Here is a 112,292-nt window from a genome sequence, read left to right on the forward strand (position 1 = left end):
TTGGACGTGTGGAACGTCGCGACGATGGGCCCCTGCGCGGCCCAGCAGGTCAGCAGGCCCAGCGACGGGGACGTCGGCTCATGGATGTGGATCACCCGAAGGGGCGCGGGGCCGTGTTCATGTGCGGCTCCACCGCGTGGGCGCGACCAGCCACGACGCCGTCGCAGCCGCACAACCACCCGCACCGCCCCCCGACCGCCCCGCCCCCCAGCACCCCGCCGAACCCACGAACGCACCCCCACCCCACGCACCCCCCGGCCAAACCCCCGGACGGGCCCTTCACTCACGTGGCCCCCGCCAAAACGCCCCCCGCCGCCCCCCGGCCGCAAGATGCGGGCATGGGTATACGCATGCTCCACCGCCGGACGCCCGAGGCGGGCACCCCGGCCCGGGCGGTCACCGCCTCGGCCCCGTTCGCCCCCGCCTCGCCGGTCCAGGCCCTCGCGGCCGACGCAAGCACCGCCCGCATCCCCGCGGACCTGGCCCTCACCGTCCGCAGAGCCGCCAAACGCCTCCGCCGCGAACTCGCCGGCCGAACCGCACCGGCCCGTCGCACCCCCGACTGGCGCGCCTGGGCCGACCTGACCCGCGGCTACCTCGCGCTGCTGATCGCCCTCGTCCCGAGGTCGCGCCCGAGACCCACGATCACCGTCTTCGTCGCGGCCCCCCTCAACGGACGACCGTCCGCCCCCGCGCGGAACCCGGGGCCCCGCCCGGAACCGGGGCCGGACGCCAGGCCCTGACCCCGAGGGCGTACAGCAGCAGCCCCAGCACGAGGCCGGCGCCCGCCCCGAAGCACAGGGTGGGCACCAGGTCCCACGGCCGGGCCGTCGAACCCCAGTACGCCCACCAGTGGCACGCCCGCTGCACGGCAGCGACCAGCGCGCAGCCCCCGACCACCGCAACGGCCCTCCACCGGTCCCGTACGGACAGCACGGGCACCCCGGCCGGCTCCCCGTCGGGCGCCCGCCGCAGCGCCCGTACGACGAACACGGCCAGCACCACCGCCGCCACCGCCGAGCTGCCGTACTGCAACCAGAGGAACCCGGGCAGGCCCGCGCGGTCCCGGGCGAGGGCCGGGACCAGCCGGACGCCCCAGCGGTCGTGGTGCGTGAACGCGTCCCACACGACGTGTGTCAGCGCGCCGAGCACGGCGGAGACGTACCACCACGCCACGGACCCGGCCCGCACGCGCGCGCGTGGCGCCCCGCAGCGCAGCAGCGCGGCCGGCTGGCCCTGCCGTGCCCGGGGTGCCAGCGCCACCACCGGCTCCCGCACCAGCAACCAGAGCCCCACCAGAGCCCACGAGATGAGCGCGTCCACGCTCACGACACCGGCGAACGAGTGGGTGACGAAGCCGAATTCCATCCCGCCGGGCACGACACTCGCGGCGTAGTACGTCATGTCGGGCGCGAAGGAGCCCGCCACGAGCACCGACGCCACCAGCCGGCCCCGCCCGCCGCCGTCGCGCCGGACCGCGGGCAGGACGGCGGCCGCATGGCTGAGAGTGAACGGCAACAGGTCCCCCTGGAACGGTCGTCGAACGGTCGCCGGCCCTGCCCCGGATCCGGCGAGCGGGCCCGGCGAGCGGACCCGGCGAGCGGACCGCCCAGTATGGCCGTCCGCGGCGCCGAACCGCGTCTCATGGGCACCCCCTCGACGGCAGTCGGCACACCCTGGCCGAACATAGGCGGCCAAGAGGTGGATACCGGGCGCGAACGACTGCCCCCGCCAAGCAAGTTGCCGTAGGGTCGCCTGGGTCGTCGCGCCGGGACGCGCGGTGACACACACGTCACATCGCGGAAAAGGCGGAACAGGGGCAACCAGAGCACCGGGTCAACCGTCAGACCAAGGCGAGCACACAGACGGAGAAGGTCGGAACGGACGTTTCCGGACGTCCACGGGAGGGGTTCACTCTATGGCGGCGCATTTCGGCAGGCGGCTGCGCAAAGGAGCGGCGACCACGGCCGTGGCCGCGGCAGCGGTCGCGGCACTGTCCGCGTCCCAGGCTCCGGGAGCGACTGGAGAGGACCACGGCAGACAGGCAGCGGCCGGCGCCGCCACCTCCGCGCCGGACACCGGCGCCGACGGCAACGCCACGGGCGACTCGCCGTACTACACGGACCTGCCGCCGCTGAACAGCCCTGACCCCAGCCCGCCCGCCGCCACCGGCACCCCCGCCTCCCCGGGAGCCACCGAGGCGGGCATACCGGCCACGGTCCTGGACGCCTACAAGAGGGCCGCGACCGAGCTGCGCGGCTCCAAGCCGGGCTGCAACCTGCCCTGGCAGTTGCTGGCCGCCATCGGCAAGGTCGAGTCGGGCCAGGCCCGCGGCGGCCGGGTCGACGCCGACGGCACGACGATCGGCCGCATCCTCGGTCCGCAGCTGGACGGTAACGGCTTCGCGCTCATCAAGGACACCGACCACGGCGAGTACGACGGCAACAGCTCCTACGACCAGGCCGTCGGCCCCATGCAGTTCATCCCCTCCACCTGGCGGTGGGCCGGCCGCGACGGCAACGGCGACGGCAAGAAGGACCCCAACAACGTCTACGACGCCGCCCTCGCAGCCGGCCACTACCTGTGCCGCAACGACTGGGACCTCTCCCGCGAAGCCGACCTGCACAGCGCGATCCTCAGCTACAACGGCTCGCAGGAGTACCTCAACACGGTCCTGACCTGGCTGGAGTACTACCGCAAGGGCACCCGCACCGTCCCCGACGGCACCGGCGGCCTGCCGTCCCACCGCAGCGACACCCCCGCGGGCGACGACCCGCACACCGGCACCGGGAAGACTCCGAAGACCTCACCGCCGTCCACGAAGCCCCCTAAGAAGCACGCCCCGCGCCCGCACAAGCCGGGCGGCGGCACCCACTCGACCGACCCGGCCCCGCCCACTCCGCCCGCCCCGCCGACCCCCCAGACGCCCACCGACACCGTGGACCACCTCCAGGACGCCGGTACGGCCGAACTCGCGGCTACGGCGGGCGAGGCGTTCACCCAGCGGATCAGCACCCGGGCCGAGACCAAGGCGGGCGCGGCCGTCGGCAAGGTCAGGGTCCGGTTCACCATCACCGGTGACACCGACGCCACTTTCACCGGCGGCGAGACCGTGGCCACCGTCACCACCGACGCCAAGGGCGTGGCACTCGCGCCGGCGCTCCAGGCCGGCGAGAAGACCGGCGACTTCAGCGTGCACGCCGCCGTCGTGGGCCGCTCTGTCAAGGGAGTCGACTACACGGCCACCGTCACCGCACGCGTGGCCGACACCCTCGCCCGCACCAGCGACATCCCGCTGACCTGCACCCCCGGCGGCGAGTTCGCCGAACAGGTCCAGCTGAAGGCGACGTACAAGGGTGCGATCGCGCACGACGTGGCGGCCACCGCCACCCTCGTCAAGTCCACCGACGACCCCGCCGCCGAGCCGGTCGAGAACGACAAGGGCCCGTACTTCCAGGTCAAGGACCCCAAGGACGGCAGCACCAAGACCGTACGCACCCTCACCGGCCTCAAGACGGACGACAAGGGCCTGCTCACCCTGCCGAAGCTGTACGCGGACGACACCACCGGCACTTTCCTGCTCCGCGTCACCACCACCGGCGGGGCGACGCTCACCGTCGAACTGACGGTCGCAACCGCCGACGCGGGCACCGATACCGGTACTGGCACGGGTACGGGCACTTCCACCAGCCCGTCGCCGGACCCGACCCCGTCCCAGAAGCCGTAACCAGGCGACGCGGGAACCTCGCACGCGCGGCAGGGCGCCGACCGCTCCGGCGGACGGCGCCCTGCCGCGTTCGTGGGTGCCGTCCAGCGCCCGGCACGTCCTCCCCGTGTCCGAAGTGTTCTCATCTCGGCCGCCCCTTGCTACCGTGCCGGATCTGACGATCCATCAGGAACTGTCAGGAACCGTCCGCCGGGAGGCCGAGATGCGCGCCCTGATCGCCGCCGCGACCGGTCTCGCCCTCGCGTTCGCCCTCGTCCTGACGATCACCGCCCTGGGAGCGCCGACGGGCCGCACGTCCCCCAGGCCGCTGCTGACGACCGTGCCCGCCCACCCCTAGCCGCGCCCGTCCGGGAGGGAGCCCGCCATGCGCCGCACGGCAAGCCTGGTCCTGCTCGCCTGCGCCGTGTTCTGCGCGGCGCTGTCCCCGCTGATGCGCTGGTACGCCTTTCCGCGCCTGGCCAGGATCCCCGCGAACCAGTACCAGGACATGGTCCTGGAGGCCAAGGGGGCGACCCTCCTCGACTACGGCACCATGCGCGCGAAGAAGGTCTCCAAGGTCACCATCGTGCAGACCCTCAAGGGTGACGTGGCGGCCGCGCAGCGGATCGAGCGGACGGCGGGACGGCCGGTCGTCGTCTGGGACTGCCTCTCCTACGTCCAGGGCCCCGACGGCAAGATGGTCTCCAAGGTCCCCGAGCGCTACATCTTCGACGCGCACAGCCAGGACCCCGTCCACGCCACCGGCGAGATGGTCGACGGCGACCCCGTCAGACGGGACGGCATCGAGTTCAAGTGGCCCTTCCTGACCCAGAAGCGCGACTACGAGTACTTCGACGCGCAGACCCGCACCACCAACCCCATCCACTACAAGGGGACGCGCACCTTCCGGGGCCTGAAGGTCTACTACTTCGAACAGACCGTCCCGTGGACCAAGGTGCCCCTCCCGAAGAGCATGCCCGTCAAGGGCATCACCCCGGAGGCGGTGGCCAGGACCGGCACCACCCGCTGGTACACCACCGTCCGCAGGTTCTGGGTCGAACCGGTCACCGGGGCACCCGTCTACGGCGAGGAGCTCCACAAGGAGGAGCTGCGCGGCGGCACCCTGCTCGGCGGACGCGACAGGGTCACCGCGTTCGCGGGGGACGTGAAGATGCGCGAGGACTACACCGAGCACACGGTCGCCCTCGTCAAGCACAACCGCACACTCGTCCTGATGCTCACCTCGTACCTGCCCTGGGGCCTGCTCTCCCTCGGACTGCTGCTCCTCGCCCTCTCCCTCTGGCTGGAGGCACGCGGGCGCCGCCCGGAGGAGCCGGCGCCCACGGAGACTGCGGCGCCCGAACCCGTCAGCGCCTGAGGCGTCACCGGTCCGAGCCCGAGGCGACCGGTCAGCGCCTGAGGCGCGCGTTCGTGTGCCGGGTGGGTTCGGCGCCGGCCGGGTCCTCGGGCCACGGATGCTTCGGATAGCGCCCCCGCAACTCCGCGCGTACGGCCCGGTAGCCGTCCTGCCAGAAGGAGGCGAGGTCGGCGGTCACGGCGGCGGGGCGCCCGGCGGGGGAGAGAAGGTGCACGAGCAGCGGAACACCGGCCACGGCCGGCGTCCGGTCCAGCCCGAACATCTCCTGCAGCTTCACCGCGAGTACGGGCCGCTCCGGGTCCCCGTAGTCGATCCGGATTCTGGACCCACTGGGTACGGCCATCCGCTCGGGCGCCAGCTCGTCCAGCCGGGCCGCCTCCCCGCTCGCCCAGGGCAGCAGCCGCGCCAGCGCCTGCCCGGCGTCGATCCGCGCGAGATCGCTCCGCCGCCGGGCCCGGCTCAGCTCCGGCTCCAGCCATTCGTCCACGCGCGCGTGGAGCGCGCTGTCCGACACGTCGGGCCAGGGCTCCCCGAGGTGCGCCCGCAGGAACGCGATCCGCTGCCGCAGCAGTACGGCGTCCGCCGGCCACCGCAACAACCCGAGCCCTTCCTCCCGCAGCCCGTCCAGCAGCGCGCCCCGCACGAGCTCCGGGTCCGCGTCGCCGAGCGGCCGCACCGCCAGCTCGACGGCCCCCAGCCGCTCGACCCGCCGGGCCACGACGTCCCCCTCGGCCCACCGCACCTCGTCCCGTACGCCCACGAGCGCCGAGGCGGCGTCCCGGGCCACGTCCTCGTCCACGGAGGCCCCGAGCCGCACCCGCCCGTGCGCCGTCCCGGCGCCCCGGCCGGCGACCGCGACGACGATCCAAGGCGACCCCCGCAGCCCCGACCCCTCGCCCACCTCGACCCGGGTCCCGGAGGCCATCAGATACGACCCCCCGTCCCACTTGGCCACCCGCTCGGGAAACGCCAGGGCGACGACCCTTCCGGCGTTCGCCCGCGCGGGAGCGTCATCCGGGATGGGGCTGACGTTCCGTGCCGCGGCCCCGGGCGTGTCGACCAGCGGGTGGGCGAACTCGGCCGCCGCGGACCGCAGCCGCCGTACCTCCGCACGCCACCGGGTGCCGTAGGCATCGTGCCCGCCCCGGGCACGCCGCAGCGCCGCCTCCAGATCGTCGCCGTACTCCCGGGGGACCTCCTCGGACAGCAGGGCCACCACCTCGGCCCCTCCGCCGGACGTATCCAGCAGTGCCCGCCCCAGCCGGGGATGCACCCCCAGCCGGGCCAGCCGCGTCCCCGCCGGCGTGGCGCGGCCGGTGGGCTCCACCGCGCCGACCGCCCGCAGCACCTCCCGGGCAGCGGCCATCGCGCCGGCCGGCGGAGCGTCCAGCAGCGCCAGTCCGGCGGCGTCGGGATCGCCCCAGCAGGCCGCCTGGAGGGCGAACGCCGTCAGATCGGCCACCTTGATCTCCGGCGCGGGGAAGGCCGGCCGGCGCCCGTCCTCGGCCTCCGCCCAGCACCGGTACACCGTGCCCGGCGCCTCACGCCCGGCCCGGCCCGCCCGCTGCCGCCCCGCCGCGCGGGACGCCCGTACCGTCGTCAGTCCGCTCAGCCCGCGCGCGTGGTCCACCCGCGGCTCCCGGGCCAGCCCGGAGTCCACCACCACCCGCACCCCGGGCACCGTCAGGGACGACTCCGCCACCGACGTCGCCAGCACCACCCGGCGCCGCGTCCCCGGTGCCAGCACCGCGTCCTGCACCGCCGCCGGCGCCCGCCCGTGCACCTGGAGCACCTCCACCGCGCCCGGATCCCCGAGATCCCCGAGCTGTGCGGCCACCCGCGCGATCTCCCCCACGCCCGGCAGGAAACACAGCACGTCCCCGGACCGCTCGGCCATCGCCCGCCGGACCACCGACGCCACGTGCGCGAGCAGCGCCGGGTCGACGCGCATTCCGTCCGGCGGCCGCACCGGACGCGTGGGCGGCGCCCAGACCGTCTCGACGGGGTGCGCGGTCCCCGCCGCCTCCACCACCGGCGCTCCGCCGAGCAACCGCGCCCATCCCTGGGCGTCCGTGGTCGCCGACGCGGCCACCAGCCCCAGCTCCGGCCGCAGGGTCTGCCGTACGTCCCACAGGAACGCGGCCGCCGTGTCCGCGTCCAGATGCCGTTCATGGCACTCGTCGAGGACGACCACGTCGACGCCGGGCAGCTCCTGGTCCCGCTGGAGGCGCTGCAGCAGCACGCCGGTCGTCACGACCTCCACGCGCGTGTGCCGCCCCACGACCCGCTCGCCGCGCACGGTGTGGCCGACGCTCCGGCCCGGCTGCTCGCCCAGCAGCCACGCCATCCGCCGCGCGGCGGCCCGGGCGGCGATCCGCCGCGGCTCGGCCACCACCACCCGGCGCGCCGGGCCGCCCCCGACCAGGCCCGCCAGCACCAGGGGGACCAGTGTCGTCTTGCCGGTGCCGGGCGGGGCCACCAGGACGGCGGTGCCGTCCTCCTCCAGGGCCGCGGTCAGGGCGGGCAGCGCGGAGCGCACGGGCAGTGCGTCCAGGGCGTCGTAACGGATCACGCCCCCAGTGTCGTACGACCCGGAAATCAGCCTCTACGCGCGCGTGCGCCGTGCACGAGCCATCACGCGCGCGTGAGGCGTCACGCGCGTGCGCTCAGTCCCGCTCGCAGACGAAGATCGCCGTTCCCGGGATCAGGTGGCCCCGCAGGGGAGACCAGCCGCCCCACTCCGAGGTGTTCCAGGCCGGCCATTCCGGCTCGACCAGGTCCACCAGCCGGAAGCCCGCGGCCACGATGTCCCGGACCCGGTCGCCGAGCGTCCGGTGGTGCTCGACGTACACCGCGCGGCCGGCGTCGTCCTGCTCGACGTACGGGGTCCGGTCGAAGTAGGAGGACGCCACCGCGAGCCCCTCCGGGCCCGGTTCGTCGGGGAAGGCCCAGCGGATCGGGTGCGTCACCGAGAACACGAAGCGCCCGCCCGGCCGCAGCACCCGGCGCACCTCGCGCAGCACCTCCCGCGGTTCCGCGACGAACGGCAGCGCCCCGTACGCCGAGCACGCCAGGTCGAAGGAGCCGTCCGCGAAGGGCAGCGCGGCGGCGTCGGCGCACACCAGGGGAAACGGTCCGCCGATGCGCAGCGCGTGCTGAAGCTGCCGGTGCGAGAGGTCGAGGGCGACCGGACGTGCGCCCAGCGCGGCCAGCCAGCGCGCGCACTGGGCCGCGCCGGCGCCGATCTCCAGGACGTCCTTGCCCTCGAGCTCCTCGGGCGGCCCGAGGAGCTCGGCCTCCACCTCGTCCAGGCCCTCGGGCCCCCACACGAAGCGGTCGTCGCCCAGGAACGTGCCGTGCTCGATCTGGTACTCGTCGGCGTTGCGGTCCCACCAGCCACGGTTGGCCCGCGCGCTCTCCGCGACCCCGGCGTCACGTCGGGTGGCCTCGGGCTCGGGCGCCTCGGGGACGTACGGTTCCGGCTCTTGGATGATCGGCTCCCTCGTCGTACTCTTCCGTCCAACCGACGGGCCGCGGCGCGTGTCACGGAGGGGTTCCGTACGCCTGCACGGCGTGATGGGACGTTTCTTGTGCCGGGTATGCGGCGATCCGCCCCGGGTGTGCGCCTTCGCGCATTGACCCTGCTCGGCTGCCCCCGTATGCTACAAGTTGCGCTGCGGGCCTGCGCACCTCAGACGTAGCAGGCTGCGCTCGCATCTGTTGTATGTCCCCTCGGTTGTCGAGGCGCCGTCACCAGTGTCTGGTGGGGCGCTTCCTAGGCTGTCCGGCTTCTACAGAGCGATACGGGCTCCCGGCGTAGCAGTACCTACGACTTCAATGTCCGTACCGGAGCCCTTTCCCACATGACGAGCAGCACCGAGACCACCGCCACCACCCCGCAGGTTGCGGTCAACGACATCGGTAACGAGGAAGCCTTCCTCGCCGCGATCGACGAGACGATCAAGTACTTCAACGACGGCGACATCGTCGACGGCGTCATCGTGAAGGTCGACCGGGACGAGGTCCTGCTCGACATCGGTTACAAGACCGAAGGTGTCATCCCGAGCCGCGAGCTCTCGATCAAGCACGACGTCGACCCGAACGAGGTCGTCGCCGTCGGTGACGAGATCGAGGCCCTGGTCCTCCAGAAGGAGGACAAGGAAGGCCGCCTGATCCTCTCGAAGAAGCGCGCCCAGTACGAGCGTGCCTGGGGCACCATCGAGAAGATCAAGGAAGAGGACGGCATCGTCACCGGTACCGTCATCGAGGTCGTCAAGGGTGGTCTCATCCTCGACATCGGCCTCCGTGGCTTCCTCCCGGCCTCCCTGGTCGAGATGCGCCGCGTCCGCGACCTCCAGCCGTACGTCGGCAAGGAGCTCGAGGCCAAGATCATCGAGCTGGACAAGAACCGCAACAACGTGGTCCTGTCCCGCCGTGCCTGGCTGGAGCAGACCCAGTCCGAGGTCCGCCAGACCTTCCTCACCACCCTCCAGAAGGGTCAGGTGCGGTCCGGCGTCGTCTCCTCGATCGTCAACTTCGGTGCCTTCGTGGACCTGGGTGGCGTCGACGGTCTGGTCCACGTGTCCGAGCTGTCCTGGAAGCACATCGACCACCCCTCCGAGGTCGTCGAGGTCGGCCAGGAGGTCACGGTCGAGGTCCTCGACGTCGACATGGACCGCGAGCGCGTCTCCCTGTCGCTGAAGGCGACCCAGGAAGACCCGTGGCAGCAGTTCGCCCGCACCCACCAGATCGGCCAGGTCGTGCCCGGCAAGGTCACGAAGCTGGTTCCGTTCGGTGCGTTCGTCCGCGTGGACGAGGGCATCGAGGGTCTGGTCCACATCTCCGAGCTGGCCGAGCGCCACGTGGAGATCCCGGAGCAGGTCGTCCAGGTCAACGACGAGATCTTCGTCAAGGTCATCGACATCGACCTCGAGCGCCGTCGCATCAGCCTCTCGCTGAAGCAGGCCAACGAGGCCTTCGGTGCCGACCCGGCCTCGGTCGAGTTCGACCCGACCCTGTACGGCATGGCCGCGTCCTACGACGACCAGGGCAACTACATCTACCCCGAGGGCTTCGACCCCGAGACCAACGACTGGCTCGAGGGCTACGAGACCCAGCGCGAGACGTGGGAGCACCAGTACGCCGAGGCGCAGACCCGCTTCGAGCAGCACCAGCAGCAGGTCATCAAGTCCCGTGAGGCCGACGCGGCTGCCGCCGCCGAGGGCGGGGACGCCGCGGGTGCCGCTCCGGTCGCGGGTGGCGGTTCGTACTCCTCCGAGGGTGCGGACACCTCCGGTGCGCTGGCCTCGGACGAGGCGCTGGCCGCGCTGCGCGAGAAGCTGGCCGGCGGCCAGAGCTGAGCTCCCCCAGAGGGGGCACCCCCAGCCGCTGAGGCTTAGCCGTTGAGGCTGAGGGGCCGTACCTTTCGGGGTACGGCCCCTCAGTGTTTTGTGTGTGTGGGGGGAGGCGCGTCGCTTGTCGAAGTGCGGGTGCGTTGTGGCTTGTCGCGCAGTTCCCCGCGCCCCTGAGTTGGACCACGGCCCCTTGGTCAGGAAGTCACCGGGATGTTGGTCAGGCCCTTGCCTGCTGTCACCGTGTTGGAGTCGTAGACCGTTGTCTTGCAGGTCGACTTGTAGTTGGTGACGTTGATGGCCAGTCGGGTGTCTCCTGTGGCGCCCGTCAGGTCTGAGCCGTTGTTCCTGAACACCGTGCCGCAGCCCCAGCCGGAGCGTTGGGTGTGGGTCTGGTAGCCGTCGTTCGTGGTGTTCGTGCCGGTGTTGTCCTGGACGAGGACGTCGTTGCCCTTCACGTCGACCCAGGAGTCGTCGTAGTTCGCGTCGGTCAGCCCGCTGCCGTCGAAGACGTTGCCGATGATCTGCGCGCCGCTGGTTCCCTCCTTGATGTCGACGTTCTCGCCGCCGACGTCCGGCCCGATGGTGTTGTCGAGGATCCGCACGTTGTCGCTGCGGTCCGAGAGCGTGTTGGCGGTGCCCACGTAGACGCCCTCGCCCATGCCCCTGCCGTCGTTCCCGGTGTCGTAGATCCTCGAGTTCTCGATCACGCCGTCCGCGCTGGACGTGCGGAAGTGCACCCCCTCCATGTCCAAGTCGTGCACCGTCACGCCGTCGATCACGACCCCCGTGGCCGTGTCGATCACGATGCCCTTCTGGCCGCCGGTCACGGTCAGGCCGCTGACCGTCCAGTAGGAGGCGCCGTCGAGATGCAGGCCGTAGCCGCCGCCCGCGGTGAGTACGGCCCTGGGGGAGCCGGTGAGCGTGATGCGGTCGCCTGACGTGGCCGGCGTCGTCGCCTTGAAGTTGCCGGTGCACGTCCCGTCGGCGAGGTGGATCGTGGCCCCGGGCCGTGCGTCCCCGAGCGCGGCCTTGAGCTGCGCCGCCGTGGAGACCTCGACGGCGGCTGAGGAGAGGGCGGGCGTGGAGGCGGAGGCCGGGCCGGTGTCGGCCAGGAGCAGGCCGCCGGTGGCGGTGGCCACGGCGAGCAGGGAGGTGAGCAGCGGGCGCCGGCGCATGAGGGTGCCTTCCTGTCGTGTTCCTTCATGACTCCGTCATGACTTCACGCGGATGAGCGCATTCATGAACGTGTATTTCAGCCGCGTATGTGAACGCCTTCCTTGTGAAGGTACGGACCAGGTGACGAAGCGTCAAGGCGTGCGGCGCGAGTTGCCTGATCAGAGGCCCGGTCCGGGAATGCCCGCGCTCCAGGGGGCGTTGTCGAGTACGGACACGAGGAGGAGCGGTCACTGTGCTTGATCCGCAGGGTTTGTACACGTGGGAGCCGAAGGGGCTGGCCGTCGTCGACATGGCGCTCGCCCAGGAGTCGGCCGGCCTTGTCATGCTCTACCACTTCGACGGATACATCGACGCGGGGGAAACCGGCGACCAGATCGTCGAGCGGCTCCTCGACGCGCATCCCCACCAGCTCGTGGCCCGCTTCGACCACGACCGGCTCGTGGACTACCGCGCCCGCCGGCCCCTGCTGACCTTCAAGCGGGACCGCTGGACCGAGTACGAGGTGCCTGCGATCGAGGTCCGCATCGTCCAGGACACCACCGGCGCGCCCTTCCTGCTGCTGTCCGGTCCCGAGCCGGACGTGGAGTGGGAGCGCTTCGCGGCAGCAGTGCGGCAGATCGTGGAGCGGCTCGGCGTCCGCCTGTCCGTGAACTTCCACGGCATCCCCATGGGCGTCCCGCACACCCGCCCCGTCGGCCTCACCCCGCACGGCAACCGGACCGACCTCGTCCCCGGTCACCGCAGCCCGTTCGACGAGGCCCAGGTGCCCGGCAGCGCCGAGTCGCTGCTGGAGTACCGCCTGCTGGAGGCGGGGCACGACGTGCTGGGCGTCGCCGCGCACGTTCCGCACTACATCGCCCGCTCGCCGTACCCCGACGCGGCGCTCACCGTCCTGGAGGCCGTCACCGGCGCCACCGGCCTGGTCCTCCCCGGCGTCGCGCACGCGCTGCGCACGGACGCACACCGCACGCAGACGGAGATCGACCGGCAGATCCGGGAGGGCGACGAGGAGCTCACCGCACTCGTCCAGGGCCTGGAGCACCAGTACGACGCGGCGGCGGGCGCCGAGAGCCGCGGCAACATGCTCGCCGAGCCGGTCGACATCCCCTCCGCGGACGAGATCGGCCGCGAGTTCGAACGCTTCCTGGCGGAGCGGGAGGGCGAGGGCTGACCAGCGGCGCCAGAAGGCGCCCCACTCGGCAGCCGGCGGAGCGCCTATGCTTCGGCTCATGCTGAAGGTTGGCCTGACCGGCGGAATCGGCGCCGGCAAGAGCGAGGTGTCCCTGCTGCTGGTCGAGCACGGCGCCGTACTGATCGACGCGGACCGCATCGCGCGTGAGGTCGTCGCTCCCGGCACGCCCGGCCTCGCGGCCGTCGTCGAAGCCTTCGGCACGGGCGTCCTGACCGCCGACGGCAGCCTGGACCGGCCGCGGCTCGGCTCGATCGTCTTCGCCGACCCCGGGAAACTGGCCGTCCTCAACTCGATCGTGCACCCTCTCGTCGGCGCGCGCTCCGGCGAACTGGAGGGCGCCGCCGCCGAGGACGCCGTGGTCGTGCACGACGTCCCGCTGCTCACGGAGAACGGGCTGGCACCGCTGTACGACGTCGTGGTCGTCGTCGACGCGAGCCCCGAGACCCAGCTGGAGCGGCTTGTGCGGCTGCGCGGGATGACCGAGGACGACGCACGCGCGCGTATGGCCGCGCAGGCGACCCGTGAGCAGCGCCTGCGGATCGCGGACATCGTGATCGACAACGACGTACCGCTGGACGCCTTGCACAAGCGCGTCGGCGAGGTCTGGGACTACCTCACGCGCCGGGCAGGCGAGTCCCGGTGACCCGGGCCGGGAGGTCCGGCGCGGAATAGCGGCCCGGTGGTACGGCGTTGAACCAGTGCAGAGAGGGAAGGACTTCGTCGTGCCCGAGACCAGCGGTTCCAGTGGACAGACCCCGGAGACGCATGTCATCGACTACCGCGCCGCCGAGCACCTGCTCAGCGCACGGGACCCGCGGGGAGCCGTGAAGCTGCTCGACGGGGTCATCGCGGCGCATCCGGAGAACACGGCCGCGCGTCTGCTCCGCGCGCGTGCCTTCTTCGCGGCGGCGCAACTGCGACCGGCGGAGCTGGAGTTCACGATCGTTCTGGAGCGCGAGCCGGACAATGCCTTCGCGCATTTCGCGCTCGCCCGCACCTATGAGCGGCAGGGCCGTCCCGACCAGGCCAAACGGCACTTCCGGCTAGCCGCGGCGCTGGACCCGAACCCCGAGTACCTGAAGGCGGCCCGGTTCGACTCCTGACGGCCCGGGACGCCTCACACCCCTGCTTCCCGCAGGTCGACCACGGGTCGGCGCGCGAGCACCGTGGGCGGCCGAGAGAGGTGTCACGGGTGCCCGTGGTGCGGTGGCCGGCCGAACGGCCGCCTGCTCCGGTACGGCCGTCTCGGCCCGTGTCGCAGCTCGCTGTCCACCGGCCGGTACGGCGGGATGTCCGGGCCGGGCTGGTAGTGCGGGCCCTGCCGGCGGTGCCGGACGATCAAGGCCAGGTCGATGGTGGCCACGAGCCACAGCGCCCCGCAGGCGGCCGCCCAGCCGGTGCGTCCGGCGAACGCGAACGCCGCCGTTCCGAAGATCGCCCAGGCGACCCCCCACAGGCTCAGCCAGAACCGCGCCCGCAGTGCGCTGCGCGCGGTCGCCGGTTCACTGCCTGTACGCATCCCGGATCATCACTCCCACTTGCAACGTACTCTTCGACGGGGACGTTCACCAACGACGGCCAGGAGGGGAAACGCGCTGTGCTGCCGGACGCCGACGACCTGCCCGAACTGCTTCTCGATCTCAGTGTGCCGCACGAGCACATCAACGAACTCGACGGGCTGCGGCGCACCCTCGCCGGGGACCCGGGTGCGCTGAGACTCCTCCACGCGTGCGTGACGGAGCTGCTGGAAGAACCGGCGGAGACGGGCCGCACACCCGATCTCGGCGAACTGTTCGCGGCGTCGCCCGCCGCACTGGGCGGTTCCTTCGCCGTCTTCGTCTTCGTCGCCGCCCTCCCGCACACCCTCGCTCTCCATCGGCGACGTGGCATCCCGGCCGAGGTCTCCCGCCGCACCCTGGCGGACCTGGGCCGGAACCTTGCGGTGTATCGCCGAGGGAACGGAGTGATCGGGCTGCACCACAAACGCTGGCTCGTCCGGCACTTCCGCGGCGAGCTGTTCCAGCTGGGGCGGCTGCAGTTCGAGCGGGCGCGGCTCGGACAGCGCAGCTCCGCGGCGATCGCGATGGCCGGCCTGGACGCCGTCCCGGGCATGCCCTGCCTGAACCTCCACATCCCCGACTTCCTCGGCCCGCTGACCCCGTCGGCCTGCGACCGTTCGCTGGACCTGGCCCGGGACTTCTTCGGCCGGCATTTCCCCGAGGAGCGTGTCGAGACCGCGCTGTGCCATTCCTGGCTGCTGGATCCGCAGTTGAAGCGCTATCTGCCGGCCGAGTCCAACATCGTCCGCTTCCAGGAGCGGTTCCGGCCCGCACGGGAGGACGACGAACCCGCCGACACCGAGCCCGTCCGGTTCGTCTTCGGGGATCCGGACCTGCCGGTGGCGGAGCTGCCGCGGCGCACCTCGGTGGAGCGGGCGGTCGGGGACCACTTGCGGGCGGGCGGCCACTGGCACATCGGACACGGATGGTTCCCGCTGGAGTTCGAATAACTCGAACGAGTGAACTGGCCGGGGGCGGGAACGGGCGGGCGGCGCCGGGCCGTTGTTCGGTCGACGGGACGGAATGGCGGGAGCACGAGTCGGGGAGGACAAGCGATGCGTGAGGGATACGAGGGCACGGGACCCGGCGTGATCACCCCGGACGGCTGCGCGGTGGAGCTGTACGAACGGCTCCCGGTGGGCGACGAGCCGGACATCATCGCCGCCGCGGTACCGGCCGGCGCGCACATCCTGGAGCTGGGCAGCGGAGCGGGACGGGTGACCCACCCGCTGCTGGAGCGGGGGTTCACGGTCACCGCCGTGGACGAGTCGGCCGAGATGCTCGCCCGCGTCCGTGGCGCGCGCACCGTATGCGGCCCGATCGAGGAACTGGACCTGGCCGAGAGGTTCGACGTGGTGATGCTCGCGTCCTTCCTCGTCCACGCCGGCGACACCGAGGTGCGCCGGGGGCTGTTGCGCACCTGTGCCCGCCATGTGACGAAGGGCGGCTGCGTCCTCATCCAGCGGGAGGGCGAGGACTACCACACAGACCTGCCGAGAGTGCGCGTCGACCCGAGAGGCTTCACCGTGCGGATCGTCTCGGCGGAGCCCGTCGGCGACGGTGTGAACTCGGTCCGCGCCGAGTACGAGTTCCCGGACGCGTCCTGGACCCAGACGTTCCTGTCGAGACCCCTGACCAAGGACGACTTCGAGGCGGCCCTGGCGGAAGCGGGACTGGAGGTGGACACGTATCTGACACCGGACGGGGTGTGGGTGAGGGCGGTGCCCCGAAATTCCTGAGAGTGGGGGATGGTTCACCGATGAGTTCTCGGGCGTGGCCGGGTCCATCCCTGTGACAGCGAGCGAGACCGCCTCGCACACGTCACACAGCAGACCAGGAGCCTTCCATGTCCGAGACCACCGTCTCCGTCGTTCCCACCGCCCCGTCCGCCGCGAACACTCCCTCCAGCCGGTCGGACCGCGCCGCCCGCTCTGCTGCCGCCGGGACAGGGAGGCGTCGTGCAGGACGCGTCGCGCTCCGCTCCGTGCAGGTGCTGCTGGCGCTGTTCTTCGGTCTGGCGAGCGCGCTGCCCAAGCTGATCGCACACCCCTCGGCCGTCGAGTCCTTCGACCGGATGGGCTGGGGCAGCGTGGGCATGTACACCATCGGCGTCCTCGAACTGGCCGGTGCGGTCGCCCTGTTGGTGCCGGTCCTGCAGTCGGTGGCCGCGACGGCGCTGAGCGCGCTGATGGTGGGCGCGTTCATCGTCCAGCTCACCGTCTTCGACGGGCAGAACGCGGCCACACCACTGGTGCTGATCGTTCCGCTCGCGCTGATCGCCTGGGCCCGGCGCGGTCACAACGCGGCCCTGCCGGCCCTCCTGCGCCGGACGGCAGGCCGGGCGCGACCCGCGCGATCCGCGTGACCTGTGCGATTCGCGTGACCGCACGGGGAGCGCCGGACGATGCCGGCCGGTCGCGGGGGCTCGGCCGGCGTCACGGCGGTGTGCCAGTGGTAGGGGCCGGCCGGGCGCGAGTGCGTACCAGCCGGTCGTAGCGGCACGCGTCGCCAGGCCGCTACGACCGGCTCTCCCCGAGGGCTACCAGCCCGTTCGTACCGGCACGCGTCGTCAGACGGGCCCGGCCGGTCCTCCCCGAGGGCTACCGGCCGGTCCGGCCGCCGCCGCTCTGTCTCCTGGGCCGGCCGGCGCCCCGGGGTTCGCTGGGGCCGCCGGATTCGCCGGGGACACCCGGTCCGGCGGGCCCCCCGAGCCCACGGAGGCGTTCCATCTCGCGGCGGTCCCGCTTGGTGGGGCGGCCGGTGCCGCGGTCGCGCAGGCCGGCGGGGGCAACGGCCTCGCGCGGCGGCGGAGGAGGGGAATTGTCGACGTAGCACTGGACGGCGACCGGGGCGCCGACCCGCTTGCGGATGAGGCGCTTGACGATCACGATCCGTTCCCGGCCCTCGTTCCGGAGCCGCACCTCGTCGCCGACGCGGACCGAGTAGGCGGGCTTCACGCGCTCGCCGTTCACGTGGACGTGTCCACCGCGGCAGGCGGCCGCGCCCAGGGAACGGGTCTTGATCAGGCGTACGGCCCAGATCCAGCTGTCGATCCGCACGGTCTCGCCCTGGGCCGGACCGGCGGCCTCGGCGGCGGCCACCGCGGCGGCGACCTTCGGGTCGACCGTGGGATCGACAGCCCGCTCGCCGCCGGTGCCCTCGGCGCTGCCGCCACCGGCGGCGGCCTGGGCGACGCCCCGGCCCAACGGTCCGCCGGTCCCGGGGTTCACGTTCCCGCCCGCATCCTCCGTAGCCATGGCCACGACCCTAACGCGCCGGGCCGTACCAGTGGGCCGGGCCGGCCGGGCATACGGTGGGCCTATGCACGACGACAGCGGTGGCCTGGCGCGGCTCGACCGACGGGTCGCGGACTGCAGGGCCTGTCCGCGGCTCGTCGCCTGGCGGGAGGAGGTCGCCCGGACAAAGCGGGCCGCGTTCACCGACTGGACCTACTGGGGGCGGCCGGTGCCGGGATTCGGGGCGGCCGATGCCCGGCTGGTGATCATCGGGCTCGCCCCCGCGGCGCACGGCGGGAACCGCACCGGCCGCATGTTCACCGGTGACCGTTCGGGCGACGCGCTCTACCAGGCGCTGTACGACGTGGGGCTCGCCTCGCAGCCCACCTCCGTCAGCGCCGACGACGGCTTGGAACTGCACGGCGTCCGGGTCACCGCACCGGTGCACTGCGCGCCGCCCGCCAACAAGCCGACGCCCGGGGAGCGCGACACCTGCCGCCCGTGGCTGGTCCAGGAACTCAAGCTGCTGCGCCCGACCCTCAAGGCAGCAGTCGTCCTCGGTGCCTTCGGCTGGCAGGCGGCGCTGCCCGCGTTCGCCGAGGCAGGCTGGACGGTGCCCCGGCCCCGGCCCGCGTTCGGACACGGCACCCGAGTCGCCCTCGACGGCCTGGAACTCTTCGGCTGCTTCCACGTCAGCCAGCGCAACACCTTCACCGGCCGCCTGACCACCGAGATGCTGCGCGAGGTGCTGCGCACGGCAGCGGACGCGGCCGGTCTGCCGTAGCCGAACGCCGCGCCCCCAGGCCGCCTCAGGGCCACCACTCGTACCGCACGTCAGGCTCACGCTCCTCGTTGCCGCTGCCGTCCGTGGACGCGAGGGCGACGAAGGCCCCGCCCGCGCCGTTCGGGGGCGAGGTACCGCATCTTGGAAATTCGCACCCCGTGGGATGTCACATCCGCGCACCCCCGTCTCGTCCTCAATGACAGAAGCGAGAGAAGGGAATCGTGAGGATGAAGTCCGTCATCGTGTGCGCCTCCGTGTCGCACGGCAACACGCGCCGAGTCGCCGACAGCATGGCCCGGGTGCTCGACGCCGAGGTCGTCTCCCCGGAACGGGCCGACCCGGGCGAACTGGCCGCCGCGGACCTCGTGGGATTCGGCTCGGGCGTCTTCTACGGCAGGCTGCACCCCAGCCTGACCGAACTGGTCAGGGCACTGCCCGCCGGTACAGGACGGGCGTTCGTGTTCGCCACCAGCGGGCTCCCCGAGCTGCCGCCGGCGCCGTTCACCCGTCCCGTGGTCCGGCTGCTGCGCGCCAAGGGCTTCTCGGTGGACGGCAGTTATACGTGCCGCGCGTTCGACACCTGGGCGCCGTTCAGACTCGTCGGCGGAATCCGCAGGCAACGGCCGAACGCCGGTGACCTGGCCGCCGCGCGGGCCTTCGCCGAACGGCTGCGGGACGGCCAGGGACCGGCGGCCTGATCGACCCTCGCCGGCGGTGTTTGCGCGGCGGACGGGACTGGAATGACAACGTCACTGCGCCCGAGCCGAGTTGGGCTAGTGTGGCTGGCTCAGTCCTCGTACCAGGGCCGGGACAGCGCGGTCCGGGCCGTCACCTCGGGGGAGAAACCATGGATCCCACTCTGCTCACCCTGGCCGGCGAAGCCGGAACAGCGGTCGTCACCCTTGCCGTCACGGAGGCCTGGCAGCAGGCGCGGGACGGCATCGTCACGGTGTGGCGCAGGTACCGCCCGCAAGCCGCGGACGAGGTCGGTGACGAGCTGGAGACCTCGCGCCGCGCCCTCCTCGCCGCCGCGGCCGAAGGCGACGACAACGATGCGGCGGCCGCCGGCCGGCGCATCGCCGACGCCTGGCAGCTGCGCCTCGCGGCCCTGCTCGCCGACCACCCCGGCGCCGCCGACGACCTGCGCACCCTCCTGGCCGCGCTGGACCCGGGACCCGCCCGGCAGAACATCCGGGGCGACGTACGGCTCCAGGCGCGGGCGTCCGGCAGCGCCCGGATCTACCAGTCCATGGGTGACCAGCACATCACCGAACGATGAGCGCTGCGGACGACCCGGGCACGGAGGTCGGGAGACGGTCCGAGCTCTGGGGCAGCGCGTCCGAGGAAGGGCGCGTCTACCAGGCCAGGGGCAGCCAGTTCATCACCAACCTGCACGTGTACGGCTGGGACGACGGCCCCGGCGACTCACTGGCCCGGGCCGTGGCCCGCGGCGACGCCCTGGAGTACATGCAGGGACGCGTCAACCACCTGATCCGCGGGCTCCGTACGACACAGGCCGAGTGGCAGGCCCGTGTCACCGAGCTGGAGGAAAGGGCGGAGCGCGCGCGGACCGAGGGGCGCGAACAGGCCCTCGCCGAGGTGCAGGAGCAACTGCAGGCCGCGGAACTGCGGGTCATCAAGGCTCAGCAGATGATGCGCGAGGCCGTCCAGGAGCGTGAACACACCGAGGCGCTGCTGGCGCAGGCCCAGGAGGAGCTGGCCCGGCGGCGGCGCGCCGAGGAACAGCGGCGGCTGGAGGAGGAACGGGACCGCAACGAGCCGGACGCGGTCGCCGTCCCCGAGGAGGAGCCGTGGGACCCGGCCGGGCCGGCCGAGGAGAACGAGCAGTACGACGAGTTCCTGGAGCGGGTCGAGGCGGAACTCGGCGCCGTGCGCGACGATCTGCGGCTCCTGGGCGAGGGACTGCAGGGTGTCGACGGCGGGCCGGCCGAGAAGGACGTGCTCGCGGGCGAGTGGGTGCGCCGGCCGGTGGAGACAGACGCAACGGCTCCGGCCGGCGAAGGGGCGACGGGGACGGCCGAGCCCGGCACCGGCACGGCGCGCTCCGCTGGGACGGCGGCAGGCGCGGGGCCTTCGGGCACCGGCAAGTCCGACCGGCAGCGGACGCCCAGACCCGGGCCGCCCCGTCCACTGCGGATCGGTGTGGTGTGCGCGATCGTCGTCGCCCTGCAGCCCTGGGTGCCGCTGCTCGTCGTCACGTCGAACCGGGTGGCGTACGCGTCGCACCAGGCCACCTGGCAGAAGGCGGCGTTCACCGTCGTGACGATCCTGCTCGGCGCGGTGCTGCTCCTGGTCACCCTGGGGATCGCGTTCTTCACCGTGGCCCTGTCGCTGGAACGGGACCGCGAGGGCACCCCCGCCTTCTGGGGACTGGGGCTGTGCGTCGCCGTCGCGCTCGCCGGGCTGATCACCGCGTTCTGGTCCCCGCTCGCCTGGCCCGGCCCGGCCGGTGAGTGGGCACACGGGATCGCGGCCCTCGGGGGCCTCGGATAGCCGCCCGGCGGCTCATCTCACGGCAGGTCACCGTTCACCGCCGCTCCGGTGGGAGCACCGTATCGTGGAGTGACACCCTGACGCCCCGGCCACTGTCGTCCGAAGGCAAGGCGAGCGCCACCCCGTTTCCCCGGCCTCGCCCGACCCCCGCCCTCGTACGAACAGGAGTTCCGTGTCGCGGCTCGTCCTGCCTCCCTGGCTCGCTCACGCCCTGCGTGCCCAGCGCGGGCCCGTGTACTGGAGTGCCGTGTCGCGCGGTGCGCTGGCCGTCGGCCCGCTGGCGCTCGCCGGGGTGGCGAGTGGCCGTGTCGCCGCAGGCGTCGTGGCCGCCATCGGCGCGATGCTCGGCGGGGTCAACGACCGGCCCGGCAGCCGGCGGGCATCGGTTCAGAACCTCGGGGTGCCGGGGCTCGCGGGCGCGCTCGGGCTGGCCGTCGGGACGTACGGCGGACAGGGCCTGTCCGCCGTACCGCTGACGCTGCTGCTCACCCTGCTCGGGCTGGTCGCCGGCGCCGTCAGTGCCGTCGGGCCCGTCGCGTCCGCCGCCGGTTCGCAGCTGCTCGTCATGGCCGCCGTCGGCGCGGGCATGCAACTCCCGGAGGCCGCCTGGCAGTCGGCGCTCGCCTTCCTCGCCGGCACCGGCTGGCTGCTGGCGCTGCGCCTGCTGCTGCCCACGCCGGGCTCGCTCGCCGGGGACTTCCGGTTCGACGGGGAACGCGAGGCTGTGGCCGACGTGTACGACGCCGTCGCCGCCCTGCTCGACGCGGTCGGCGGCGACTCCGCCCTGACCCGGCGGGCCGCGCTCACCGCCGCCCTCGACCACGCCCAGGACGCCCTCGCCGGACCCCGGATCCGGCGCTTCGCGAGTTCCGCCGCCGAGCGCAGGCTGCACGCCCAGTTCGCCGCCGCGCTGCCCCTCGCCGAAGCGGCCACCGCGCTGGCCTGGGCCGGGAAGCCCGTCTCCGCGCGGGCGGCGCAAGGGCCCCGGCGGCTCGCGGCCGCCGTGCGCGGCAACACCGGCGCGGGACCGCTGCCCGCGCCGGTCCGGGCCGCCCCCGCACTGCGCGCCCTGGACGACGCCCTGCTGCGGGCCGCCGAGGTGTTCGACCGGGTGGACGAGGGGCAGGGCCTGTACCGCAGGCGCCGTAGCGTGCGGACCGCCGTCCGGGCCGTGTCCGGCCCCGGCGGGCGGGAGTACGGGATGCGGGTCGCCCTCTGCTTCGGCGCCGGCGCGGCCATCGCCCAGGCGCTGCACCACGCCCACTGGGACGGGCACCACCCGCACTGGTACTGGCTGCCCATGACCATCGTCTTCCTGGTCAAGCCCGACCTCGGACCGCTCGCCTCCCGCGTGCTGTCCCGGGCCGCCGGCACCGTGCTGGGCGCGCTGGTGTTCGCCGCCTGTGCCGCGCTGCTGCCCCGTCCGGCCGGACTGATCGTGCTGGTGACGGTCTGCGGGGCGCTCGTCCCGGTCGCCACGCGGCACTTCGCGGCCGTGACCGCCGTCGTCACCGTCCTCGTCCTCGCCCTGATCATGGTGACAGGCGAGCCGCAGGCCTCCGCCGGCCGTATCGGAGAGACCCTGCTGGCCTGTGTGATCGTCCTCGTCGTCGGGCATCTGCCGATGCCGGGGGAGCGCGGCGGAGGGGTGCGGGCCCGGCTCGCCGTGGCCCAGGAAGCCGCGCACGCCTACCTCGTCCACGTCCTCGGCGAGTCCGGTGACCGCGCCGAGCGCTGGGCACTGCGCCGCGAGGCCTACCGCACCCTCGCCGAGGCCCGCACGGCCATCACACTCTCGGCCGCCGAACTGCCCGCCCTCGCCCGGCACACCGAGGGCACGGACGCGGTCGCGGCCGTACTGGAGCGGCTCGTCGACACGACGACCGCCTGCGCCGTCCACCTCGACGTGACCGGCCGGCTCACCCCACGGCACGTCCGGCAACTGCACGAGGCGCTGGCGGAGTTGGAGGCGGGGCGACAGCGGATCGCTGCGCCCGTCCGGTCCGTCGCGCTGTAGGCCGAGGGTGTCGTACGGGTGGGCAGCGGACCTGCTGTCACGATCCGTGCGTGATACGACACGTACAGTCGGCCATTGGGGCCGATCGTGTCCGGTTCGCGTCGCAAAGTGAGCGGAGCTTCACCGTCCGCGCCGACCGGGTGTCGACAATGTCTCAGTACCGCCACTGAGCGAGCCGTTTCCCCTCTCCAGAGCGTTAACTCCTACAGGTACGACGCTTCTGGAGGTGCAGGATGGTGAACGGGCGAACGGTGCTCGAACGCTTTCCCGCCGGCGGCCCGCGCGGCTCCTGGCCCGCTGAGGAGTTCGCTCACGCGCGACGCCTGGAAGGCCTGCCCGCCGAGGTGGTCATGGACCTCGCGACGGACACCTTCCTGGTGATCGTCCGGGGCGCCGCCGAAGCCGTGGAGTGACCTTTGCGAGCCCGGACCGCTGATCACGCGGAGACCGCTCGCGACCAGTCGGGGGTCGTGCCCGTCACCCGGCACAGGGAGAGGTAGAGCGGGATCGGCGGGGTGTAGGGGATCGTGCCTTCGGGGCGATGGATGAGGCGGGCCGTGGCGGGGACGGGCGCGCCGGGCGCGTAGTGGGCCGGGGCCGGCCAGGGCAGGGCGTAGTCGGAGTCCGACGGGACGATCCACCACCAGCGCGCGCCGTCGGCGTACACGCACCCCACGCGCGGCAGTCGTGGCACGACCAGTGGACCGAGGCGGTCGGGTACGGCCACCGCGTCGCAGCCCAGCGGAGCGGTCATGCCCTCGGGGAGCGGCAGCCGCCGCACGGCGTCCGGCGTCTGCTGCCGGCGGCGCAACCGCACCAGCGTGTCCAGCCCGAGCGGCTGACCCGAGCCGAGCCCGTTCACGGCCGCCCCCACCCTCCGTGCTGCTCCCACGGGACTTCGCGCTGCTCTCCGCGTCGCGCGCAGGTGTCTTCGTGCTGCTCCCCGCGCTGCTCCCAGGGGCCCTCGTGCCGGGCCTTCGCGCGCTCCCCCCGCTCCTCCTCGCCCGAGCCGCCGTGCGAGGGGGCCGGCTTGGGGCGGGCGCCCCAGCCCAGGTCGTTGCGCGGCTCGGCGGTTCCCCGGACGGCGTCGGTCTGACGAGCCAGTTCGGCCCAGACCAGCAGCCCGGGTCCGCGCTCCTGCGCACCCCAGGACTCACACACGGCGTCGACGAGGAGCAACCCCCTCCCTTGCTCCTCCTCGGGCCGCTGCGCCGCAGGCCGCGGCTGACCGGGAGCACAGCCCTCGTCGTGCACGGCTATGCGGACCGTGTCGTCGTGGTCGTGCAGCTCGCACACCACCCGGCTGCTCGCGGTGTGCACGATCGCGTTCGTCACCAGCTCGGATATGACGAGCGCCGCGGTGTCACAGGTGTCCGCGCATACCGACCAGCCGGTCAGCCGAGCGCGCGCCAGCCGTCTAGCCTGTGCGGGGGAACCCGGGTGTGCGGCCAACTCGAAGCGGAACCGGCGCTCGGCAGCGCCCCCACCTGGGGTTGCCGCCCTTGCGGCACCGAGACCGGGACGGTCTGCGGCAGCGTCTGTTCCTAAGGGCGCGGACGGAATCACGTTTGCCACTATCTCCCCGCCGTGAACACTTGGCAAGTGTCACTCTGAAAAATGCAGAGTGCGGTGTGACGCGGTAAGGGGGCGTGGCACACTGCTCGCAACAGCATGTTGAGCGGCGCCAGTTGGGATCATCGACGATCAACCGATCCTCGAATGAATCTTCGAATGGCGCCGCAGGGCTGTCAGGATCGATGTGTGGAGGTGGGAGCGTGAGCGAACCGCGGTCCGCGCCGACGGTGGGCCAGGTGGTTCTCGGCCGGCGCCTGCTGGACCTGCGGGAGCGCGCCGGGCTGAAACGGGAGGAAGCCGCACGCATCCTCCGCGTCGCCCCCGCCACCGTCCGCCGCATGGAGATGGCCGAGGTCTCCTTCAAAATCCCCTATCTGCAACTCCTGTTGAAGGCCTACGGCATCCCCGACGACGAGGCCGAACTCTTCGTCCAACTCGCCGACGAGGCCAACAAGCCCGGCTGGTGGCAGCGGTTCCACGACATCCTGCCGGGCTGGTTCTCGATGTACGTCAGCCTGGAGGGCGCGGCCTCCCTCATCCGCTCCTACGAACCGCACTTCGTCCCCGGCCTGTTGCAGACCGAGGACTACGCGCGCGGAGTGCTCAGGTCCGGCGCCGTCGGTCAGACCAGCCCCGAGGACATCGAGCGCCACGTCGCCCTGCGCATGCAGCGCCAGGACCTGCTCACACGGACCGACGCACCCCGGTTCTGGGCGGTGCTGGACGAGACCGTGCTGCGCCGGCCGGTCGGCGGCCCGGAGGTGATGCGCGCCCAGATCGACAAACTGCTCGACGCCACGAGGCTGCCCAACGTGACGCTCCAGATCGCCCCGTTCGCGAGCGGTCCGCACCCGGGGACGTACGGGCCCTTCGTGCTGTTCCGATTCGCCATGTCAGAACTGCCGGACATGGTCTACAGCGAGTACCTGACCGGCGCCGTCTACCTGGACGCGCGCTCCGAGGTGGCGACCCACCTGGAGGTCATGGACCGCATGGCGGCGCAGGCCGCGACGGCACAACGCACGAAGGAGATCCTCCGGGATCTCCGCAAGGAGCTGTGAATGGATCGCATCAATCCCCGCGGTCGCGTCTACAACGGCATGCCCGCACGGGAGTTGGGCACCGAGGGCTGGCACAAACCCTGGAGCGGCGGCAACGGCGGAAACTGCCTGGAGGCGATGAAACTGGCCGACGGCCGGATTGCCGTACGGCAGTCGACCGACCCCGACGGGCCCGCGCTGATCTACACCACCGACGAGATGACCGCGTTCATCGAGGGCGCCAAAGCGGGGGAGGCGGACTTCCTGCTGTCCTGAACCCGTTGACCTCCTGATCTGTTGCTCTGCTGAACATGCCGTGCTTGTGATTGACCATGTGACCTGGTGCTAGACCGTCATCGGGCGGTCGTACGCCGATATCGGGGCCGGCAGCCGTGCACTGCCCGTCAGATAGTGGTCGACGGCCGCCGCCACGGCCCGGCCCTCCGCGATCGCCCAGACGATGAGCGACTGCCCGCGTGCCGCGTCGCCCGCGGCGAACACCCCGGGGACGCCGGTCGTGAAGTCGGCGCCCCGGGCGATCGTGCCGCGCGGCTCCAGCGTGAGGCCGAGCTGGTCGACGAGGCCGTCCGCCCGGTCCGGCCCGGAGAAGCCGAGCGCGAGCAGCACGAGGTCGGCGGGCAGGCTCCGGCCACTGTCCGGAACCGCCCGGCGCCCCGCGTCGACCTCGACCAGGTGCAGCGCCCGCACATGGCCTTCCGCGTCCCCGTCGAAGCGGAGCGTGGAGGCCGCGAACAGCCGCGCGTCCGCGTCCGCCGCCGGCGCAGTCCGCAGATCCCGCGCCTCCTCGTGAGCGGCCGACAACCGGTACAGCTTCGGGTACGTCGGCCACGGTTCCGTGTCCTCGTCCCGCTCCGCACCCGGCTGCGCGTAGATGTCCAGCTGCGTCACGGACGCGGCTCCTTCCCGCACCGCCGTCCCCAGACAGTCCGCGCCCGTGTCCCCACCGCCGACGATGACGACATGCCGGCCGGCCGCGGACAACGGTGAGACCGCCAGGTCCCCCTCGCACACCCGGTCGGCCAACGGCAGATACTCCATCGCCTGATGTACGCCGTCCAGCTCGCGCCCCGGCACCGGGAGTTCCCGCCACGCGGTCGCCCCGATGGCGATCACCACCGCGTCGTAGCGCGTGCGCAGATCCGTCGCCGGGACGTCCCGACCGACCGTCGTCGACGTACGGAACCTCGTCCCCTCGGCCCGCATCTGCTCGATCCGCCGTTCCAGGTGCCGCCGCTCCATCTTGAACGCGGGAATGCCGTACCGCATCAGCCCGCCGATCCGGTCGTGCCGCTCGTACACGGCGACCGTGTGCCCCGCCCGCGTCAGCTGCTGCGCGGCCGCGAGCCCGGTCGGCCCCGAACCGACCACCGCGACCGTCTTCCCGCTGAGCCGCTCGGGCGGCCGCGGGGGCGCGAAGCCTTCCGCCCAGGCCCGGTCGGCGATGGCGCACTCGACGTTCTTGATGGTGACCGCCGGCTGGTTGATCGCCAGCACACACCCCGCCTCGCACGGCGCCGGGCACAACCGGCCGGTGAACTCGGGGAAGTTGTTCGTCGCGTGCAGCCGTTCGCTCGCCGCCCGCCAGTCCTCGCGGGAGACCAGCTCGTTCCACTCGGGGATCAGATTGCCCAGCGGACAGGCGTCGTGGCAGAACGGCACCCCGCAGTCCATACAGCGGTCGGCCTGCTTGCTGACGATGGGCAGCAGCGCCCCGGGGACGTAGATCTCGTCCCAGTCCCGCACCCGCTCCCCGACGGGCCGCCGCGGCCACTCCTCGCGCGGCGTCGTCATGAACCCCTTGGGATCGGCCATGGTCGTCTTCCTCGCGTCCGTACACCAGGGGCCCCCGGTGTACGACGGGCCGTGCGTCCTGCGAGCCGCACTCCTTTCGCCACGATACGTCCGCACCCCTGCCCCCGCCCCCGCAGAGCTACGACCGCCGGTCGCTGCGCGGCGAGGGGCAGCGGGGGGAGGGGGAAGGCGGCTCGGCAGGAGCGGGTCAGGTGAGGGCCAGGACGTAGGAAACGGCGGCCGCCGCTCACCATGACCACGAGCGAACCGAACAGATACAGCGCGCTGCCCACCAGCAGCGCCGCCTTGCCCTCGCCCGGCCACACCACGAACGTCACCACGGCGATCATCACGGACACCACCGCCGTACCGAGGAAGACGCACATGAAAGCCGGCCGCGGGGCGACCAGGTTGACCGAGCTCATCGCGGCGACGCCCTGCGCGGGCGGCAGCCCGGCCAGCCCGCTCATCACCAGCGTCGAGAACGCACAGAACACCCCGGCCATCACCCCGGTCGTCAGCACTCCGGTCACGACCAGCACGAAGTACGGTCCGCCGATCACGCCCCCCACCTCGACCCCGGGCCCCGCGGTCCGGCCGTCCGGCCCGGATCCCCCGTGTCAGCCCACATCCGCCGCCTCCTCCCACTCCCGCACCACGTCCCACACCGCCGCCGCGATCCGCCGCCGCGCCTCATGCCTCTCCACCCCGCTCATCAGCAACTGGTCGTACGGCGTGTCCACATGCCGCACGGACGCCACCACCGCGGAGATCACCGCCTCCCGCGACAGCGCCCGCCCCGCCGCGCTGCGCCCCACCCGTCCACTGCCCCGCACGGACGCGTGAGTCGCGATGGCGACGGCCCGGTCGACCGGGCAGCCCGGCAGCAGCCGCAGGATCTCCGCGGCGAACGCCGCAGCGAACCTCTCGTCCGCCACCGCCCGGCGCCTCGCGTCCCGCGCCCGCCGCCGGCGCCGTGCCTCGGCATCCGCGAGACACCGCGCCTCGGCCCGCGCGAGCGCGGCCTCCTCCACCAGCACGCCCTGCCGTTCGTACCGGCCCTTGCGCCGGTTGAACCGCACCACCACGGCGGACAGCGTGCTCTCCTCCCGCGACCTCCGGGTCAACGCGGTGTCCCCGCGCGGCAGGAACACCAGATGCCCGAGATCCGCGCAGTCGAGGCACCGCGGCGCGCCCTCCCCCAGGAAGAGCAGCGGCAACGGCCCCCGCCGGCATCCGCGGCAACGGGTGTGCCTGAGCGGCCGCACCACCACAAGTCCGCCGAAGGAGCGAGACATCACCGACCCTGCCATACGCGCTTCATTCCCCGCCTGCCTCGCCGCCTCCCGTCCCGCCGCCCTCCTCTCTCCCTGCCCGATCGGCGAGGCATCATGGGCCCTGTGCGACTCGAAGCGATCACCTGGGAGCGGCTCGGTGGACTGCTCGCCGACCGGCTGACCGGCCTGACGCCCGCCGACGGCGGCGAATGGCTGCGCGTCGGCGTCGACGGCGCCCCGGCCGCGCGCCCCCAGGACCTCGCCGAGCGCGTCGGGGAGGCCTTGCGCGTACGGGGGCGGCCCTCGCTCGTCGTCGGCACCCAGGGTTTCCTGCGCCCCGCCTCGCTCCGGCTGGAGCACGGTCGGCGCGACGCGGAGTCGTACTACGGCGGCTGGTTCGACACCGGCGCCCTGTGGCGCGAGGTCTTCGGACCGCTCGACCCGGGAGGCGACGGCCGCGTCCTGCCCGACCTCTGGGACCCGGCCACCGACCGCGCCACCCGCAGCCCCTACGTCCAACTCCCGCCCGGCGGAGTGCTGTTGGTCCACGGCCCCCTCCTGCTGTGCCACTGGTTTCCCTTCGACCTGACCGTCCACCTCCTCCTCTCCCCGGGCGCCCTGCGCCGCCGCACGCCCGACGCCGAGCACTGGACGCTCCCCGCCTTCGAGCGCTACGACACCGAGACCGACCCGGCCGGCACGGCCGACGTCCTCGTCCGCGCCGACGACCCCCGCCACCCCGCCTGGAGCGGCTGACCGGAGCCGGCCGTGACACGTGCCGGTCGTGAAGAGTGCCAGCCGTGAAACGTGCCGGCCGTGATCAGCGCCGGTTGTGATCAGAGCCAGCCGTTGCGCCTGAAGCCCCGGTACAGCACCAGGCACGCCCCTGCTATCACGGCTATGACGAGGGGGTAGCCCAACCGCCAGTGCAACTCCGGCATGTGGTCGAAGTTCATGCCGTACACCCCGCACACCATCGTCGGCACGGCGATCACCGCGGCCCAGGCCGTGATCTTCCGCATGTCCTCGTTCTGCGCGACCGTCACCTGCGCCAGATGCGCCTGCAGAATGGAGTTCAGGAGTTCGTCGAACGCGGCGATCTGCTCCTTGGCCCTCATCAGATGGTCGAGGACGTCCCGGAAGTAGGCCTGTATCTCCGGGTCGACCACCTGGATGGGCCGGGTCGCCAGATCCTCCACCGGACGGGCCAGCGGCACCACCGCCCGCTTCAGCTCCAGCAGTTCCCGCTTCATCTGGTAGATGCGCCCCGGGTCCGTCCGCGCACCGCTCTCGGAGAACACCTCCGTCTCGACCTGATCGATGTCGGCCTGCACCGCGTCGGTGACGTGCAGGTAGTCGTCGACGACGTGGTCCGCTATCGCGTGCAGCACCGCCGCCGGCCCCTTCGCGAGCTGCTGCGGGTCCGACTCCAACTCCTCACGCAACGGGCCCAGGGAGCCGTGCCGCCCGTGCCGTACCGTGATGACGAAGTCCGCGCCGGTGAACACCATGATCTCCCCGGTGTCCACCACCTCGCTCGTCGCGGTCAGTTGCTCGTGCTCCACGTAGCAGACGGTCTTGAACACCGCGAACAGCGTCTCGCCGTACCGCTCCAGCTTCGGCCGCTGATGGGCCTCGACCGCGTCCTCCACGGCCAGTGGATGCAGGTCGAACAGCTCGGCGACGCCCGCGAACTCACCGTCCGTCGGCTCGTGCAGTCCCAGCCAGACGAAGCCCTCGCCGCTCTTGCGCACCATGCGGACCGCGTCCACCAGGTCCGCGCAGCCTGGGACCCGCCGGCCGTCCTGGTACATCACGCAGTTCACCACGGAGGAGCCCAGCGGCGACCGGGCGGGATGGCTCAGGTCCACGCGCGGCCGCCGCCGGGCCAGCCGCGCCACCTTGCGCAGGCCGCCGACCCTGCTCAGCCCGGTGACCTTGCGCAGATTCCCCGCCATCGACATCTCTGTCTCCCCTGGATCTCCTCGTGTGCATCCCCTCGCACCACGCTTCCGCGTCGTGGACCGCCAGTGTGCCAGCCAGGGCCGATCCGCGTGCGGACCTGTGGGAACAGGAGATTCCGCTTTGTTCCCGCCTGTGGACACAGAGCCGACCGGCCGGGTGCGCGGAGCACTGAGATGATTCCGCCATGACGCCATCCGACGGCTATCTCCTCGACAACCAGCACGCCGAGGCCGCAGAACGCTTCGACGCCTTCGCCCACCTCTTCGACCCCACGACCTTCAGGCACATCGAAGGCCTGGGCGCGATGGCCGGCCGGCGTTGCTGGGAGGTCGGGGCCGGCGGCACTTCCGTGGTGTCCTGGCTCGCCCAGCGGGTCGGACCCACCGGGCAGGTCGTCGCCACCGACATCGACACCTCACGGCTCGCTGCCGCCGCCCGGCCGCCGGTCGAGGTGCGCGTCCACGACGTGAGCGCCGAGGAACCGCCGGGGGAGGGGTTCGACCTGGTGCACGCCCGGCTCGTCCTCGTCCATGTGCCGGACCGGGAAAAGGCCCTGGGGTCCATGATCGAGGCACTCAGGCCCGGCGGCTGGCTGCTCGTCGAGGATGCCGACCCGGCTCTGCAGCCGCTGACCTGCCCCGACGAGTACGGGCCCGAGCAGCGGCTCGCCAACCGGCTGCGGCAGGGCTTCCGCAGCCTGCTCGCCGAGCGCGGCGCCGACCTGGCCTACGGCCGCAGGCTCCCGCGACTGCTGCGCGAGGCGGGGCTGCGCGAGGTCCACGCCGACGCCTACTTCCCCATGACCTCGCCCGCCTGCACCGCCCTGGAGTCCGCCACCGTCCGGCAGATCCGCGACCGGCTGGTGGCCGCCGGACTGGCCACCGACCAGGAGATCGACCAGCACCTGGCCAACGTCGAGTCCGGCGCCATGGACCTGACCACCGCGCCGATGATCTCCGCGTGGGGGCGCAAAGCCTGAGCCGACCCGCGAGGAAGACCTGCTGAACCGACCGGCCGAACCGACCGGCTGGGCGACGGGACGGGACGACCGGTCGGGGCGCACCCACGTCGTCGCGCGCCCGAGTTCCCGCCCCCTTGGCGTCAGTTCGCGCCCGCATGCGGCGGTCTGCCGCCCACCCGTTCCACCGCCCGTGCCCCCGCCCGGCAGCCGCGTGCCGCCGCCTCCTCCGGGTGCGCTCCCGCGACGAGCGCGGCGAGGAACGCCCCGGTGAAGGCGTCCCCCGCGCCCGTCGAGTCACGGGCGGTCGCCGGCGGCGCCGGGACCCGTGCGAGCACGCTCCCGGCCCGCGCCACCAGGGCTCCCCGCACACCCGACTTGGCCACGACCAGGGGGAACAGACGGCTCAGCTCGGCCGCCGCGTCCGCCGGATCGGACAGCCCCGTCAGCAGGCACGCCTCGTCCCGGCTCGGCATCAGCACGTCCAGTCCCTTTGCGAACGCCAGGAAACGGTCGACCTCCAGCTCGGCGAGGAACCCGGCCGACGCCGGATCCATGCTGACCGGAACCCCACGCGCGCGTGCCGCCGCGAGCGCCACCGCCGCCAGAGCCCGGCTCGGTTCCGAGAACAGCAGGTAGCCCGACAGATGCAGCCGGGCGACGCCGTCGAGCATCGCGTCCGACCAGTCGTCCGGTTCGAGCCGCAGGGACGCACCGCTGTCCGTGAGGAACGTGCGCTCGGCCGCCGCGCCCCCGTCGACCAGACAGATCACGGTGCCGGTCGCCGCCCGCGGGTCGACCACCAGACGGGGGCGCACCCCGGCCGTGACCAGCTCCCGCTCGTGCCATGCCGCCGAGTCCGCGCCGACCCGCCCCAGCAGGCGTACGTCCGCGCAGCCGGTGTGGGCGGCCCAGCAGGCCACGTTCGCACCGGCCCCGCCCGGCAGCAGCCGGATCGCGGCGACCGTGTCCGTACCGGTCGCGAGCGGCCCCCGGTGGCGGGCCACGACATCGGTGACGACGTCGCCGACGACCAGCAGCGCACCGTTCCGCCCCGCCGTCACACCTTCGTCCACGTCGCGGCGATCCGTGCGGCCAGCCGTACATTGCCGCGCACCGCCGCGAGGTTGGCGCTCAGCGAGGCCCCGTCGGTGTGCCGCACCAGGTAGTCCAGCAGGAACGGCGTGACCGCCTGGCCGGTGATGCCCGCCTCCGCGCAGGCGTTCAGCGCGTCGGCGAGGACGCGCGCGTGGAGACCCGGATCGAGTTGCTCCGCCTCCGGAACGGGATTGGCGACGATCAGCGCCGAATGGGGGGCGCGGAGCGCCTCCTGGGCCCGCATGACATCGGCGACCTGCTCAGGGCTGCTCAGCGTCCAGTCGACCGGGTGACCGGAGTCGGCGAGGTAGAACCCGGGGAACCGGTCCGTGCCGTACCCGGCGACCGACACCCCCAGCGTTTCCAGGCGTTGCAGGGTCGCCGGCACGTCCAGGATCGACTTCACCCCCGCGCACACCACAGTGATCCGGGTGCGCGCCAGCAGGCGCAGATCGGCGGACTCGTCCTGCGTCACCGTCCACTCCCGGTGCACACCGCCCAGTCCGCCGGTCGCGAACACCCGCAGGCCCGCCAGCGCCGCGAGCCGCGCGGTCGCCGACACCGTCGTCGCTCCGCTCGCCCCGGTCGCCATCGCCAGGGGCAGGTCCCGGTGCCCCAGCTTGCGGATGCCGTCCTCGTTCGCGACCCGCTCCAACTGCTCCTTGTCCAGGCCCACATGGGGATGCCCGTCCAGCACGGCGATGGTCGCGGGTACGGCGCCCTCCTGCCGTACCGACTCCTCCAGCTGCAGAGCCACTTGCAGGTTGCGCGGCCGGGGCAGCCCGTGCGCGATGATCGTGGACTCCAGGGCCACCACCGGCCGCCGTGCGCCCAGGGCCTCCCGGACCTCTTCCGACACCATCAGCACCACGCACCGCCTCCTGTCCGTTGGTCCTTCCTCATCTCTGGCGGGCTCGGCACCGGTGTAAACGTGGGCCGCGGACTCCGGCGGGCGCAGGGGAGGTGTACGGGCGTCAGGGGAACGGCCGCCGCAGCGGTACGCCGCCGGGACGCACGGTTGCGGTGCGCCGGGGATGCCGCCAGCCTGGGCCGCATGACGAACTACCGCACCCGCCTCGACCACATCGTCCTGTGGGTGACCGATCCGGTCGCCGCTGCCGGGTTCTACGAGCGGACGCTCGGCCTGGAGCCCCTGCGCGTCGCCGAGTTCACGGAGGGAAAGGTGACGTTCCCCTCCGTGCGGGTCAACGAGGAGACAATCCTCGACCTCGCCCCGCGCACCGTCGCGGAGCGCATGAACATGCTGCCCGGCGCGGCCGACAGCGCCGGCCACCCCGTCAACCACGTCTGCCTGGCCCTGCCGGCCGGGGACTTCGATGCCCTGCGCGCCCGCCTCGACGAGCACGGTGTCCCCATGAGCGACATCGGCCACGACTCCTACGGGGCCCGGGGGAACGCCGACCGCAGCTTCTACTTCCGGGATCCCGACGGCAACATCGTCGAAGCCCGGCACTACGCGTAGCGGCCCCCGCCCCGAGGGGGCGACCGTCAGAACAGCGGCTCGGGCAGCACGCCCTCAAGGGCGAGCAGCTTCCGCTTGGTCTCCAGCCCGCCTCCGAACCCTCCGATACCGCCGTCGCTCTCCACCACCCGGTGGCACGGCACCACCACCGGCAGCGGATTGGCGCCCATGGCCGCGCCCACCGCCTGAGCACCGCCCGGCTGCCCGACCCGGCCGGCCAGATCGCCGTAGCCCACCACCGTGCCGTACGGCACCCCGGAGGCCAGTTCGCGCAGCACCTGCCGGTTGAAGCCGGAGATCAGCGACCAGTCCAGCGGCAGGTCGAAAGCGTGGCGCTCACCCGCGAGGTACTCCTCGACCTGGCGTGTGGCCTCGGCCAGCAGCGGCGAACCGGGATCCTCGACGGGCTCGCCGCCCAGCCGGGCCGCCAGCCGCTCCAGGGTGCGGTCGCGCACCCGGTCCGTCGCGTGGAAGACGACGTTGACCAGCCCGTCACGGGTCGCCACCAGCATCAGGGGACCGATGCCGGTGGCCACCACGGCCCACACCACCCGCTGCTCTTCCTGCCCATCCGTGTCCATGCGCCCACGGTACGGCCCACCACTGACAACGCCGTCCGCCCGGCCCCTTCGGCCCGCTCAGTGCGCGGCGTTCAGCGCCGCACACACCACGTCGGGCTTGTTGGTGATCACGCCGTCCACGCCGTACGCGGCGACCTTCGACGCGGTGGCCGCGTCGTTCACCGTCCAGGCGAACACGCCGAGCGGCCTGCCGTGCGGTCCGTCGAGTGCGTGCACCGTCGAGACGTAGGCGCCGGTGAGTTTCCCGTACGAGGGATTGATCAGATCGGTGAATTCCGCGTAGCCCTGCAGTTGGCCCACGGAGGGCCGGCCGAGGTAGGCGGTGGTGACCTTGGGCTCCAGCTGGTGGACGGTACGGATGCTGTCCGCGCTGAAGCTCTGCACGATCAGACGCCCGCGGTGGCGCCCGTCCAGCCAGCCCTCGTTGTCGAGGAGCTTCATGGTCTGCTTCTCGATGCCCGGGTACAGCTCCGGGTTCTTGATCTCCAGGAGCAGTTTCTCGTGGTTGTGCTCGACCCGGCGCATGTACTGCGCGAGCGTCGGCACGCGCGTGCCCGTGTAGGCGGGGGAGAACCAGCTGCCCGCGTCCAGCCGGGCGATCTCGGCGGCGGTGAAGTCCTTCACCTTCCAGGGGGCCCGGCCGGGGAAGACCTGCTCGACGTTCGTGGTGCGCTTCAGGCTGTCGTCGTGGATGACGACCAGGCTGCCGTCCTTGGTGCGCTGGACGTCGTTCTCCACCCAGTGGAAGCCCAGCGCGGCCGCCTTGTCGATCGAGGCCAGGGTGTTCTCCGGAGCGTACGCGGAGGCCCCGCGGTGGGCGATCACCGTCGGTTCGCCGGTATCGCCGGCCCGGGCGTCCGAGGTCGGGCTCATCAGGGCTGCCGTCCCCAGGACCGCGGTGGCCGTGACGGCAACTGCGCGCGCGTGCATGCGTCCTCCTCACGTCGGCGAACACGGACAGCTTCAGACTGACAGCAGAGCGTCAGTGCCGCCTGGGCGCAGGAGGTCCACAGAGGGCATACGGATGACCAGGAGTGCACACCGGTGCCGCACAACTGGGGCAAGGCCGTGTTTCTTTGCCGGAAAATCGTTCGACCATTCCGGCTCGGGTCATACTCTCAGCGTCAACCCTGGCCGCGGGGGCGGTCCGGGCAGGGGGCACGTTTTCTGGCATTCCGGGATGTAAAAGGCGGAAAGGCAGCCGCGCATGCAAGGCACGGTCGACGGATTCAGCTACGGGGCCGTCACGCCGCTGGTGGCCTACCTGATGGCCTGCCTCGGGGGCGCTCTCGGCCTGCGCTGTACCACCCGGTCCTTGCTGGTCAGGCACTCCCGCCGGCCCGCCTGGCTGGCCCTCGGCTCGGCCGCCATCGGTTCCGGCATATGGACCATGCACTTCGTCGCCATGATGGGCTTCACCATCGACGAGGCACCCATCCATTACGACAAGCCGATCACCTATGCGAGCCTCGGCCTCGCCATCGTCATGGTCGGCGTCGGGATCTTCATCGTCGGCTACCGGGGCGCCACCGGGACCGCGCTGTTCACCGGCGGCACAATCACCGGTCTGGGCGTCGCCTCGATGCACTACCTCGGCATGGCCGGCATGCAGTTCGACGGGCGGTTCACCTACAACACCATCACCGTCGCCGTCTCCGTCGTCATCGCGGTCGTCGCCGCCACCGCCGCCCTCTGGGCGGCCGGTCAGGTCAGAGGCTTCCTGTGGAGCGTGGGAGCGAGCCTGGTGATGGGGCTCGCCGTGAGCGGCATGCACTACACCGGCATGGCCGCGCTCACCGTCCACCTGCACGGCACCTCCGACGCCGGCACGGGCGCGTCGGCGGCCTCCGCACTCGCCCCGATGCTGATCGGCCCGCTCACCTTCCTGCTCATCGCGGGCATCGTGGTCATGTTCGACCCTCACATGGTCGCGGGCCGGCCCGACTGGACCCCGGTCGAACGCAAACCCGGCGTCCCGGCCGCCGCCGTCGCCTCCCACCTGGGCCGCCGCCAACCGCTCCGCCCCGCCCGCCTCCCCTCCCGCGGGCCCGGCCACCACAGCCCGCGCACCCCGCAGAACCGCTGATCAGGCCCCGTTGTCAGTGCGGGGTCGTACGGTGGAACCCATGCGGCCCGTTTCCCACATCGAACGCACGGTGGCGCCCTTCGAGGTCGTCAGCCCCTACCAGCCCAGCGGCGACCAGCCGACCGCCATCGCCGACCTGGCCCAGCGCATCCAGGCCGGGGAGAAGGACGTCGTCCTGCTCGGCGCCACCGGCACCGGCAAGTCCGCCACCACGGCGTGGATGATCGAGAAGCTCCAGCGCCCCACGCTCGTCATGGCGCCGAACAAGACCCTGGCCGCCCAGCTGGCCAACGAGTTCCGCGAGCTCCTCCCGAACAACGCGGTCGAATACTTCGTCTCGTACTACGACTACTACCAGCCCGAGGCCTACGTACCGCAGTCGGACACCTACATCGAGAAGGACTCCTCGATCAACGAGGAGGTCGAACGCCTGCGCCACTCCGCCACCAACTCGCTGCTCACCCGGCGCGACGTCATCGTGGTCGCCTCGGTGTCCTGCATCTACGGCCTCGGCACGCCGCAGGAGTACGTCGACCGCATGGTCCCCCTCCGCGTAGGCGACGAGATCGACCGGGACCAACTGCTGCGCCGCTTCGTCGAGATCCAGTACACGCGCAACGACCTGGCGTTCGCCCGCGGCACCTTCCGGGTCCGCGGCGACACCATCGAGATCTTCCCGGTCTACGAGGAGCTGGCCGTCCGCATCGAGATGTTCGGCGACGAGATCGAGGCGCTGTCCACGCTGCACCCGGTCACCGGCGAGATCATCAGCGACGACCAGCAGCTGTACGTGTTCCCCGCCTCCCACTACGTCGCGGGCCCCGAACGCATGGAGCGGGCCGTCAACGACATCGAGAAGGAGCTGGGGGAGCGCCTGGCCGAGCTGGAGAAGCAGGGCAAGCTCCTGGAGGCCCAGCGCCTGCGGATGCGCACGACGTACGACATCGAGATGCTCCGCCAGATCGGCACCTGCTCCGGCGTGGAGAACTACTCGATGCACTTCGACGGCCGCCTGCCCGGCTCCCCGCCCAACACCCTGCTGGACTACTTCCCGGACGACTTCCTGCTCGTCATCGACGAGTCCCATGTCACCGTCCCGCAGATCGGCGCCATGTACGAGGGCGACGCCTCCCGCAAGCGCACCCTCGTCGACCACGGATTCCGGCTGCCCTCCGCCCTCGACAACAGGCCCCTGAAGTGGGAGGAGTTCCAGGAGCGCATCGGACAGACCGTCTACCTGTCGGCGACTCCGGGGACGTACGAGCTGTCCCGCGGGGACGGCGTCGTGGAGCAGATCATCCGCCCGACCGGACTCGTCGACCCGGAGGTCGTCGTCAAGCCCACCGAGGGCCAGATCGACGACCTGGTGCACGAGATCCGCACCCGCACCGACAAGGACGAGCGCGTCCTGGTCACCACGCTCACCAAGAAGATGGCCGAGGACCTCACCGACTACTTCCTGGAGCTGGGCATCCAGGTGCGCTACCTCCACAGCGACGTCGACACCCTGCGCCGCGTCGAGCTGCTGCGCGAACTGCGCGCCGGCGAGTTCGACGTCCTGGTGGGCATCAACCTCCTGCGGGAGGGCCTCGACCTGCCCGAGGTGTCCCTGGTGGCGATCCTGGATGCGGACAAGGAAGGCTTCCTGCGGTCGGGTACCTCCCTGATCCAGACCATCGGCCGTGCGGCCCGGAACGTCTCCGGTCAGGTCCACATGTACGCCGACAAGATCACCCCGGCGATGGAGAAGGCCATCGACGAGACCAACCGCCGGCGGGAGAAGCAGGTCGCGTACAACAAGGCCAACGGCATCGACCCGCAGCCGCTCCGCAAGAAGATCAACGACATCGTCGCCCAGATCGCCCGTGAGCAGGTCGACACCGAACAACTGCTCGGCTCCGGCTATCGCAACCTGAAGGACGGCAAGGGCGCCAAGGCACCCGTTCCGTCGCTCGGCGACAAGGCGGCCAAGGGCGCGAAGGCCGGCCAGACCGCCAAGTCCGCGAAGGGCAGGGCCACAGTGCCTACGGACCGCCCCGCGGCCGAACTCTCCGAACAGATCGAGGAGATGACCGAACGCATGCGTGCCGCCGCCGCGGAACTGCAGTTCGAGATCGCTGCACGGCTGCGTGACGAGGTCTCCGAGATGAAGAAGGAACTGCGGCAGATGCGGGAGGCGGGCCTGGCCTGACCGGCCCTGCCGGACCGGGCCCCGGCCGGCCTGCCGAGTGTTGCAACACCGCCACAAAGCACATGCCGGGGTTCGGCACTGTCAGTGCCCCTGCGTAGGGTTCTGGACAACCGCGCACGCGCGGTAACAGGGGAACACCGAGAAGGGAATTCAGCCGTGACCGTCAACTTGACCAAGGGTCAGGCCATCAGCCTGGAGAAGAAGGACGGGGGCACCCTGACCGCGGTCCGGATGGGGCTCGGCTGGCAGGCGGCCAAGCGGCGTGGCCTGTTCGGCTCGCGCACGCGCGAGATCGACCTGGACGCCTCGGCGGTGCTCTTCGCCGACAAGCAGCCGGTCGACGTGGTGTTCTTCCGCCACCTGGTGAGCGACGACGGCTCCGTGCGGCACACCGGCGACAACCTCGTCGGCGGCGTCGGCCAGGGAGGTGACGACGAGGCCATCCTCGTCGACCTCCAGCGCGTCCCGGTCCACGTCGACCAGATCGTGTTCACGGTGAACTCGTTCACCGGCCAGACGTTCCAGGAGGTGGAGAACGCGTTCTGCCGCCTCGTCGACGAGACCAACGGCCAGGAACTCGCCCGGTACACCCTCGCGGGAGGCGGCCAGTACACCGCCCAGATCATGGCCAAGGTGCACCGCGCCGGTGCGGGCTGGACGATGACCGCCCTGGGTACCGCGGCCAACGGACGCACCTTCCAGGATCTGATGCCGGCGATCCAGCCGCACCTGTAGGACAAGCCGCCCGCGCACAGGGCGGCCCGGTGACGACACCATGACGCAGGGGGGCGACGGCGATGACCGCCGAACTGGTGCGGGGGCAGAACCATCCGCTGACCCAGCTCCGGCTGGAGATCCGGATATCGGCCGGAGCACCGGTCCTCGCGGGGGCCACGCTCGGCGACGAGAACGGCGTCGTGCACGGCGCCGAGTGGGTGGCCCACCCCGGCGCCCCCGCCCTGCCCGGCATCGAGGTCTCCCGGCAGGCAGCCGCCGAACACCGGCTGGCCGTCGACCTGGCCGCTCTGCCCGAGTCCGTGCACCGGGTCACCGTGCTGCTCGCCCTGCCGGACCAGGCGGGCGGCCCCTTCCGCTTCGGTGCCGTCGCCGCCCCCTGCGCGACCGTCACCGACCTCGACGGCACCGGTATCGCCCGCTTCGCCCTCACCGGTCTGGACGCCGAGTCGGCTGTCGTCGCTCTGGAGCTCTACCGCAGACAGGGCGCCTGGAAGGTACGGGCAGTGGGGCAGGGCTACGCCGGCGGCCTGACCGCGCTCCTCACCGACCAAGGCCTGCCCCGGGCCGGTGAACTCGCGGCAGTCGTCCAGGACGCGGTGGACCTGGGCCTCTCCCGCGCAATACCCGCACAGTCCTCGGCACCGCTCCAGGACACGGTTCCACCTAACGCGGCGGACCGTCTCCGGGGCGGGGCGCAGCTCGCGGACGGCGCGCCGCAGCCGGGCCCGGCGCAGCACGGGGGCGGCACGCTGCCGCAGCATCACGACGGGCTGGCACAGCCTCACGACGGCCTGCCGCCGCAGAGCACAGTGCCGCTCCAGGACGGTGTGCCCTCCCAAGGCCCGCCGCCCGCGCCGGGCGGCGGGGGGCCCGTCGACTACACCCACCCCCGCCGCGGTCAGCCAAGTGCCCCGCCCCCGCCGCATGCAGCCCCGCCACCGGCGGCCCCGGCGCCGGCGGAACCCGGCGGGCAGGCGGCGCGGCCCGTCGCGGGGGACGCGACCGGCTGGTCGATGGACGAGCGGCTGTACAACCAGGTGTGGGGCATGTTCGAGGATCTGGCCCGCACCACGGCCGCCTACCGGAGCGCCGTGGACTTCGCCGACTCCCGGATGGAGAAGGAACTCGACCAGGCCCTCGCCGACCCGCGAAACCGGCTCGGCGGGGCGGGGAACGCCGCGCGCGAGGCGGCCCACGCCCGGCGTTCACAACTTGTCGATCAGGCGCGGGCAGTGCTCGACCGGGACCTCGCCCAGCTCACCGCCGAGGCGGAGGTCGTCGAGCCCGCTCTTCCCCCCGCGTACGCGCGCTGGGACAACCCCGTCTGGCACGCCTACCGTGTGCCCGACGAGCAGCCGATGGCCCTGCGGCTGGGCGATCTGCACCTGCCCGAGAGTGCCCCGCTGCGCATTCCGATGCTGGTGAGACTGCCATTGGAGCGGGGTCTGTGGATCGACTGCGGTCCCGCGACGGCGCCCGACGGGACCTTCCTGGACACGGACGAGGTGCCATCGCTCGCACTGCGGACGGCAGTGGCCCTCGCGGCCCGGCTGCTCGCCGTTCACCCGGCGGGGGAGCTCGCCGTCGAGGTCATCGACCCGGCGGGTGCGGCTGCCCGGGCCCTCGAACCCCTGACGCGGTCCGGGGCACCGGTGACGCCCCCGGCCGCGGGCGCGGCAGGTGTCACAGACGTCCTGGAGCGGCTCACGCGCCGCGTCGACCTGGTGCAGATGGCGGTTCGTGGCGGCGCGGCCGAGTCCCTGCCTCCCTACCTGGACACGGCCCGGCAGTTGCTGATCGTCAACGACTTCCCGCACGGCTTCGACGACCGTGCCGTGACCCGGCTGCGCTACCTCGTCGACGAGGGGCCGGCCGTCGGGGTGCACCTGCTGATGGTGGCGGACCGCGAGGACGCCGCTGCCTACGGTCCCTTGCTCGACCCGCTGTGGCGTTCGCTCATGCGACTGACGCCCGTTCCCGACGACCATCTCGCCGACCCTTGGATCGGTCACGCCTGGACGTACGAACCCTCGCTCGTCCCGCCGGGCAGCGGGATCCTCACGCAGGTGCTCGGAGAGGTCGCCGCGGCGTACGTCAAAGGCAAGTAAAGGTGTACTGACCTGCTGCTTTGCGTTTTTCTTTACTCCGTCACTTTACCTTTCTTTGGTGATTGCGATACTCTTTCCGTACGGAGGGGAGTACTCCCTGACTGCGGCGCACCCGTCAGTACGGATCGGTCCGATCCCGGGGCGTCGGCCCATCCCGGGTGGAAGAGACCTCCGGCAGCGATGACGCTGGCTTTGTTTGCCGTGACGTAATGCCGGAGGTGCAGTGAACGTTTCCATGACCCTGTGGGTGCTCACCGTCGTAGGGCTCGCCGCGCTGATCGCGGTGGACTTCTTCATCGGTCGCAAGCCCCACGACGTGTCGATCAAGGAAGCCGGGATCTGGACGGTCGTCTGGATCACCCTGGCCGGCCTCTTCGGCCTCGGCCTGCTCGTCTTCGGCGGCGGGCAGCCGGCCGGTGAGTTCTTCGCCGGGTTCATCACCGAGAAATCGCTGAGCGTCGACAACCTCTTCGTCTTCGTCCTGATCATGGCGAAGTTCGCGGTGCCCTCGCAGTACCAGCAGCGGGTCCTGCTCGTCGGGGTGCTCATAGCCCTGGTCCTGCGAGCCGTCTTCATCGCCGCGGGAGCCGCGATCATCGCCAGCTTCTCCTGGGTCTTCTTCCTCTTCGGTGCCTTCCTGATCTGGACCGCCGTCAAGCTCGTCCAGGAGGCTCGCGCCGACGCGGAGGACGAGGAGTACGAGGAGAACAAGCTACTCAAGGCCGCCGAGCGCAGGTTCGGTGTGGCCGACCGCTACCACGGCACCAAGTTGTGGATCCAGCAGAACGGCAAGCGGGTCATGACGCCGATGCTGGTCGTGATGCTCGCCATCGGCACCACGGACGTCCTGTTCGCGCTGGACTCCATCCCCGCGATCTTCGGCCTCACGCAGGACCCGTACATCGTCTTCACCGCCAACGCCTTCGCCCTGATGGGGCTGCGGCAGCTGTACTTCCTCATCGGCGGTCTGCTCAGGAAGCTGGTCCACCTGTCGTACGGCCTGTCGATCATTCTCGGATTCATCGGCGTGAAGCTCGTGCTGCACGCGCTGCACGAGTCCGGGGTGCACGTGCCCGAGATCAGCATTCCGGTCTCGCTCGGCGTGATCTGCGCGGTCCTGGCGGTCACCACGGTCACCAGCCTGATGGCCTCGCGGAAGCAGGCGGCGGCCGACACGGGCGTCAAGGACCGCGTGGACGCCTGACGGCGGCAAGCCGGCCCCTGGGTCCGGGGCATGACCGCGACGCGGAGAAAGGGGCACGTATCCGAAAGGGACGGAATGCGAAGGAGGGGGCGGTCTGCCACCATCGCCCCATGATCACTCGGCTCAGGTCGCTCACCGGCCAGTGGACGCTCCTCGTGCCGGTGCTCGCAGCCATCCTCCTCCTCTTCACCTGGGGCCGGGAGCTGCCCGGCGCGGTCGTCGCGTTGGTGACCGTGGTCCTCGCGGGATGCGTGCTGGCCGCGGTTCACCACGCCGAGGTGGTCGCCCACCGCGTCGGTGAGCCCTTCGGTTCCCTGGTCCTCGCCATCGCCGTGACGATCATCGAAGTAGCCCTGATCGTCACCCTTATGGCCGACGGCGGCGACAAGAGTTCCACCCTCGCCCGTGACACCGTCTTCGCCGCCGTGATGATCACCTGCAACGGCATCGTCGGGATCTGCCTGCTCGTTGCCTCCCTCCGGCACGGCACGGCGGTGTTCAACCCCGAGGGCACCGGCGCCGCGCTGGCGACCGTGGCGACGCTGGCCACGCTCAGCCTCGTGCTGCCGACCTTCACCACCAGCAAGCCGGGCCCCGAGTTCTCCGCCGTACAACTGACGTTCGCCGCGCTGTCCTCGCTGGTCCTCTACGGCCTCTTCGTGGCGACCCAGACCGTACGGCACCGGGACTACTTCCTGCCGATCACGCGGCAGGGCGACGTGATCAGGGTGGACGACCACGCCGCGGCGCCGTCCGCGCGCACCGCCTGGGCCAGCCTCGGCCTGCTGGGCCTGGCCCTGGTGGGCGTGGTCGGCCTGGCCAAAGGCGTGTCACCCACCATCGAGTCCGGTGTGGCGGCGGCCGGCCTCCACCAGGCCGTCGTCGGCGTGATCATCGCCCTGCTGGTCCTGCTGCCCGAGACGATCGCCGCGCTCCGCTCCGCCCGCCGGGACCGCGTGCAGACCAGCCTCAACCTGGCGCTCGGCTCGGCGATGGCCAGCATCGGCCTGACCATCCCCGCTGTCGCCCTCGCCTCGATCTGGCTGTCGGGCCCGCTGGTCCTCGGTCTGGGGTCCACCCACATGCTGCTGCTCGCGCTCACCGTGGTGGTCAGCTCGCTGACGGTGGTGCCGGGCCGGGCGACGCCTCTGCAGGGTGGCGTTCACCTGGTGCTGTTCGCCGCGTACCTGGAGCTGGCGATCAACCCGTAGCGTGATCAACCCGTAGCGTGATCAACCCGTAGCGCGATCGCCCAGTCGTGCGCTCCGGCGGCCGTGATAGACCGAGTCCGAGCAGCGGTCGTAGTCGTACGGCCACCGACGGACGGAGGAACCGTGCCCCGCACCCTGGCCAACGCCCCGATCATGATCCTCAACGGGCCCAACCTGAACCTGCTCGGCCGGCGCCAGCCCGAGATCTACGGCAGGGACACCCTGGCCGAGGTCGAGGCGATGTGCGCCAAGGCGGCGGCCGCGCACGGCGGCACGGTGGACTTCCGGCAGTCGAACCACGAGGGCGAACTGGTCGACTGGATCCACGAGGCACGGCTCGGCCACTGCGGCATCGTCATCAACCCCGGCGCCTACTCCCACACGTCGATCGCGATCCTGGACGCGCTCAACACCTGCGACGGCCTGCCCGTCCTGGAGGTCCACATCTCCAACATCCACCAGCGGGAGACGTTCCGGCACCACTCGTACGTCTCCCTCCGCGCCGACGGGGTGATCGCGGGGTGCGGAGTGCAGGGATACGTGTTCGGCGTCGAGAGGGTCGCCGCGCTGGCGAGGGCGGCACAGACGGACGCATAGCCCCTGGGCGGCTGCGCCCACCCCGTGGGCTCACCAGCCGCGCGTGTGCCACTCCGGCAGATGCGGCCGCTCCGTGCCCAGCGTCGTGTCGTTGCCGTGCCCGGGATAGACCCAGGTCTCGTCCGGCAGCACGTCGAAGATCTTCGTCTCGACATCGTGGATCAGGGTGGCGAACGCCTTGGTGTTCTTGAAGGTGTTGCCGACCCCGCCCGGGAAGAGGCAGTCCCCGGTGAAGACGTGCGGGTGCCCGTGCGGGTCGTCGTAGACCAGGGCGATGGAGCCGGGTGTGTGCCCGACGATGTGGCGCGCCGTGAGTTCCACGCGCCCCACCTTGATCACATCCCCGTCGTCTACCGGGACGTCGGTGGGGACCGGGATGCCGGCCGCGTCGTCCCGCCCGGCGTACGTACGCGCGCGCGTGGCGGAGACGACCTCGGCGAGCGCCCGCCAGTGGTCCCCGTGCTGGTGGGTGGTGACGACGGACGCGATGCCGTCGTCACCGATCATCCCCAGGAGTGTCCCGGCGTCGTCGGCGGCGTCGATCAGAAGCTGTTCGTCGGTGGCCCGGCACCGCAGCAGATAGGCGTTGTTGTCCATCGGGCCGACCGCGATCTTGGTGATCATCAGGTCCTTCAGCTCGTGCACATCCGCCGGTCCGCCGACCTTGACCTCTCCGCTGTACGTCATGGCGATCAGCCTATAGCCGCCCGGCGGACGGGGCTGTTCGCGCCTGACGGCCGGGCTGTTCACGCGTCACAGCGGAGGCAGCTCCGGAAGAGCGCCGTCCCGCACCGTGAGCCGGGAGCCGTCACGACGCCCTGCCAGCCACCCGAGCAGGTCCGGGGCCGGGCCCTCGACCTCCACGGGCCCGCCCGGGGCGCCTCCGCCGGTGGTCCAGACCCGGCCGGAACCGGACGTCAGGCCCGTCGGGGGGACGTCCTTGTGCCGGTCGAACCGCTGGGTCAGGAAGTCGATCTCCCGCTCGGCGAACTCCGCCGGGAGATCCTCCAGCTCGTAGCCGATGCCGAGGTCCACGTGGTGCAGGTCCACCTCGGCCCACCGCCGGAACGGCACGCGGGCCGCGGAGTCGGTGACACCGTTGCGCAGCTCCACCGTGCGCGTCCAGTCCGCCGGAGCGGCCCCCAGATCTTGGAAGCGGGCCGCGCTCTCGCGCAGGTCGGCGAGCTGGACGTCGAGGGTCCGCGAAGCGCCCTGCTCGATATCGCCGTCGCGTGCTTCCGCGCTCTCGTACATCGGGCGGCCTTCGAGGACGTTCACGAGCGCGTCCGCGTTGCGGGAGAGGTGGGCGAGGACATGCCCGCGCGTCCAGCCCGGAAGCCGTGACGGCTCGGCGAGCGAGGCGTTGTCCAGTTTGGCGACAGCGGTGAGGAGCCGCTCGGTCGCCTCGTGTACACGGTCCAGGTCATGAGCGTGATCAATCATGGACCTGACCCTAGCCCCGCCACACCTTCGGGTGAAGGTGGTGAAGCTTGTCCGCAATTCGAATGCGCGTGCTATACCGTCGAGGGCGGCGTCGGGCATGCTGGATGGCCGGGGATTGTTATGCCTCCCGGAATCCGACCGGCGTTGTCAGTGGCTCCCCCTAGTCTGAAGAAGCACGGGGGCCCCGCCCCTGTCACTTCTCTCAAGAAAGGTGCGGACCGGCGTGGCCGACCGTCTCATCGTCCGTGGCGCGCGCGAGCACAACCTGAAGAACGTCTCGCTCGACCTGCCGCGTGACTCGCTCATCGTCTTCACGGGCCTGTCCGGGTCGGGCAAGTCCTCCCTGGCCTTCGACACGATCTTCGCCGAGGGCCAGCGGCGCTACGTGGAATCGCTGTCCTCGTACGCGCGCCAGTTCCTCGGGCAGATGGACAAGCCGGACGTCGACTTCATCGAGGGTCTCTCCCCGGCGGTCTCCATCGACCAGAAGTCGACCTCGCGCAACCCGCGCTCGACGGTCGGCACCATCACCGAGGTCTACGACTACCTCCGCCTGCTCTTCGCGCGCATCGGCAAGCCGCACTGCCCCGAGTGCGGCCGCCCCATCTCGCGCCAGTCGCCGCAGGCCATCGTCGACAAGGTCCTGGAGCTGCCGGAGGGCAGCCGCTTCCAGGTGCTGTCGCCGCTGGTGCGTGAGCGCAAGGGCGAGTTCGCCGACCTCTTCGCCGACCTGCAGACCAAGGGCTACTCACGCGCGCGCGTGGACGGACAGACGATCCAGCTGTCCGAACCGCCGGCCCTGAAGAAGCAGGAGAAGCACACCATCGAGGTGGTCGTCGACCGCCTGACGGTCAAGGACTCCGCCAAGCGGCGCCTCACCGACTCGGTGGAGACGGCTCTCGGCCTGTCCGGCGGCATGGTCGTCCTCGACTTCGTCGACCTCCCCCAGGACGACCCCGAGCGCGAGCGCATGTACTCGGAGCACCTGTACTGCCCGTACGACGACCTGTCCTTCGAGGAACTGGAGCCGCGCTCCTTCTCCTTCAACTCGCCCTTCGGCGCCTGCCCCGAGTGCACCGGCATCGGCACGCGGATGGAGGTCGACCCGGAACTGATCGTCCCGGACGAGGACAAGAGCCTGGACGAGGGAGCCATCCACCCGTGGTCCCACGGCCACACCAAGGACTACTTCGGGCGTCTCGTCGGCGCCCTCGCGGACGCGCTCGGATTCCGCACGGACATCCCCTTCGCGGGTCTGCCGCAGCGGGCGCGCAAGGCGCTGCTGCACGGCCACAAGACCCAGATCGAGGTGCGGTACCGCAACCGGTACGGCCGCGAGCGGGTGTACACCACGCCGTTCGAGGGTGCCGTGCCCTTCGTGAAGCGGCGGCACAGCGAGGCCGAGAGCGACGCCAGCCGCGAGCGCTTCGAGGGCTACATGCGCGAGGTGCCCTGCCCCTCCTGCGAGGGCACGCGGCTGAAGCCGATCGTCCTCGCGGTCACCGTCATGGGGAGGTCGATCGCCGAGGTCTCCGCGATGTCGATCAGCGACTGCGCGGACTTCCTGGGTGAACTGAAGCTCAACGCCCGCGACAAGAAGATTGCCGAGCGGGTGCTGAAGGAGGTCAACGAGCGGCTCCGGTTCCTGGTCGACGTCGGTCTGGACTACCTGTCGCTGAACCGGGCGGCCGGCACCCTCTCCGGTGGTGAGGCCCAGCGGATCCGCCTGGCGACCCAGATCGGCTCCGGCCTCGTCGGCGTCCTGTACGTGCTCGACGAGCCGTCCATCGGCCTGCACCAGCGGGACAACCACCGGCTGATCGAGACCCTGGTCCGGCTGCGCGACATGGGCAACACGCTCATCGTCGTCGAGCACGACGAGGACACCATCAAGGTCGCCGACTGGATCGTGGACATCGGTCCCGGCGCGGGCGAGCACGGCGGCAAGGTCGTGCACAGCGGATCCTTGAAGGAACTCCTCGCCAACACCGAGTCGGAGACCGGCCGGTACCTCTCCGGACGCAAGGCGATCCCGCTCCCGGACGTGCGACGGCCGCACGACCCGAGCCGCAAGCTCACCGTGCACGGCGCCCGCGAGAACAACCTGCAGGACATCGACGTGTCCTTCCCGCTCGGGGTGTTCACAGCCGTCACCGGCGTCTCCGGATCCGGCAAGTCGACGCTGGTCAACGACATCCTGTACACGCACCTCGCCCGCGAGCTGAACGGCGCGCGAACCGTTCCCGGGCGCCACACGCGCGTGGCGGGCGACGACCTCGTCGACAAGGTCGTCCACGTCGACCAGTCGCCCATCGGCCGCACCCCGCGGTCCAACCCGGCGACGTACACCGGGGTCTTCGACCACGTCCGCAAGCTGTTCGCCGAGACCACCGAGGCGAAGGTCCGCGGCTATCTGCCCGGCCGCTTCTCCTTCAACGTCAAGGGCGGCCGCTGCGAGAACTGCGCCGGTGACGGCACGATCAAGATCGAGATGAACTTCCTCCCGGACGTCTACGTGCCGTGCGAGGTCTGCCACGGCGCCCGCTACAACCGGGAGACCCTGGAGGTCCACTACAAGGGCAAGTCCATCTCCGAGGTCCTGAACATGCCGATCGAAGAGGCCATGCACTTCTTCGAGGCGGTCCCGGCGATCTCCCGTCACCTCAGGACGCTCAACGACGTCGGACTCGGCTACGTCCGGCTCGGCCAGTCCGCGACGACCCTGTCCGGTGGCGAGGCCCAGCGCGTGAAGCTCGCCAGCGAACTGCAGAAGCGTTCCACGGGACGCACGGTGTACGTGCTGGACGAGCCCACCACGGGGCTGCACTTCGAGGACATCAGCAAGCTGCTGACGGTCCTGGCCGGCCTCGTCGACAAGGGCAACACGGTCATCGTCATCGAGCACAACCTCGACGTGATCAAGACGGCCGACTGGGTCGTCGACATGGGTCCGGAAGGCGGTGCCGGCGGCGGTCTGGTGGTCGCCGAGGGCACGCCCGAGGAGGTCGCCGGGGTTCCCGCCAGCCACACCGGCAAGTTCCTGCGCGAGATCCTGGGCGCCGACCGCATCAGCGACGCGCAGCCCGTGAAGGCTCCGCGCTCCGCGTCGGCCGGGAAGACGGCGGCGGCCAAGTCGACGGCGAAGAAGACCGTCACGGCCAAGGCCGACGGTGCGGGCGGTCCGGCGAGGACGGCAGCCAAGAAGGCCGCCCCCGCCACGAAGAAGGCGGCAGCGGCGAAGAAGACGACGCGCGCCCGTAAGGCGTGACGGCGACGCCGGACCTGCCCTGACACTTCATCCATTCGAGTGACGCCTCGCCGGAACCACCGGCGAGGCGTCACTCGTTCTCCGATCAGCCACCCCGGCTCCGCCGTCCGACGGCCCCACGGATCACGGCGCCGGCCGATCCTTGACAAGAGAAGAGGGAGAGACGAGCGGCGGTGGCACCCGCCGCCGACTGCTCACACCTCGCCGAGTTCGGAGGCGTACGGCGGCTGTGCCCCCGCCCGTGAGCAGGTGACCGCGGCCGCGCGCGCCGCGAACCGCAGCAGGCGCGTCCAGCCGTCCCCGCCCAGGGCGGCGAGCGCCCCCGGAGAGAGCGCGTCCTGGACGCGAAGTCCGTGCAGCAGGGCCGCGTTGACCGTGTCACCGGCGCCGATGGTGTCCACGACATCGACCTTCTCACCCGGTACGGAGTACTCCCCGCCGTGCGGGGTGAACACGGTCAGGCCGTCGCCGCCGCGGGTGACCACCACGGCCGCCGGTCCCTCGGCCAGCCAGTCGCGCGGGGTGCCACCCAGCCACTCCGCGTCCTCCGCGGACAGCTTCAGCAGCGTCATCGAGGGCAGCCAGCTCTTGAACCGCGCCCGGTAGGCGTCCGCGTCCGGGATCAGTCCGGCCCGGACATTGGGGTCGAGGGCGGTGAACAGGCCCTGTCCGGCCGCTGTCCGCATCAGCTCCTCGTAGGCGCTCGCTCCCGGTTCCAGGACGAGGGAACAGGTGCCGAAGGACACTGCCCGGGCCGTGGCGGGCAGCCTGGCCGGAGCCGTGAACAGACGGTCGGCGGTGCCGTCGACGTAGAAGGAGTAGGCCGCCGAACCACCGGCGTCGAGGGTGGCGACCGCGAGGGTCGTCGGCTCAGGGCCGCGCTGCACGGCCGAGACGTCCACTCCCTCCCGCCGCAGCCCGTCCAGCAGGGCCTCGCCGAACGCGTCCTGTGAGGCGCGGGAGCAGAAGGCGGCCGGCGTGCCCAGGCGGCCGAGGGCGACGGCGGTGTTGTACGGCCCTCCGCCGAGCGCGGGCTTCAGCTCCGCCAGGGCGCCCGGGCCCTGCGGCACCAGGTCGATGAGTGCCTCACCGGCGACGACGATCACGAGGGGTCCTCTTCTCCTTCTCGGACAGCTGGATCGGTTTCGGCGACATCGGTCCCGTCGGTGTCTCGCGGCTCCTCCGGGCAGCCGCAGGACGTGCGGTGGACGAACGTGCACGGCAGCCGCACGGTCCGGGCGGGCCGGTCCGGTGTGGCCAGGCGGTCCAGCAGGACGCGTACGGCGGTGGCGCCGATCTCTCTGCCGGGCTGGGCGACGGCGGTGAGCCGGGGCGAGAACAGGTCGGCCCAGGCGAAATCGTCGAAGCAGCACAGGGCGATGTCGTCCGGCACGGACAGGCCCCGCCGGCGCAGGGCTCGGAGCGCGCCGATGGTCATGGCGTCGTTGGCGGTGACGAGGGCGGTGGGCGGATGGGCCAGGGACAGCAGGGCGTCGGTGGCCTGCTGGGCGCCGGCCGAGTCGGAATCGCCGGTCACGACGAGGCGTTCCTCGTGGGGGAGACCGGCCGCGGCGAGGCCCTGCCGGTAGCCGGTGACCCGCTCGACGGTGGTGCTCAGCCCGGGCAGCCCCGCGACCAGCCCGATCCGGCGGTGGCCCAGCCCGGCGAGGTGGGTGACGAACCCGGCCATGGGTGCGGCGTTCTCGCCGCAGACCTGATCGAAGCCGGGGGCACCGGCATCGCTCCCGTGGGCACGGGGGGCGCCGGCCCCGTGGGCACCCGTGCCGTCCGGGCCGGCCGGGACGTCCACCACCCGGTCGAGGAACACGGCCGGCACGGCGTGGCGGCGGAGGTAGGCGACGAGGTCGTGCGGCTGTGCGGAGGGTGCGACGATCATGCCGTCCACGCGGCGCTCGTGCAGGAACTCGACGACCTTGCGCTCGTGCAGGGGATCATCATGCGGGTCCGCGACGAGCAGGCTGTAGCCCGCCTCCAGAGCGGCGGCCTCGACGCCTTGCAGGATCTCCGTGAAGTACGGGTTGCTGATCACCGACACCGCCAGCCCGATGGACCGGGTACGGGAGGTCACCAGGGAGCGGGCCAGGGTGTTGGGCGTGTAGCCGAGGGCGTCGACGGCGTCCAGTACGGCCTGCCGGGTGTGGGGCAGTACGGGGCGCGTGCCGTTGAGCACGTGCGAGACGGTGGCCACGGAGACTCCGGCGCTCCGGGCGACGTCGGCCATGGTGGGCATCGCGCACCCCTTTCCGAGTCGCCGCAGTTCCCTCCGGGCGGGAACGTATCCCATCGGACCCCTCGGCGTAAACGCTTGCGCAAGCGTTTACGCGTCCGTCGTCCATCGTCTGCGGCATACCGCCGTGATCCCCGGCCCGTAACCGCCCCGACCCGCCCCGGGGCCGGTCGATCTGCCCCGGTATCGTCGGCGTGCACGTCCCTCCCCGACCCCCTGGAGACCAGATGTCCGCCGGATCTGCCGCGAGCCGCCGTACCGTCCTGAGGGGAGCCGCCGCGGCGCCGGTCGCGGGACTCGCGCTGGCCGCCTGCTCGGCCCCGGGCAACGGCACCTCGGCCGATCCCACGCCGACCTCACCTGTCGACCTCGGGGCCGAGACCGAGATCGCCAAGGGCGGCGCGAAGCTCTTCCGGGACCACAACGTGGTGGTCAGCAGGGACGCGAGCGGGGCGCTCAAGGCGTACAGCACGATCTGCACGCACGCGGGGTGCGCCATCGACCGGCTCCAGAAGACGACCCTGACCTGCCCCTGCCACGGCAGCGAGTTCGACGCGGTCACCGGCAAGGTGGTCCAGTCGCCGGCCACCGAACCGCTGCACGCGCTGCCGGTCACCGCGAAGGACGGCAGGATCATCGCGGGCCCGGGCGCCTGAGGAACAGGCGAACGGCCCGGCCACGCCCCGCTCACTCCCAGTCCCAGGCGATTCCCACGAGCCCGGGGCGGACCCGGGGCTCGACCACGTGGACGCTGTGGTCCGGGCCTGTGACGGACAGTTCCTGGCGGCCGCCGCGCGGGGCCGCGGGGGAATGCTGGGTGAAGCGGTGGCAGCGGGACGGCAGCGCCCCGGCGTCGAAGCGGACCTGGAGCGCGTACTGGCCACCGGGAAAGCCGAACCCGTGGAGGTACTCGCGGCAGACTCCGGCCGTGCCGTCCTCTACGCCGTAGCGGAACAGGAAGGTGTCGCCCGAGCGCAGCCGGGTGCCGAAGAGCAGCTCGGCCACCAGAACGCCCGTGTCCTGGTCCCAACGGACGCGCCCGGTACGGCAGTTCTCCACCGCGTGCAGCCTCAAGTGCTGCGGGCTGCATCCGGGGTCGCCGTGGTAGACGGCCACGAAGCGGTCGATGCCGTCGCGGTGGGCGCGCACGATGTGGTGCGACTCCCGGCCCGCCAGTTCGCGACGGGCGCCGATCCGGACGCGCTCGTGGTGGCCCAGGGTGTGCAGTCCGCCGTCGAGGGCCCAGCCCAGCTCGCTCTTGAGCCGGCCGAGGACGTCGGAGGCCGCCACCAGGGAACGGTACGAACGCGCCGCCGGACGGCGGGCGGCAGAGCGCTCCCCGGACGCCGCGAGGAGCCGGATCAGCGACTCGTCGGGCAGTTGGAGGATCTCCTCCAGCGCGCGCACGGCGCGCAGGGACTCGGGGCGCTGCGGGCGGCGGGCTCCCTGCTGCCAGTAACTCAGGCTCGTGACGCCGACCTTGACCCCGTGGCGCGAAAGGTGGTGCTGCACGCGCTGGAGCGGCAGTCCGCGGGCGGCGATCGCGGCGCGGAGCGCCACGTGGAAGGGACCGCCTCGCAGAACCGTGTCCAGTTCCGCGGGGGCGGCCGGGGCGACGTCCGTGTGCTCCGTGACAGACAGCATGCACAGGGGCCTTTCTGTGAGTGTCACTACGGCTGGTCAGACCGTTGGCACGGGCCGGGGCCACCCCCGTGGGCGCCCGTCCGGGCTCACGCCGCATGCGTCCGGCGGCGTGCACGGCCCCGAGTTCCCCCGCATTGAAGCGTGTTGACCATGCCCCGACAACACTTCGGCCCACACCTGGCCGAGCCTCGACCCCCGGCGCACCCGACACGGGCCGGTCCGGGGCCCGCAGCGAGGCTCGCGCGCGGCCGGGAACGTCCGCCGCCGGACTCCCGCGGGGCGCTCGCGGGACGCATCCGCCCGCCGGTACTCCGAGCCGGTGAAGGCACCGGTCGGGCGTTGTCCACAGGCCCGGCGCGGTGTCGGTGCCCGCCAGTAGGGTGTGAGACATGGCCGATCCCTCCAGCTACCGCCCCAGGCCGGGTGACATCCCGGACTCCCCCGGGGTGTACAGGTTCCGTGACGAGCACCGCCGGGTGATCTACGTCGGGAAGGCGAAGAGCCTGCGCCAGCGCCTGGCGAACTACTTCCAGGACCTGGCGAACCTGCACCCGCGCACCCGGACGATGGTGACCACCGCCGCGTCCGTGGAGTGGACGGTGGTGTCCACGGAGGTCGAGGCACTGCAGCTGGAGTACTCCTGGATCAAGGAGTACGACCCCCGGTTCAACGTCAAGTACCGCGACGACAAGAGCTACCCGTACCTCGCGGTGACGATGAACGAGGAGTTCCCGCGGGTCCAGGTGATGCGCGGTCACAAGAAGAAGGGCGTGCGGTATTTCGGGCCGTACGCGCACGCGTGGGCCATCCGGGACACCGTCGACCTGCTGCTGCGGGTGTTCCCGGTGCGCACCTGCTCGGCGGGCGTCTTCAAGAACGCGGCCCGCACCGGCCGGCCCTGCCTGCTCGGCTACATCGGCAAGTGCTCCGCGCCCTGCGTCGCCCGGATCGCCCCCGAGGACCACCGCGACCTGGCCGAGGACTTCTGCGACTTCATGGCCGGCCGCACCGGTGCCTACCTCCGCCGCCTGGAGAAGCAGATGATGGAGGCGGCCGAGGAGATGGAGTACGAACGGGCCGCCCGCCTGCGCGACGACGTCGAGGCCCTGAAGAAGGCCATGGAGAAGAGCGCGGTCGTGCTCGCCGACGCGACCGACGCGGACCTCGTCGCGGTCGCCGAGGACGAGCTGGAGGCCGCCGTGCAGATCTTCCACGTGCGCGGTGGCCGGGTGCGTGGCCAGCGCGGCTGGGTGACCGACAAGGTGGAGGAGATCACCACCGGCGCCCTCGTCGAGCACGCCCTGCAGCAGCTCTACGGGGAGGAGAGCGGGGACGCCGTCCCCAAGGAGGTCCTCGTCCCGGCGCTGCCCGAACTGGTCGAGCCGGTCCAGGAGTGGCTGACCGGCCGTCGGGGCTCGAACGTGTCGCTGCGCATCCCGCAGCGCGGCGACAAGAAGGCGCTCATGGAGACCGTGCAGCGCAACGCCCAGCAGGCCCTCGTCCTGCACAAGACCAAGCGTGCCTCCGACCTGACCACCCGCTCGCGCGCCCTGGAGGAGATCGCCGAGGCCCTCGACCTGGACAGCGCCCCGCTGCGGGTCGAGTGCTACGACATCTCCCACCTCCAGGGGGACGACGTCGTGGCCTCCATGGTCGTCTTCGAGGACGGGCTGGCCCGCAAGAGCGAGTACCGGCGCTTCCAGATCAAGGGCTTTGCCGGGCAGGACGACGTGCGCTCCATGCACGAGGTGATCACCCGCCGCTTCCGGCGCTACCTCGCCGAGAAGGAGCGGACGGGGGAGTGGGCCGACGGGGCCGACGGAGCGGAGACCGCCGACGGTGCCGGGACGGGCGCCGGCGCCGTTACCGTGCTGCCCGACGGCGACCCGCTGGGCGGCTCCCTCAAGGACGACGAGGGCCGTCCCAGGAAGTTCGCCTACCCGCCCCAGCTCGTCGTCGTCGACGGCGGCCGGCCGCAGGTCGCCGCCGCCCGTCGGGCCCTGGACGAACTGGGGATCGACGACATCGCGGTGTGCGGTCTCGCCAAGCGCCTGGAGGAGGTGTGGGTGCCCGGAGAGGACGACCCCGTGGTCCTGCCCCGCACCAGCGAGGGCCTCTACCTCCTCCAGCGCGTCCGTGACGAGGCCCACCGCTTCGCGATCACCTACCAGCGGGCCAAGCGCGCCAAACGCTTCCGCACCGGCGCCCTGGACGACGTGCCGGGCCTCGGGGAGACCCGCAAGCAGGCCCTGATCAAGCACTTCGGCTCGGTCAAGAAGCTGCGGGCCGCCACCATCGACGAGATCCAGCAGGTCCCCGGCATAGGCCGCAAGACGGCCGAGACCATCGCCGTGGCCCTCGCCCGGGCAACCCCGGCCGCACCCGCCGTGAACACGGCGACCGGAGAGATCATTGAGGAGGAGGAACCCGAAACGACGGCGGGTTCCCCCGGGGAGCCCGTCACGGCGGGCCACCCGGACGAACGACGGGGGCAGGAGACATGAGCGAGCACGACGCACGGCCCGCAGCGGAGCGAGAACAGACGCACCCGGAAGCGGACGCGGTTCAGGAAAACGGAGCACAGGTGAGTACGGACGTCACGCCGGCCATGGCCCCCGAGGCGGCCATCCCCGAGCTGGTGATCATCTCAGGCATGTCCGGAGCGGGCCGCTCGACGGCGGCGAAGTGCCTGGAGGACCTCGGCTGGTTCGTCGTCGACAACCTGCCGCCCGCCCTCATCCCCACCATGGTGGAACTGGGCGCCCGCTCCCAGGGCAACGTGGCCCGGATCGCGGTCGTCGTCGACGTGCGCGGCCGGCGCTTCTTCGACAATCTGCGCGAGTCCCTCGCCGACCTGGAGGCCAAGCACGTCACCCGGCGGATCGTCTTCCTGGAGTCCTCCGACGACGCGCTCGTGCGCCGCTTCGAGTCCGTGCGCCGCCCGCACCCCCTCCAGGGCGACGGCCGGATCGTCGACGGCATCGCCGCCGAGCGCGAACTGCTGCGCGAGCTGCGCGGCGACGCCGACCTGGTGATCGACACCTCCAGCCTCAACGTGCACGAGCTGCGCGCCAAGATGGACGCCCAGTTCGCCGGCGAGGAGGAGCCCGAGCTGCGGGCCACCGTGATGTCCTTCGGCTTCAAGTACGGCCTCCCCGTCGACGCCGACCTCGTCGCGGACATGCGGTTCCTGCCCAACCCGCACTGGGTCCCGGAGCTGCGGCCGTTCACCGGCCTGAACGACGAGGTCGCCGCCTACGTCTTCAACCAGCCCGGCGCCAAGGACTTCCTCGACCGGTACGCCGAACTGCTCCGGCTCATCGCGGCCGGCTACCGGCGTGAGGGCAAGCGGTATGTGACCATCGCCATCGGCTGCACGGGCGGCAAGCACCGCTCGGTCGCCATGTCGGAGAAGCTCGCCGCGCGCCTCGCGGCCGAGGGCGTGGAGACGGTGGTCGTGCACCGGGACATGGGACGGGAATGACAGAACGTACATCGCGGCTGAGCAGGCTGCGCCGGGCGGTGCCCGAGGCCCGCGGAGGCCGCTCCCGGCGGCGCGGGACCCAGCCCAAGGTCGTCGCGCTCGGCGGCGGCATGGGCCTGTCCGCCTCGCTCGCCGCGCTGCGTCGGATCACCGGTGACCTGACCGCCGTCGTCACCGTGGCCGACGACGGCGGTTCCAGCGGGCGTCTGCGCGACGAGCTGGGCGTGCTGCCGCCCGGCGACCTGCGCAAGGCGCTGGCCGCCCTGTGCGGGGACGACGACTGGGGGCAGACCTGGTCCCGCGTCATCCAGCACCGCTTCCAGTCCCAGGGCGACCTGCACGACCACGCGGTCGGCAACCTGCTGATCGTCGCCCTGTGGGAGCAGCTCGGCGACCACGTCCAGGCCCTGGACCTGGTCGGCAGGCTGCTCGGCGCGCACGGGCGGGTGCTGCCCATGTCCGCCGTGCCCCTGGAGCTGCAGGCCCTGGTCAAGGGGCACGATCCGACACGCCCGGAGGACGTGGACACGGTCCGCGGGCAGGCCACCGTCGCGCTCACCCCGGGCGAGGTGCAGTCCGTGCACCTGGTGCCGCACGACCCGCCGGCGGTGCCCGAGGCCGTCGAGGCGGTCCGGGACGCGGACTGGGTGGTGCTCGGCCCCGGCTCCTGGTTCTCCTCGGTCATCCCGCACCTGCTCGTCCCCGAGCTGCTGGACGCCCTCACCGAGACCAAGGCCCGCCGTGTGCTCTCCCTGAACCTCGCGCCGCAACCCGGAGAAACCGAGGGCTTCTCCCCGCAGCGTCATTTGGAGGTTTTGGGGCGACACGCCCCTAAACTCGCCCTGGACGTGGTGCTGGCCGACGAGGCCGCCGTGCCCGACCGCGAGTCGCTCACCGAAGCCGCCAAGCGGCTGGGAGCCGCGGTCGAGCTGGCTCCGGTGGCCCGGACCGACGGCTCCCCCCGGCACGACCCGGAGCTGTTGGCCGCCGCGTACGACCGTATTTTCCGGATGCATGGAAGGATCGGCCCATGGCGATGACGGCAGCGGTGAAGGACGAGGTCTCCCGGCTCCCCGTCACCCGGACCTGCTGCAGGAAGGCGGAGGTCTCCGCCATTCTGCGGTTCGCCGGCGGCCTCCACCTGGTGAGCGGGCGCATCGTGATCGAGGCGGAGCTGGACACCGCGATGGCGGCCCGCCGTCTCAAGCGGGACATCCTGGAGATCTTCGGCCACGGCTCCGAGCTGATCGTGATGGCCCCCGGCGGACTGCGCCGCGGCTCGCGGTACGTGATCCGGGTCGTGGCCGGCGGCGACCAGCTGGCCCGGCAGACCGGTCTGGTCGACGGCCGGGGCCGGCCGATCCGCGGGCTGCCCCCGCAGGTCGTCTCCGGGGCCACCTGTGACGCCGAGGCGGCCTGGCGAGGGGCCTTCCTGGCGCACGGCTCTCTGACCGAGCCCGGCCGCTCCTCCTCGCTGGAGGTGACCTGCCCCGGCCCGGAGGCCGCGCTCGCCCTCGTCGGCGCCGCCCGCAGACTGTCGATCGCCGCGAAGGCCCGCGAGGTCCGGGGCGTGGACCGGGTCGTCGTCCGCGACGGCGACGCGATCGGCGCCCTGCTCACCCGCCTCGGGGCGCACGAGTCCGTGCTGGCCTGGGAGGAGCGCCGGATGCGCCGCGAGGTGCGGGCCACGGCGAACCGGCTCGCCAACTTCGACGACGCCAACCTGCGCCGTTCGGCCCGGGCCGCCGTGGCCGCCGGCGCTCGGGTGCAGCGCGCCCTGGAGATCCTCGCCGACGAGGTCCCCGAGCACCTCGCGGCCGCCGGGCGGCTGCGCATGGAGCACAAGCAGGCCTCCCTGGAGGAGCTGGGCGCGCTCGCCGACCCGCCGCTCACCAAGGACGCCGTCGCCGGCCGGATCCGCCGCCTGCTGGCGATGGCCGACAAGCGCGCCTCGGACCTCGGCATCCCCGGCACGGAGGCCAACCTGACCGAGGAGCTGGCGGACAACCTCGCGGGCTGACGGCCCGTCACCACACCGTACCCGACAGGTGAGCGCGCCCCCCTCTCAACGGTGCGCGCGAAGCCCGGTCCACAGGTGAGCGGACCCGCTCACGAACGAGTGAAATCGGCGTCAAAAGCGGGCGACATTCCAGAGCGAATACGGGTGAATCGACGGCCGTTCCCTGGTGGTCCGTACCCCTACTGACGGGTACGGACCACCTGCCCGTGTATGCGGCATCTCGATGTCACTCAGGGGGCATCAGAGGGGTAGGGTCGGGGGTGGTCGGGGACATCCCAAACAGAGCTCGCCGGCACCGCATGGCCGGCGTACCAACGAGGAGATCGGTTCGTGACGATCCGCGTAGGCATCAACGGCTTCGGCCGTATCGGTCGCAACTACTTCCGCGCGCTGCTGGAGCAGGGTGCTGACATCGAGGTTGTGGCCGTCAACGACCTGGGTGACACCGCGACCACGGCTCACCTGCTGAAGTACGACACGATCCTGGGCCGCCTGAAGCAGGAGGTCTCCCACACCGCCGACACGATCACGGTCGGCTCCCACACCATCAAGGTGCTCTCCGAGCGCAACCCGGCCGACATCCCCTGGGGTGAGCTGGGCGTCGACATCGTCATCGAGTCGACCGGCATCTTCACGAAGAAGGAGGACGCCGCCAAGCACATCGCGGGCGGCGCCAAGAAGGTCCTCATCTCGGCTCCGGCCAAGGACGAGGACATCACCATCGTGATGGGCGTCAACCAGGACAAGTACGACGCGGCCAACCACCACGTCATCTCCAACGCCTCCTGCACCACCAACTGCGTGGCGCCGATGGCGAAGGTCCTCGACGAGAACTTCGGCATCGTCAAGGGCCTGATGACGACGGTGCACGCGTACACGAACGACCAGCGGATCCTGGACTTCCCGCACAAGGACCTGCGCCGCGCCCGCGCCGCCGCCGAGAACATCATCCCGACCACCACCGGTGCCGCCAAGGCCACCGCCCTGGTGCTCCCGCAGCTCAAGGGCAAGCTGGACGGCATCGCCATGCGCGTCCCGGTCCCGACCGGCTCGGTCACCGACCTCGTCGTCGAACTGGGCCGCGAGGTCACCAAGGAAGAGGTCAACGCCGCCTTCCAGAAGGCCGCCGAGGGCGAGCTGAAGGGCCTGCTCGAGTACACGGAGGACGCGATCGTCTCCTCCGACATCGTCAACGAGCCGGCCTCCTGCACCTTCGACTCGTCCCTGACCATGGTCCAGGACGGCAAGAACGTGAAGGTCATCGGCTGGTATGACAACGAGTGGGGCTACTCCAACCGCCTCGTGGACCTCACGGTCTTCGTCGGCGGCCAGCTCTGATCGCCGAAGATCGCAAGCGCAGGACCTCGCAGTGACAGCAGGGCTCGGGCAGCGCACCGTCGCGCTGACCGGGCCCTGTCTCGCGCACGGATCACGCCCTCTTACGATCAAGGGCACCACGAGCCCTCCTCAGGAGTCCCCTCAATGAAGACGATCGACGAACTTCTCGCCGACGGCGTAAGCGGAAAGCGGGTCTTCGTCCGCGCCGACCTCAACGTGCCGCTGGCCGGCACCACCATCACCGACGACGGCCGCATCCGCGCGGTCCTGCCCACCGTCAAGGCCCTCGCGGACGCGGGCGCCCGAGTGGTCGTCGCCTCGCACCTGGGCCGCCCCAAGGGCGCCCCGGACCCCGCGTTCTCCCTGGCGCCGGCCGCCGCCCGCCTCGGCGAACTCCTCGGCTCCGGCGTGGCCTTCGCGGCCGACACCGTCGGGCAGTCCGCCCAGGACACGGTCGCGGGCCTGAAGGACGGCCAGGTGGCGGTCCTGGAGAACCTGCGCTTCAACCCCGGCGAGACCGCCAAGGACGATGCCGAGCGCGACGCGTTCGCCGACCGGCTCGCCACCCTCGCCGACGTCTACGTCAGCGACGGCTTCGGCGCCGTGCACAGGAAGCACGCCTCGGTGTACGACCTGGCGAAGAAGCTGCCGCACTACGCCGGCTACCTGATCAGCACCGAGGTCGGCGTGCTGAGGAAGCTGACCGAGGACGTGCGGCGCCCCTACGTCGTCGCGCTCGGCGGCGCCAAGGTCTCCGACAAGCTCGCCGTCATCGACGAGCTGCTCGGCAAGGCCGACCGCCTCCTCATCGGCGGCGGCATGGCCTACACCTTCCTCAAGGCCCAGGGCCACGAGGTGGGCATCTCCCTCCTGCAGGAGGACCAGATCCCGGCCGTCACGGAGTACCTGCGGCGCGCCGAGAAGCAGGGCGTCGAGCTGGTGCTCCCCGTCGACGTCCTGGTCTCCCGGGAGTTCCCGGACCTGAAGACCAAGGCGCCGGCCAAGTACACCGTGGTCGACGCGGACAAGATCCCCGCCGACCAGGAGGGCCTCGACATCGGCCCGAAGACCCGGGAGCTGTACGCCTCGAAGCTCGCCGACGCCGCGACCGTCTTCTGGAACGGTCCCATGGGCGTCTTCGAGCACCCCGACTACGCCGAGGGCACCAAGGCGGTCGCCCAGGCTCTCCTCGACACCGACGGCTTCACCGTCGTCGGCGGCGGTGACTCCGCCGCGGCCGTGCGTACGCTCGGCTTCGACGAGAGCGCATTCGGCCACATCTCGACCGGTGGTGGCGCCTCCCTCGAATACCTCGAGGGCAAGACGCTCCCCGGCCTCGCCGCACTGGAGGACTGACCGTGAGTACCCGCACGCCGCTGATGGCGGGCAACTGGAAGATGAACCTCAACCACCTCGAGGCCATCGCGCACGTCCAGAAGCTCGCCTTCGCCCTGGCCGACAAGGACTACGACGCCGTCGACGTCGCCGTCCTGCCGCCCTTCACCGACCTGCGCTCCGTGCAGACCCTGGTCGAGGGCGACAAGCTGAGGATCAAGTACGGAGCCCAGGACATCTCGGCGCACGACTCCGGTGCCTACACCGGCGAGATCTCCGGCCCGATGCTGTCCAAGCTGAAGTGCACGTTCGTGGCCGTCGGGCACTCCGAGCGCCGCCAGTACCACGCGGAGACGGACGAGATCGTCAACGGCAAGGTCAAGGCGGCCTACAAGCACGGCCTGACCCCGATCATGTGCGTCGGCGAGGAACTGGAGGTCCGCGAGGCGGGCAACCACGTCGCCCACACCCTCGCCCAGGTCGAGGGCGGCCTGAAGGACCTCCCGGCCGAGCAGGCCGAGACCATCGTGATCGCCTACGAGCCCGTCTGGGCCATCGGCACCGGCAAGGTCTGCGGCGCCGAGGACGCCCAGGAGGTCTGCGCCGCGATCCGGGGCAAGATCGCCGAGCTGTACACGCAGGAGCTGGCCGACCGGGTCCGCATCCAGTACGGCGGCTCCGTCAAGGCCGGCAACGTCGCCGAGATCATGGCGCAGGCCGACATCGACGGCGCCCTGGTCGGCGGCGCCTCGCTGGACGCCGACGAGTTCGTCAAGATCGTGCGCTTCCGCGATCAGTGAGCCCGTCCGTGAGTAGGCGGTAGCGACGATACGTCGTACTCTTGCGGGGGCACGGCCGCTGTGCTGTGCCCCCGTCGTCCATCCGAGTCCGAGGAAGTTGGTCCAGCCGTGGTTTTGGGGTTCTCGATCGCCCTGATCGTCTTCAGCCTGCTGCTGATGCTGCTGGTGCTGATGCACAAGGGAAAGGGCGGCGGCCTCTCCGACATGTTCGGTGGCGGCATGCAGTCGTCGGTCGGCGGTTCATCCGTCGCCGAGCGCAACCTCGACCGGATCACCGTCGTGATCGGTCTGCTGTGGTTCGCGTGCATCATCGTCCTCGGCATTCTGATGAAGTCGAACGCCTGATCCGCGTCACAAACACATACATTCCGGTACGTAAGGCCCCATGGTCGGCGCGCGCTCCCGAGCGCGGCCTATCATGGGGCTCGCGGCTGAGCGGGCCCTGGTAACTCCAATCACTGGACGCGCGTTGGGCCTTACGTAGACTGAGGCGCTCGCGGCGAAGCGGAACGCCGACTCGCTTCGCGGCACCATCACGCAGGGAGTTACGACCGTGGCAAGTGGCAACGCGATCCGAGGAAGCCGGGTCGGGGCGGGGCCGATGGGCGAGGCCGAGCGTGGCGAGTCCGCGCCCCGGCTGCGCATCTCCTTCTGGTGCTCCAACGGGCACGAGACGCAGCCCAGCTTCGCCAGCGACGCGCAGGTCCCCGAAACCTGGGACTGCCCGCGCTGCGGCTTCCCCGCCGGACAGGACCGGGACAACCCGCCGGACCCGCCGCGCACCGAGCCGTACAAGACGCACCTCGCGTACGTACGGGAGCGGCGCAGCGATGCGGACGGCGAGGCGATCCTCGCCGAGGCACTCGCCAAACTGCGCGGCGAGATCTAGTACTTGACCGGCCGGACGCCCGTGGCGCCCGGCCGGAGGCGTATCCGGCCGCCCCGGACCCGCCCGGTGCGCCGTTCGGGCTGCGCACGCCGGCCCACGCGCCGCCGCCGTGCTCCGCCTGCCCTCACCGCGCCCGCTGATCAACTAGGTTGGGACGAGCAGCGGGCAGCACGCAAGCGGACAGGCGCAGGAAAGAAGGCTGACGTCGACATGAACGCAGACGGCCGGGCACGGCTCAACCAGACGCCCGAGTGGACCGCGCTCGCAAAGCACCGGGAGGAGCAGGCCGGCGTCCAGCTGAGGGAGCTGTTCGCCGCCGATCCGGGGCGCGGCACGGGGTACACGCTCCAGGTCGGTGACCTGTACATCGACTACTCCAAGCACCTGGTCACCGACGAGACACTGCGGCTGCTGCGTGAGCTGGCCGTCGCCACCGACGTCTTCGGCCTGCGGGACGCCATGTTCCGCGGTGAGAAGATCAACGTCACCGAGGACCGGGCCGTCCTGCACACCGCGTTGCGCGCCCCGCGTGGCACGGTGATCGAGGTCGACGGGGAGAACGTGGTCCCGGCGGTGCACGCCGTGCTGGACCGGATGGCCGACTTCGCCGAACGGGTGCGCTCAGGCACCTGGAGAGGGCACACCGGCAAGCGCATCAAGAACGTGGTCAACATCGGCATCGGCGGCTCCGACCTGGGCCCCGCGATGGCCTACGAGGTGCTACGGCCCTACACGGACCGCTCGCTGACCGTCCGCTTCGTCTCCAACGTCGACGGCGCCGACCTGCACGAGGCCACGCGCGACCTCGACCCGGCCGAGACGCTGTTCATCATCGCCTCCAAGACGTTCACCACCGTCGAGACGATCACCAACGCGACCTCCGCCCGCTCCTGGCTGCTGTCCGCGCTCGACGACGAGGAGGCGGTGGCCCAGCACTTCGTGGCGCTGTCGACCAACGCCGAGAAGGTCGCCGGGTTCGGCATCGACACGGCCAACATGTTCGAGTTCTGGGACTGGGTCGGCGGCCGCTACTCGTACGACTCCGCCATCGGCCTCTCCCTGATGATCGCCATCGGCCCGGACCGGTTCCGGGAGATGCTGGACGGGTTCCACCTGGTCGACGAGCACTTCCGCACCGCGCCCGCCGAGGCCAACGCCCCGCTGCTGATGGGGCTGTTGGGCATCTGGTACGACAACTTCCACGACGCCCAGTCGCACGCTGTGCTGCCGTACAGCCACTACCTCTCCCGGTTCACCGCGTACCTCCAGCAGCTGGACATGGAGTCCAACGGCAAGCACGTGGCGCGGGACGGCAGGGAGGTGGACTGGCAGACCGGGCCGGTGGTGTGGGGCACGCCCGGCACCAACGGGCAGCACGCCTACTACCAGTTGATCCACCAGGGTACGAAGCTCGTCCCGGCCGACTTCATCGGCTTCGCCGAGCCGGTCGCCGAGCTGAGTGGTGAACTCAGGGCTCAGCACGATCTGCTGATGGCCAACTTCTTCGCGCAGACCCAGGCGCTGGCCTTCGGCAAGACGGCCGAGGAGGTGCGGGCCGAGGGGGTGCCGGAGGAACTGGTGCCGCACAAGACGTTCCGGGGGAACCGGCCTACGACGACGATCCTCGCGCGGGAGCTGACGCCGTCCGTGCTGGGGCAGTTGGTCGCCCTGTACGAGCACAAGGTGTTCGTGCAGGGGGCCGTGTGGAACATCGACTCGTTCGACCAGTGGGGTGTGGAGCTGGGGAAGGTGCTGGCCAAGCGGGTGGAGCCGGCGCTGAGCGAGGGGGCGGCTGTGCCGGGGCTGGACGCGTCGACGCTGGCGCTGGTCGAGAAGTACCGGTCGCTGCGCGGGCGTTGACCATGTTTGCCCACCCGCCCACCCGACTCGGTAGGTCGAAGAGGCACCCTCCCCTGGGGCTCCGCCCCAGACCCCGCACAGGCGCCTCGGGCCGGCCGCCTCACCCCACCGCGCTCAGCGTGTCCGCTGATCTTCGGCGGGTTGCCCGGGACGCCGGGAGGGTGGAGAGGGCCGCTGCTCCGAGGACGGCGCCCGCGATCAGCAGGGAGAGGACCATGGGTGAGGGGAGCTGGGCGATGCCCGCGCCGATGCCCGTGGAGGTGCCCTGGGCGTCGATCAGCCGGCGGGCCAGCGGGAGGCCGAGGGCCGAGGCGGCGAGGGTCGCCGTCACGGCCGTGCACGCCGTCGCCGTGACGGTGATAGCCGTGATCTGGCGGGGGGACATGCCGATCGCCTTCAGCGCCAGCAGGTCCCGCTCGCTCTCGCGGACGGTGCCGCCGATGGCGGTGAGCAGTTCGACGATGCCGATGAGGGCGAGGACGGCGACCAGGCCCGCGATGACCCCGCGCAGCGGGGACAGCCCGTCGGCCGGGTTGGGGACCGCGTGGACGTCCAGGTGCCCCTGCCCGGCCTGGCCCAGATCGGCGGCGACGCGGTGCGGGTCGGCGCCGGGGCGCAGCCGTAGCTGGTAGAGGGTCGGGGTGATCCCGGGGTCGTTGGCGCGCAGCGTGTCCAACGAGGTGGAGATGACGCGGCCCGCGTTCTCCGGCTCGATGCTGCGGCCCACGATGTGCAGGATCTGCGGCTGGTCGCCGACGGTCATCCGGACCCAGTCGCCGACGTGCACGTCCAGCAGGGTCAGCAGTCCCTGACCGGCGATCGCCTCGTCCGGACCCCGGGCGGGACGTCCCTCGGCCAGCGCGTACGGATAGGGGTCCTGGCGGGTGCCGAGGCCGCGCAGCGCGATCGTGCTGGTCTGGCCGGGCACCAGCGCCGCCACCTCGACGCCGGGGTAGGCGGCGGCCACCTGCGGGTCGTGCGTCAGCAGGGCCCGGGTCCGCGCGTCGCTCAGGTCGCCGTCGGAGCGGACGGTCAGGGCGGCCGGCAGGCCGATGCGCTCGGGGCTGCTGTGGAAGCGGTCGATGGTGGTCCAGGCGCTCAGCGCGACCACGATCAGCAGCAGCGGCAGGGTCAGCCTGCCCACCGTGGCCAGGGAGCGCCGGCCGCCGGTGAACGTCCGGTGGCAGCCGAGGACGAGTGCGGGCGGCAGCCGCAGCCCGAGCGCCTTGCGGGCCACTGTGGTGAGCCGGCCGCCCGCTACCGCGCCGGGCCGCTGTACCGGCACCGGCGGCACGCGGCCCGCCCGCCAGGCGGCGAGTCCGGTGACCGCGCCGATGAACAGGACCGCGCCGACCGGCACGGCCACCAGCGCCACGGTGTGACCGGGCAGCCCCTGCCAGACCCCGACCGCGTCGCCGAGCCGTCCGGGCACCTCGCCGCCCAGCCCCTTGATCAGCGCGGCGGCGGCCACGGCGCCCAGTACGGCGTACGCGACGTGCTGGAGCAGGAAGATCCGCACCACCTGCGCCGGGGTGAAGCCGATCGCCTTCAGTACCGAGATGTCCCTGAGGTGACCTCGTATCCGGGTGCCGATCGCCCCGTGCACCGCGAACCCGGCGGCGGCCAGCGCGCCCAGCCCGAAGACGCCCAGCACCTGTCCGAGCAGCCGGTTGTCGCCCTGCGCCGCGGCCCGGGCCTGCCGCCAGGTGGACACCTCGTCGACGGCGCCGGCGCCCAGCACGGTGACCGCCCGCTGGACGGCGTAGTCCGTGTCGTCCGGGTTCTTCAGCCGCAGCCCGACCACCTGACTGCCGGGATTGCGTACGGCGGCCGGCGGCGCCCACACCAGGCCCCGCTGCTCGCCGGGGCTGTAGCGCCGCTCGGGGCTGTCGGCGATGCCGACGACGGTGAGAGTGCGGGCCGTGCCGGGCAGGCTGAGGGTGTCTCCGGGCTCGGCGAGCAGGGCGTGGGCGAGTCTGCTCTCCAGCACCACGCCGTCCGGCTCGGCGGGCGTCAGCCAGTGGCCGGCGACGAGCAGCGGCCGGCCCACGGTGGGCCGCTCCGGCGTGCCGCGCAGCTCGACGGAGGCCCGGGTGCCGCGCGAGGAGACGGTCGCGGACTCGGCCGGGTAGGGCCCGGCGATGTCCTCGACGCCGTCCAGCCGGGTCAGCCTGGCGATGTCGGCGGACGGTACGGCGTGGATCCACACGTGTGCGCCGCGGGACTGGGTGAAGATCCGTTCCCACGGGTTGGTGGCATAGCCGAACAGCGCCGCCGCCAGCAGCAGCGAGGCGACGATGCCCGCGGTGGCGAGCACGATGAACAGCGCCTCGCCGCGGTGCGTACGCAGATCGGAGTGGGCCCAGCTCAGGGTGGCTCGCACGGCCCTCAGCCCCTCGTCCCGCTCGGCATGCCCGGCCCGCACCGCTGTGTCCGCTCGCCGTGCACCCCGCTCAGTCCTTCAGTTTCAGCACGCCGGAGACGCCGGTGCGGCGGGCCGGGGCGGTGTCCAGGGCGGCGTCGTCGGCTATGCGGCCGTCGAAGAAGCTGATCACCCGGTCCGCGGCGCTGGCCAGCCGGGCGTCATGGGTGACGAGGACGATGCTCTGCCCGCGCCCGTGGAAGCGGGACAGCAGCCGCATCACCTCGCGGGTGCCCTTGCTGTCCAGGCTGCCGGCGGGTTCGTCGGCCAGCAGCAGCGGCGGGTGGTTGACCAAGGCGCGGGCCAGGGCGACGCGCTGCTGCTCACCCCCGGACAGCTCGCCCGGCATGCTGCGCTCCTTGCCCTCCAGACCCAGCTCGGCCAGCAGCGCCTCGCGCTCGGCACGGGCCCGCTTGGGCGCGACCCCGGCGAGCAGCGCGGGCAGCTCGACGTTGTCGGCGACCGACAGGTTCGACACCAGGTTGAAGAACTGGAAGACGATCCCGATGGCCTTGCGGCGCTCCACCGCCCAGCGGGCCTCGCTGTAGGAGTCGGTGCACTCGCCGTCCAGCCAGATGCTGCCCGCGTCCGCGCGCTGCAGACCGCCCAGCAGGTGCAGCAGCGTCGACTTGCCGGCGCCGGACGGGCCGGTGACGGCGACGAACTCGCCCCGCCCCACCGACAGGTCCACCCCGCGGACGGCGTGCGCGGGCGTGCCCTCGCCGTAGTGGGTCTTGGTCAGGCCCTCGGCCCGGAGCAGGGGAGTGCCGGGGCTGTCGTCGCTCATCGCAGCTCCTCCAGTTCCTCCTGGCACCGCTCCAGCCAGTCGAGGTCGGCCTGCAGGTGCAGCATCGCGCCCTCGATGAGCAGGTGGGCGATTCGGTTGTCCCGGTTCTCGGCCGCGGCCAGTTTCGACAGATTGCGCATGGTGGTGAGGTACTGGCGCCGTTGCTTGTTGATGAGGGCGATCTGATCGGCGAGACCGGACTGCGGGGCGAGCGCGAGCTTCATGAAGAACTCGTCCCGCACCCGTGGCTCGTCCTCGGTCTCCTCGAACCAGGCGTGCAGCGCCTCGCGCCCGGCATCGGTGAGGTGGTAGACCTTTTTGTTGGGCCGGCTCGACTGCTCGACGTCCTCGCCCTCGATCAGTCCCGACTTCTCGAGGCGGCCGAGGGTCACGTAGATCTGGCCGACGTTCGGCTGAGGGTACGCGGAGCCCAGCACTTGCTCAAGGTCCTGCTTCAGCTCGTAACCGTGCGCCGGACCGCGAGCGAGGAGTGCCAGGAGGGGCAGCCGCACTCGTGCTCTCCTCCTGTCTGTTCCAATGTGGTCAAGGCCCTAGTATCGCCCATACCTAACAGGTATACATGGCCTCTGACTCCCGGGCGAGGGTGCCCGTGGTGCCGGGTGTGCAAGGAGGAACCTATGCGGTGGATACACGCCGCCGGTAGGGGGCTCCTCGTACTCGCCGTCGTCCTGACCGGCTACGTCGCCTCGGGCGCCCGTGCCGACGAGGGCGGCGGGGGCGGCCGTGGGCCCCTGACGCTGGCCACCGCCGGGGATCTCACCGGCTATCTCGCCCCGCTGCTGCAGGGCTGGAACCGCACCCACCCCGGCGAGAAGGTCACGCTCGTCGAGCTGCCGGACTCCGCCGACGAGACCCGCGCGCAGATGATCACCGACCTGCGTGGCGGTGACCGGGGCCGTTTCGACGTCCTCAACATCGACGTCGACTGGACCTCGGAGTTCGCCGCGGCGGGCTGGATACGCCCGCTGCCCCGCGACCGGTTCCCGCTCAAGAGCTTCCTGCCGCCGGTGGTGGGCACGGCCACGTACGACGGCCGGCTGTACGCCGTCCCGTACGTCACCAACGCAGGACTGCTGCTCTACCGCAAGGACGTCCTGGCCAAGGAGGGCGTGCCCCCGCCACGCACCTGGGCCGAGCTGGAACACGACGCCAAGACCATCGCGCCGAAGTACGGACTCGACGGCTACGCGGGCCAGTTCCTGCCCTACGAGGGCCTGACGGTCAACGCGGCCGAGGCCGTGTACTCCGCGGGCGGCTCGATCCTCGGCGGCGAGGGCACCCGCGTCACCGTCGACTCGGCGGCGGCCCGCGAGGGCATCGGCTTCCTCGTCCGGGGCTTCAAGGAGGGGTGGATACCCAAGGCGGCCCTGAACTACAAGGAGGAGGAGTCCAAACAGGCCTTCCAGGACGGCCACCTCCTCTTCCTGCGCAACTGGCCCTACGCCTACGCCGTGGCCTCCGCCAAGGGCTCCAAGGTCGCCGGCAGGATCGGCGCCGTACCGCTGCCGGGGCCGGACGGGCCCGGCACCAGTGTGCTCGGCGGCTCCAACCTCGCCGTGAACAGCCATGCCCGGCACCCGGATTCGGCCGCACGGCTCATCGCGTACCTCACCAGCGCGCCGGTCCAGCGCGAGGTGCTGACCAAGGGCGCGCTGCCGCCCGTGCGCGCCGCGCTCTACAAGGACCCCGCTCTGATCCGGCAGTTCCCGTATCTGCCCACGCTGCGCTCCGCCGTGCTGTCGGCCGCCCCGCGTCCCAAGAGCCCGCACTACGACCAGGTCAGCCTGGTGGTGCAGGCCGTAGTCCACGACGCGCTGACCGGACACGAGACGACCGAGCAGGCCGTCCGCCGGCTCGCCCGCGAGCTGCACGCCATCGCCCAGCGCTAGTTACTCGTTAAGTAACGCGGGCATCACGACTGGGTGCGGAAAGTGCCCATCTGTCCATATTTATTCGGGCAACCCTCCAGTAGCTTCTGTTCTTCTCCTTGACGCTGTCGCGACACCGATACCTAACATGCATGCATAACAGCTGCCCTTCGCAGAGACAGGCTCAATGGGTTGAACAGGCACCACTGGTGGCGGGACGCGGTGATCTACCAGGTCTACGTCCGCAGCTTTCTCGACAGCACCGGCGACGGCATCGGCGACCTCGCCGGCGTCCGCGCGGGACTGCCGTACCTCAAGAAGCTGGGCGTCGACGGCATCTGGCTCAGCCCGTTCTATCCCTCGCCGCAGGCCGACCACGGCTACGACGTCGCCGACTACTGCGACGTCGACCCGGTCTTCGGCGACCTCACCGAGTTCGACCTGCTCATGACGGCGGCCCACCGGCTCGGCGTCAAGGTGCTCCTGGACATCGTCCCCAACCACTGCTCCACCGAGCACCCCTGGTTCCGGGAGGCGCTCGCCGCCGCGCCCGGCAGCCCGGCCCGCGCCCGCTTCCACTTCGCCGACGGCCGCGGCCCGGACGGCGCCGAGCCGCCCAACAACTGGCACGCCATGTTCGGCGGCCCCGCCTGGACGCGCGTCGAGGACGGCCAGTGGTACCTGCACATGTTCACGCCGGAGCAGCCCGACTGGAACTGGCGCGAGCCCGAGGTCGCCGCCGAGTTCGACCGCGTCCTGCGCTTCTGGCTGGACCGGGGCGTCGACGGCTTCCGCATCGACGTGGCCGCCGGTCTCTACAAGCACCCCGAACTGCCCGACTCCGACGATCCGGAGGCCGACGCCCGCACCCGCGACTCGGTCAACCCGCTCGCCTGGAACCAGCCCGAGGTGCACGACGTATGGCGGCGCTGGCGGGCCACCTGCGAGGAGTACACCGCGCACGACGGCCACGAGCGGCTCCTCGTCGGCGAGGTCTCCGTCCCCACCGCCCGCGAACACGCCCTCTACGTCCGCCCCGACGAACTGCACCAGGCCTTCTTCTTCGACCTGCTCAGCGCCCCCTGGGACCCGGCCGCCTTCCGCAAGGTCATCACCGAGGCCATGCAGGACATCGCCGGCACCGGCTCCACGGTCACCTGGGTCCTCAACAACCACGACCAGGTCCGCACCGTCACCCGCTACGGCGAACCCACCCCCCAGGGCAGCGGCCTCGGCACCGCCCGTGCCCGCGCCGCCGCGCTGCTGATGCTGGCGCTGCCCGGAGCCGCGTACATCTACCAGGGCGAGGAACTGGGCCTGCCCGAGGTCGTCGACCTGCCCGACGACGTCCTCACCGACCCGATCTTCCGCCGCACCGGCAGCCGCGCCCGCATCCGCGACGGCTGCCGGGTCCCGCTGCCGTGGTCGGGCCAGGCCTCCCCGTTCGGCTTCACCTCCGGTGCCGAGGGGGCCAAGCCGTGGCTGCCACAGCCCGACTACTTCGCCGAGTACGCCACCGACCGCGCCCTCGCCGACACCCGCTCCTTCTGGCACCTGTACCGCGAGGGGCTGCAACTGCGGTCCGCCCTGCCCCAGCTGGGCGAGGGCAGCCTGCGCTGGCTGGACACCGAGCCGGGCGTCCTCGGCTTCGTCCGCGGCGACGGCCTGGTATGCGCCGTCAACTTCGGTACGGCCCCCACGCCCGCGCCGGTCTGTGGCACCCCCCTGCTGTCCAGCGGGCCCTGCCCGGCCGGGGTGCTGCCCGGCTCCACCGCGGCCTGGTGGCTGACCGACCTCTGATCCCCGCCCCCTCCCGAAAACGCCCGACCTCCCGAACTCCCACTCTCCCGAAGGGACATCCGACGATGATGCGACGACGTACCACCCTGCTCACCGGCTGCACCGCCCTCGTCCTCGCGCTCGGCGCCACCGCCTGCGGCAGCGGCGACCCCGTCTCCGCCGGCGGCGGTGACAAGGCGCTCAGCGGCCAGACCGTCACCGTGGCCGGCGTCTGGACCGGCAGCGAGCAGAAGAACTTCCAGAAGGTCCTCGACGCCTTCACCGCCAAGACCGGCGCCAAGACGCAGTTCGTCTCCACCGGCGACAACGTCTCCACCGTCGTCGGCAGCAAGATCGAGGGCGGCAACGCCCCCGACGTGGTGATGGTCCCGCAGGTCGGCGTGCTCCAGCAGTTCGCGAAGAAGGGCTGGCTCAAGCCGCTGTCCACCACCGCCCGGCAGACGATCACCGCCGACTACGCGCCCGTCTGGAAGAAGTACGGCAGCGTCGACGGCACCCTGTACGGCCTCTACTTCAAGGCCGCCCACAAGTCGACCGTCTGGTACAGCCCCACCGCGCTCGCCCAGGCCGGCGTCAAGCCGCCCACGACGTACGACGCGATGCTGAAGGCCGGGCACACCATCTCCGACTCCGGGCTCGCCGCCTTCTCCGTCGGCGGCCAGGACGGCTGGACCCTCACCGACTGGTTCGAGAACGTCTACCTCTCCCAGGCCGGACCCGACAAGTACGACGCCCTCGCCGCGCACAAGCTGAAGTGGACCGACCCGAGCGTGGTCAGGGCGCTCGGCACCCTCGGCAAGCTGTTCAAGGACAAGCAGCTCGTCGCGGGCGGCCAGAAGGAAGCCCTCGACACCGACTTCCCGGGCTCGGTGGAGAAGGTGTTCGGCCCCAAGCCCGAGGCCGGCATGGTCTACGAGGGCGACTTCGTGGCCGGTGTCGCCCACGACCAGTACGGCAAGACCATCGGCAAGGACGCGAACTTCTTCCCGTTCCCCGCCGTCGACGGCGGCAAGGCGCCGGTCGTCAGCGGCGGCGACGCGGCCGTCGTCCTCAAGGACGGCAAGAACGCCAAGGCCGGCATGAAGCTCCTGGAGTACCTGGCCACCCCCGAGGCGTCGGCCGTGTGGGCGAAGGCCGGCGGCTTCCTCTCCCCGAACAAGAAGCTCGACCTCTCCTCCTACGGCGACGCCGTCACCCGCGCCACCGCCAAGTCCCTGATCCAGGCGGGCGACTCGGTCCGCTTCGACATGTCCGACCAGGCGCCCGCCGCGTTCGGCGGCACGAAGGGCGCCGGCGAGTGGAAGCTGCTGCAGGACTTCCTGCGCGACCCGTCGAACCCGAAGGCGACCGCGGCCAAGCTGGAGTCCGCGGCGGCCAAGGCCTACCAGAACTGAGCGCGCCATGACCGCCACCGCACACGTGAAGGACAGGGGCGGCGCGCTCTCACCGCCCCGCGTCCAGCCCGCCGGCCCCCGGCGGCGCGCCCGGCGCCGGACCCGGATCGCCGCCCTCCTCTTCGTCTTCCCCGCGCTGCTCCTGCTCGGCGCGCTCGTCGTCTACCCGGTGCTGTTCTCCGTCGGCCGCAGCTTCTTCGACGCCTCCGGCACCCGGTTCGTCGGCGGCGACAACTACGCCGAGATGTTCCGCGACCCGGCCACCCTGAAGGCCATCCGCAACACCACGATCTGGGTGGTCGTCGCCCCGGCCCTGCTGACCGGCCTGGGCCTGATCCTGGCCGTGCTGGTGGAGAAGGTCCGCTGGGCCACGGCGTTCAAACTGCTGCTGTTCATGCCGATGGCGGTGTCCTTCCTCGCCGCCGGCATCATCTTCCGGCTCGCCTACGACCAGGACCCGCACAAGGGCGTGCTGAACGCGGCCGCCGTCTCCGTCCACGACGCCTTCAAGGGCACCTCGTCGTACCCGACGGCCCGGGCGCGCGACGGGCACGGGCTCGAGAAGGGCCGCGACGGCTCCTACCTGACGACCGGCAGCGTGTCGCCGGGCGACACGACGGCCCTCGGGCTGGTCGGTGTGCTGCCGGGCGACCTGCCCAAGGGCGCCGAGCCCGCGTACGGGGCCGCCCGGCGCCCTGCCGCGCCGGGTGAGGTGCGCGGGGTCGTCTACCTGGACTTCACGCTCGGCGGGGGAGGGAAGCAGGGCCGGGTCGACCCCAAGGAGAGCGGGCTGCCCGGCATGAAGGTGGAGGCACTGCGCGACGGGCGGTCCGTGGCCAGTACGACCACCTCGGCCGACGGCTCCTTCCGCTTCGCCGGGCTCGGCGCGGGGTCGTACACGCTGAAACTGCCGGAGTCCAACTTCGCGCCGCCCTACCAGGGCGTCTCGTGGCTGGGGCCGACCCTCGTCACCCCGGCGATCATCGGCGCGTACCTGTGGATCTGGACCGGGTTCGCGATGGTCCTGATCGGCGCGGGTCTGTCGAGTCTGCCCCGGGACGCGCTGGAGGCGGCGCGGATGGACGGGGCGAACGAGTGGCAGATCTTCCACCGGATCACCGTGCCGCTGCTGGCACCCGTCCTCACGGTGGTCTTCGTGACCCTCGTCATCAACGTGATGAAGGTCTTCGACCTCGTGTACATCATCGCGCCGGGCCCGGTGCAGGAGGACGCCACCGTGCTCGCGACCCAGATGTGGCTGGTCTCCTTCGGCGGCGGCAACAACCAGGGGCTCGGCAGCGCCCTCGGGGTGCTCCTGCTGGCGCTGGTGATCCCGGCGATGGTGTTCAACGTCCGGCGGTTCCGAAGGAGTCAGCGATGAACGCGGTGCGGAAGGGGCTGGGCAACGGGCTGGTGCAGGCCTTCCTGGTGGTGATCGGCCTGGTCTGGCTGACCCCGCTGGCGGGACTGTTCGTCTCCTCGATGAGGTCGGCCACGGACACGGCGAAGGGCGGCTGGTGGACGGCGCTGGCCGCCCCCGGGCAGCTGTCCTTCGACAACTACTCGGCGCTGCTGAAGAACGCGGGGATGACCCAGGCGTTCTGGAACACGGTCATGATCTCGGTGCCGGCGACCACGCTCGTCGTCGTCATCGCCGCGCTCGCCGGATACGCCTTCGCCTGGCTGGACTTCCCCGGCCGTGAGCCGTTGTTCCTGCTGGTGGTGGCGCTGCTGGTGGTGCCGGTGCAGATCGGTCTGCTGCCGGTGGCCAAACTCTTCGGGCAGCTGGGGCTGTTCGGCACGATCCCCGGGGTCGTCCTCTTCCACGTCGCCTACGGGCTGCCGTTCGCGGTGTTCCTGCTGCGGAACTACTTCGCGGAGATGCCGAAGGAGATGCTGGAGGCGGCGCGGATGGACGGGGGCAGTGAGTGGCGGATCTTCACGCGGCTGGTGCTGCCGGTGGGGCGGCCGGCCATCGCCTCGCTGGCGATCTTCCAGTTCCTGTGGGTGTGGAACGACATGCTGGTCGCGTTGCTGTTCGCGGACAGTTCTTCGCAGCCGTTGACCGTGCAGTTGCAGTCGCAGATACGGCAGTTCGGCAGCAACATCGATGTGCTGGCGCCGGGGGCGTTTCTGTCGCTGATCGTGCCGGTGGTGGTGTTCTTCGCCTTCCAGCGGCACTTCGTGCAGGGCGTGATGGCGGGGTCGGTGAAGTAGGGGGAGGGTGGGGCGCGGTGGGATTTCTCGCCCCCGCCGCCCCTACCCGTCCCGTCCTTCAGGGGCTCCGCCCCTGGGACCCCGATCGGCCTTCGGCCTCGTCCTCGAACGCCGGACGGGCTGGTTGTGGTGCCTCAGCCGTGGAACGTGATGTAGCCGTTGCCGTCGTGGTCGTTGTGGGACGCGGTGTACGAGTGGGTGTCCGCGTGGGCGCCGGAGGGCTTGTAGAGGCGGATCGTGTCCTCGTCGTTGTTCCAGATGAAGTTGCAGTTCTGGCGGTAGGCGACGTTCTTCGCGTCCGACTCGGTGCCGTGGCCGCCGCGCAGCACCACGTAGTCACCGGGCTGGAGGTAGTGGTTGTGGACGAACGTGTACTTGTTGGTGCTGGTGGCGTCCCGGACCACGTAGCCCTTCAGGTTCACGGTCGCGGTGTGCGAGTAGTTCTTGATCGTCAGGTACTCGTTCTTGGTGTTTCCGTGGGTGCAGCTGTTGGAGTCCGCCCCGGGCGCGTTGTACTGGACGCCCTTGATCTTCAGGGCGGAGGAGTACTCGGTGGCCTGGGCCGGAGCGGCGGCGAGAACGGCGAGAGTGCCGGCCGCGGCGGTGGCGGCGAGTGCGGTGCGTATGCGCATGAGGTCCCCCCTCAGTGGTGCGAATGGAGCGCTCGGAGCTTATACGACCGATGGGGGAGGTATGGTCAGTACGTGAAGGAAACGTGAAGAAGGGGCGGCGGGAACCTGTGGTTCCCGCCGCCCCTCGTGTCTCAGAGCGCGTGCCTCACGGCGACGCCGGTGGGTACAGCGAACGCGGCAACTGCGAGGCCGCCGCCGCGTCCAGCAGCCACAGGGTGCGGGAGCGGCCGTACGCGCCGGCCGCCGGTGCCTGGATCTCGCCCGCGCCCGACAGGGCGATGGCCGCGGCCCGCGCCTTGTCCTCGCCGGCCGCCAGCAGCCACACCTCACGGGCGGAACGGATCGCCGGCAGGGTCAGCGAGATCCGGGTCGGCGGCGGCTTCGGCGCGCCGTGCACGCCCACCACCGTGCGCTCCGTCTCCCGGACGGCCGGCAACTCCGGGAACAGTGAGGCCACATGGGTGTCCGGGCCGACGCCCAGCATCAGCACGTCGAACGCCGGGACCGCGCCGTGGTTCTCGGGTCCCGCGGCCTTGGCCAGCTCCGCCGCGTAGGCCTCGGCCGCCGCGCCCACGTCACTGCCGTACGGCCCGTCGGAGGCGGGCATGGCGTGCACCCGCGCCGGGTCCAGCGGCACGGCGTCCAGCAGGGCCTCGCGGGCCTGCGTGACATTGCGCTCCGGATCGCCCTCGGGCAGGAACCGCTCGTCGCCCCACCACAGGTCCAGCCGGGACCAGTCCACGGCGTCCCGGGCCGGGGCGGCGGCCAGCGCGGCGAGCAGCCCGTTGCCGTTGCGGCCGCCGGTGAGGACCACGGACGCCTGGCCCCGCGAGGCCTGCGCGTCCACGATCTTCGTGATCAGGCGGGCCGCCGCGGCCTGGGCCATAAGCTCCTTGTCGCGGTGCACGACCAGCTGAGGGGTGCTCACTTCGCGCCCGCCTTCCGCGCCGGGACCTTCTTGGCGGTCCGGGAGGCCGCCTTCTTCGCGGGTGCCTTCGCGGCCTCCTCGACCGGCTCGGGCACGGCGCCGGGCTCGGGGTCTGCCTGGCCCGCCTCCGCCTCAGCCTCGGCGACCGGGCCGGTGAGCCGGTCCACGCCGTACCGCAGCGCCGACGCGTAGGTGTCGTCCGGGTCCAGCCGGCGCAGCTCCTCCGCGATCAGCTCGGCGGTCTCGCGCCGCTTGAGCGCCACCGCGCGGGCCGGCTGGCCCTCGATGGCCAGCGTGGCCAGCGAACCGTCCGCGCGGTCCAGCACGATCGGCCCGCGGTCCGTGTCCATCCGTACGGCGGTCAGGCCCGGGCCCGCCGACGGCGATCGCTTCACGGGCACGGCCAGCCGGTCCGCGAGCCACATCGCCAGCAGCTCGCAGCTCGGGTTGAACTCCTCGCCCTCCACCTCGACGGCCTTGACCTCGCACGTCACCTGGTCCAGGGCCGCCGCCAGCATCGAACGCCAGGGCGTGATCCGGGTCCAGGACAGGTCGGTGTCGCCGGGCGTGTAGGCGTCGGCGCGGGCGGACAGCTCCCGCACCGGCTGTTCGGCGGCGTAGGAGTCGGTGACCCGGCGCTGGGCGAGCGCGCCCAGCGGGTCCTTCGCCGGGTCCAGCGGCGCGTTCACCGGCCACCACACCACCACCGGCGCGTCCGGCAGCAGCAGCGGCAGCACCACCGAGTCGGCGTGCCCCACCGCCTCGCCGTACAGCCGCAGCACGACCGTCTCACCGGTGCCCGCGTCGGCGCCCACCCGCACCTCGGCGTCCAGCCGCGAGGAGGTGCGGTCGCGCAGGGTGCGCGACACGCGCTTGATGACCACCAGCGTGCGCGAAGGGTGTTCGCGCGAGGCGTCGTTGGCGGCCCGCAGGGCGTCGTAGGCGTTCTCCTCGTCGGTGACGATGACCAGGGTGAGCACCATGCCGACGGCGGGGGTGCCGACGGCGCGGCGGCCCCGCACGAGCGCCTTGTTGATCGCCCCCGCCGTGGTGTCGGTCAGGTCTATCTTCATGGCCGGCGCCAGCTCCGTCCCTCTCGTGCGAGCATCTCGTCCGCCTCCGCCGGGCCCCAGGTGCCCGACTTGTACTGCGCGGGCCGCCCGTTGCCGTCCCAGAACTGCTCGATCGGGTCGAGGATCTTCCAGGACAGCTCGACCTCCTCCGTGCGCGGGAAGAGGTTCGCGTCACCCAGGAGCACGTCCAGGATCAGCCGCTCGTACGCCTCGGGGCTCGACTCCGTGAACGACTCGCCGTAGGCGAAGTCCATGGACACGTCCCGGATCTCCATCGAGGTGCCCGGCACCTTCGAACCGAACCGGACCGTGATGCCCTCGTCCGGCTGGACCCGGATGACGACCGCGTTCGAGCCCAGCTCCTCCGTCGCCGTGTGGTCGAACGGGGAGTGCGGGGCGCGCTGGAAGACCACCGCGATCTCGGTGACCCGGCGGCCGAGCCGCTTGCCGGTGCGGAGGTAGAACGGCACGCCCGCCCAGCGGCGGTTGTCGATGCCGACCTTGATCGCCGCATAGGTGTCGGTCTTCGACTTGGGGTCGATGCCGTCCTCTTCGAGGTAGCCGATGACCTTCTCGCCACCCTGCCAGCCCGCCGCGTACTGCCCGCGCACGGTGCTCAGCCCCAGGTCCTTCGGCAGCCGCACGGCACCGAGCACCTTGGTCTTCTCCGCCGCCAGCGCGTCCGCGTCGAAGGAGGCCGGCTCCTCCATGGCGGTCAGCGCGAGCAGCTGGAGCAGGTGGTTCTGGATGACGTCACGGGCGGCGCCGATGCCGTCGTAGTAGCCGGCCCGGCCGCCGATGCCGATGTCCTCGGCCATGGTGATCTGCACGTGGTCCACGAAGGACCGGTTCCAGATCGGCTCGAACATCGTGTTGGCGAAGCGGAGCGCCAGGATGTTCTGGACGGTCTCCTTGCCGAGGTAGTGGTCGATGCGGAACACCTGGTCGGAGGTGAACACCTCGTGCACGACCCGGTTGAGTTCCTCGGCCGACTTCAGGTCGTGGCCGAACGGCTTCTCGATGACCGCGCGCCGCCAGGAACCGCCCTGCTGGTCGGCCAGCCCGTGCTTCTTCAGCTGCTGGATGACCACGGGGAAGGAGCGCGGCGGCACCGACAGGTAGAAGGCGAAGTTGCCGCCCGTGCCCTGCGCCTTGTCCAGCTCCTCGATCGTGCCGCGCAGCCGCTCGAAGGCGTCGTCGTCGTCGAAGGTGCCCTGGACGAAGCGCATCCCCTGGATGAGCTGCTGCCAGACCTCCTCCCGGAACGGCGTGCGGGAATGTGCCTTGACGGCGTCGTGGACCTCGGCGGCGAAGTCCTCGTGCTCCCACTCGCGGCGGGCGAAGCCCACCAGCGCGAAGCCCGGCGGCAGCAGGCCCCGGTTGGCGAGGTCGTACACCGCGGGCATCAGCTTCTTGCGGGACAGGTCGCCCGTGACCCCGAAGATCACCAGACCCGACGGCCCCGCGATGCGCGGGAGCCGTCGGTCGGCGGGATCACGGAGCGGGTTCGCTCCGGAACCTGCTAGAGGTGACAACTCAGCCCTCCGAGGGAGCGAGGCGCTTGAGCTCCGCCTCGGTCGACTTCAGCAGGTCCTCCCAGGACGCCTCGAACTTCTCCACGCCCTCGTCCTCCAGGACCTTCACGACGTCGTCGTAGGCGATGCCGAGCTTCTCGACCGCGTCGAGGTCGGCGCGCGCCTGCTCGTACGTCCCGGTGACCGTGTCGCCGGTGATCTCACCGTGGTCCTCGGTGGCCTCCAGCGTGGCCTCCGGCATGGTGTTGACCGTGTTCGGCGCGACCAGGTCGGTGACGTACATCGTGTCCGGGTACGCCGGGTCCTTCACGCCGGTCGACGCCCACAGGGGACGCTGCTTGTTGGCGCCCGCGTTCTCCAGCACGTTCCACCGGTCGGAGGAGAAGACCTCCTCGTACGCCTGGTAGGCGAGGCGCGCGTTGGCGATGGCTGCCTTGCCGCGCAGCGCCTTGGCCTCGTCGGTGCCGAGCGCGTCGAGGCGCTTGTCGACCTCGGTGTCCACGCGGGACACGAAGAAGGACGCCACCGAGTGGATCTTGGAGAGGTCCAGGCCGCGCTCCTTGGCCTTCTCCAGGCCGGTCAGGTAGGCGTCCATGACCGCGCGGTAGCGCTGGAGGGAGAAGATCAGCGTGACGTTGACGCTGATGCCGTGGCTGATGGTCCGGCCGATCGCCGGCAGGCCGGCCTCGGTGGCCGGGATCTTGATCAGCGCGTTGGGGCGGTCGACCAGCCAGGCCAGCTGCTTGGCCTCGGCGACGGTCGCGTCCGTGTTGTGCGCCAGGCGCGGGTCGACCTCGATGGAGACCCGGCCGTCCTGGCCGTCGGTGGCGTCGAACACCGGGCGCAGGATGTCGGCGGCGTCGCGGACGTCCGCCGTGGTGATCATGCGGATGGCCTCTTCGACGGTGACCCGGCGGGCGGCGAGGTCGGAGACCTGCTGCTCGTAGCCGTCGCCGTGCGAGATCGCCTTCTGGAAGATCGTCGGGTTCGTGGTGACGCCCACGACGTGCTGCTGGTCGATCAGCTCGGCGAGGTTGCCGGACGTGATCCGCTTGCGCGACAGGTCGTCCAGCCAGATCGCGACGCCCTCCTCGGAGAGGCGCTTGAGTGCGTCTGTCATGGAATTACATCTCCTACGTGTCGTATATGAGCGTCAGCGCTGGGCGTCGGCCAGGGATTCCCGGGCCTTGGCGGCCACGTTCTCGGGCGTGAAACCGAACTCGCGGAAGAGGACCTTGCCGTCCGCGGACGCACCGAAGTGCTCCAGGGAGACGATGCGGCCGACGTCCCCGACGTACTTGTGCCAGGTGAGTCCGATGCCGGCCTCGACGGCGACGCGGGCCTTCACCGACGGGGGCAGCACCGAGTCCCGGTACCCCTGCTCCTGCTCCTCGAACCACTCCACCGACGGCATCGAGACGACCCGGGTCGGCACCCCGTCGGCCTGCAGCGCCTCGCGCGCCTCGACGGCCACGTGCACCTCGGACCCGGTGGCGATCAGGATGACCTGCGCCTCGCCGCCCTCGGCCTCGAACAGCACGTACCCGCCGCGCGCGGCGTCGTCGTTCGGCTCGTAGGCCGGCACGCCCTGGCGGGTGAGCGCCAGACCGTGCGGGGAGCCCTTGCCGAACTCCTTGGTGTAGCGGCGCAGGATCTCGCGCCAGGCGATCGCGGTCTCGTTGGCGTCCGCCGGACGGACCACGTTCAGACCCGGGATCGCGCGCAGCGACGCGAGGTGCTCCACCGGCTGGTGGGTGGGGCCGTCCTCGCCGAGGCCGATCGAGTCGTGCGTCCACACGTACGTCACCGGCAGGTGCATCAGCGCCGACAGACGCACCGCGTTGCGCATGTAGTCGGAGAAGACGAGGAACGTGCCACCGTAGATCCTGGTGTGGCCGTGCAGCGCGATGCCGTTCATCTCCGCGGCCATGGCGTGCTCACGGATACCGAAGTGGACCGTGCGGCCGTACGGGTTCGCCTCCGGCAGCGGGTTGCCCGCGGGGAGGAACGAGCTGTCCTTGTCGATGGTCGTGTTGTTCGACCCGGCCAGGTCGGCCGAACCGCCCCACAGCTCCGGGACGACCGCGCCGAGGGCCTGCAGCACCTTGCCGGACGCGGCACGCGTGGCGACCGACTTGCCCGCCTCGAACACCGGGAGCTTGTCCTCCCAGCCCTCGGGCAGCTCGCCGGCGCTGATCCGGTCGAAGTCCGCGGCGCGCTCGGCGTTGTTCTCCCGCCACAGCCGGAACGACTTCTCCCACTCGGCCTTCGCCTCACGGCCGCGCTCCAGGGCCTGCCGGGTGTGCTTGAGGACGTCGTCCTCCACCTCGAAGGACTTCTCCGGGTCGAAGCCCAGGACGCGCTTGGTGGCCGCGACCTCCTCCTCGCCCAGCGCCGAGCCGTGCGCGGCCTCGGTGTTCTGCGCGTGCGGCGCCGGCCAGGCGATGATCGAACGCATCGCGATGAACGACGGCCGGTCGGTGACCGCCTTCGCCTCCTGGATCGCCGCGTAGATCGCGGCCGGGTCCAGGTCGCCGTCCGCCTTGGGCTGCACCCGCTGCACGTGCCAGCCGTAGGCCTCGTAGCGCTTCACCGTGTCCTCGGACACGGCCGTCTCGGTGTCGCCCTCGATCGAGATGTGGTTGTCGTCCCACAGCAGGACCAGGTTGCCCAGCTTCTGGTGACCGGCCAGCGAGGACGCCTCCGAAGAGATGCCCTCCTGAAGGCAGCCGTCACCGGCGATGCAGAACACGAAGTGGTCGAACGGGGAGGCGCCCTCGGCGGCCTCCGGGTCGAACAGGCCGCGCTCGTAGCGGGCGGCCATCGCCATGCCCACCGCGTTGGCCACACCCTGGCCCAGCGGGCCCGTGGTGGTCTCCACACCCCTGGTGTGCCCGTACTCCGGGTGGCCGGGGGTCTTGGAACCCCAGGTACGGAAGGACTTCAGGTCGTCCAGCTCCAGGCCGAAACCGGCCAGGAACAGCTGCGTGTAGAGGGTCAGGGACGAGTGGCCGGCGGACAGCACGAAACGGTCCCGGGCCACCCACTCCGGGTCGGCCGGGTCGTGCCGCATCACCTTCTGGAAGAGGGTGTAGGCGGCCGGAGCCAGGCTCATCGCCGTACCGGGATGGCCGTTGCCGACCTTCTGTACGGCGTCTGCGGCCAAAACGCGGGCGGTGTCCACGGCCCGCTGGTCCAGCTCGGTCCACTCAAGGTCTGTGGTGGTCGGCTTGGTGCTCACCCTGGGTCAGGGCTCCTCTCCACATGTCGGTCGCCGGTCCGCGGGGCACGCGCGCCCACCCCCGGCCGGCCGGTGCGCTTCTGCCCACCGGCCGCTGTCGAGCCTACCCTCGTGAGGACGTGCGTTTTTTCGAGTCATTCCAGACTGCCGGGACTCTTCACGATCCGCCTCCCGACTGGCCGACAACGCATTCGGCACATGAATACGGAGCCGCTCATCTGACCGCTCAATCGAGCCCGGCCGCGCACGTCGGACGGCCCCTTTCGCGCCCCCTTCCACGCCGCCTCCCGCACCCCCCTCCAACACGAGCCACCCCCGCGAAGGCCGAGGTATGGGCAACGTCTAAAGTGGCGTGGTACGCGCGAGCCCCGACCGGGACTTCACAGGGGGGCTCGCTGGGAGTCTCTGTCAGGGGTGTGCGTGACGGCCGTCGAATCCCGTCCTGCGGGCGTGCTCGCTGGTACGAGCCAGGGCCCGGTTCACCGGCCGTTCGGGGCCCGTGTCAAGGCGTTCGTGGCGCTGACCAAGCCGCGGATCATCGAGCTGCTGCTCATCACCACCGTTCCGGTGATGTTCCTGGCCCAGCAGGGCGTGCCGGACCTCAAGCTGGTCCTGCTCACCTGCCTCGGCGGCTATCTTTCCGCGGGCGGCGCCAACGCGCTGAACATGTACATCGACCGGGACATCGACGCCCTGATGGACCGCACCTCGCAGCGCCCGCTGGTCACCGGCATGGTCAGCCCGCGCGAGTGCCTCGCCTTCGGCATCACCCTCGCGGTCGTCTCGACCCTGCTGTTCGGCCTCACCGTCAACTGGCTGTCGGCCTGGCTGTCGCTCGGCGCGCTCCTCTTCTACGTCGTCGTCTACACGATGATCCTCAAGCGGCGCACCTCGCAGAACATCGTGTGGGGCGGCATCGCCGGCTGCCTCCCCGTCCTCATCGGCTGGTCGTCCGTCACCAACTCGATGTCGTGGGCGCCGGTCATCCTCTTCCTGGTCATGTTCTTCTGGACGCCGCCCCACTACTGGCCGCTGTCCATGAAGGTCAAGGACGACTACGCGCGCGTGGGCGTGCCGATGCTCCCGGTCGTCGCCTCCAACAAGGTGGTGGCCAGGCAGATCGTGATCTACAGCTGGGTCATGGTCGCCGTGTCGCTGCTGCTGACCCCGCTCGGCTACACCGGCTGGTTCTACACCCTGGTCGCCCTCGCGGCCGGCGGCTTCTGGCTCTGGGAGGCGCACGGCCTGCAGAACCGGGCGAAGGCCGAGGTGACCGGCGCGAAGCTGAAGGAGATGCGGCTCTTCCACTGGTCGATCACCTACGTGTCGATCCTCTTCGTCGCGGTCGCCGTCGACCCCTTCCTGCGCTGAGCCCCGGCGGGGGACCGGGCGGGGCACACGTCACACACCTCCGGCCTCGCCAGCTGATCTACCCGTGAGTAGCATCCTGTTCATGGCAGACACGCAGCAGGTTGACCCCAAGGCCGAGCGCAAGGCGGCCCGGCTCGCCCAGCAGATCGGCTCCTTCGCCAAGGCCCACGGAGGGGCCGAGGGCCAGGTCGCGTACATCGGCGACCGGGGCGCCCGCATCGCCCTCGTCGGCGAGGACGGCACCTGGGGCAACCTCGTCGCCCCCACCACCACCATCGCCCAGCAGGCCCTGGAAAAGGCCGGCATCACGGTCCACGAGGACTTCGACGGCGAGTTCGCGGCAAAGGTGAAGACGGGGTCGTACGAGTGGAAGAGGATGGCGGGCATCCAGCTCGGCGGGGAGTGAATCCCGGGCCCCAGACAGCGGGCGGCTGAGCAGCGCCCCGTAAGGGGCGCGGGGAACTGCGCGACAAGCCACATCCGGCCCGCAGCCGCGAGGTGACCGCACCCCCCGAGCTGGACCGCGCCCGCGACCAAACCCCCGTTCACCCGTTAGGCCCTGTGAGCCAGCAGCGGCATGCAGCGTCCTGACGGGGAGCCCGGATGATCGAAACGCCGTCCCTCGTGGACCAGTACTGTCACGGCGTACTACGAACAGAGCTGGGCCTGGGCACCTTCGAGGCCCAGCTCGCCCGCACGGAGGGCCCCCCGGCCCCCGGAACCACCCTCTTCGACACGCAGACCGGCTTCGCCGTACGCCGCTGGTGCCCACCCCTCCTCGGCCTGGAACCCCACTGCCCGCCGGCCCGCTATCTGGCCCGGCGCCGCGAACTGGGCACCCCGGAAGCGGGCCGCAGGCTGCTGCGCGGCAGCGGGATCACGACCTACCTGGTCGACACCGGTCTGCCCGGCGACCTCGTCGGCCCGGCCGAGCTGGCCTCCGCCGGGGCGGCCCGCGCCCATGAGATCGTTCGGCTCGAACAGCTCGCGGAGCAGGTCGCAGACACCTCCGGGACCGTCGAGTCGTTCCTCGCCAACCTCGCCGAGTCGGTGCACGTGGCCGCCGCGACCGCCGTCGCCTTCACGTCCGTCGCCGGCCTGCGGCACGGCCTGGCCGTCGTACCGGAGCCGCCCGGACCGGGGGAGGTGCGGGGCGCGGCGGCCCGCTGGCTGGCCGGACGCCGGGTCGGCGGTGAGCTGACCGACCCCGTCCTGCTACGGCACCTGCTGTGGATCGCGGTCGCCTCGGGGCTGCCGCTGCAACTGCACGCGGGTCTCGGCGAGCCCGGCGCGCGCATCGACCGTACGGACCCGGTGCTGCTGACCGACTTCGTGCGGGCCACGGCCGGTCTCGGCACCGATCTGATCCTGCTGCACGGCTACCCGTACCACCGTCACGCCGCCCATCTGGCCGGAGTCTTCCCGCACGTGTACGCCGACTCCGGGGCCGCGCTCGTGCGGACCGGCGCCCGCGCGGCCACCGTCCTCGCCGAGATCCTGGAACTGGCACCCTTCGGCAAGATCCTCTTCTCCAGCGGCGCCCACGGACTGCCCGAACTGCACGTCGTCGGCGCGCACCTGTTCCGCGAGGCGCTCGGCCGGGTGCTGGGCACCTGGGTCGCCGAGGGCGCCTGGTCGCTGACCGACGCCCAGCGGGTGGCCGGACTGATCGCCTCGGGCAACGCGCGCCGGGTGTACGGCCTGGAGGCCGTCTGAGCGGCGGCCTGCCTACGCGCGCGTGCCGACCGTCACCTCGGCCGACGGACCCGGCAGGTCCAGCGCCCCGTCGTCCGGGCGTTCCCGCAGCGCCAGCAGCACGCGCACGACGTAGATCCACACCAGGCAGGAGCCGAGCATGTGCAGGCCGACCAGCAGCTCGGGCAGGTGCGTGAAGTACTGGACGTAGCCGATGACGCCCTGGCAGAGCAGGACGACGAACAGGTCCCGCGTCCGCGACAGCGGCCCCTTCGGCGCGTCGACGGCCTTCAGGACGAACCACAGGGCGAAGGTGAGCGTGACGACGATCCAGGCGAGCACGGCGTGCAGCTTGGCCACCGTCTCCCAGTCGATCGGGATGCGCTTGACCTCGCTGGAGTCACCCGCGTGCGGGCCGGCCCCCGTCACCACAGTGCCGACGGCGATCAGCAGCAGGGACGCGGTCACCAGGAACCACACCAGCTGCTGCACCGCCTTGCCGACCAGCGGACGGCCCGGCGCGTCACCCTCGCGGGTGCGCTGCCACATCACCACGGCGACCGCGATCAGGGCCGACGCCAGCAGGAAGTGGGCGGCGACGGTGTACGGGTTGAGGCCCACGAGCACCACGATGCCGCCGAGGACCGCGTTGCCCATCACCAGCCAGAACTGCGCCCAGCCCAGCCGGGTGAGACTGCGCCGGTACGGCTTCTCGGACCGCGCGGCGATGATCGCCCAGCCGACGGCGGCGCACAGCACGTACGTCAGCATGCGGTTACCGAACTCGATCGCACTGTGGTAGGTCAGCGCGTTCGTCGGCGTCAGCGAGCCGCTGGTGCACTCGGGCCAGGTCGGGCAGCCGAGGCCCGAGCCGGTCAGCCGTACGGCACCGCCGGTGACGACGATGACGACCGCCATCACGAGGGCGGCGAGCGCCGCCCGCCGGACCGTCCGGGGCCCGGGGGTCCAGCGGTCTGCGATGAAGGCGAGCGGGTTGCGCACGGCCGCTACGGCGTCGGCGGGGGTCAGCTTTGGCACGCCCACCATGGTAGGCCGCGGCTTGTGCACGCTTTCACGAGGGTCGGGCGCGGCCTTCGTACGCTGGTTCATCGGGCCCTCACTCCCAGCGGAAGAACTTCCCGGCCGCGGCCAGCGCCACGACCGCCCAGACGGCGAGGATGCCCAGGTCGCCCCAGGGCATCCCGGCCCCGTGCTGGAGCACGTCCCGCAGGCCGTCCGACAGCGCCGAGATCGGCAGCAGCCCGAGCACGTGCTGTCCGGCCGAGCCGAACCTCTCCAGCGGGACGATGACGCCGCCGCCGACGAGCAGCAGCAGGAAGACCAGGTTGGCGGCGGCCAGCGTCGCCTCCGCCTTCAGCGTGCCGGCCATCAGCAGGCCGAGGCCCGAGAAGGCGGCCGTGCCGAGGACCATCAGCAGCAGCACGGCGAACGGGTCGCCGTGCGGCGACCAGCCCAGCGCGTACGCGATCACCACCAGCATGATCACCTGGAGCACCTCCGTGACCAGCACGGACGCCGTCTTCGCAGTCATCAGGCCCCAACGGGGCAGCGGGGAGGAGGCGAGCCGCTTCAGCACGCCGTAGCGCCGCTCGAAGCCGGTGGCGATGGCCTGGCCGGTGAACGCCGTCGACATCACGGCGAGGGCCAGGATGCCCGGCGCGAGGAAGTCGACCGACTTGCCGGCGCCGGTGTCGACGATGTCGACGGAGCTGAACAGCACCAGCAGCAGCGTCGGGATCACGACCGTCAGCAGCAGTTGCTCGCCGTTGCGCAGCAGCATCTTCGTCTCCAGCGCCGCCTGCGCCCCGATCATGCGGGTCAGGGGCGCCGAGCCCGGCTTCGGGGTGTACGTACCCGGCACGGTGGTCATGAGCGCAGCTCCTTGCCGGTCAGCTCCAAAAAGACGTCCTCCAGGGTGTGGCGTTCGACCGAGATCCGGTCGGGCATCACGCCGTGCTGGGCGCACCACGAGGTCACGGTGGCCAGCAGTTGCGGGTCGACCTTGCCGACGACCCGGTAGGCGCCCTGGGTCAGCTCGGCGGCGGTGCAGTCGGCGGGGAGCGCCTTCAGCAGGGAGGCCACGTCGAGACCGGGGCGGCCGGTGAAGCGCAGGGTGTTCTCGGCGCCGCCCTTGCACAGCTCCTCGGGCGAGCCCTGGGCGATGACCCGGCCGCCGTCGATGATCGCCACGTCGTCGGCGAGCTGCTCGGCCTCGTCCATGTGGTGCGTGGTGAGGATCACGGAGACGCCGTCGGTGCGCAGGTCCCGGACCAGGTCCCAGGTGGCCCGGCGGGCCTGCGGGTCGAGGCCGGCGGTCGGCTCGTCGAGGAAGACCAGCTCGGGGCGGCCGACCACGGCCATGGCGAGCGCCAGGCGCTGCTGCTGGCCGCCGGACAGCCGCCGGTAGCCGGTCCGGCCGCAGCTCTCCAGGCCGAGCCGCTCGATCAAGGCCGTCACGTCCAGCGGGTGCGCGTGCAGCTTGGCGACGTGCCGCAGCATCTCGTCGGCTCTCGCACCGGAGTACACGCCTCCCGACTGGAGCATCACCCCGATACGGGGACGCAGCTCGGCGGACTGCCGGACCGGGTCGAGGCCCAGGACGCGCACCGTGCCGGCATCCGGCCTCCGGTACCCCTCGCAGGTCTCGACCGTGGTCGTCTTCCCCGCCCCGTTGGGGCCGAGTACGGCGGTCACGCCCGCCTCGGCGACCAGGTCGAGGCCGTCCACGGCGGTCTTCGTGCCGTACCGCTTCACCAGGGCCTGGACCTGGACCACGGGCTCACTTCGCATGGCCCCAGAGTCTAGGGAGCGGCAGTGGATCTCATGCGGCCGGGGGCCGGTGCACGGGCAGCCACCGCTCGGCGTAGGCCACCGCGTCCGCGACGGCGAACAGCCGTACGTCGGCGGCGCCCGCCGTCCCGCGCAGGACCGGCCGGTCCCGCTCGAAGTCGCGACCCAGTTCGCCGAACCGCTCGGAACTGACGGCCACATCGGTCTCCGACTCCCAACCACCACCGCTCACGGGCCGCCCGACCCCTTCCTTCGGCGCCCCGGGTATCCGGTACTCGGCGAGGTGGAAGCTGGTGCAGCTCTCGTACCCGACGCCGAGCAGGAGCACCCGCGCCCCGATCGCCTCCAGCCGGGCCAGCGGGCTGTGCTCACCGAACCGGCAGTCGGTGGCGTGCGTTCCGGTGATCTCCCGCGCGCGGGGGCCGAGCGCGGCGAACGAACTCTGGGCGTGGGCGCTGCGCCGGGCACCCGGCCAGGTCCGTACGGTCTCCGGGATCACGCCCATCCCGCGCGTGGGGGTGATCCGTGGGTCGTACGCGAGCATGGTCGCCCGGATCGGCTTCCACCATTCCTCGGGAACCGGCGGGTTCACCCATCCGGCGGGGTCGCTCAGGTCCGCCGACTGGGTCGGGACGACGAGAGTGCCGTCGGGGCCGAGGACGTCGAGCAGCGCCTGCACGACGGCGACGGCGCCGCCGTTCACCCAGCCGAGCGAGCTGAGCGAGGAGTGCACGAGCAGGGTCTCGCCGGGCTGTACGCCCAGGCGGCGCAGGTCGGCGGCGAGGCTGTCGCGAGTGACGAGTGGGCCGGTCGGACGGGCTGTGGACATGGTCGCGGAGTCTTCCGCGGGTGTGCCGATGCCACTGAATTGATCGATCAAAGATCGTTCGTGCAGGTCAGGTTAGGTGGGCCTAAGTGACGCAGCGCACCGCGTGGTGATCCGGACGCCGCTTGCCCCGGTCCGCGGAATTACGCAACAATGGCGTTGTGAAAAACGTCGGTGAGGCTCGGGAGACCCCCCTGGGGGCCCCGCAGGAGGACCTCGCGACCGGTGAGCGCTCCACGCGCAACCGCGTCGCGCGATCCATCCTGGACCACGGGCCCTCCACCGTCGCCGAGCTGGCCGGCAGGCTGGGCCTCACCCAGGCGGCCGTACGGCGTCACCTGGACGCGCTCGTCGCCGACGACGTCGTGGAGGCCCGCGAGCAGCGCGTGTACGGCACGCGCACGCGTGGCCGCCCCGCGAAGGTCTTCGCGCTGACGGACTGCGGCCGGGACGCCTTCGACCAGTCGTACGACAAGCTCGCCGCGGACGCCCTGCGCTGGATCGCCGAGCGCGAGGGCGGCTCGGACGCGGTCGCCGCCTTCGCGCGCGCCCGGATCGCCGCCCAGGCGGGCGCGTACCGCCGGGCGATCGAGGCCGCCGGACCCGACGAGCGCGCGGAAGCCCTGGCCAAGGCCCTGACCGTGGACGGGTACGCTGCTACGGCGCGCAGCGCCCCCCTCCCGCACAAGGGCGAGCAACTGTGCCAGCACCACTGCCCGGTCGCCCATGTGGCGGAGCAGTACCCGCAGCTGTGTGAGGCGGAGACCGAGATCTTCGCCGAGCTTCTGGGTACTCACGTCCAGCGACTGGCGACGATCGCCCACGGCGACGGCGTGTGCACCACGTTCATCCCCAAGATTTCCACTGACGCACCTGCAAGCACGGCCGGGAGGAACCCCGCATGACGCTCCCCACGGAGACTGCCCACCCCGAACTCGAGGGCCTGGGCAAGTACGAATACGGCTGGGCCGACTCCGACGTGGCCGGTGCCTCCGCCCGGCGCGGCCTGAACGAGGACGTCGTCCGCGACATCTCGGGCAAGAAGTCCGAGCCCGAGTGGATGACCAAGCTGCGCCTGAAGGGTCTGAAGCTCTTCGAGAAGAAGCCCATGCCGAACTGGGGCTCGGACCTGTCGGGCATCGACTTCGACAACATCAAGTACTTCGTGCGCTCCACGGAGAAGCAGGCGGAGTCCTGGGAGGACCTGCCCGAGGACATCAAGAACACCTACGACAAGCTGGGCATCCCGGAGGCCGAGAAGCAGCGCCTCGTCGCCGGTGTCGCCGCGCAGTACGAGTCGGAGGTCGTCTACCACCAGATCCGCGAGGACCTGGAGGAGCAGGGTGTCATCTTCCTGGACACCGACACCGCGCTGAAGCAGCACCCGGAGCTCTTCAAGGAGTACTTCGGCACCGTCATCCCCGCCGGTGACAACAAGTTCGCCTCGCTGAACACCGCCGTGTGGTCGGGCGGCTCCTTCATCTACGTGCCGAAGGGCGTGCACGTGGAGATCCCGCTCCAGGCCTACTTCCGGATCAACACCGAGAACATGGGCCAGTTCGAGCGGACCCTGATCATCGTCGACGAGGGCGCGTACGTGCACTACGTCGAGGGCTGCACCGCCCCGATCTACAAGTCGGACTCGCTGCACTCCGCGGTCGTCGAGATCATCGTCAAGAAGAACGCCCGCTGCCGTTACACGACCATCCAGAACTGGTCGAACAACGTCTACAACCTGGTCACCAAGCGCGCCGTGGCGTACGAGGGCGCGACCATGGAGTGGATCGACGGCAACATCGGCTCCAAGGTGACGATGAAGTACCCGGCCGTCTACCTGATGGGTGAGCACGCCAAGGGCGAGACCCTGTCCATCGCCTTCGCCGGCGAGGGGCAGCACCAGGACGCGGGCGCCAAGATGGTCCACATGGCGCCGAACACGTCGTCCAACATCGTCTCCAAGTCCGTGGCGCGCGGCGGCGGCCGCACCTCCTACCGCGGTCTGATCGAGATCGGCGAGGGCGCCCCGGGCGCCAAGTCGAACGTGCTGTGCGACGCGCTGCTGGTCGACACCATCTCCCGCTCCGACACGTACCCGTACGTCGACGTCCGCGAGGACGACGTCTCCATGGGCCACGAGGCCACCGTCTCCAAGGTCTCCGAGGACCAGCTCTTCTACCTGATGAGCCGCGGCCTGACGGAGTTCGAGGCGATGGCGATGATCGTGCGCGGCTTCGTCGAGCCGATCGCCAAGGAGCTCCCCATGGAGTACGCGCTGGAACTCAACCGGCTGATCGAGCTGCAGATGGAAGGCGCGGTCGGTTAAGACCGCCGCCCGTCATCGCCAGCAGACGTCTTACTCAGAAAGAGAGCACCACGACAGCCATGGCTGAGGCCCAGAACATCCCCGTGGGGTCGACCACCGCGGGCTCGATCGCGGTCGCCGCGGAGTCGACCGTCGTCTCGCGCATGAGCGCTCCCCCCTCCTTCGACGTGGCGGACTTCCCCGTCCCGCACGGCCGCGAGGAGGAGTGGCGGTTCACCCCGCTGGAGCGCCTGCGCGGACTGCACGACGGCACCGCCGTCGCCGACGGCGACGGCGTGAAGGTCGACATCGAGGCCCCCGAGGGCGTCACCGTCGAGACCGTCGGCCGTGACGACGCGCGGCTCGGCAAGGCGGGCACCCCGGTGGACCGGATCGCCGCCCAGGCCTACTCCCACTTCGAGCAGGCCTCGGTCGTGACCGTCCCGAAGGAGACCGTCCTCACCGAGCCGATCCGCATCGCGGTGCACGGCCAGGGCGGCACCCGCTTCGGCCACCAGGTGATCGAGCTGGGCGCCTTCGCCGAGGCCGTCGTCGTCATCGACCACACCGGTGACGCGGTCCTCGCCGCCAACGTCGACTACCTGCTCGGCGACGGCGCCAAGCTGACCGTCGTCTCCGTGCAGGACTGGGACGACAAGGCCGTGCACGTCGCCCAGCACAACGCGCTGGTCGGCCGCGACGCCTCCTTCAAGTCGGTCGTCGTCACCTTCGGCGGTGACGTCGTCCGCCTGCATCCGCGCGTGGAGTACGCGGGCACCGGCGGCGAGGCCGAGCTGTACGGCCTGTACTTCACCGACGCGGGGCAGCACCAGGAGCACCGCCTGCTGGTCACCCACAACGCCCCGCACTGCAAGTCGAACGTCGCCTACAAGGGCGCGCTCCAGGGCGAGTCCGCCCACGCGGTCTGGATCGGCGACGTGCTCATCGAGGCCAAGGCCGAGGGCACCGACACCTACGAGATGAACCGCAACCTGGTCCTCACGGACGGCGCGCGCGTCGACTCGGTGCCGAACCTGGAGATCGAGACCGGCGAGATCGTCGGCGCCGGCCACGCCTCCGCCACCGGCCGCTTCGACGACGAGCAGCTCTTCTACCTGATGGCCCGCGGCATCCCGGAGCAGGACGCCCGCCGCCTGGTGGTCCGCGGCTTCTTCGCCGAGCTGGTCCAGCAGATCGGTGTCGCCGACATCGAGGAGCGCCTGCTCGCCAAGATCGAGGAGGAGCTGGAGGCTTCGGTCGCATGACCTTCGTACGCGCCTGTGGGCTGAGCGAGCTGGAGGAGGACACCCCGAAGCGGGTGGAACTCGACGGCACGCCGGTCTCGGTCGTCAAGACCGAGGGCGAGGTGTTCGCGATCCACGACATCTGCTCCCACGCGAACGTCTCCCTCTCCGAGGGCGAGGTGGAGGACTGCCAGATCGAGTGCTGGCTGCACGGCTCCAGCTTCGACCTCCGCACCGGCAAGCCGTCCGGCCTCCCCGCGACGCGCCCCGTCCCCGTATACCCCGTAAAGATCGAAGGGGACGACGTGCTCGTCTCCCTCTCCCAGGAGTCCTGAGGCACCCATGGCAACGCTTGAAATCCGAGACCTGCACGTCACCGTCGAGGCCGACAACGCCACGAAGGAGATCCTCAAGGGCGTCGACCTCACCGTGAAGCAGGGCGAGACGCACGCCATCATGGGCCCCAACGGCTCCGGCAAGTCGACCCTCGCCTACTCGCTCGCGGGTCACCCGAAGTACACGATCACCGGCGGCACCGTGCTGCTCGACGGCGAGGACGTCCTGGAGATGTCCGTCGACGAGCGCGCCCGCGCGGGCCTGTTCCTGGCGATGCAGTACCCGGTCGAGGTCCCCGGCGTCTCGGTCTCCAACTTCCTGCGCACCTCCGCCACCGCGATCCGCGGCGAGGCCCCCAAGCTGCGTACCTGGGTGAAGGAGGTCAAGGAGACGATGGAGCGCCTCCACATGGACCCGTCCTTCGCCGAGCGCAACGTGAACGAGGGCTTCTCCGGCGGTGAGAAGAAGCGCCACGAGATCCTCCAGCTGGAGCTGCTCAAGCCGAAGGTCGCGATCCTCGACGAGACCGACTCCGGCCTCGACGTGGACGCTCTGCGGATCGTCTCCGAGGGCGTGAACCGCGTCCGCGAGACCGGTGAGGTCGGCACCCTGCTGATCACGCACTACACGCGCATCCTCCGCTACATCAAGCCCGACTTCGTGCACGTGTTCGCCGATGGCCGCATCGCCGAGTCCGGCGGTCCGGAGCTCGCGGAGAAGCTGGAGAACGAGGGCTACGAGGCATACACGAAGGGTGGCGTATCCGCGTGACACAGCTGCCGGGCCTCCTCGACACCGAGGCGATCCGCAAGGACTTCCCGATCCTGGACCGGGTCCTCCACGACGGCAAGAAGCTCGTCTACCTGGACAACGCGGCGACCTCCCAGACGCCGCGCCAGGTGCTCGACGTGCTCAACGAGTACTACGAACAGCACAACGCCAACGTCCACCGCGGTGTGCACGTGCTCGCCGAGGAGGCCACGGCGCTGTACGAGGGCGCGCGTGACAAGGTCGCGGAGTTCATCAACGCGCCCAGCCGCGACGAGGTGATCTTCACCAAGAACGCCTCCGAGTCGCTGAACCTCGTGGCGAACATGCTGGGCTGGGCCGACGAGCCCTACCGCGTGGACCACGAGACCGAGATCGTCATCACGGAGATGGAGCACCACTCCAACATCGTGCCGTGGCAGCTGCTCGCGCAGCGCACCGGCGCGAAGCTGAAGTGGTTCGGCCTCGACGACGACGGCAGGCTCGACCTGTCCCGCATCGACGAGGTCATCACCGAGAAGACGAAGATCGTCTCCTTCGTGCTGGTGTCGAACATCCTCGGCACGGTCAACCCGGTCGACGCGATCGTGCGCCGTGCCCAGGAGGTCGGCGCCCTCGTCTGCGTCGACGCCTCCCAGGCCGCCCCGCACATGCCGGTGGACGTGCAGGCCCTGCAGGCCGACTTCGTGGCCTTCACCGGCCACAAGATGTGCGGCCCGACCGGCATCGGCGTCCTCTGGGGCCGCCAGGAGCTGCTGGAGGACCTGCCTCCGTTCCTCGGCGGCGGCGAGATGATCGAGACCGTCTCGATGCACTCGTCGACGTACGCCCCGGCGCCGCACAAGTTCGAGGCCGGTACCCCGCCGATCTCGCAGGCGGTCGGCCTCGGCGCGGCGATCGACTACCTCAACTCGATCGGCATGGACAAGATCCTCGCCCACGAGCACGCGCTGACGGAGTACGCCGTCCAGCGGCTGGCCGAGGTCTCGGACCTGAAGATCATCGGTCCGGCCACGGCCGAGGACCGGGGCGCGGCGATCTCCTTCACGCTCGGCGACATCCACCCGCACGACGTGGGCCAGGTCCTCGACGAGCAGGGCATCGCGGTCCGGGTCGGCCACCACTGCGCGCGGCCGGTCTGCCTGCGGTACGGAATTCCCGCGACCACGCGAGCGTCGTTCTATCTGTACTCCACGCCGGCCGAGATCGACGCCCTGGTCGACGGCCTGGAGCACGTACGGAACTTCTTCGGATGAAGGGCTGAGGCGTGAAGCTGGACTCGATGTACCAGGAAGTCATCCTGGACCACTACAAGAACCCGCACGGGCGGGGCTTGCGGGATGGCGACGCCGAGGTGCACCACGTCAACCCGACCTGCGGCGACGAGATCACGCTCCGAGTGAAGTACGACGGCTCGACGATCCAGGACGTCAGCTACGAGGGCCAGGGCTGTTCCATCAGCCAGGCGTCGGCCTCCGTGTTGAACGAACTCCTCGTCGGCAAGGACCTCGCCGACGCGCAGAAGATCCAGGAGACCTTCCTGGAGCTGATGCAGTCCAAGGGCCGGATCGAGCCGGACGACGCGATGGAGGAGGTGCTGGAGGACGCGGTCGCGTTCGCCGGCGTCTCCAAGTACCCCGCGCGGGTCAAGTGCGCCCTCCTGAGCTGGATGGCGTGGAAGGACGCGACGGCCCAGGCGCTGGACGGCGCCGGCACCGACGCCGAAAGGAAGACGGCATGAGCGAGACCGTGGAGATGAAACCGGCCTCGGAGGAGGAGCTCCGCGAGGCCCTGATGGACGTCGTCGACCCCGAGCTGGGCATCGACGTCGTCAACCTCGGCCTGATCTACGGCATCCACGTGGACGACTCCAACGTGGCGACCGTCGACATGACCCTGACCTCCGCGGCCTGCCCGCTGACGGACGTCATCGAGGACCAGGCCAAGTCCGCCACGGACGGCCTCGTCAACGAGCTGCGCATCAACTGGGTCTGGATGCCGCCGTGGGGCCCGGACAAGATCACGGACGACGGGCGCGAGCAGCTGCGCGCGCTCGGCTTCAACGTCTGAGACAGAGCCCGTGAAGGGGGTCGCGGCAGGACGCCGCGGCCCCCTTCGGCGTGTGCGGGTCTCGCCCTGTGTACGGCCGAGGCGTCGATGTGTACGCTCGTACACATGGGATACCTCCTGCTTGCCGGCGCCATCGCCGCCGAGGTCGCCGCGACGACGGCGATGAAGTACAGCGAGGGGTTCAGCAGGCTCTGGCCGTCCCTGATCACGGCCCTGGGCTACGTCCTCTCCTTCGCGCTGCTCGCCCAGACCCTCAAGACCGTCGCGATCGGCACGGCGTACGCGATCTGGGCGGGCGTCGGTACGGCGACGATCGCCGTCATCGGCCTGATGCTGTTCGGGGAGGGGCTCAACCTGGTCAAGGTGGCCGGAATCGTGCTGATCATCGGCGGCGTGGTGGTCCTCAACCTGGGCGGGGCGCACTGATGCCCCGCCGCTACGACCCCGGCAGGCGGCAGCGGATCATCGACGCGGCGCTGCGGGTCGTGGGGGAGAAGGGCATCGCCGGGCTCAGTCACCGCTCGGTCGCGGCCGAGGCGGACGTGCCGCTCGGCTCGACGACGTACCACTTCGCCACGCTGGACGATCTGCTGGTGGCCGCGCTGGAGCAGGCCAGCGAGGGCTTCGGGGCCGCGCTGGACGCGAGCGGGGTCCTGGCGGAGGACGGGGGCGACCTCGCGGCGGGTCTCGCCCGGGCCCTCGGCGCGTGGCTGGGCGGCGACCGGGCGGGCGCCGAGCTGGAGTACGAGCTGTATCTCGCCGCGCTCCGGCGCCCCGCCCTGCGCCCCGTCGCCGAGCGGTGGACCCGGGAGACGGCGCGGCGCCTGACCGCGCGCACCGATCCCACGACCGCACGCGCCCTGCTCGCGCTCATGGACGGCATCTGCCTGCAAGTGCTGCTCACGGGCGGTTCGTACGACGAGGCACACACGCGCACCGCGCTGTCCCGGCTGATCCTCCGAGGTGCGCCCGGCACGTGAGACACGGTTCGCTCCCACGCCCCGGCCCACGTTAGGTTTTCCACATGACCGACACGACTGCTCCCCGCACCACCGGTGCCGTGGCCGCCGGCCTCGCCACCATCGCCTCCGACGGCACCGTCCTCGACACCTGGTTCCCCGCGCCCGAGCTGGCCGACCAGCCCGGCCCCTCCGGTACCGAGCGACTGTCCGCCGAGCAGGCCGCGGAACTCCTCGGCGGCGGAGCCACGGCGGCCACCGGCCCGGACGCCCGCCGGGGCGTCGAGGTCGTCGCGGTCCGTACGGTCATCGCCTCGCTCGACGACAAGCCGATCGACGCGCACGACACCTACCTGCGCCTGCACCTGCTCTCCCACCGCCTGGTCAAGCCGCACGGCCAGAGCCTGGACGGCATCTTCGGGCACCTCGCCAACGTGGCCTGGACCTCGCTCGGCCCGGTCGCCGTGGACGACGTCGAGAAGGTGCGGCTCAACGCCCGCGCCGAGGGCCTGCACCTCCAGGTGACCTCGATCGACAAGTTCCCGCGCATGACGGACTACGTGGCCCCCAAGGGCGTCCGCATCGCCGACGCCGACCGGGTCCGCCTGGGCGCGCACCTGGCCGAGGGCACGACGGTCATGCACGAGGGCTTCGTCAACTTCAACGCCGGCACGCTCGGCACGTCGATGGTCGAGGGCCGCATCTCCGCCGGTGTCGTCGTGGGCAACGGCTCCGACATCGGCGGCGGCGCGTCCACCATGGGGACCCTGTCCGGCGGCGGCAACGTCCGCATCACCATCGGCGAGCGCTGCCTGGTCGGCGCCGAGGCGGGCGTCGGCATCGCCCTCGGTGACGAGTGCGTGGTCGAGGCCGGCCTCTACGTCACCGCGGGCACCCGCGTCACCATGCCCGACGGTCAGATCGTCAAGGCCCGCGACCTGAGCGGCGCCTCCAACATCCTCTTCCGCCGCAACTCGGTCACCGGCGCGGTGGAGGCCCGCCCGAACAACGCGGTCTGGGGCGGCCTCAACGACATCCTCCACGCCCACAACTGACCCACTACGACCCACGAAGCGCCTCCACACCGAGTGGGGGCGCCTTCGTCATGTCACGGTGCGGCGAGCAGGTTCTCGTAGTGGGCCAGGAGGCGGGCGGTCGTCGCGGTGTCGGCCGGGCGCAGGGGGGTACGGACTGGGCCGCCGGGGTGGTGGAGGTGGTTGAGGAGGGCCTTGGTGGTGACTGTGCCGGGGAGGGGGGTGTTCATCATCGCGTCGGTCAACGGGGTGAGGCGGAGCTGGAGTTCGGTGGCGCGGGCCGTGTCCCCGGCGTCGTAGGCGGCGAGGACGGCGGCGACGTGGGACGGGACCGCGTTCGCGATCGTGGACACGCAGCCGGTCGCGCCGACCGCGCGCAGCGCGAGGATGTGCTCGTCGCAGCCCGCGTAGTACGCGAGGTCCGTGCGGGCCAGGACCTTCTGGGTGCCGAGGAAGTCGTAGGAGCAGTCCTTGACCGCCACGATCCGCGGATGCGCGGCGAGCCGGATCATCGTGTCCGGCTCGATGCGGGTGCCGGTGCGGCCGGGGATGTCGTAGAGCATCACCGGGACACGGCTCGCGTCGGCCACCTCGAGGAAGTGCGCCTCCACCGCGTCCTGCGGCGGCCTGCTGTAGTACGGCGTCACCACCAGCACCCCGTCGGCGCCCGCCTCGCCGGCCGCGAGGGCCAGCTCGACGGTGTGCCGGGTGTCGGCGGTGCCGACGCCCGCAACCAGGGGCACCAGCGGGCCGACCGCGTCTCGTACTGCCGCGATCAGCTCCGCCTTCTCGGCGTCCGTCGTGGTCGGCGACTCGCCGGTGGTGCCGCTCAGCACCAGACCGTCGCAGCCCTCCGCCACCAGGTGCCGGGCCAGCCGACGGGCCCCGTCCGGGTCCAGCGCGCCCCCTGCGGTGAAGGGGGTGATCATCGCGCACAGGACGCGGCCGAAGGGTGGGCGGGGGCGGGGCGAGAGCGTCTCGGTCGTCATGAGGGTAGTGTCGGCAGCACCGATCGTGTAGCTCCACTTAATTCTTCTACGAGGTATTGATAAGCATCTCTGGGATTTCCGAGGCCCTGTGTCCAACCCGCCCTCCATGCGTCACCATGGAAGGAGGTCACACCGACGTCAGGTCATGGGAGGCACCATGAAGCTCGGCAAGGCACTGGCCATCGGGGTCGCGGAGGAACGCCCGCTCGCCCACGAGGCGGAGCGCGACCTCCCGGAGGAGATCACCGCCACCGAACCGGCCGCCGCGGCCGAACCGGCCCGCGAAGAGGTCCCGGCCGCCCGATGAGGCTACGGCTCCCCGCGGAACGCCCGACGGAGCCGCCGACCGGATACAAGATCGCCCACCCGGTGCTGTCCCAGGACGGCACCCGGGCCGGGTTCACCGGTGTGTCACTGGGCGGCACACTGCCGTACGGCGTCCTCGACGACGCGTCCTGCGTCTACGGCCGCAGGCACCGGACACCCGCGCGCCACTGCGCCTGCGGCTTCCACTGCCTGCACGACCGTACGGCCGCCGAAGCCCTGCTCTGCACCGCCGAGCACCGCACCGCCGTCCTGCTCGAAGTGGCCGTACTCGGCCGCTACATCCGCTTCGAACGCGGCTACCGCTCCTCCCGGCAGCGCGTACGCACCGTGACCGTGGGCCCCTGCGCCTGCGGCGCCCCCGCCGCCGCCCTCGCGGACGCCGGCTGGGGCAGACCCGGGTGGCGGGCCCTCGCCCCCGCCTGCGCCGGATGCGTCCACGCGCGCGCCACCCGCTCGCTCGCCGGATTCGCCCGGCTCGCCGGCGAGGGAGTGCGCGTCGTCGCGGGCGCCGCCCTCGGTACACCACCCGACGCCGCCGACGTCGCCGACACCGGCGGCGATCTCGGTGTGCCGGAACTCGTCGCGGAGGCCGCTCTGTTGCAGGCACGGCTCGACTGGTTCCAGACTCAGCTCGCCCACCTAGGCGAACGCGGGGGCGGCTCCGCCGGGCAGGGGTGACGACCGGGGGTCTGGGTACCCGGGGGTCCGTACCGAGAGGAGGCGGACACCGTGACCGGGACCACGCACGTACGGCCCGCCGCTGACGGGCACCCTTCGGTGGGCGAGCTCGTCAGCCGGGCGACAGAACAGATATCCCTGCTCGCACGGCAGGAAGTGGCCCTCGCCAAGGAGGAGTTGGCGGAGAAGGGCCGCCGCGCCGGGCGCGGCGGCGGACTGCTCGGGGCGGCGGGCGCCGTCGGCTACGCCGGACTGCTCGTCCTGGCGGGCGCGGGCGTCGCCGCACTCTCACTGGTCCTGCCCGTGTGGGCGGCGGCGCTGATCATGACGGGCGTCCTCTTCGCCCTCGCCGGCCTGCTCGCGCTTACCGGGCGCGCCCAGCTGCGCCACGCCACACCGCCGACGCCGCAGGCCACGCTCGGCAGCGTCAGGGCGGACGTCGAGGAGATCAAGGAAAGGGCACACCGATGACGGACAGGAGCGCGCACGGCTCGGGCGCGAAGGGCCCCGACGAGCTGCGCCGGCAGATCGAGCGGACCCGCGGCCAGCTGGGCCACACGGTCGAGGAACTGGCCGCCAGGGCGGACGTCAAGGGCCGCGCCCGGGCCCGCGCCGTCGACCTCATGGACAAGGCCGGCGCGATGACCGTGCAACTGCGCAGCAGCGCCGCCCAGGCCGGCCACAGCGTGCAGGACCGCGCCACCCGGGCCGGACACATGGTCCAGGAACGGGCCGGGCACGCCGGCCACACCCTGGGCGACCGGGCCGGCCGGGCGGGCCACGCCGTGCAGGACCGGACGGGCGGCACGGCCCACGGCCTGCAGAGCAGGGCCGGCAGCACCGTGCACAGCGTCCGCGACCGGGCCCGGCACGCGGGGCACGTCGCCGAGCGGCAGGCACCGCCGCTGCGGTACGTGTTCCAGAACCCCCGGCCCGTGCTGATCGCGGGCGCGGCCGTCGCCGTGGTCGTCACGGCCGCCGTCGCCATGCGGCGCAGGTCCACGGAGAGCGGCTGACCCCGGCCGCGGGGCCACGGCCCACCCGGGCCCGGAAGGCGAACGTGCCCCCGGCCCGCCGCACGAGGCGGCGGGCCGGGGGCACGGGCATGAGCGGGCCGGCCCGACGGGCGCTACGGACGGAACCGCAGCACCTGCGGGTCGTGGTCGCTGATCTGGTCGTGGAACTCCGCGTTGACGTGCACGCTGTCGTACGCGAAGTCGTGGCCGCGCCGGATCGCCGGGCTGATCAGGATCTGGTCCAGCACCTGCTCGTTGCCCTGGTAGTCGTAGGTGTAACGCTCGCTCCTGGGCAGCGACTTGATCGCCGACCACAGCACGCCGTCGTCCTGGAGGATCTTGGCCGTGCCGGAGAACTCGAAGTCGTTCATGTCGCCGAGCGCGATGACGTCCGCGTTCTTCTGGACGGACAGGATGTCCTTCGCGAACGCGTTCACCAGCGTCGCCTGCGCGTGCCGTTGGATCTCCGAGCTGCGCGTGGGCGGCTGGTACTGCGAGGTCAGCCCCTGGTCGCCGCCCTTGGACGTGAGGTGGTTGCCGATCACGAAGACCGTCTTGCCGCGGAAGACGAACTGGCCGACCAACGGCTTGCGGCTGTCCTTCCAGGCCGCGTCCGACGGCGCGATCCGGCCCGGGGACGCCGTCAGCTGCGCCTTGCCGTGCACCTTGGTGACGCCGACGGCGGTGGTGGAGTCGCCGCCCGCGCGGTCCACGAAGGACACCCGCTGCGGGTTGAACAGGAAGACGTTGCGGATGTTGCCGCCCGGCTCGCCGCCGTCCTGGTCGTTGACCGGGTTGATCGAGCGCCACTCGTAGTGCGGGCCGCCCGCCGCGACGATCGCGTCGATCAGCTTGTTCACGGTCGTGCTCGCGTCGACCGTGCCGTCGTCCTTGGCGCCGTTGTCGTCCTGGATCTCCTCCAGCGACACGATGTCCGGGGATTGCAGGTTGTGCACGATCGCCGCGGCGTGCGCGTCGAAGGTGCCGTCGGACGGGTCGAGGTTCTCGACGTTGTACGTCGCCACCGCCAGCTCGCGGTGCGACTGCTTCCGGGTGGTCTCGCGCTGCAGGCCACCGCTCTTCAGCGTGCCCAGCTCGCTCGCGACCAGGGTGTAGCCGCCGTACTGGTTGAAGTCGAGTGGGCCGGTGGTGGTGCCGGTGAGGGTGTCACCGACGTCCGCCTTCGGGAAGTCCGCGGTCGAACCCAGCGACTGGATCTGCAGCCGGCCGGTGTTCTGCCCGTCGTAGGAGCCGTACACCGTGCCGCCGCGCCGGTTGGCGTGCTCGTGCGGCTTCACCGTCACCCACAGCTCGCTGTACGGGTCGGTGCCCGTGACCACGCGGGTGTCGGCGACCTGGACGTTCATGCCCTCCAGGGATTCGTAGTAGTCCAGGGCGTACGTCGACGGCCGCAGCGGCAGGCCGTCGACGGAGCCGCCGGCCGCGGTGTCACCGGCCGGCGCGTACCGGGAGGGCACCGAGCGGGCGTCGATCACCGTCGGCGCGGGGACCGCGTTGCCGGTGGAGACCGTGGTGATCGCCGGCTTGCCGATCTCCGTCAGTGACTGGTTCCCCGAGGACGTGCCGCCCGGGACGTACTCCGAGACCGTGCCGGACACCGTGACCGAGTCGCCGACGGCGACCTTCGGGTTGGATCCGGTGTAGACGAACACGCCCTCACTGGTCGCCGGGTTGTCGTCCGGGTTCGGGTCCTGGAACCAGAAGCCCTTGGAGGAGCCGTAGGAGCGCGTGGCCGTGACGATGCCGGGTACGTCCGCGACCTTCTGCCCGGCGAGCGGCGATATGCGGGTGGTGCCCTGGATGTCATGGATGCGCACCGAGTCGGCGTGCGCGGGGGAGGTGAGGACGACGGCGGACGCCGCGCTGCAGACGGCGGCGACGGTGAGCGCGGCGAGGCGCGCGGAAGACCTGCTCGGCAAGGGATCCCTCCGGGGACGTGCGTGAGCGCCGGGACGAGGGTGGAACGGCTGTGTGTGCGGGGCTGGTGGCCCTGTGTGACACGCGTAGCGAAGAGTGAACAGTTGTCCCCCCAACTTCTACGCGCGTCAATCTCCTGCTTGGGCCCCGCAGTTGTCAAGGTTTCGGCCATGTACGGGAGCTGACGAGGAGATGAACCGGGCGGCATGGGTGGAAATCCGTCTAGGCTGAGGGGTTGAGTCGTACGGCCGCGTCGTGCGTCCGAGTCCCGAGGAGAACCAGCCGATGTCAGACAGCTCCCCCCTGCCGCCCGTACGGCTGCACCCCGAAGCGGAGCTGGCGCGCGCCGCCCTGTCCACCCCGTTGCTCTCCCGCGCCGCCCGGCTCGCCCGCTGGGCGGGCCCCGGGACGCGGGTGGACGCCGGTGGCGGGCTGGTGGAGGAGCAGCTTCCGGCCGCCGCCGAGGAGCTGGGGCTCACCGGCGACGACGCGGCCGCCTACGCGAGCGAGGCGTGGCGGGTCGCCCTGGACGCCGGGCTGGTCGAGATCGCCGACGAGGAGACCGGCACCGTCGCCGCCGGGCCGGAACTGGCGCGGCTCACCGGCGGTTCCCCGCACGACGTCCTCGCGGTGTGGCTCGCCGGACTGGAGACGGTCGTCGCCGACGCGACCGTGCCCGACCTGGACGGGCTCGCCGAGGCCCTGGAGGAGGGCGGCGAGGTCGATTTCTCGTCACTCGACTGGGACCCCGAGGCCGAGGCCGAGTTCCTCGACGGCGTCCTCGGCAACCTCTACCTGCTGACGGTCAGTGAGGACGGTCCCGGCGAGAGCCCGGTGCCGCTGCCCGCCCTCGCCGCCTCCATGATCGTGCCCAGCGACATGGGCGAGCCCACCAACGACGTCCTGGAGCAGGTCTCCGACGCGATGATGCGGCTCGACGACCAGTTCCGGATGCTGGAGCCGGCCGGACTGGTGGAGTACCAGCCGGTCGACGAGGCCCTGATGGCCGACGCCGACGAGGAGCCCGCCGCACCGGTCGACGACACCGACGTCGCCCGCTACGGCATGGTCCGGCTGACCCCGCTCGGCCTGTACGGGCTCCGGGCGCGGCTGCTGGAGGCAGGCGTCGAGGCGCCCGCGGTCGGCGAACTCGCCGAGAAGGGCGCCGACGCGCTGCTCTCCGGCACCGCCCAGTTCGGCCAGTCCGCCGCCCAGGCCGAGACCGAGCAGTGGCTGACCCGCCGCGAACCCCTCGCCGCCGCAGCCGAGTTGCTGGCCGCGGCCCGGGGCGCGGACACCGGCGCGCCGCTGCGCAGGCTCCGCTGCCAGCAGGCACTGTCCCTGGTCGGCGCGGAGGCCGAACCGGCCCTGCGGGACGTCCTCGACGACCCCGAACTGGGCGGCCTCGCCCGGGTGTGGCTCAGCGAACGCGGCGCCCCGGACGTGCCCGCGCCGTCGGAGCAGCTCGTCTTCTGGCTGACCATCGACACGATCGCCGCCCAGCTGGCCGCCGAGGGCAACTCCGAGGAGCTGCAACTGCTCGTCGAGGGGCTGGCCGGACAGCACAGCGGGTTCTTCGCGGTCGCCTGGCGCGTTGACCATCCGGCGACCGCCGACGTCCTGGAGGCGATGGGGCGGCTGCACCCCGACAAGAAGGTGGCGAAGGAAGCACGGAAGGCGGCCTTCAAGGCACGCTCCCAGCACGGGGGTTGAGCGAGAACGGGGAAAAGCACGCCGTTAATTCGTTCGCTCGGCCCGCGGCCCGCCCTTTAGAGTGATCCACGTCCAGGTGCGAAGGCAGGACCTACTTCCACTCTTAATGGGGAGGCCGCGGGTTCGAGTCCCGCCACCGGCTCAACGGGCCGGTGTAGCTCAGAGGCAGAGCACCAAACGTCGGTTCCGCCGCCCTCGATCTCTGGACACCGAAGACTTCACGCACCTCCCGGTGCGCCGGAAGCGGCTACTTCCCTTTCACGGAACGACACACCAGCCGCGGCCGAATCGATCTCGGGAGGCGCGGCACATGGTGGGTGCCCGGTGCGCAGGCAGCGGTTACTTCATCGGATCGGACGGTTGCGGGTTCAAGTCCCGTCACCGGCTTTGGGCCGGTGTAGCTCAATGGGTAGAGCATCTGGCTAAGTCCGCCGCCGACCCCGGATCTCGGGCACCTTCCATTTGCCGCGCCTCCCTCCGAAAAGCAAGCGAATTCGGGGGAATTCATCATGGCGCGATTCAACACGCGGGCTGCCAAGGCGCAGCCCATTTCCGCAGTCACTTCGACGGGCCGCGTCCTGCGGACTCACGCGGGCGGCCGGGGCCGGGAGCGCGACGCGCGCTCCGAGCTCTTCCTGCTCGCCGTGTCCAATCTCGTCGGGCGGAACACCTTCTACGAGAGCGGCGCCGACCGCGACGACCGGTTCACCCGCCTGGTCCGCGGCCTCGCCGTGAGCGACCCGTCCTGGACGGCCGGACTACTGGCCTGGCTGCGCGGCGAGGGCAACATGCGCACCGCCTCGCTCGTCGGCGCCGCCGAGTACGTGCACGCGCGGCTGGCCGCCGGCGCCACCGACGGGCCGTCCAACCGGCAGGTCGTGGCCTCCGTGCTCCAGCGCCCGGACGAGCCCGGCGAGTTGCTCGCCTACTGGACGGCGACGTACGGCCGTGCCGTGCCCAAGCCCGTCAAGCGGGGGATCGCCGACGCCGTACGGCGGCTGTACCACGCCAAGTCTCTGCTGAAGTACGACACCGCGTCCAAGGGCTACCGCTTCGGCGACATCCTCAACCTGGTGCACGCGGCTGACGACCCGGACAAGCCGTGGCAGGGCGAGCTGTTCCGGTACGCGCTCGACCGGCGCCACAACCCGGACACCGCCGTGCCCCCGGCGTCGCTGCCGGTGCTCACCGCGCACCGTGAGCTGATGGCCCTGCCCGTCGAGGAGCGGCGGGCGGTCGTCACCGCCCCGGGCGGTGCCGAGCGGCTGGCGGCGGCCGGGATCACCTGGGAGGCGCTGGCCGGCTGGCTGCAGGGGCCGATGGACAAGGCGGCCTGGGAGGCCGTCATCCCGTCCATGGGCCCGATGGCCCTCGTCCGCAATCTGCGGAACTTCGACGAGGCGGGCGTCTCGGACGAGGTCGCCGCACAGGTCGCGGCGAGGATCAGCGACCCGGCGCAGGTGGCGCGCTCGCGGCAGTTCCCCTTCCGCTACCTGGCCGCCTACCGGCACGCGCCGTCGCTGCGCTGGTCCTATCCGCTGGAGCGGGCGCTCGGTCACTCGCTGGCCAACGTGCCCGCGCTGCCGGGCCGGACGCTGGTGCTGGTCGACCGGTCGGGCTCGATGTTCTGGTCGCCGGTGTCGGAGCGCTCGCAGCTGACCCGGGCCGACGCCGCGGCGATCTTCGGCACGGCCCTCGCGCTGCGCGCGTCGGACGCCGACCTCGTCGAGTACGGCTCGACCAGCCGGGCGGTGGAGTACCGGGCGGGCGAGTCGGTGCTGAAGATCCTGGAGCGCTTCGGGAACCTCGGTGGTACCGACACCACCGAGGCGGTGCGGCGGCACTACGCGCGGCACGACCGGGTGCTGATCGTCACCGACGAGCAGTACGCGCCGAACCGGCACGGGGACCCGACCGCGCAGGTCCCGGCCCATGTTCCGGTCTACACCTGGAATTTGGAGGGTTACCGCGCGGGGCACGGCCCCTCGGGCGCCGACAACCGGCACACCTTCGGCGGCCTCTCGGACGCGGCGTTCCGCATGGTGCCGCTCCTGGAGGCGGCGAGGAACGCGGACTGGCCGTGGGTGGCGTGAGCGACCGGCACGTCCCCGGCCCCCGGCACCGCGGCCGGCCGGGGGTGGGCCACGCTCACCTGCGCCAGCAGGGTGCCGCCGCGCCCACCCGTGCCGCCCTGCGGCACGCCTGCCCGCGGTAGAAGCGCCCCGAAGGGGCGCGGGGCTGTGTCGACATGCGGCTCCGCCGCGCGGGCGCGACCAGCCACAACGCGCCCGCACGCGAACGAGCCCGCACGCGAACGAGCCCGCACGCCAACGTGCCCTCAGCCGAACCGGCGGCCGCCTACAGCGCTCGCGCGCCCGGGTCCACCATGTTGCGGACGGTGCGGGCCTTGACGAAGTCGCCCAGGGCCGTCATGTCCCACTCGCCGGAGAACTGGCGGACCAGCTTGGCCATCAGGACGCCTGTCTGGGCCTCGGCGTTGGTGAGGTCGAAGCGGACCAGTTCCTCACCGGTGGCGGCGTCGAGGAGGCGGCAGTACGCCTTGGCGACCTCCGTGAACTTCTGGCCGGAGAAGGAGTTCACCGTGAAGACCAGGCCGGTGACCTCCTGGGGGAGACGGCCCAGGTCGACCGTGATGACCTCGTCGTCGCCCCCGCCCTGGCCGGTGAGGTTGTCGCCGGAGTGCTTGACGGCGCCGCCCAGGATCGTCAGCTTGCCGAAGTAGCAGCTGTCGATGGCGTTGCGCTGCGGGCCGTAGGCGATGACCGAGGCGTCGAGGTCGATGTCCTTGCCGTGGAAGGCGGGCTCCCAGCCGAGGCCCATCTGGACCTGGCTGAGCAGCGGCTGTCCGCCCTTGACCAGCGACACGGTCTGCTTCTTCTGGAGGCTGACCCGCCCCTTGTCCAGGTTGATCTTCCCTGCGCCCGGAGCGGGCGGAGCCGGCGGGGCGGCCGGGACCGGCGGAGCCACCGGCTGCGGTGCGACCACCGGCTGGGGCGCCGCGGCCGGTTCCTCCACCGTCACGCCGAAGTCGGTCGCGATGCCGGCCAGCCCGTTGGCGTACCCCTGGCCGACCGCCCGGGCCTTCCACTGGCCGTTCCTGCGGTAGATCTCCACGATCACCAGCGCCGTCTCGGTACCGAGCTGCGGCGGGGTGAACAGGCCCAGGACCGAGCCGTCGGCCGCGTCCCGGATCGTCGCCGTCGGCTCGATGCCCTGGAAGGTCTGGCCCTGCGCGTCGGGGCTCGCGGTGACGACGATCTTCTCGATGTCCGGCGGCACGGCCGCGGTGTCCACCGTGATCGCGTCGGGCCCGGCACCGCCGCCGGACCGGTACGTCACGCCCGGCCCGGTCGGCTGGTTGTAGAAGATGAAGTCGTCGTCGGAGCGCACCTTGCCGTCGGCGGTGAGCAGCAGGCTCGACACGTCGAGCCGCACCGGCGCGGCGACGTCCACCGTCACGCGGGCGGCCGACAGAGGGATGTTCGAGCCAGGGGTCATAGCTGTCATGCCGGGTGAACGAACGACATCACTTTGCCGTTCCCTTACCGCCGGACCGCCCGCGAACCGTCCCCCGATCGGCTCAGGGCACCACCACGATCTTGCGGCCGACGCCCGCCGCGAACTGCTCCAGCGCCTGTGGGTAGCGCTCCAGCGGGATCCGGTCGCTGATGAACACCTCCGGGTCCAGCACCCCGTTCGCGAACAGTTCCGCCGCCCGCTCGAAGCTGTGCAGGACGGCCATGGAGCCGGTGATGGTGATCTCCTGGTTGTAGATGCGGTACGGGTCGATCGTCACCCGGGTCGCGTAGTCGGCGACACCGAACTGGAGGAACGTGCCGGCCTTGGCGACCCGGTCCAGGCCGTCCTGGATCGCCGCCGCGTTGCCCGTCGCGTCGACGACGACGTCCCAGCCCTGCGGCCGGTCCAGTTCGTCCGCGGCGGTGGCGGCTCCGGAGACGCCGAGCCTGCGGGCCGTCTCCAGGCGGGCCGGGTTGACGTCCACCATCTCCACGCTCGCCGCGCCGGTGCGCTTGGCCAGCTCCAGCATCATCAGGCCCATGGTCCCGGAGCCGTAGATCAGCACGTGGGCGCCGAGCCGGGACTGCAGCACGTCGTAGCCGCGGACCGCGCAGGACAGCGGCTCGACGAGGGCCGCGTCCTCGGTGCGGACGTGCTCGGGGAGCCGTACGCAGTTGGCGACGGGGGCGACCGCGTACCGGGCCGCGCCGCCGGCCGTGGTGACGCCGATGGCAGCCCAGCGCTCGCACAGGTTGTTGTGCCCGGTACGGCAGTGCCGGCACTCGTAGCAGTACAGGGACGGGTCGACGGCCACCCGGTCGCCGGCCGCGAGTTCGGTGACCTGGGAGCCGACGCCGACGACCGTGCCCGCGAACTCGTGCCCGGGGACGATCGGCAGCTTGGGCGCGAACTCGCCCTGGAGGATGTGCAGATCGGTGCCGCACAGACCGCAGGCGGCCACCTCGACGACGACCTCGCGGGGCCCGGGCGTCGGGTCCGGGACCTCGGTGACGACGGCGCGGCCCACGGACTCGATGACGGCGGCCTTCATTTCACGGCTCCCAACGACAGGCCCTGGACCAGCTTGTCCTGGGCGGCGAACCCCGCGGCGAGCACCGGCAGGGAGATGACGAGCGACGCGGCGCACACCTTGGCCAGGAACAGGCCCTGGCTGGTGATGAAGCCGGTCAGGAAGACGGGGGCCGTCTCGGCCACCACGCCGGTCAGCACGCGCGCGAACAGCAGTTCGTTCCAGCTGAAGATGAAGCAGATCAGGGCGGTGGCCGCGATGCCGGGCAGGGCGATCGGCGCGACCACGCGCGCGAGGACGGTCGGCAGCCGGGCGCCGTCCACCGTCGCCGCCTCGATGACGGCGACCGGCACCTCGGCGAGGAAGGACTGCATCATCCACACCGCGATCGGCAGGTTCATGGAGGTGTAGAGGATGACCAGCAGCCAGATGTCGTCGAGCATCCCGGCGTTCTTGGCGAACAGGTAGATGGGCAGCAGGCCCGCCACGGCGGGGAGCATCTTGGTGGACAGGAAGAAGAACAGCACGTTGGTCCACTTGCGGACCGGGCGGATCGACAGCGCGTAGGCCGCCGGGAAGGCCAGCAGCAGGACGAGGGCCGTCGACGCCACCGAGGCGACCGCCGAGTTGATCAGCGCGGGCCAGGGGCTCGCCCCGCCGCCGGTGCCGAAGAACTCGCGGTAGCCGTCCAGGGTGAGGGAGGCCGTGAAGGACGGCGGGTTGGTCGCCGCGTCGCTCTCCGAGTGGAAGGACGTCAGCGCCATCCAGGCGATGGGCAGGAAGAACAGGATGCCGGCCAGCCAGGCCACCAGGCCCAGACCGAGTCCGCCGCGCGCTCTGCGCCGGGGCGATGCGGTGCTCATGCGCGGGACACCTCCTCGCGGAACAGGGACGACACCACGCGCAGGGCGAAGGTCGCGATGACGATCGAGCCGATGACCACCAGGACCCCGGCGGCCGAGGCGAGGCCGTTCTCGTGGGCCTGGTAGAAGCTCTGGTAGACGGTGTAGGGCAGGTTCGCCGTGCCCAGGCCGCCGGACGTGATCGTGAAGACCGCGTCGAAGTTCTGCACGATGTAGATCGAGCCCAGCAGGGCGCCGAGTTCGAGGTAGCGGCGCAGATGGGGCAGGGTCAGGTGGCGGAAGATCTGCCAGTCGTTCGCGCCGTCGACCCGGGCGGCCTCGATCTGCTGCTGGTCGCGGCTCTGCAGCCCGGCCAGCAGGATCAGCATCATGAAGGGCGTCCACTGCCACACCAGGGACGCCTCGACGGCGAGCAGCGGGGTGTTCGAGATCCAGTCCGGCTGGGGGCCGCCCACATAGTGCAACAGCCCGTTGAACAGGCCGTATTCGGGGTTGTAGAGCACGTGCTTCCAGAGCAGGGCGGCGGCCACGGGGACCACGAGGAAGGGCGCGATGAGCAGGGTGCGCACGATGCCCCGGCCGCGGAACCGCCGGTCCAGCAGCAGCGCCAGTGCCAGGCCCAGGACCAGGCTGGCCAGCACCACGCCGACGGTGAGCAGCACGGTCGTCCACACCGAGTGGCGCAGGTAGGCGTCGGTGAGCACCTGCCGGTAGTTGTCGAGGCCGGTGAAGCGGCGGGCCTTGGGGTAGAGGGCGTTCCAGTCGAACAAGGAGATCACCAGCGTGGCCACGAAGGGCAGCTGGGTCACCACGATCATGAAGACCAGTGCGGGCAGGAGCGGGGCCCGGGTGGCCCAGGCGCGCAGCCGGGCCGAGGGCTGCTTCGGTGTTCTCACGGGGGTCGCGGCCACGGGGGCCGTGGTCGTCGCTGTCATCGTCCCTCGTACTCCTTGGAGATCTTCTCGGCGAGTGCCTGCGACTTGTCGAGGGCCGATTCGACGGACTGGCGTCCGGCGATGGCCGAGCTGATCTCCTGGGAGACCTTGGTGCCGAGGTCGGTGAACTCGGGGATGCCGACGAACTGGATGCCGGGCGCGGGGCGCGGCTGTACGCCGGGGTCGTTCGGGCGGGCGTTCTCGATGGCCTCCTTGGTCGTCTCCTGGAACGCGGCGGCCGACTTGCGGTAGTCGGCGTTGCCGTAGGTGGAGGCGCGCTTGCCGGCGGGGACGTCCGGCCAGCCGCTGGTCCGGCCGACCAGTTGCTCGTACCCCTTGCCGGACGCCCAGGAGACGAACTTCCAGGCCTTGTCGGGGTTGTGGGAGGCCTTCTGGATGCCCCAGGCCCAGGTGTAGAGCCAGCCGGAGGACGTCGTCTTCTCCACGGGCGCGGGGGCGTAACCGAGCTTGCCCTCGACCGGTGAGCCGGCGGCCTCCAGCAGGCCGGCCGCGCTGGTGGCGTCGTACCACATGGCGACCTTGCCCTGGGTCATGTCGTTCAGGCACTCGGCGAAGCCGGACTGGGCGGCGCCGGACTCGCCGTGCTGCCGTACCAGGTCGACATAGAACTTCGTCGCCTTCACGAACTCGGGGGAGTTCAGGTGGGCGTGCCACTTCGTGTCGAACCAGGTGCCGCCGAAGGTGTTGACCACGGTGGTGAGCGGTGCCACCAGCTCGCCCCAGCCGGGCAGTCCGCGCA

At 71.5% G+C, this 112,292-nt stretch carries 107 protein-coding genes and 1 tRNA gene (1 of these 108 running past the window's edge); 67 read left to right on the forward strand and 41 right to left on the reverse strand.

Going from position 1 to position 112,292, the window contains the following annotated elements; genetic code table 11:
• The first annotated feature begins 338 nt into the window (after window positions 1-338).
• Window positions 339-743 carry a hypothetical protein gene (locus ABZ854_RS09570; protein ID WP_361206848.1) on the forward strand — a complete coding sequence of 135 codons (405 nt, stop codon included), beginning with the start codon at window positions 339-341 and terminating at the stop codon, window positions 741-743.
• Here the strand turns inward: ABZ854_RS09570 and ABZ854_RS09575 are convergent.
• Window positions 670-1,518 carry a DUF4184 family protein gene (locus tag ABZ854_RS09575; protein ID WP_361206851.1) on the reverse strand — a complete coding sequence of 283 codons (849 nt, stop codon included), beginning with the start codon at window positions 1,516-1,518 and terminating at the stop codon, window positions 670-672. The two genes, ABZ854_RS09570 and ABZ854_RS09575, sit on opposite strands and share 74 nt — an antisense overlap.
• Before the next feature lie 400 nt (window positions 1,519-1,918).
• Between ABZ854_RS09575 and ABZ854_RS09580 the strand changes: the two genes are divergently transcribed.
• The 3 genes from ABZ854_RS09580 (at window position 1,919) to ABZ854_RS09590 (ending at window position 5,084) form a co-directional block, all read left to right on the forward strand.
• On the forward strand, window positions 1,919-3,727 hold the full coding sequence (locus ABZ854_RS09580; protein ID WP_361206854.1) for a lytic transglycosylase domain-containing protein: 1,809 nt from the start codon (window positions 1,919-1,921) through the stop codon (window positions 3,725-3,727).
• Window positions 3,728-3,929: 202 nt separating this feature from the next.
• On the forward strand, window positions 3,930-4,064 hold the full coding sequence (locus tag ABZ854_RS09585) for an SPW_0924 family protein (protein ID WP_361207378.1): 135 nt from the start codon (window positions 3,930-3,932) through the stop codon (window positions 4,062-4,064).
• Window positions 4,065-4,091: 27 nt separating this feature from the next.
• Window positions 4,092-5,084 carry a DUF3068 domain-containing protein gene (locus ABZ854_RS09590; protein ID WP_361206857.1) on the forward strand — a complete coding sequence of 331 codons (993 nt, stop codon included), beginning with the start codon at window positions 4,092-4,094 and terminating at the stop codon, window positions 5,082-5,084.
• A 31-nt stretch (window positions 5,085-5,115) separates the two neighbouring features.
• On the opposite strand, the gene hrpB is transcribed toward ABZ854_RS09590, so the two are convergent.
• Together hrpB and ABZ854_RS09600 are read right to left on the reverse strand one after the other, a co-directional pair.
• Window positions 5,116-7,656: an ATP-dependent helicase HrpB gene (gene hrpB / locus ABZ854_RS09595; protein ID WP_361206860.1), complete on the reverse strand. Its 2,541-nt coding sequence runs from the start codon at window positions 7,654-7,656 to the stop codon at window positions 5,116-5,118.
• A gap of 94 nt (window positions 7,657-7,750) precedes the next feature.
• A complete protein-coding gene (locus ABZ854_RS09600) occupies window positions 7,751-8,578 on the reverse strand; it encodes a class I SAM-dependent methyltransferase (protein WP_361207381.1) in 828 nt (275 codons plus the stop codon).
• Window positions 8,579-8,947: 369 nt separating this feature from the next.
• Between ABZ854_RS09600 and rpsA the strand changes: the two genes are divergently transcribed.
• Window positions 8,948-10,444: a 30S ribosomal protein S1 gene (gene rpsA, locus ABZ854_RS09605; RefSeq protein ID WP_361206863.1), complete on the forward strand. Its 1,497-nt coding sequence runs from the start codon at window positions 8,948-8,950 to the stop codon at window positions 10,442-10,444.
• Window positions 10,445-10,632: 188 nt separating this feature from the next.
• Here the strand turns inward: rpsA and ABZ854_RS09610 are convergent, their stop codons facing one another.
• Window positions 10,633-11,613, reverse strand: coding sequence for a right-handed parallel beta-helix repeat-containing protein (locus tag ABZ854_RS09610; protein WP_361206866.1), 981 nt, complete (start codon window positions 11,611-11,613; stop codon window positions 10,633-10,635).
• 233 nt (window positions 11,614-11,846) lie between these two features.
• Here ABZ854_RS09610 and ABZ854_RS09615 point away from each other — a divergent pair, with 233 nt between their 5' ends.
• The 3 genes from ABZ854_RS09615 (at window position 11,847) to ABZ854_RS09625 (ending at window position 13,909) form a co-directional block, all read left to right on the forward strand.
• The gene (locus ABZ854_RS09615; protein ID WP_361206869.1) at window positions 11,847-12,785 is read left to right on the forward strand and encodes a PAC2 family protein; all 939 of its coding nucleotides are present in this window, start codon (window positions 11,847-11,849) and stop codon (window positions 12,783-12,785) included.
• A gap of 58 nt (window positions 12,786-12,843) precedes the next feature.
• Window positions 12,844-13,449 (forward strand): dephospho-CoA kinase, encoded by a 606-nt coding sequence (coaE, locus tag ABZ854_RS09620; RefSeq protein ID WP_361206872.1) that lies wholly within the window; start codon window positions 12,844-12,846, stop codon window positions 13,447-13,449.
• Window positions 13,450-13,528: 79 nt separating this feature from the next.
• Complete coding sequence (locus ABZ854_RS09625; RefSeq protein WP_129309710.1) at window positions 13,529-13,909, forward strand: tetratricopeptide repeat protein; 381 nt, start codon at window positions 13,529-13,531, stop codon at window positions 13,907-13,909.
• A gap of 83 nt (window positions 13,910-13,992) precedes the next feature.
• Here ABZ854_RS09625 and ABZ854_RS09630 read toward each other — a convergent pair whose 3' ends face one another.
• Entirely contained in the window at window positions 13,993-14,325 is a 333-nt protein-coding gene (locus ABZ854_RS09630; protein WP_361206876.1) for a DUF6343 family protein, read from the reverse strand.
• Between the two features lie 78 nt (window positions 14,326-14,403).
• Here ABZ854_RS09630 and ABZ854_RS09635 point away from each other — a divergent pair, with 78 nt between their 5' ends.
• The 3 genes from ABZ854_RS09635 to ABZ854_RS09645 all read left to right on the forward strand — a co-directional run bounded on the left by ABZ854_RS09635 (window position 14,404) and on the right by ABZ854_RS09645 (window position 16,730).
• The gene (locus ABZ854_RS09635; RefSeq protein ID WP_361206879.1) at window positions 14,404-15,315 is read left to right on the forward strand and encodes an acyltransferase domain-containing protein; all 912 of its coding nucleotides are present in this window, start codon (window positions 14,404-14,406) and stop codon (window positions 15,313-15,315) included.
• Window positions 15,316-15,420: 105 nt separating this feature from the next.
• Window positions 15,421-16,104: a class I SAM-dependent methyltransferase gene (locus ABZ854_RS09640; RefSeq protein WP_361206882.1), complete on the forward strand. Its 684-nt coding sequence runs from the start codon at window positions 15,421-15,423 to the stop codon at window positions 16,102-16,104.
• A 107-nt stretch (window positions 16,105-16,211) separates the two neighbouring features.
• A complete protein-coding gene (locus ABZ854_RS09645; protein WP_361206884.1) occupies window positions 16,212-16,730 on the forward strand; it encodes a DoxX family protein in 519 nt (172 codons plus the stop codon).
• A 235-nt stretch (window positions 16,731-16,965) separates the two neighbouring features.
• Here ABZ854_RS09645 and ABZ854_RS09650 read toward each other — a convergent pair whose 3' ends face one another.
• The gene (locus ABZ854_RS09650) at window positions 16,966-17,622 is read right to left on the reverse strand and encodes an RNA-binding S4 domain-containing protein (protein ID WP_361206887.1); all 657 of its coding nucleotides are present in this window, start codon (window positions 17,620-17,622) and stop codon (window positions 16,966-16,968) included.
• A gap of 64 nt (window positions 17,623-17,686) precedes the next feature.
• Here ABZ854_RS09650 and ABZ854_RS09655 point away from each other — a divergent pair, with 64 nt between their 5' ends.
• The 6 genes from ABZ854_RS09655 to ABZ854_RS09680 all read left to right on the forward strand — a co-directional run bounded on the left by ABZ854_RS09655 (window position 17,687) and on the right by ABZ854_RS09680 (window position 23,329).
• Entirely contained in the window at window positions 17,687-18,385 is a 699-nt protein-coding gene (locus ABZ854_RS09655) for a uracil-DNA glycosylase (protein WP_361206890.1), read from the forward strand.
• 227 nt (window positions 18,386-18,612) lie between these two features.
• A complete protein-coding gene (locus ABZ854_RS09660; RefSeq protein WP_361207384.1) occupies window positions 18,613-19,083 on the forward strand; it encodes a flavodoxin family protein in 471 nt (156 codons plus the stop codon).
• 149 nt (window positions 19,084-19,232) lie between these two features.
• Complete coding sequence (locus ABZ854_RS09665; protein ID WP_361206893.1) at window positions 19,233-19,664, forward strand: hypothetical protein; 432 nt, start codon at window positions 19,233-19,235, stop codon at window positions 19,662-19,664.
• The gene (locus ABZ854_RS09670; RefSeq protein WP_361206895.1) at window positions 19,661-20,899 is read left to right on the forward strand and encodes a hypothetical protein; all 1,239 of its coding nucleotides are present in this window, start codon (window positions 19,661-19,663) and stop codon (window positions 20,897-20,899) included. Before ABZ854_RS09665 ends, ABZ854_RS09670 begins: the two co-directional genes overlap by 4 nt.
• Window positions 20,900-21,071: 172 nt before the next feature.
• Complete coding sequence (locus ABZ854_RS09675) at window positions 21,072-22,916, forward strand: FUSC family protein (protein ID WP_361206898.1); 1,845 nt, start codon at window positions 21,072-21,074, stop codon at window positions 22,914-22,916.
• A 233-nt stretch (window positions 22,917-23,149) separates the two neighbouring features.
• Complete coding sequence (locus ABZ854_RS09680; RefSeq protein WP_361206901.1) at window positions 23,150-23,329, forward strand: hypothetical protein; 180 nt, start codon at window positions 23,150-23,152, stop codon at window positions 23,327-23,329.
• Window positions 23,330-23,352: 23 nt separating this feature from the next.
• Here the strand turns inward: ABZ854_RS09680 and ABZ854_RS09685 are convergent, their stop codons facing one another.
• Window positions 23,353-23,778 (reverse strand): hypothetical protein, encoded by a 426-nt coding sequence (locus tag ABZ854_RS09685; protein WP_361206904.1) that lies wholly within the window; start codon window positions 23,776-23,778, stop codon window positions 23,353-23,355.
• Window positions 23,775-24,518, reverse strand: coding sequence for an ATP-binding protein (locus ABZ854_RS09690; protein WP_361206906.1), 744 nt, complete (start codon window positions 24,516-24,518; stop codon window positions 23,775-23,777). The genes ABZ854_RS09685 and ABZ854_RS09690 overlap by 4 nt, the downstream gene beginning before the upstream one ends.
• Before the next feature lie 173 nt (window positions 24,519-24,691).
• Here ABZ854_RS09690 and ABZ854_RS09695 point away from each other — a divergent pair, with 173 nt between their 5' ends.
• Together ABZ854_RS09695 and ABZ854_RS09700 are read left to right on the forward strand one after the other, a co-directional pair.
• Window positions 24,692-25,552 (forward strand): helix-turn-helix transcriptional regulator, encoded by an 861-nt coding sequence (locus tag ABZ854_RS09695; RefSeq protein ID WP_361206909.1) that lies wholly within the window; start codon window positions 24,692-24,694, stop codon window positions 25,550-25,552.
• Window positions 25,553-25,807: a DUF397 domain-containing protein gene (locus tag ABZ854_RS09700; RefSeq protein WP_129309724.1), complete on the forward strand. Its 255-nt coding sequence runs from the start codon at window positions 25,553-25,555 to the stop codon at window positions 25,805-25,807. It begins immediately after the preceding gene.
• Window positions 25,808-25,876: 69 nt separating this feature from the next.
• On the opposite strand, the gene ABZ854_RS09705 is transcribed toward ABZ854_RS09700, so the two are convergent.
• The 3 genes from ABZ854_RS09705 to ABZ854_RS09715 are packed head-to-tail and all read right to left on the reverse strand — an operon-like array spanning window position 25,877 to window position 28,656.
• Complete coding sequence (locus ABZ854_RS09705) at window positions 25,877-27,364, reverse strand: glutamate synthase subunit beta (protein ID WP_361206912.1); 1,488 nt, start codon at window positions 27,362-27,364, stop codon at window positions 25,877-25,879.
• Window positions 27,340-27,906 carry a hypothetical protein gene (locus ABZ854_RS09710; RefSeq protein WP_361206915.1) on the reverse strand — a complete coding sequence of 189 codons (567 nt, stop codon included), beginning with the start codon at window positions 27,904-27,906 and terminating at the stop codon, window positions 27,340-27,342. Before ABZ854_RS09710 ends, ABZ854_RS09705 begins: the two co-directional genes overlap by 25 nt.
• Before the next feature lie 57 nt (window positions 27,907-27,963).
• Complete coding sequence (locus tag ABZ854_RS09715) at window positions 27,964-28,656, reverse strand: DUF2293 domain-containing protein (protein ID WP_361206918.1); 693 nt, start codon at window positions 28,654-28,656, stop codon at window positions 27,964-27,966.
• An 87-nt stretch (window positions 28,657-28,743) separates the two neighbouring features.
• Here ABZ854_RS09715 and ABZ854_RS09720 point away from each other — a divergent pair, with 87 nt between their 5' ends.
• Window positions 28,744-29,376: a uridine kinase gene (locus ABZ854_RS09720; RefSeq protein ID WP_361206921.1), complete on the forward strand. Its 633-nt coding sequence runs from the start codon at window positions 28,744-28,746 to the stop codon at window positions 29,374-29,376.
• Window positions 29,377-29,456: 80 nt separating this feature from the next.
• Here the strand turns inward: ABZ854_RS09720 and ABZ854_RS09725 are convergent, their stop codons facing one another.
• Window positions 29,457-30,584, reverse strand: a complete 1,128-nt coding sequence (locus ABZ854_RS09725) for a magnesium and cobalt transport protein CorA (protein ID WP_361206924.1) — start codon at window positions 30,582-30,584, stop codon at window positions 29,457-29,459.
• A gap of 185 nt (window positions 30,585-30,769) precedes the next feature.
• Between ABZ854_RS09725 and ABZ854_RS09730 the strand changes: the two genes are divergently transcribed.
• Complete coding sequence (locus ABZ854_RS09730) at window positions 30,770-31,564, forward strand: methyltransferase domain-containing protein (RefSeq protein WP_361206927.1); 795 nt, start codon at window positions 30,770-30,772, stop codon at window positions 31,562-31,564.
• Between the two features lie 122 nt (window positions 31,565-31,686).
• On the opposite strand, the gene ABZ854_RS09735 is transcribed toward ABZ854_RS09730, so the two are convergent.
• Together ABZ854_RS09735 and ABZ854_RS09740 are read right to left on the reverse strand one after the other, a co-directional pair.
• Complete coding sequence (locus ABZ854_RS09735; protein ID WP_361206930.1) at window positions 31,687-32,619, reverse strand: PfkB family carbohydrate kinase; 933 nt, start codon at window positions 32,617-32,619, stop codon at window positions 31,687-31,689.
• Window positions 32,604-33,512 carry a pseudouridine-5'-phosphate glycosidase gene (locus ABZ854_RS09740; RefSeq protein WP_361206933.1) on the reverse strand — a complete coding sequence of 303 codons (909 nt, stop codon included), beginning with the start codon at window positions 33,510-33,512 and terminating at the stop codon, window positions 32,604-32,606. Before ABZ854_RS09740 ends, ABZ854_RS09735 begins: the two co-directional genes overlap by 16 nt.
• A gap of 183 nt (window positions 33,513-33,695) precedes the next feature.
• Here ABZ854_RS09740 and ABZ854_RS09745 point away from each other — a divergent pair, with 183 nt between their 5' ends.
• Window positions 33,696-34,124: a VOC family protein gene (locus tag ABZ854_RS09745; RefSeq protein ID WP_361206936.1), complete on the forward strand. Its 429-nt coding sequence runs from the start codon at window positions 33,696-33,698 to the stop codon at window positions 34,122-34,124.
• 26 nt (window positions 34,125-34,150) lie between these two features.
• Here the strand turns inward: ABZ854_RS09745 and ABZ854_RS09750 are convergent, their stop codons facing one another.
• Both ABZ854_RS09750 and ABZ854_RS09755 read right to left on the reverse strand, forming a co-directional pair.
• Window positions 34,151-34,705, reverse strand: coding sequence for a methylated-DNA--[protein]-cysteine S-methyltransferase (locus ABZ854_RS09750; RefSeq protein ID WP_361206939.1), 555 nt, complete (start codon window positions 34,703-34,705; stop codon window positions 34,151-34,153).
• A 57-nt stretch (window positions 34,706-34,762) separates the two neighbouring features.
• Window positions 34,763-35,635: a glycerophosphodiester phosphodiesterase family protein gene (locus ABZ854_RS09755; RefSeq protein WP_361206942.1), complete on the reverse strand. Its 873-nt coding sequence runs from the start codon at window positions 35,633-35,635 to the stop codon at window positions 34,763-34,765.
• 277 nt (window positions 35,636-35,912) lie between these two features.
• On the opposite strand from ABZ854_RS09755, the gene ABZ854_RS09760 reads away from it, so the two are divergent.
• The 7 genes from ABZ854_RS09760 to aroQ all read left to right on the forward strand — a co-directional run bounded on the left by ABZ854_RS09760 (window position 35,913) and on the right by aroQ (window position 44,840).
• Window positions 35,913-36,791: an MHYT domain-containing protein gene (locus ABZ854_RS09760; protein WP_361206945.1), complete on the forward strand. Its 879-nt coding sequence runs from the start codon at window positions 35,913-35,915 to the stop codon at window positions 36,789-36,791.
• A gap of 40 nt (window positions 36,792-36,831) precedes the next feature.
• Window positions 36,832-38,982, forward strand: a complete 2,151-nt coding sequence (gene uvrB / locus ABZ854_RS09765) for an excinuclease ABC subunit UvrB (protein ID WP_361206948.1) — start codon at window positions 36,832-36,834, stop codon at window positions 38,980-38,982.
• A 156-nt stretch (window positions 38,983-39,138) separates the two neighbouring features.
• Complete coding sequence (locus tag ABZ854_RS09770) at window positions 39,139-39,717, forward strand: TerD family protein (RefSeq protein ID WP_129309736.1); 579 nt, start codon at window positions 39,139-39,141, stop codon at window positions 39,715-39,717.
• 62 nt (window positions 39,718-39,779) lie between these two features.
• The gene (locus ABZ854_RS09775) at window positions 39,780-41,828 is read left to right on the forward strand and encodes a TerD family protein (RefSeq protein ID WP_361206951.1); all 2,049 of its coding nucleotides are present in this window, start codon (window positions 39,780-39,782) and stop codon (window positions 41,826-41,828) included.
• 223 nt (window positions 41,829-42,051) lie between these two features.
• Window positions 42,052-43,032, forward strand: a complete 981-nt coding sequence (locus tag ABZ854_RS09780; protein WP_361206954.1) for a TerC/Alx family metal homeostasis membrane protein — start codon at window positions 42,052-42,054, stop codon at window positions 43,030-43,032.
• A 110-nt stretch (window positions 43,033-43,142) separates the two neighbouring features.
• Window positions 43,143-44,243: an ionic transporter y4hA gene (locus ABZ854_RS09785; RefSeq protein WP_361206957.1), complete on the forward strand. Its 1,101-nt coding sequence runs from the start codon at window positions 43,143-43,145 to the stop codon at window positions 44,241-44,243.
• A gap of 123 nt (window positions 44,244-44,366) precedes the next feature.
• Window positions 44,367-44,840: a type II 3-dehydroquinate dehydratase gene (aroQ, locus tag ABZ854_RS09790; protein WP_361206960.1), complete on the forward strand. Its 474-nt coding sequence runs from the start codon at window positions 44,367-44,369 to the stop codon at window positions 44,838-44,840.
• A 30-nt stretch (window positions 44,841-44,870) separates the two neighbouring features.
• Here aroQ and ABZ854_RS09795 read toward each other — a convergent pair whose 3' ends face one another.
• Together ABZ854_RS09795 and ABZ854_RS09800 are read right to left on the reverse strand one after the other, a co-directional pair.
• The gene (locus ABZ854_RS09795) at window positions 44,871-45,527 is read right to left on the reverse strand and encodes an MBL fold metallo-hydrolase (protein ID WP_361206963.1); all 657 of its coding nucleotides are present in this window, start codon (window positions 45,525-45,527) and stop codon (window positions 44,871-44,873) included.
• Between the two features lie 66 nt (window positions 45,528-45,593).
• Window positions 45,594-46,283 (reverse strand): maleylpyruvate isomerase family mycothiol-dependent enzyme, encoded by a 690-nt coding sequence (locus ABZ854_RS09800; protein ID WP_361206965.1) that lies wholly within the window; start codon window positions 46,281-46,283, stop codon window positions 45,594-45,596.
• A gap of 223 nt (window positions 46,284-46,506) precedes the next feature.
• Between ABZ854_RS09800 and uvrA the strand changes: the two genes are divergently transcribed.
• On the forward strand, window positions 46,507-49,551 hold the full coding sequence (uvrA, locus tag ABZ854_RS09805) for an excinuclease ABC subunit UvrA (RefSeq protein WP_361206968.1): 3,045 nt from the start codon (window positions 46,507-46,509) through the stop codon (window positions 49,549-49,551).
• A 194-nt stretch (window positions 49,552-49,745) separates the two neighbouring features.
• On the opposite strand, the gene ABZ854_RS09810 is transcribed toward uvrA, so the two are convergent.
• Together ABZ854_RS09810 and ABZ854_RS09815 are read right to left on the reverse strand one after the other, a co-directional pair.
• Entirely contained in the window at window positions 49,746-50,657 is a 912-nt protein-coding gene (locus tag ABZ854_RS09810) for a carbohydrate kinase (protein ID WP_361206971.1), read from the reverse strand.
• On the reverse strand, window positions 50,654-51,802 hold the full coding sequence (locus tag ABZ854_RS09815; protein WP_361206974.1) for a LacI family DNA-binding transcriptional regulator: 1,149 nt from the start codon (window positions 51,800-51,802) through the stop codon (window positions 50,654-50,656). Before ABZ854_RS09815 ends, ABZ854_RS09810 begins: the two co-directional genes overlap by 4 nt.
• Window positions 51,803-52,026: 224 nt before the next feature.
• On the opposite strand from ABZ854_RS09815, the gene ABZ854_RS09820 reads away from it, so the two are divergent.
• Window positions 52,027-52,455 carry a Rieske (2Fe-2S) protein gene (locus tag ABZ854_RS09820; protein ID WP_361206977.1) on the forward strand — a complete coding sequence of 143 codons (429 nt, stop codon included), beginning with the start codon at window positions 52,027-52,029 and terminating at the stop codon, window positions 52,453-52,455.
• A 31-nt stretch (window positions 52,456-52,486) separates the two neighbouring features.
• Here the strand turns inward: ABZ854_RS09820 and ABZ854_RS09825 are convergent, their stop codons facing one another.
• Window positions 52,487-53,443, reverse strand: a complete 957-nt coding sequence (locus ABZ854_RS09825; RefSeq protein WP_361206980.1) for a hypothetical protein — start codon at window positions 53,441-53,443, stop codon at window positions 52,487-52,489.
• 389 nt (window positions 53,444-53,832) lie between these two features.
• Between ABZ854_RS09825 and uvrC the strand changes: the two genes are divergently transcribed.
• From uvrC to pgi, 10 genes are all read left to right on the forward strand, one after another.
• Window positions 53,833-55,947, forward strand: a complete 2,115-nt coding sequence (uvrC, locus tag ABZ854_RS09830; protein ID WP_361206983.1) for an excinuclease ABC subunit UvrC — start codon at window positions 53,833-53,835, stop codon at window positions 55,945-55,947.
• Complete coding sequence (gene rapZ / locus ABZ854_RS09835; protein WP_129309749.1) at window positions 55,944-56,927, forward strand: RNase adapter RapZ; 984 nt, start codon at window positions 55,944-55,946, stop codon at window positions 56,925-56,927. The genes uvrC and rapZ overlap by 4 nt, the downstream gene beginning before the upstream one ends.
• A complete protein-coding gene (gene yvcK / locus ABZ854_RS09840; protein ID WP_361206986.1) occupies window positions 56,924-57,967 on the forward strand; it encodes a uridine diphosphate-N-acetylglucosamine-binding protein YvcK in 1,044 nt (347 codons plus the stop codon). The genes rapZ and yvcK overlap by 4 nt, the downstream gene beginning before the upstream one ends.
• Entirely contained in the window at window positions 57,958-58,947 is a 990-nt protein-coding gene (gene whiA / locus ABZ854_RS09845) for a DNA-binding protein WhiA (RefSeq protein ID WP_129309751.1), read from the forward strand. The genes yvcK and whiA overlap by 10 nt, the downstream gene beginning before the upstream one ends.
• Window positions 58,948-59,277: 330 nt before the next feature.
• Window positions 59,278-60,285: a type I glyceraldehyde-3-phosphate dehydrogenase gene (gene gap, locus ABZ854_RS09850; protein WP_129309752.1), complete on the forward strand. Its 1,008-nt coding sequence runs from the start codon at window positions 59,278-59,280 to the stop codon at window positions 60,283-60,285.
• A gap of 144 nt (window positions 60,286-60,429) precedes the next feature.
• Window positions 60,430-61,641 (forward strand): phosphoglycerate kinase, encoded by a 1,212-nt coding sequence (locus ABZ854_RS09855; protein WP_361206991.1) that lies wholly within the window; start codon window positions 60,430-60,432, stop codon window positions 61,639-61,641.
• A 2-nt stretch (window positions 61,642-61,643) separates the two neighbouring features.
• Window positions 61,644-62,420 carry a triose-phosphate isomerase gene (tpiA, locus tag ABZ854_RS09860; RefSeq protein ID WP_129309754.1) on the forward strand — a complete coding sequence of 259 codons (777 nt, stop codon included), beginning with the start codon at window positions 61,644-61,646 and terminating at the stop codon, window positions 62,418-62,420.
• Between the two features lie 108 nt (window positions 62,421-62,528).
• A complete protein-coding gene (gene secG / locus ABZ854_RS09865; RefSeq protein WP_129309755.1) occupies window positions 62,529-62,765 on the forward strand; it encodes a preprotein translocase subunit SecG in 237 nt (78 codons plus the stop codon).
• 208 nt (window positions 62,766-62,973) lie between these two features.
• Entirely contained in the window at window positions 62,974-63,309 is a 336-nt protein-coding gene (locus ABZ854_RS09870) for an RNA polymerase-binding protein RbpA (protein ID WP_003976875.1), read from the forward strand.
• A gap of 210 nt (window positions 63,310-63,519) precedes the next feature.
• A complete protein-coding gene (gene pgi / locus ABZ854_RS09875; RefSeq protein ID WP_361206994.1) occupies window positions 63,520-65,169 on the forward strand; it encodes a glucose-6-phosphate isomerase in 1,650 nt (549 codons plus the stop codon).
• A gap of 100 nt (window positions 65,170-65,269) precedes the next feature.
• On the opposite strand, the gene ABZ854_RS09880 is transcribed toward pgi, so the two are convergent.
• From ABZ854_RS09880 to ABZ854_RS09890, 3 genes are all read right to left on the reverse strand, one after another.
• Window positions 65,270-67,552 (reverse strand): FtsX-like permease family protein, encoded by a 2,283-nt coding sequence (locus tag ABZ854_RS09880; protein ID WP_361206997.1) that lies wholly within the window; start codon window positions 67,550-67,552, stop codon window positions 65,270-65,272.
• A gap of 70 nt (window positions 67,553-67,622) precedes the next feature.
• Window positions 67,623-68,378, reverse strand: a complete 756-nt coding sequence (locus ABZ854_RS09885; RefSeq protein WP_361207000.1) for an ABC transporter ATP-binding protein — start codon at window positions 68,376-68,378, stop codon at window positions 67,623-67,625.
• Window positions 68,375-68,890, reverse strand: a complete 516-nt coding sequence (locus tag ABZ854_RS09890) for a PadR family transcriptional regulator (RefSeq protein WP_129309759.1) — start codon at window positions 68,888-68,890, stop codon at window positions 68,375-68,377. The genes ABZ854_RS09885 and ABZ854_RS09890 overlap by 4 nt, the downstream gene beginning before the upstream one ends.
• A 126-nt stretch (window positions 68,891-69,016) precedes the next feature.
• Between ABZ854_RS09890 and ABZ854_RS09895 the strand changes: the two genes are divergently transcribed.
• The 5 genes from ABZ854_RS09895 (at window position 69,017) to ABZ854_RS09915 (ending at window position 75,678) form a co-directional block, all read left to right on the forward strand.
• A complete protein-coding gene (locus ABZ854_RS09895) occupies window positions 69,017-70,288 on the forward strand; it encodes an ABC transporter substrate-binding protein (RefSeq protein WP_361207003.1) in 1,272 nt (423 codons plus the stop codon).
• Between the two features lie 171 nt (window positions 70,289-70,459).
• Window positions 70,460-72,067 (forward strand): glycoside hydrolase family 13 protein, encoded by a 1,608-nt coding sequence (locus ABZ854_RS09900; protein ID WP_361207006.1) that lies wholly within the window; start codon window positions 70,460-70,462, stop codon window positions 72,065-72,067.
• A gap of 65 nt (window positions 72,068-72,132) precedes the next feature.
• A complete protein-coding gene (locus ABZ854_RS09905; RefSeq protein WP_361207009.1) occupies window positions 72,133-73,461 on the forward strand; it encodes an ABC transporter substrate-binding protein in 1,329 nt (442 codons plus the stop codon).
• 7 nt (window positions 73,462-73,468) lie between these two features.
• Window positions 73,469-74,842: an ABC transporter permease subunit gene (locus ABZ854_RS09910; RefSeq protein WP_361207012.1), complete on the forward strand. Its 1,374-nt coding sequence runs from the start codon at window positions 73,469-73,471 to the stop codon at window positions 74,840-74,842.
• Window positions 74,839-75,678: a carbohydrate ABC transporter permease gene (locus ABZ854_RS09915; RefSeq protein ID WP_361207015.1), complete on the forward strand. Its 840-nt coding sequence runs from the start codon at window positions 74,839-74,841 to the stop codon at window positions 75,676-75,678. Before ABZ854_RS09910 ends, ABZ854_RS09915 begins: the two co-directional genes overlap by 4 nt.
• A gap of 134 nt (window positions 75,679-75,812) precedes the next feature.
• Here the strand turns inward: ABZ854_RS09915 and ABZ854_RS09920 are convergent, their stop codons facing one another.
• The 6 genes from ABZ854_RS09920 to tkt all read right to left on the reverse strand — a co-directional run bounded on the left by ABZ854_RS09920 (window position 75,813) and on the right by tkt (window position 83,087).
• The gene (locus tag ABZ854_RS09920) at window positions 75,813-76,310 is read right to left on the reverse strand and encodes a lamin tail domain-containing protein (protein WP_361207018.1); all 498 of its coding nucleotides are present in this window, start codon (window positions 76,308-76,310) and stop codon (window positions 75,813-75,815) included.
• A gap of 145 nt (window positions 76,311-76,455) precedes the next feature.
• Window positions 76,456-77,238 carry a 6-phosphogluconolactonase gene (gene pgl, locus ABZ854_RS09925; protein ID WP_361207021.1) on the reverse strand — a complete coding sequence of 261 codons (783 nt, stop codon included), beginning with the start codon at window positions 77,236-77,238 and terminating at the stop codon, window positions 76,456-76,458.
• The gene (opcA, locus tag ABZ854_RS09930) at window positions 77,235-78,311 is read right to left on the reverse strand and encodes a glucose-6-phosphate dehydrogenase assembly protein OpcA (RefSeq protein ID WP_361207024.1); all 1,077 of its coding nucleotides are present in this window, start codon (window positions 78,309-78,311) and stop codon (window positions 77,235-77,237) included. The genes pgl and opcA overlap by 4 nt, the downstream gene beginning before the upstream one ends.
• Window positions 78,308-79,846, reverse strand: a complete 1,539-nt coding sequence (zwf, locus tag ABZ854_RS09935; RefSeq protein ID WP_129309768.1) for a glucose-6-phosphate dehydrogenase — start codon at window positions 79,844-79,846, stop codon at window positions 78,308-78,310. The genes opcA and zwf overlap by 4 nt, the downstream gene beginning before the upstream one ends.
• Window position 79,847: 1 nt before the next feature.
• Complete coding sequence (gene tal, locus ABZ854_RS09940) at window positions 79,848-80,966, reverse strand: transaldolase (RefSeq protein WP_361207027.1); 1,119 nt, start codon at window positions 80,964-80,966, stop codon at window positions 79,848-79,850.
• A gap of 33 nt (window positions 80,967-80,999) precedes the next feature.
• Window positions 81,000-83,087 carry a transketolase gene (gene tkt / locus ABZ854_RS09945; RefSeq protein WP_361207030.1) on the reverse strand — a complete coding sequence of 696 codons (2,088 nt, stop codon included), beginning with the start codon at window positions 83,085-83,087 and terminating at the stop codon, window positions 81,000-81,002.
• Window positions 83,088-83,501: 414 nt separating this feature from the next.
• On the opposite strand from tkt, the gene ABZ854_RS09950 reads away from it, so the two are divergent.
• The 3 genes from ABZ854_RS09950 (at window position 83,502) to ABZ854_RS09960 (ending at window position 86,174) form a co-directional block, all read left to right on the forward strand.
• On the forward strand, window positions 83,502-84,458 hold the full coding sequence (locus ABZ854_RS09950) for a heme o synthase (protein WP_361207032.1): 957 nt from the start codon (window positions 83,502-83,504) through the stop codon (window positions 84,456-84,458).
• Window positions 84,459-84,540: 82 nt separating this feature from the next.
• Window positions 84,541-84,864, forward strand: coding sequence for a hypothetical protein (locus ABZ854_RS09955; protein WP_361207034.1), 324 nt, complete (start codon window positions 84,541-84,543; stop codon window positions 84,862-84,864).
• A gap of 197 nt (window positions 84,865-85,061) precedes the next feature.
• Entirely contained in the window at window positions 85,062-86,174 is a 1,113-nt protein-coding gene (locus ABZ854_RS09960; RefSeq protein ID WP_361207037.1) for an amidohydrolase family protein, read from the forward strand.
• A 12-nt stretch (window positions 86,175-86,186) separates the two neighbouring features.
• Here the strand turns inward: ABZ854_RS09960 and ABZ854_RS09965 are convergent, their stop codons facing one another.
• From ABZ854_RS09965 to ABZ854_RS09980, 4 genes are all read right to left on the reverse strand, one after another.
• The gene (locus ABZ854_RS09965) at window positions 86,187-87,200 is read right to left on the reverse strand and encodes a COX15/CtaA family protein (protein ID WP_361207387.1); all 1,014 of its coding nucleotides are present in this window, start codon (window positions 87,198-87,200) and stop codon (window positions 86,187-86,189) included.
• Between the two features lie 70 nt (window positions 87,201-87,270).
• On the reverse strand, window positions 87,271-88,044 hold the full coding sequence (locus tag ABZ854_RS09970; protein ID WP_361207040.1) for an ABC transporter permease: 774 nt from the start codon (window positions 88,042-88,044) through the stop codon (window positions 87,271-87,273).
• On the reverse strand, window positions 88,041-88,964 hold the full coding sequence (locus ABZ854_RS09975; protein ID WP_361207043.1) for an ABC transporter ATP-binding protein: 924 nt from the start codon (window positions 88,962-88,964) through the stop codon (window positions 88,041-88,043). The genes ABZ854_RS09970 and ABZ854_RS09975 overlap by 4 nt, the downstream gene beginning before the upstream one ends.
• Window positions 88,965-88,995: 31 nt before the next feature.
• Window positions 88,996-89,793, reverse strand: a complete 798-nt coding sequence (locus ABZ854_RS09980; protein ID WP_361207046.1) for an AAC(3) family N-acetyltransferase — start codon at window positions 89,791-89,793, stop codon at window positions 88,996-88,998.
• 158 nt (window positions 89,794-89,951) lie between these two features.
• Between ABZ854_RS09980 and ABZ854_RS09985 the strand changes: the two genes are divergently transcribed.
• The 11 genes from ABZ854_RS09985 (at window position 89,952) to dapD (ending at window position 98,524) form a co-directional block, all read left to right on the forward strand.
• Entirely contained in the window at window positions 89,952-90,695 is a 744-nt protein-coding gene (locus ABZ854_RS09985; protein WP_361207049.1) for an ArsR family transcriptional regulator, read from the forward strand.
• Window positions 90,692-92,113, forward strand: coding sequence for a Fe-S cluster assembly protein SufB (gene sufB / locus ABZ854_RS09990; RefSeq protein ID WP_361207052.1), 1,422 nt, complete (start codon window positions 90,692-90,694; stop codon window positions 92,111-92,113). Before ABZ854_RS09985 ends, sufB begins: the two co-directional genes overlap by 4 nt.
• A gap of 59 nt (window positions 92,114-92,172) precedes the next feature.
• Entirely contained in the window at window positions 92,173-93,357 is a 1,185-nt protein-coding gene (gene sufD / locus ABZ854_RS09995; RefSeq protein ID WP_361207055.1) for a Fe-S cluster assembly protein SufD, read from the forward strand.
• Window positions 93,354-93,671, forward strand: a complete 318-nt coding sequence (locus ABZ854_RS10000; RefSeq protein ID WP_361207057.1) for a non-heme iron oxygenase ferredoxin subunit — start codon at window positions 93,354-93,356, stop codon at window positions 93,669-93,671. Before sufD ends, ABZ854_RS10000 begins: the two co-directional genes overlap by 4 nt.
• Before the next feature lie 7 nt (window positions 93,672-93,678).
• Window positions 93,679-94,443, forward strand: coding sequence for a Fe-S cluster assembly ATPase SufC (gene sufC / locus ABZ854_RS10005; RefSeq protein ID WP_361207060.1), 765 nt, complete (start codon window positions 93,679-93,681; stop codon window positions 94,441-94,443).
• Window positions 94,440-95,696, forward strand: coding sequence for a cysteine desulfurase (locus tag ABZ854_RS10010; RefSeq protein ID WP_361207062.1), 1,257 nt, complete (start codon window positions 94,440-94,442; stop codon window positions 95,694-95,696). Before sufC ends, ABZ854_RS10010 begins: the two co-directional genes overlap by 4 nt.
• Before the next feature lie 11 nt (window positions 95,697-95,707).
• Window positions 95,708-96,181 carry a Fe-S cluster assembly sulfur transfer protein SufU gene (gene sufU / locus ABZ854_RS10015; RefSeq protein WP_129309782.1) on the forward strand — a complete coding sequence of 158 codons (474 nt, stop codon included), beginning with the start codon at window positions 95,708-95,710 and terminating at the stop codon, window positions 96,179-96,181.
• Complete coding sequence (locus ABZ854_RS10020; protein WP_129309783.1) at window positions 96,178-96,510, forward strand: metal-sulfur cluster assembly factor; 333 nt, start codon at window positions 96,178-96,180, stop codon at window positions 96,508-96,510. The genes sufU and ABZ854_RS10020 overlap by 4 nt, the downstream gene beginning before the upstream one ends.
• Window positions 96,511-96,615: 105 nt before the next feature.
• Window positions 96,616-96,936: a multidrug efflux SMR transporter gene (locus ABZ854_RS10025; RefSeq protein WP_361207067.1), complete on the forward strand. Its 321-nt coding sequence runs from the start codon at window positions 96,616-96,618 to the stop codon at window positions 96,934-96,936.
• Window positions 96,936-97,490 carry a TetR family transcriptional regulator gene (locus tag ABZ854_RS10030; RefSeq protein WP_361207070.1) on the forward strand — a complete coding sequence of 185 codons (555 nt, stop codon included), beginning with the start codon at window positions 96,936-96,938 and terminating at the stop codon, window positions 97,488-97,490. Before ABZ854_RS10025 ends, ABZ854_RS10030 begins: the two co-directional genes overlap by 1 nt.
• Window positions 97,491-97,534: 44 nt before the next feature.
• Entirely contained in the window at window positions 97,535-98,524 is a 990-nt protein-coding gene (dapD, locus tag ABZ854_RS10035; protein WP_361207073.1) for a 2,3,4,5-tetrahydropyridine-2,6-dicarboxylate N-succinyltransferase, read from the forward strand.
• A 53-nt stretch (window positions 98,525-98,577) separates the two neighbouring features.
• Here dapD and dapA read toward each other — a convergent pair whose 3' ends face one another.
• Window positions 98,578-99,492 carry a 4-hydroxy-tetrahydrodipicolinate synthase gene (dapA, locus tag ABZ854_RS10040; protein ID WP_361207076.1) on the reverse strand — a complete coding sequence of 305 codons (915 nt, stop codon included), beginning with the start codon at window positions 99,490-99,492 and terminating at the stop codon, window positions 98,578-98,580.
• Window positions 99,493-99,637: 145 nt separating this feature from the next.
• Between dapA and ABZ854_RS10045 the strand changes: the two genes are divergently transcribed.
• The 4 genes from ABZ854_RS10045 to ABZ854_RS10060 are packed head-to-tail and all read left to right on the forward strand — an operon-like array spanning window position 99,638 to window position 101,513.
• Window positions 99,638-99,799 carry a hypothetical protein gene (locus tag ABZ854_RS10045; protein WP_361207407.1) on the forward strand — a complete coding sequence of 54 codons (162 nt, stop codon included), beginning with the start codon at window positions 99,638-99,640 and terminating at the stop codon, window positions 99,797-99,799.
• Window positions 99,796-100,497 (forward strand): hypothetical protein, encoded by a 702-nt coding sequence (locus tag ABZ854_RS10050; RefSeq protein WP_361207079.1) that lies wholly within the window; start codon window positions 99,796-99,798, stop codon window positions 100,495-100,497. Before ABZ854_RS10045 ends, ABZ854_RS10050 begins: the two co-directional genes overlap by 4 nt.
• A 51-nt stretch (window positions 100,498-100,548) precedes the next feature.
• Window positions 100,549-100,968, forward strand: coding sequence for a phage holin family protein (locus ABZ854_RS10055; RefSeq protein ID WP_361207082.1), 420 nt, complete (start codon window positions 100,549-100,551; stop codon window positions 100,966-100,968).
• Window positions 100,965-101,513 carry a DUF3618 domain-containing protein gene (locus ABZ854_RS10060; RefSeq protein ID WP_361207085.1) on the forward strand — a complete coding sequence of 183 codons (549 nt, stop codon included), beginning with the start codon at window positions 100,965-100,967 and terminating at the stop codon, window positions 101,511-101,513. Before ABZ854_RS10055 ends, ABZ854_RS10060 begins: the two co-directional genes overlap by 4 nt.
• A gap of 113 nt (window positions 101,514-101,626) precedes the next feature.
• Here the strand turns inward: ABZ854_RS10060 and ABZ854_RS10065 are convergent, their stop codons facing one another.
• Entirely contained in the window at window positions 101,627-103,453 is a 1,827-nt protein-coding gene (locus tag ABZ854_RS10065; RefSeq protein ID WP_361207088.1) for an endonuclease/exonuclease/phosphatase family protein, read from the reverse strand.
• A 283-nt stretch (window positions 103,454-103,736) separates the two neighbouring features.
• Here ABZ854_RS10065 and ABZ854_RS10070 point away from each other — a divergent pair, with 283 nt between their 5' ends.
• The 3 genes from ABZ854_RS10070 (at window position 103,737) to ABZ854_RS10080 (ending at window position 107,257) form a co-directional block, all read left to right on the forward strand.
• A complete protein-coding gene (locus ABZ854_RS10070; RefSeq protein ID WP_361207091.1) occupies window positions 103,737-105,164 on the forward strand; it encodes a hypothetical protein in 1,428 nt (475 codons plus the stop codon).
• A 69-nt stretch (window positions 105,165-105,233) separates the two neighbouring features.
• Window positions 105,234-105,303: transfer RNA gene (locus ABZ854_RS10075), tRNA-Lys, on the forward strand.
• A gap of 370 nt (window positions 105,304-105,673) precedes the next feature.
• Window positions 105,674-107,257, forward strand: coding sequence for a TROVE domain-containing protein (locus ABZ854_RS10080; protein ID WP_361207094.1), 1,584 nt, complete (start codon window positions 105,674-105,676; stop codon window positions 107,255-107,257).
• 265 nt (window positions 107,258-107,522) lie between these two features.
• Here ABZ854_RS10080 and ABZ854_RS10085 read toward each other — a convergent pair whose 3' ends face one another.
• From ABZ854_RS10085 to ABZ854_RS10105, 5 genes are all read right to left on the reverse strand, one after another.
• Window positions 107,523-108,683 carry a TerD family protein gene (locus ABZ854_RS10085; protein WP_361207390.1) on the reverse strand — a complete coding sequence of 387 codons (1,161 nt, stop codon included), beginning with the start codon at window positions 108,681-108,683 and terminating at the stop codon, window positions 107,523-107,525.
• Between the two features lie 82 nt (window positions 108,684-108,765).
• A complete protein-coding gene (locus ABZ854_RS10090) occupies window positions 108,766-109,755 on the reverse strand; it encodes a zinc-dependent alcohol dehydrogenase family protein (protein WP_361207097.1) in 990 nt (329 codons plus the stop codon).
• On the reverse strand, window positions 109,752-110,597 hold the full coding sequence (locus ABZ854_RS10095; protein WP_361207099.1) for a carbohydrate ABC transporter permease: 846 nt from the start codon (window positions 110,595-110,597) through the stop codon (window positions 109,752-109,754). The genes ABZ854_RS10090 and ABZ854_RS10095 overlap by 4 nt, the downstream gene beginning before the upstream one ends.
• Window positions 110,594-111,532 (reverse strand): sugar ABC transporter permease, encoded by a 939-nt coding sequence (locus ABZ854_RS10100; protein ID WP_361207102.1) that lies wholly within the window; start codon window positions 111,530-111,532, stop codon window positions 110,594-110,596. Before ABZ854_RS10100 ends, ABZ854_RS10095 begins: the two co-directional genes overlap by 4 nt.
• Window positions 111,529-112,292 carry the 3' portion of a sugar ABC transporter substrate-binding protein gene (locus tag ABZ854_RS10105; protein WP_361207105.1) on the reverse strand. Its footprint extends 610 nt past the window's final position, so 764 of the gene's 1,374 nt are visible here — the last part of the coding sequence; the start codon falls outside the window, past its right edge; it ends in the stop codon at window positions 111,529-111,531. The genes ABZ854_RS10100 and ABZ854_RS10105 overlap by 4 nt, the downstream gene beginning before the upstream one ends.

It is taken from the genome of Streptomyces sp. NPDC047028, from assembly GCF_040644095.1.
Classification (GTDB): domain Bacteria; phylum Actinomycetota; class Actinomycetes; order Streptomycetales; family Streptomycetaceae; genus Streptomyces.

What these genes read in the sequence shown, in the direction of transcription:
- ABZ854_RS09570 (WP_361206848.1), top strand. Translation starts at nt 339, where the DNA reads ATGGGTATACGCATGCTCCACCGCCGGACGCCCGAGGCGGGCACCCCG.
- ABZ854_RS09580 (WP_361206854.1), top strand. Translation starts at nt 1,919, where the DNA reads ATGGCGGCGCATTTCGGCAGGCGGCTGCGCAAAGGAGCGGCGACCACG.
- ABZ854_RS09585 (WP_361207378.1), top strand. Translation starts at nt 3,930, where the DNA reads ATGCGCGCCCTGATCGCCGCCGCGACCGGTCTCGCCCTCGCGTTCGCC.
- ABZ854_RS09590 (WP_361206857.1), top strand. Translation starts at nt 4,092, where the DNA reads ATGCGCCGCACGGCAAGCCTGGTCCTGCTCGCCTGCGCCGTGTTCTGC.
- rpsA (WP_361206863.1), top strand. Translation starts at nt 8,948, where the DNA reads ATGACGAGCAGCACCGAGACCACCGCCACCACCCCGCAGGTTGCGGTC.
- ABZ854_RS09610 (WP_361206866.1), bottom strand. Translation starts at nt 11,613, where the DNA reads ATGCGCCGGCGCCCGCTGCTCACCTCCCTGCTCGCCGTGGCCACCGCC.
- coaE (WP_361206872.1), top strand. Translation starts at nt 12,844, where the DNA reads ATGCTGAAGGTTGGCCTGACCGGCGGAATCGGCGCCGGCAAGAGCGAG.
- ABZ854_RS09630 (WP_361206876.1), bottom strand. Translation starts at nt 14,325, where the DNA reads ATGCGTACAGGCAGTGAACCGGCGACCGCGCGCAGCGCACTGCGGGCG.
- ABZ854_RS09640 (WP_361206882.1), top strand. Translation starts at nt 15,421, where the DNA reads ATGCGTGAGGGATACGAGGGCACGGGACCCGGCGTGATCACCCCGGAC.
- ABZ854_RS09645 (WP_361206884.1), top strand. Translation starts at nt 16,212, where the DNA reads ATGTCCGAGACCACCGTCTCCGTCGTTCCCACCGCCCCGTCCGCCGCG.
- ABZ854_RS09650 (WP_361206887.1), bottom strand. Translation starts at nt 17,622, where the DNA reads ATGGCTACGGAGGATGCGGGCGGGAACGTGAACCCCGGGACCGGCGGA.
- ABZ854_RS09655 (WP_361206890.1), top strand. Translation starts at nt 17,687, where the DNA reads ATGCACGACGACAGCGGTGGCCTGGCGCGGCTCGACCGACGGGTCGCG.
- ABZ854_RS09660 (WP_361207384.1), top strand. Translation starts at nt 18,613, where the DNA reads ATGAAGTCCGTCATCGTGTGCGCCTCCGTGTCGCACGGCAACACGCGC.
- ABZ854_RS09665 (WP_361206893.1), top strand. Translation starts at nt 19,233, where the DNA reads ATGGATCCCACTCTGCTCACCCTGGCCGGCGAAGCCGGAACAGCGGTC.
- ABZ854_RS09670 (WP_361206895.1), top strand. Translation starts at nt 19,661, where the DNA reads ATGAGCGCTGCGGACGACCCGGGCACGGAGGTCGGGAGACGGTCCGAG.
- ABZ854_RS09680 (WP_361206901.1), top strand. Translation starts at nt 23,150, where the DNA reads ATGGTGAACGGGCGAACGGTGCTCGAACGCTTTCCCGCCGGCGGCCCG.
- ABZ854_RS09700 (WP_129309724.1), top strand. Translation starts at nt 25,553, where the DNA reads ATGGATCGCATCAATCCCCGCGGTCGCGTCTACAACGGCATGCCCGCA.
- ABZ854_RS09705 (WP_361206912.1), bottom strand. Translation starts at nt 27,364, where the DNA reads ATGGCCGATCCCAAGGGGTTCATGACGACGCCGCGCGAGGAGTGGCCG.
- ABZ854_RS09715 (WP_361206918.1), bottom strand. Translation starts at nt 28,656, where the DNA reads ATGGCAGGGTCGGTGATGTCTCGCTCCTTCGGCGGACTTGTGGTGGTG.
- ABZ854_RS09725 (WP_361206924.1), bottom strand. Translation starts at nt 30,584, where the DNA reads ATGTCGATGGCGGGGAATCTGCGCAAGGTCACCGGGCTGAGCAGGGTC.
- ABZ854_RS09730 (WP_361206927.1), top strand. Translation starts at nt 30,770, where the DNA reads ATGACGCCATCCGACGGCTATCTCCTCGACAACCAGCACGCCGAGGCC.
- ABZ854_RS09745 (WP_361206936.1), top strand. Translation starts at nt 33,696, where the DNA reads ATGACGAACTACCGCACCCGCCTCGACCACATCGTCCTGTGGGTGACC.
- ABZ854_RS09750 (WP_361206939.1), bottom strand. Translation starts at nt 34,705, where the DNA reads ATGGACACGGATGGGCAGGAAGAGCAGCGGGTGGTGTGGGCCGTGGTG.
- ABZ854_RS09755 (WP_361206942.1), bottom strand. Translation starts at nt 35,635, where the DNA reads ATGCACGCGCGCGCAGTTGCCGTCACGGCCACCGCGGTCCTGGGGACG.
- ABZ854_RS09760 (WP_361206945.1), top strand. Translation starts at nt 35,913, where the DNA reads ATGCAAGGCACGGTCGACGGATTCAGCTACGGGGCCGTCACGCCGCTG.
- uvrB (WP_361206948.1), top strand. Translation starts at nt 36,832, where the DNA reads ATGCGGCCCGTTTCCCACATCGAACGCACGGTGGCGCCCTTCGAGGTC.
- ABZ854_RS09775 (WP_361206951.1), top strand. Translation starts at nt 39,780, where the DNA reads ATGACCGCCGAACTGGTGCGGGGGCAGAACCATCCGCTGACCCAGCTC.
- ABZ854_RS09785 (WP_361206957.1), top strand. Translation starts at nt 43,143, where the DNA reads ATGATCACTCGGCTCAGGTCGCTCACCGGCCAGTGGACGCTCCTCGTG.
- ABZ854_RS09795 (WP_361206963.1), bottom strand. Translation starts at nt 45,527, where the DNA reads ATGACGTACAGCGGAGAGGTCAAGGTCGGCGGACCGGCGGATGTGCAC.
- ABZ854_RS09800 (WP_361206965.1), bottom strand. Translation starts at nt 46,283, where the DNA reads ATGATTGATCACGCTCATGACCTGGACCGTGTACACGAGGCGACCGAG.
- ABZ854_RS09815 (WP_361206974.1), bottom strand. Translation starts at nt 51,802, where the DNA reads ATGCCCACCATGGCCGACGTCGCCCGGAGCGCCGGAGTCTCCGTGGCC.
- ABZ854_RS09820 (WP_361206977.1), top strand. Translation starts at nt 52,027, where the DNA reads ATGTCCGCCGGATCTGCCGCGAGCCGCCGTACCGTCCTGAGGGGAGCC.
- ABZ854_RS09825 (WP_361206980.1), bottom strand. Translation starts at nt 53,443, where the DNA reads ATGCTGTCTGTCACGGAGCACACGGACGTCGCCCCGGCCGCCCCCGCG.
- uvrC (WP_361206983.1), top strand. Translation starts at nt 53,833, where the DNA reads ATGGCCGATCCCTCCAGCTACCGCCCCAGGCCGGGTGACATCCCGGAC.
- rapZ (WP_129309749.1), top strand. Translation starts at nt 55,944, where the DNA reads ATGAGCGAGCACGACGCACGGCCCGCAGCGGAGCGAGAACAGACGCAC.
- yvcK (WP_361206986.1), top strand. Translation starts at nt 56,924, where the DNA reads ATGACAGAACGTACATCGCGGCTGAGCAGGCTGCGCCGGGCGGTGCCC.
- whiA (WP_129309751.1), top strand. Translation starts at nt 57,958, where the DNA reads ATGGCGATGACGGCAGCGGTGAAGGACGAGGTCTCCCGGCTCCCCGTC.
- ABZ854_RS09855 (WP_361206991.1), top strand. Translation starts at nt 60,430, where the DNA reads ATGAAGACGATCGACGAACTTCTCGCCGACGGCGTAAGCGGAAAGCGG.
- pgi (WP_361206994.1), top strand. Translation starts at nt 63,520, where the DNA reads ATGAACGCAGACGGCCGGGCACGGCTCAACCAGACGCCCGAGTGGACC.
- ABZ854_RS09885 (WP_361207000.1), bottom strand. Translation starts at nt 68,378, where the DNA reads ATGAGCGACGACAGCCCCGGCACTCCCCTGCTCCGGGCCGAGGGCCTG.
- ABZ854_RS09895 (WP_361207003.1), top strand. Translation starts at nt 69,017, where the DNA reads ATGCGGTGGATACACGCCGCCGGTAGGGGGCTCCTCGTACTCGCCGTC.
- ABZ854_RS09905 (WP_361207009.1), top strand. Translation starts at nt 72,133, where the DNA reads ATGATGCGACGACGTACCACCCTGCTCACCGGCTGCACCGCCCTCGTC.
- ABZ854_RS09910 (WP_361207012.1), top strand. Translation starts at nt 73,469, where the DNA reads ATGACCGCCACCGCACACGTGAAGGACAGGGGCGGCGCGCTCTCACCG.
- ABZ854_RS09915 (WP_361207015.1), top strand. Translation starts at nt 74,839, where the DNA reads ATGAACGCGGTGCGGAAGGGGCTGGGCAACGGGCTGGTGCAGGCCTTC.
- ABZ854_RS09920 (WP_361207018.1), bottom strand. Translation starts at nt 76,310, where the DNA reads ATGCGCATACGCACCGCACTCGCCGCCACCGCCGCGGCCGGCACTCTC.
- opcA (WP_361207024.1), bottom strand. Translation starts at nt 78,311, where the DNA reads ATGAAGATAGACCTGACCGACACCACGGCGGGGGCGATCAACAAGGCG.
- tal (WP_361207027.1), bottom strand. Translation starts at nt 80,966, where the DNA reads ATGACAGACGCACTCAAGCGCCTCTCCGAGGAGGGCGTCGCGATCTGG.
- ABZ854_RS09955 (WP_361207034.1), top strand. Translation starts at nt 84,541, where the DNA reads ATGGCAGACACGCAGCAGGTTGACCCCAAGGCCGAGCGCAAGGCGGCC.
- ABZ854_RS09960 (WP_361207037.1), top strand. Translation starts at nt 85,062, where the DNA reads ATGATCGAAACGCCGTCCCTCGTGGACCAGTACTGTCACGGCGTACTA.
- ABZ854_RS09965 (WP_361207387.1), bottom strand. Translation starts at nt 87,200, where the DNA reads ATGGTGGGCGTGCCAAAGCTGACCCCCGCCGACGCCGTAGCGGCCGTG.
- ABZ854_RS09970 (WP_361207040.1), bottom strand. Translation starts at nt 88,044, where the DNA reads ATGACCACCGTGCCGGGTACGTACACCCCGAAGCCGGGCTCGGCGCCC.
- ABZ854_RS09975 (WP_361207043.1), bottom strand. Translation starts at nt 88,964, where the DNA reads ATGCGAAGTGAGCCCGTGGTCCAGGTCCAGGCCCTGGTGAAGCGGTAC.
- ABZ854_RS09980 (WP_361207046.1), bottom strand. Translation starts at nt 89,793, where the DNA reads ATGTCCACAGCCCGTCCGACCGGCCCACTCGTCACTCGCGACAGCCTC.
- sufB (WP_361207052.1), top strand. Translation starts at nt 90,692, where the DNA reads ATGACGCTCCCCACGGAGACTGCCCACCCCGAACTCGAGGGCCTGGGC.
- sufD (WP_361207055.1), top strand. Translation starts at nt 92,173, where the DNA reads ATGGCTGAGGCCCAGAACATCCCCGTGGGGTCGACCACCGCGGGCTCG.
- ABZ854_RS10000 (WP_361207057.1), top strand. Translation starts at nt 93,354, where the DNA reads ATGACCTTCGTACGCGCCTGTGGGCTGAGCGAGCTGGAGGAGGACACC.
- sufC (WP_361207060.1), top strand. Translation starts at nt 93,679, where the DNA reads ATGGCAACGCTTGAAATCCGAGACCTGCACGTCACCGTCGAGGCCGAC.
- ABZ854_RS10020 (WP_129309783.1), top strand. Translation starts at nt 96,178, where the DNA reads ATGAGCGAGACCGTGGAGATGAAACCGGCCTCGGAGGAGGAGCTCCGC.
- ABZ854_RS10025 (WP_361207067.1), top strand. Translation starts at nt 96,616, where the DNA reads ATGGGATACCTCCTGCTTGCCGGCGCCATCGCCGCCGAGGTCGCCGCG.
- ABZ854_RS10030 (WP_361207070.1), top strand. Translation starts at nt 96,936, where the DNA reads ATGCCCCGCCGCTACGACCCCGGCAGGCGGCAGCGGATCATCGACGCG.
- dapD (WP_361207073.1), top strand. Translation starts at nt 97,535, where the DNA reads ATGACCGACACGACTGCTCCCCGCACCACCGGTGCCGTGGCCGCCGGC.
- dapA (WP_361207076.1), bottom strand. Translation starts at nt 99,492, where the DNA reads ATGACGACCGAGACGCTCTCGCCCCGCCCCCGCCCACCCTTCGGCCGC.
- ABZ854_RS10045 (WP_361207407.1), top strand. Translation starts at nt 99,638, where the DNA reads ATGGGAGGCACCATGAAGCTCGGCAAGGCACTGGCCATCGGGGTCGCG.
- ABZ854_RS10050 (WP_361207079.1), top strand. Translation starts at nt 99,796, where the DNA reads ATGAGGCTACGGCTCCCCGCGGAACGCCCGACGGAGCCGCCGACCGGA.
- ABZ854_RS10060 (WP_361207085.1), top strand. Translation starts at nt 100,965, where the DNA reads ATGACGGACAGGAGCGCGCACGGCTCGGGCGCGAAGGGCCCCGACGAG.
- ABZ854_RS10070 (WP_361207091.1), top strand. Translation starts at nt 103,737, where the DNA reads ATGTCAGACAGCTCCCCCCTGCCGCCCGTACGGCTGCACCCCGAAGCG.
- ABZ854_RS10080 (WP_361207094.1), top strand. Translation starts at nt 105,674, where the DNA reads ATGGCGCGATTCAACACGCGGGCTGCCAAGGCGCAGCCCATTTCCGCA.
- ABZ854_RS10085 (WP_361207390.1), bottom strand. Translation starts at nt 108,683, where the DNA reads ATGACCCCTGGCTCGAACATCCCTCTGTCGGCCGCCCGCGTGACGGTG.
- ABZ854_RS10090 (WP_361207097.1), bottom strand. Translation starts at nt 109,755, where the DNA reads ATGAAGGCCGCCGTCATCGAGTCCGTGGGCCGCGCCGTCGTCACCGAG.
- ABZ854_RS10095 (WP_361207099.1), bottom strand. Translation starts at nt 110,597, where the DNA reads ATGAGCACCGCATCGCCCCGGCGCAGAGCGCGCGGCGGACTCGGTCTG.
- ABZ854_RS10100 (WP_361207102.1), bottom strand. Translation starts at nt 111,532, where the DNA reads ATGACAGCGACGACCACGGCCCCCGTGGCCGCGACCCCCGTGAGAACA.